Source organism: Litchfieldella qijiaojingensis, from assembly GCF_014651875.1.
In the GTDB taxonomy this organism is placed as follows: Bacteria; Pseudomonadota; Gammaproteobacteria; order Pseudomonadales; family Halomonadaceae; genus Litchfieldella; species Litchfieldella qijiaojingensis.
Window position 1 is genome coordinate 1 of the sequence record NZ_BMXS01000021.1, and the last position, 80,819, is coordinate 80,819.

Sequence of the window (80,819 nt, forward strand, 5' to 3'; positions counted from 1 at the left end):
GGCGACGCTTTCGAGGCGCCTCCCATACGCTTAACTCACTCATGGTAGGTGTCCACTAAGGAATAGGTGGACACCTACCGTCATCGAAGTCGGGGCTCAGCGGAAGGTGTGTTTACCGGACGCATACAGCGGGTCGAGTTTACCGCCACTTTGGTCGCGAACGTTCCCGGGCTTGACTTCCATCCGCTAGAATAGGGCTTTTCCCGGTTGGGGCAATTGTCATGACCATCGGTGACCTGATTCGCTTGCTGAGCGATGGTGACTTCCACTCTGGCGAGCAGTTGGGGGAACGCCTTGGCGTATCGCGAACGGCCATATGGAAGCAGCTCAAGAAACTTGAAGCCATGGATATTCCCCTTGAGGCAGTCAAGGGGCTGGGCTATCGATTGGCCGAGCCACTCGAGCTGCTCGATGGGCCGTCGATCGTGTCTGGTTTGTCTCGTGACAGTCGGCGCCATTTGTCCAGGCTATTCGTCGAACAGGCCTTGCCGTCGACCAACCTGTATCTGCGCGAACGTTTTGAGCAGGGTGCTGGACATGGTGAGGTTTGCTTGGCCGAGAGCCAGAGCGCTGGCCGTGGGCGCCGTGGTCGCGGGTGGGCCTGTCCTTGGGGGCATGGCGTGCTGCTGTCCATTGGATGGCGCTTCGAGAGCGGAGCAGCCGCTCTGGAAGGGTTGAGCCTTGCCGTGGGCGTCGCCGTTGCCGAGGTGCTGGAACGTCATGGCATGCAGGTGGCATTGAAATGGCCTAACGATATCCTTGTTCAGCAGCAGCAAGGTTACGCCAAGCTGGCTGGTATCTTGTTGGAAATCAGCGGTGATGTGGCAGGACCTTGCGAGGTGGTGGCCGGGTTGGGAATCAACATGTCGCTACCTGCGGCTATCCGCGCGCAAATCGATCAACCTGTGGCGGCGGTGCATGACCGCCTGCCAGAGCTTTCCCGCAACCGGTTGGCATCCGAACTCGTCGAGGAGCTATTGCTGTTGTTGGCTCGTTTCGAGATTGAGGGGTTCGGCCCCTGGCAGTTCTCCTGGAACCGCCGAAATGCCCATGCGGGAAAGGTGGTGGAGATCAGTCAGGGGCAACGGCGTTATACCGCAGAAGTCGACAGCGTGGATGCGGCAGGAAACCTGCTGGTGCACACAAGCGCGGGTGTCGAGCGGCTTGCCGGCGGTGAAATCAGCTTGCGTGGTCGCTCATGATCTTGGATCTCGACATCGGCAATACGCTGTCGAAATGGCGCCTCAAGGATACTGTCAGTAGCGAGATCCGTTCCCGAGGAGCCGTTTGGACGCGTGAAGAGTGGCGTCCGGGGTCGGATATACCCGACTTAGATGTGGTCGAGGCAGTGCGTATTTCCAGCGTTGCCCGACAGACAGTGCTGCGTGAAACGGTAGGGTTACTGCGTCGCCAGGTTGGGGCGGTATATGTGGCGCGCTCCACGGCCGAGGCATTGGGTGTGACCAATGGTTATGAAGACCCGGGGCGTTTGGGGGTGGATCGCTGGATGGGTGCATTGGCCAGCTATCAGTTAGCGGGTGGCTGTTGCAGCGTGGATTGTGGCAGTGCAATCACCATCGATTTTGTCCTCCCGGGCGGTCGGCACTTGGGGGGATACATTTTGCCGGGGCTGCGTTTGATGAAAGAAAGCCTGCAGCTAGGGACGCGCAATGTGGCCATCGACCCGGACAGCGAAGCCGATGAACTCCTGGCGCCAGGAAAGAATACGGTCGAGGCGGTCAATCATGGCATTTACATGGCGGCGGTCAGCGCCGTCAATCGCATCTATAGCGAGGTGTGCGATCGCGAGGGTGTAGCCCTGCCCTTGCTGTTGACCGGTGGCGACGCCCGGGTCGTATCACGAGGGATTCGCGTGCCTCACGCGGTGTGGCCGGATATGGTCTATGGCGGACTGGAAGCCTGCTTTCCGCTGACCGTGGCTGAGCGCGCAGGGCGAATGTCGGGAGCGCCTCGGGTGCCGGCCCCGGTGGCGCTGGAAAAAATTCGCGCCGGGCTTGCATTCTCCACGCTGCTTTGACACAATTTCGCGCGTTCGCAGCGGGTGAGCCGCCGGGAATGATCTCGGAAAGTCAGGATAAACGCTTGACAGTGCTGTGAAAAGCGGTAGACTGAGCCGCCAGTTGGAGATTTGCCGAGACGCTTTTGCTGGTTCGGCTGCAGGAGTGGGTAGGCGGGTATAGTTCAATGGTAGAACCTCAGCCTTCCAAGCTGATGATGCGGGTTCGATTCCCGCTACCCGCTCCAAATCTTGCTATGCGTGTTATGCTCATGTAGCTCAGGGGTAGAGCACACCCTTGGTAAGGGTGAGGTCGACGGTTCAAATCCGTCCATGAGCTCCAATTTGAAAAGGCGAGCACACTGCTCGCCTTTTCTCTTTCCCGGCTCTGTCGGGGTTGTCAGTCGGGTGTTCATTCGCTATGATAGCGCCCGCTGTTGCGTAGGTTGCCTGCAAAGGGCGTGCGCAAGTGTTGTTACAGGCCAGTAGCTCAATTGGCAGAGCAGCGGTCTCCAAAACCGCAGGTTGGGGGTTCGATTCCCTCCTGGCCTGCCAGTCTTCCCCAGGCTGGCTGGATCTTTTATACTGTCTTGTTTCGATTGCTGCACCCTGAGGAGTCTCGTTTTCATGAAACATAACGCCGAGGTGCAGGAGTCGCGCCACGACGGGCTCAAGTGGGCGGTTGTCGTCACTCTCCTGGTGATTGCTGTTGTCGGTAACTCCTATTTTTCCGACCAGGCTATCCTCTATCGTGTGCTGGGTGTGGTGGCAGTGTGCGCTTTGGCCGCCGTGGTGGCGTTGACTACCGCCAAGGGGCGTAGTCTGGTTGAGCTGGCTCGCAGTGCGCGCAAGGAGATCCAGCGCGTCGTGTGGCCAACTCGCCCGGAAACTGTGCAGACCACCGCCATCGTGCTGGTGGCTGTGCTGGTGGTTGGCCTCATACTATGGCTGATCGACACCCTTCTTGGCTGGGCGATGTCCGGCGTCATTGGTTAGGAGATTCCATGTCCAAGCGATGGTATGTCGTGCATGCCTATTCAGGCTTCGAGAAGCATGTCATGCGCTCGCTCATCGAGCGCGTGAAGATGTATGGCATGGAAGAGCGCTTTGGCGAGATTCTGGTGCCTACCGAAGAAGTCGTCGAGATGCGTGACGGCAAGCGCCGCAAGAGTGAGCGCAAGTTCTACCCCGGCTACGTGTTGGTCGAGATGGAAATGGATGACGCGACCTGGCATCTGGTCAATGAGACGCCCCGTGTCATGGGCTTCATTGGCGGGACCAAGGAGAAGCCGGCCCCGATCACTCAGAAAGAGGCTGATGCGATCCTTCGTCGCGTTCAAGATGGTAGTGACAAGCCGCGACCCAAGACCGTGTTCGAGCCGGGACAGTCCGTGCGTGTCATCGATGGTCCCTTCGCCGACTTCAATGGTGTCGTCGAAGAGGTCAATTACGACAAGAGCCGCCTGCAGGTCAGCGTGCTGATTTTCGGTCGCGCAACGCCTGTCGAGCTGGAGTTTTCCCAGGTCGAGAAAGAGTGAGTTCAGGCCTGGCATGAGGTTTATCGCTCGAGTCGCGTAAGCGGCTCGTTTAACCCGGGGAGCCGAAAGGCGCTACTACCCAACTGGAGTCCATCATGGCCAAGAAAGTACAGGCTTATATCAAGCTGCAAGTTGCAGCGGGTAAAGCCAATCCGAGTCCCCCCGTCGGCCCCGCGCTGGGTCAGCACGGTGTCAATATCATGGAGTTCTGCAAGGCCTTCAATGCGGCAACTCAGGAAATTGAGCCGGGTCTGCCGACACCGGTGGTGATCACTGTCTACTCCGACCGTAGTTTCACCTTTGTCACCAAGACGCCACCTGCGGCTGTCCTGCTGAAGAAGGCTGCTGGCATCAAGTCCGGCTCAGGTGAGCCGAACAAGAAGAAGGTCGGCACCGTCACTCGCGCGCAGCTCGAGGAGATCGCCAAGACCAAGGAGCCGGATCTCACGGCCGCCGATCTTGATGCTGCCGTGCGTACCATCGCTGGTAGTGCCCGTAGCATGGGCCTCAACGTGGAGGGCCTCTGATCATGGCTAAATTGTCCAAGCGCGCTCAGATGATCCGCGAAAAGGTCGATGCCTCCAAGGTCTACTCCATCGATGAAGCCGTCGCTCTGCTTGCCGAGATTTCCAAGGTCAACTTCAAGGAGTCTCTGGACGTTGCCATCAATCTTGGCGTCGATCCGCGGAAATCCGATCAAGTCGTGCGTGGCGCTACCGTGATGCCCAATGGTACCGGTAAGGATGTGCGTGTGGCCGTATTTACCCAAGGCGCCAATGCCGATGCCGCTAAGGAAGCCGGTGCTGACATCGTCGGCATGGATGACTTGGCCGAGCAGGTCAAGAAAGGGCAGCTCGACTTCGACGTGGTCATTGCTTCGCCGGATGCGATGCGTGTCGTCGGCCAGTTGGGTCAGATCCTTGGCCCACGTGGCCTGATGCCGAACCCCAAGGTCGGTACCGTGACGCCCGATGTGGCGACCGCGGTCAAGAACGCCAAGGCGGGTCAGGTACGCTTCCGTACCGACAAGAACGGTATCATTCATACCACCTTGGGTAAGGTCGACTTCGATGCGGCTGCCATTCGCGGCAACCTGGAGGCGCTGGTAAACGATCTGAAGAAGCTCAAGCCGAGCACTTCCAAGGGTGTTTACTTCAAGAAAATGACCCTGTCCACTACCATGGGTCCGGGTCTTACCGTCGATCACAGCGCTTTTGTGTGATTGATGGGTAATAAGCAGTAACTTTGCGGTCCCCGTGCGCTGTTTCGACAAGTGCAGGCGGGGCACCGTCAAAGACCGCAGGTGCCGCCCTGCTTTTGGAAGGGCGGCTTAATCTACCCTCCGGGGAATGCCTGCGCAGATGGTGTGGCCGCCAGTGCGCTGGTGTGCACCATCACCCAAGAGTCCTTCGCCACGTGGTGAAGGGCAGATGGTAACCACCGGGGTTTGCAGTGTATTCGTTACGCAGCCGCCCCGGCACGAAGGAGTGAACACAGTGGCACTAGCTCTCGAAGGCAAGAAGGCAATCGTTGCCGAGGTCAGTGAAGCCGCCAAGGACGCTCTCTCCGTCGTAGTTGCCGATTCTCGCGGTGTGGCCGTTGGTGCAATGACCGATTTGCGCAAACAGGCTCGCGAGAATGGCGTGCAGATCCGTGTTGTCCGCAACACATTGGCACGCCGCGCCCTGTCAGGTACTCCTTGGGAGTGCCTGGACGAGACTTTCTCGGGTCCGACGATGTTGGCTTTCTCCTATGAGCATCCGGGTGCTGCCGCCCGCCTGTTCAAGGAATTTGCCAAGACGCAGAAGGACTTCGAAGTCAAGGCGTTGGCCTATGAAGGTGAGTTCATTCCGGCGTCCGATCTTGACCGGCTGGCAACCCTGCCGACGTACGATGAGGCGATCGCCAAGCTGATGTCCGTCATGAAGGAAGCTTCTGCCGGCAAGTTGGTTCGTACCCTCGCCGCGTTGCGCGACCAGAAGCAGGAACAAGCCGCCTGAGCGGCGGAAGATTGCTTCGGCGCACCGCGCTACTGATACACCGAGCCCTTGCCCTTCAGGCTGCAAGGCTCCGCAAAGTTTAGGAATACGAAAATGGCACTGACCAAAGAAGACATCATCAACGCCGTCGCCGACATGTCCGTGATGGAAGTCGCTGAGCTGGTTTCTGCGATGGAAGAGAAGTTCGGCGTTTCCGCTGCTGCCGCCGTCGTGGCTGGTCCGGCTGCCGCTGGCGAAGTCGCCGAAGAACAGACCGAGTTCGACCTGGTGCTGACCGCCGCTGGCGACAAGAAGGTCAACGTGATCAAGGTGGTTCGTGAGATCACTGGCTTGGGTCTGAAGGAAGCCAAGGGTGCCGTCGACGGCGCGCCGGCGACCATCAAGGAAGCTATGTCCAAGGACGACGCCGAAGCAGCAAAGAAGAAGCTGGAAGAAGCCGGCGCATCTGTGGAGCTCAAGTAACCCTTGGGTCCTGGGGCTTCACGCGCTGCGTAAGCTTCCACGGCTGGTGGCGGGATGTCCGCTGCCGGCCTTTTTCTGTTGCTACTAGCCGGCGGGCCATCGTGGTCTGTCCGCTAGCCGAATTCCGACGGCGAGCCCTCCCGAGGGGGCTTGCCGTCAGCGCCTGACGGAGTCGCATCCGTCCGGTGGCGCCGACACGCATCGGTCACCCATGGTGAACAAGCTGGGGAATACAGATGGCTTACTCATACACTGAGAAAAAACGCATCCGCAAGGATTTCGGCAAACTGCCCCAAGTGATGGATGTGCCCTACCTGCTGGCCATCCAGCTTGATTCCTACTACGACTTTCTCCAGCAGGATCGTGCGCCGGAAGAGCGGCTCGAGGTCGGCCTGCATGCCGCCTTCAAGTCCGTGTTCCCGATCGAGAGCTTCTCAGGTAATGCCGCTCTCGAGTATGTCAGCTACCGCTTCGGCACGCCGGCGTTCGACGTCAAGGAATGCCAGCTGCGAGGCGTCACCTACTCGGCACCGCTGCGGGTCAAGGTTCGCCTGATCATCTACGATAAGGAGTCGTCGAACAAGGCGATCAAGGATATCAAGGAGCAGGAAGTCTACATGGGGGAAATCCCCCTGATGACCGAGAACGGTACCTTCGTGGTCAACGGGACAGAGCGGGTCATTGTCTCCCAACTGCATCGCTCTCCGGGGGTGTTCTTCGACCATGACAAGGGCAAGAGCCACTCTTCCGGCAAGCTGCTCTATTCCGCTCGTGTGATTCCCTATCGTGGCTCCTGGTTGGACTTCGAGTTCGACCCGAAGGACAACGTCTTCGTGCGTATCGACCGGCGCCGCAAACTGCCGGCCACGGTGCTGATGCGCGCGCTGGGCATGAATGCCGAGGAGATTCTCGACACCTTCTTCGAAACCAGTGTCTTCCACGTCGAGAAGACTGGCTTCTCGGTGGACCTCGTTCCGTCGCGCCTGCGTGGTGAAACCGCGACATTCGACATCAAGGACGCCAATGGCGAAATGATCGTCGAGGAAGGGCGCCGCATCACCCAGAAGCATATCCGGCAGATGGAAAAATCGGGCCTCGAGCGTCTTGAGGTACCGATGGAGTACCTGTTTGGCAAGACCTTGGCCAAGGATCAGGTCGACCCGAATACCGGCGAACTGATCTGTGAGTGCAACACCGAAGTCACGCCGGAGTTGCTCGAGAAGTTGGCCAAGGCGGGCATTACCACGATCGAGACGTTGTACACCAATGATCTCGACTGTGGCCCCTTCGTTTCCGATACTCTCAAGCTGGATACCACGCGCACCCAGCTCGAGGCGTTGGTTGAAATCTACCGCATGATGCGTCCTGGTGAGCCGCCGACCAAGGAGGCTGCCGAGACGCTGTTCAACAATCTGTTCTTCACCGAGGATCGCTACGACCTGTCCGGTGTCGGGCGCATGAAGTTCAACCGTCGCCTGCGTCGTGACGCTGATACCGGCTCCGGGGTGCTCGATAAGCAGGACATCCTTGATGTACTCAAGGAATTGATCGCGATCCGTAACGGCTTCGGTGACGTCGACGACATCGATCACCTGGGCAATCGCCGCATCCGTTGTGTCGGGGAAATGGCCGAAAACCAGTTCCGTGTGGGGCTGGTGCGCGTCGAGCGTGCCGTCAAGGAACGCCTGTCCATGGCCGAGAGCGAAGGTCTCATGCCGCAGGACCTGATCAATGCCAAGCCGGTGGCAGCGGCGGTCAAGGAATTCTTCGGCTCGAGCCAGCTCTCTCAGTTCATGGACCAGAACAACCCGTTGTCCGAGGTCACGCACAAGCGTCGTGTCTCAGCGCTCGGCCCGGGTGGTCTAACCCGTGAGCGGGCCGGCTTCGAGGTGCGCGACGTTCACGCTACGCACTATGGCCGCCTGTGCCCGATCGAGACCCCGGAGGGGCCGAACATCGGCCTGATCAACTCGCTGGCCACCTACAGCCATACCAATAGCTATGGTTTCCTCGAGACGCCGTACCGCAAGGTGGTCGATCGTCAGGTCACCGACGAGGTCATGCACCTGTCGGCCATCGAGGAAGGGGACTTCATCATCGCTCAGGCATCGGCCACCGTGGACGAGAACGGTCAACTGGTCGATGACCTGGTACAGGTCCGTCACAAGGGCGAGACCACCTTCATGGCGCCCGACAAGGTCACGCTGATGGATGTGTCGCCGCGCCAGGTGGTGTCGGTGGCCGCGGCGTTGATTCCATTCCTCGAGCATGATGATGCCAACCGTGCCTTGATGGGCTCCAACATGCAGCGCCAGGCAGTGCCGTCACTGCGTGCTGACAAGCCGCTGGTGGGTACTGGGCTGGAGCGTGTCGTGGCGCGTGACTCCGGCGTCTGCGCCGTGGCGCGTCGTGGCGGGGTGATCGACTCCGTCGATGCCAAGCGCATCGTGGTGCGGGTCAACGAGGACGAGATCATCGGTGGCGAGGCCGGCGTCGATATCTACAACTTGACCAAATATGTGCGGTCCAACCAGAACACTTGCATGAACCAGCGCCCCATCGTTCGTCCCGGCGACGAGGTGGCGCGCGGCGATATCCTCGCCGACGGCCCCTCGGTCGATATGGGTGACCTGGCTTTGGGTCAGAACATGCGTATCGCCTTCATGCCATGGAACGGTTACAACTTCGAGGACTCGATTCTGCTCTCGGAGCGGGTGGTACAGGAGGATCGCTTCACCACCATCCACATCCAGGAGCTGACCTGCGTGTCCCGCGACACCAAATTGGGAGCCGAGGAAATCACCTCGGATATTCCCAACGTCGGCGAGTCGGCATTGTCCAAACTGGATGAAGCGGGCGTTGTCTACATCGGTGCGGAAGTGGGCCCCGGTGATATCCTGGTCGGCAAGGTCACGCCCAAGGGCGAAACCCAGTTGACCCCCGAAGAGAAACTGCTGCGCGCGATCTTCGGCGAGAAGGCTTCCGACGTGAAGGACACCTCGTTGCGTGTGCCCACCGGCATGAAGGGTACCGTCATCGATGTCCAGGTCTTCACCCGTGACGGCGTGGAGAAGGATTCTCGGGCCCTGGCCATTGAGCAGATGCAGCTCGACGAGGTGCGCAAGGACCTGCAGGAAACCTACCGCATCGCCGAGGATGCGACTTTCGAACGTCTCAAGCGCACGCTGTCCGGCCAGGCGGTCAATGGTGGGCCCAAGCTCAAGAAGGGCGATGTGCTCAGCGACGACTACCTGGAAGAGCTGCCACGTCAGCAGTGGTTCAAGCTGCGCCTGCAGGACGAGGCGCTCAACGAGCTGCTGGCCCAGGCCGATGAGCAACTCGAGAACCGTCGCAAGGAGATGGATGAGCGCTTCGAGGACAAGAAGCGTAAGCTGACCCAAGGCGACGATCTGGCGCCGGGCGTGCTCAAGATCGTCAAGGTCTATATGGCGGTCAAGCGTCGTATCCAGCCCGGGGACAAGCTGGCTGGGCGTCACGGTAACAAGGGTGTCATCTCGGCGATCATGCCGGTCGAGGACATGCCGTTCGACGAGAACGGCGAGCCGGTCGACGTAGTGCTCAACCCGCTGGGTGTGCCGTCGCGCATGAACGTCGGGCAGGTGCTCGAAACTCACCTGGGGCTCGCCGCTCACGGCTTGGGTGTGAAGATCGATCGCATGCTGCACGAGGCCCGCGAACAGCAGGTCGCCGAGATTCGCGGCTTCTTGGGCAAGATCTACAACACGCCGGGCACCCGCGTGGAGGATCTCGACTCGTTGACCGACGATGAGGTCATTGCCCTGGCCAAGAACCTCCGCGGTGGCGTGCCGATGGCGTCGCCGGTGTTCGATGGTGCCAAGGAGCACGAGATCAAGCAGTTGCTCAACCTGGCCGAGTTGCCGGAATCGGGGCAGATGGCCCTTTACGACGGCCGTACCGGAGAGGCCTTCGATCGTCCGGTCACGGTCGGCTACATGTACATTCTGAAGCTCAACCACCTGGTCGACGACAAGATGCATGCGCGTTCCACCGGCTCCTACTCGCTGGTCACCCAGCAGCCGCTGGGCGGCAAGGCGCAGTTCGGTGGTCAGCGCTTCGGTGAGATGGAGGTCTGGGCCCTGGAAGCCTATGGCGCGGCCTACACCCTCCAGGAGATGCTCACGGTCAAGTCCGATGATGTGGAAGGTCGTACCAAGATGTATAAGAGCATCGTCGATGGCGACCACACCATGCAGGCGGGTATGCCGGAATCCTTCAACGTGCTGGTGAAGGAGATCCGCTCGCTGGGCATCGATATCGAGTTAGAGAGCTAGGAGCCTCCCATGAAAGATTTGGTGAAAGTCCTCAAATCGCAGGCACAGTCCGAAGAATTCGACGCGATCAAGATCACCCTCGCGTCGCCGGACATGATCCGCTCCTGGTCCTACGGCGAGGTCAAGAAGCCCGAGACCATCAACTACCGTACCTTCAAGCCGGAGCGCGACGGCCTGTTCTGTGCCAAGATCTTCGGCCCGGTGAAGGACTACGAGTGCTTGTGCGGCAAGTACAAGCGCATGAAGCATCGAGGCATCATCTGCGAGAAGTGCGGAGTCGAAGTGACCAAGGCCGCAGTGCGTCGTGAGCGCATGGGGCATATCGAGCTTGCCTCGCCGGTTGCGCATATCTGGTTCCTCAAGTCACTGCCGTCGCGTATCGGCATGTTCCTCGACATGACCCTGCGCGACATCGAGCGCGTGCTCTACTTCGAGAGTTTCGTGGTCATCGATCCGGGCATGACCACTCTCGAGCGTGGTCAACTGCTCAACGACGAGCAGTACTTCGAGGCACTGGAAGAATTCGGTGATGACTTCGACGCGCGCATGGGCGCCGAGGCCGTGCAGGCCCTGCTTCAGGACATCGATCTGGAGGAAGAGATCAATCATCTGCGCGAAGAGATTCCGCAGACCAACTCCGAGACCAAGATCAAGAAGCTGTCCAAGCGTCTCAAGCTGCTGGAAGCCTTCCACCAGTCCGGAAACGATCCGGCGTGGATGGTCATGGAAGTGCTGCCGGTACTGCCGCCGGACCTGCGCCCGTTGGTGCCGCTCGACGGCGGTCGCTTCGCGACCTCGGATCTCAACGATCTGTACCGTCGCGTGATCAACCGCAACAACCGCCTGAAGCGCCTGCTCGATCTCAATGCGCCGGATATCATCGTGCGCAACGAGAAGCGCATGCTGCAGGAGTCGGTGGATGCGTTGCTCGACAATGGCCGCCGCGGTCGCGCCATCACCGGGTCCAACAAGCGCCCGTTGAAGTCACTGGCCGACATGATCAAGGGCAAGCAGGGCCGCTTCCGCCAGAACCTGCTGGGCAAGCGCGTCGACTACTCTGGCCGCTCGGTGATTACCGTGGGACCGACCCTGCGTCTGCACCAGTGCGGTCTGCCCAAGAAGATGGCCTTGGAGCTGTTCAAACCGTTCATCTACTCCAAGCTGCAACTCAACGGCCAGGCGTCGACCATCAAGGCCGCCAAGAAGATGGTCGAGCGTGAGCTGCCCGAGGTGTGGGATATCCTCGCCGATGTCATCCGCGAGCACCCGGTTCTGCTTAACCGTGCTCCGACCCTGCACCGGCTGGGCATCCAGGCATTCGAGCCGCTACTGATCGAGGGCAAGGCGATCCAGCTCCACCCGCTGGTGTGCGCCGCCTACAACGCCGACTTCGACGGTGACCAGATGGCCGTCCACGTGCCGTTGACGCTGGAAGCCCAGCTCGAGGCGCGAGCATTGATGATGGCGACCAACAACGTGCTGTCACCGGCCAATGGTGAGCCGATCATCGTGCCGTCCCAGGACGTTGTACTGGGGCTGTATTACATGACGCGCGAGAAGGTGAACGCCAAGGGCGAGGGCATGGTGTTCGCCAACCTCAACGAGGTCGAGCGTGCCTTTGGCACTCAGAGTGTGTCGTTGCACGCCCGGGTCAAGGTGCGCCTGACCGAGCATCTGCCCGACGAGGAAACCGGCGAGCTGGTCAAGAAACGCTCGATCTTCGATACCACTGTGGGCCGTGCGCTCTTGTTCCGCATCCTGCCCAAGGGGGCGCCCTTCGAGCTGGTCGACCAGCCGATGAAGAAGAAGGCGATCTCCAGGCTGATCAACGAGGTCTATCGGCGTACCGGCCTCAAGGAAACAGTGATCTTCGCCGACCAGCTGATGTACACCGGCTTCCGCCTGGCGACCTGGTCCGGCGCCTCCATCGGCGTCAATGACTTCGTCATCCCCGATGCCAAGAAGGGCATCGTCGATGCCGCGGAGGACGAGGTGAAGGAGATTGAGGATCAGTTCTCCTCCGGTCTGGTCACGGCGGGCGAGAAGTACAACAAGGTCATCGACATCTGGTCCAAGGCCAACGATAAGGTGGCCAAGGCGATGATGACAGGCATCTCCAAGGAAACCGTCATCGATCGCGAAGGCAATGAAGTCGAGCAGGACTCGTTCAACAGCGTGTTCATCATGGCCGACTCCGGGGCCCGTGGTAGCGCCGCCCAGATCCGTCAGTTGGCGGGGATGCGTGGCCTGATGGCCAAGCCTGACGGCTCGATCATCGAGACGCCGATTACCGCCAACTTCCGCGAGGGGCTGAACGTACTGCAGTACTTCATTTCCACGCACGGGGCGCGTAAGGGTCTGGCGGATACCGCACTGAAGACCGCCAACTCCGGTTACCTGACCCGCCGTCTAGTCGACGTGGCCCAGGACTTGGTGATCACCGAGACCGATTGTGGCACCGAGGAAGGCTTGACGCTGCACCCGATCATCGAGGGTGGCGATATCATCGTCTCCTTGGCGCAGCGCGTGCTGGGTCGCGTCGTGGCTCAGGATGTGATCGATCCGGCCACCGACGAAGTGTTGATTCCCAAGGGCACCTTGCTCGACGAGGCTTGGTGCGCCGACCTCGACACCATGGGCGTCGACGAGATCGTGGTGCGCAGTACCATTACCTGCGACACCGCCCATGGCGTGTGTTCGGTCTGTTACGGCCGCGATCTGGCGCGTGGCCATCAGGTCAACATTGGTGAGGCCGTGGGGGTCATTGCGGCGCAGTCTATCGGTGAGCCTGGTACCCAGTTGACCATGCGGACGTTCCACATCGGCGGGGCGGCATCGCGCGCTTCGGCGGTGGACAGCGTCCAGGTCAAGCACGGTGGCAAGGTACGTCTGCACAATATCAAGTACGTCGAGCGCAGCGATGGCAAGCTGGTGGTGGTATCCCGCTCCAGTGCCTTGGCGGTGGCCGACGATCATGGCCGCGAACGGGAGTACTACAAGCTGCCCTACGGCGCCGAGCTGTCGGTCAAGGACGGCGAGGCGGTCGATGCCGGTCAGGCGGTGGCCAAGTGGGATCCGCACACCCACCCGATCGTTGCCGAGGTCGAAGGCAAGGTACAGTACATCGACATGGAAGAGGGCATCTCTATCCACCGCAGCGTGGACGAGATGACCGGGCTGTCGTCCATCGAAGTGATCGAGTCGGGTGCTCGTCCGGCAGCGGGTCGCGACAAGCGCCCGATGATCATGCTCACTAACGATGCCGGTGAGCATGTGGCACTGCCGGGTTCCAACACGCCGGTCCAGTACCTGTTGCCTGGTAATGCCATCGTTTCCGTCGATCACGGTGCGAATATCAGCATTGGTGAGATCATCGCCCGTATCCCGGTGGAAGCCTCCGGTACTAAGGACATCACCGGTGGTCTGCCGCGTGTCGCCGACCTGTTCGAAGCACGCAAGCCCAAGGAGCCGGCGATTCTTGCCGAGGTCAGCGGTGTGATCAGCTTCGGCAAGGAGACCAAGGGCAAGCGTCGCTTGACCATCACTCCGGAGTCTGGCGACCCGTTCGAGATGCTGATTCCCAAGTGGCGTCAGATCGCGGTGTTCGAAGGCGAGACCGTTGAGCGCGGCGAGGTGATCTCGGATGGTCCCAGCAATCCGCATGACATCCTGCGTCTGCTGGGAGTCGCGGAGCTGGCCAAATACGTCACCGCCGAGGTGCAGGAGGTCTACCGTCTGCAAGGGGTGGGCATCAACGACAAGCACATTGAGGTGATTGTGCGCCAGATGCTGCGCAAGGTCGAAATCACCGATGCCGGCGATTCGAGCTTTATCACCGGCGATCAGGTCGAACTGGTCCGCGTGCTCGAGGAAAACGCCCGTCTGGCCCAGGAAGACAAGTTCCCGGCCAAGTATGATCGCCTGTTGCTGGGTATCACCAAAGCCAGTCTGGCGACCGAGTCGTTCATCTCCGCGGCTTCCTTCCAGGAAACCACGCGAGTGTTGACTGAAGCGGCAGTGACCGGCAAGCGCGATTACTTGCGCGGCCTGAAGGAAAACGTGGTGGTGGGACGCTTGATCCCGGCCGGTACCGGTTTGACCCACCATGCGGAGCGCAAGCGCAAGCGTGAAGACGCCGAGCGCACGCTTCATCCGTCGGCCTACGACGTCGAGCAGGAGCTGGGCGCCCAGCTCACCGCACTCGACGCCGATGACGACGACATCTGAACCGGCCGCCACCTCGGCCGGCGCCTCCGCGCCGGCCTTGACGGCGATCGTGACGAGACAGTAGAATGCGCAGCCTTTAATAGTGGGGTGGGTGTGCCCACGCCCACTGCAAAAGGCCAAGGCAACCATTGGAGTCAGCTACAGACCATGGCAACGATCAATCAGCTCGTGCGCAAGCCGCGCAAGCGCCGCCTCGCCAAGAGCGACGTGCCGGCGCTGCAGGCCTGCCCGCAGAAGCGCGGCGTTTGCACCCGCGTATACACCACCACCCCTAAAAAGCCCAACTCGGCGCTGCGGAAGGTATGCCGCGTGCGCTTGACCAATGGCTACGAGGTGTGCGCGGCGCTTTGGACACCTCCGGCGTGCAGAACCGCAAGCAGGGCCGCTCCAAGTACGGAACCAAGCGCCCCAAGGCCTAAGGCCAGGGTCGCTCAGATACTGAATCGCAACGGTCAGATAAGAGTAAGGTCGAGCGTCGCCCGAGGATGCATTGTCAAATCGGAGGCGGGAGTCTCGAGTTTACCTGAAGGACCCTTTTACCTGAGGGCTTATCATGCCTAGAAGAAGAGTTGCTGCTAAACGTGAAATCCTTCCGGATCCGAAGTTCGGAAGTGAGCGCCTGGCGAAGTTCATGAACCACCTGATGGTCAGTGGCAAGAAGTCCGTAGCTGAGCGCATCGTCTACGGTGCGCTGGATAGGGTTGCCGAGCGTAGCAAGGAAGAGCCACTGGAGATCTTCGACAAGGCGTTGGAGTCCATCCAGCCGATGGTCGAGGTCAAGTCTCGCCGTGTCGGTGGTGCCACCTACCAGGTGCCTGTGGAAGTCCGTCCCTCTCGTCGTCAGGCGCTGGCCATGCGCTGGCTGGTGGATGCCGCCCGCAACCGTGGTGAGAAGACCATGGTGCAACGTTTGGCCGGCGAGATGCTCGATGCCTCCGAAGGTAAGGGCGCCGCGGTCAAGAAGCGCGAAGATGTGCACCGTATGGCGGAGGCCAACAAGGCCTTCTCGCACTACCGCTTCTAACGCCGACTTCCATCAACGAGGCGCTGGTTGCAATGGCCGCGCCTCCAACCAATGGGGAATTCCATCGTGCCACGCAAGACTCCGCTCAAGCGTTACCGCAATATCGGTATCGTGGCCCACGTCGACGCCGGCAAGACGACGACTACCGAGCGTATCCTGTTTTACACCGGCCTGTCTCACAAGGTCGGCGAGGTTCATGATGGTGCCGCCACCATGGACTGGATGGAGCAGGAGCAGGAACGCGGGATCACCATCACCTCCGCGGCGACCACCTGCTTCTGGCAGGGCATGAACAAGCAGTTCGACGAGCACCGTATCAACATCATCGACACCCCGGGGCACGTCGACTTCACCATTGAGGTCGAGCGCTCTCTGCGTGTGCTGGATGGTGCCGTGGTGGTGCTTTGCGGCTCCTCTGGCGTGCAGCCGCAGACCGAGACCGTATGGCGTCAGGCCAACAAGTACGAAGTGCCGCGCATGGTGTTCGTCAACAAGATGGACCGTGCCGGGGCCGACTTCTTCATGGTTGTCAAGCAGCTCAAGGAGCGCTTGAATGCCAATCCCGTGCCGATCCAGATCAACTGGGGTGCCGAGGACGAGTTCAAGGGTGTGGTCGATCTGATTCAGATGAAGGCCATCCTGTGGAATGAAGACGACCTGGGCATGACCTATGACTTGGTCGACATTCCCGACGAGCTGCGCGAAACCGCCGAGGAATATCGTGAGCAGATGGTCGAGGCCGCCGCCGAGGCTTCCGAGGAGCTGATGGACAAGTACCTCGAGGAAGGCGAGCTGACCAATGAGGAAATCAAGGCCGGTTTGCGTCGTCGTACTCTCGACAACGAGATCGTGCTGGTCACCTGTGGCTCGGCGTTCAAGAACAAGGGCGTGCAGGCGGTTCTGGATGGCGTGATCGAGTACATGCCGTCGCCCACCGAGGTCAAGGCCATCGAGGGTGAGCTGGATGATGCCGAAGGCACCATCGAAACCCGTGAAGCCGATGACAACGCTCCCTTCTCGGCGCTGGCGTTCAAGATCGCCACTGACCCGTTCGTCGGTACCCTGACCTTCATCCGCGTCTATTCCGGAGTGCTGAAGTCAGGCGACAGCGTCTTCAACTCCGTCAAGAGCAAGAAGGAGCGCGTCGGCCGTATCGTGCAGATGCACTCCAACTCGCGCGAGGAGATCAAGGAAGTCTACGCTGGTGATATCGCCGCCTGTATCGGCCTCAAGGATGTCACCACCGGTGATACCCTGTGCGACATCGAGAACAAGATCGTTCTCGAGCGCATGGAGTTCCCGGATCCGGTAATCTCGGTGGCTGTCGAACCGAAGTCCAAGGCCGATCAGGAGAAGATGGGCGTCGCGCTGGGCAAGCTCGCCCAGGAGGACCCGTCGTTCCGCGTCAAGACCGATGAGGAAACCGGGCAGACCATCATCTCTGGCATGGGCGAGTTGCACCTCGACATCATCGTCGACCGCATGCGTCGCGAGTTCAAGGTCGAGGCCAACATCGGCAAGCCACAGGTGGCCTACCGCGAGACCATTCGCGGCAGCGTCGAACAGGAAGGCAAGTTCGTGCGTCAGTCCGGTGGTCGTGGTCAGTTCGGTCACGTGTGGCTGCGTATCGAGCCGCTGACCGCGGCAGACAAGGGCGACGACGAAGACATGCACTTCAAGTTCGCCTCCGAAATCGTCGGCGGTGTGGTTCCCAAGGAATACGTGCCGGCCGTCGAGAAAGGGGCCTATGAGCAGCTGCAGAACGGTGTCATCGCGGGTTACCCGATGATCGACGTCAAGGTCACGCTGTACGATGGCTCCTACCACGACGTGGACTCCAACGAGACCGCGTTCAAGATCGCCTCTTCAATGGCGATCAAAGAAGGTGCCAAGAAGGCCAAGGCCGTGCTGCTGGAGCCGATGATGAAGGTCGAGGTCGTGACCCCCGAGGAGTTCATGGGTGACGTCATGGGCGACCTGAACCGTCGTCGCGGTCTGGTGCAGGGCATGGATGACTCGTCTTCGGGCAAGATCATCCGCGCAATGGTGCCGCTGGGCGAGATGTTCGGTTACGCGACCGACCTGCGCTCTCAGACCCAGGGCCGCGCAAGCTACTCCATGGAGTTTGCGAAGTACGACGAGGCGCCCTCCAGCGTCGTTGAAGCCGTCATCAACCAGAACGGATAACCGTTAGCTAACGTAAAGAGGTTATAGCAGTGGCTAAGGAAAAATTTGAACGTTCCAAACCGCACGTCAACGTCGGCACCATCGGTCACGTCGACCACGGCAAGACCACTCTGACTGCGGCCCTGACTCGCGTCTCCGCTGAGGTGTTCGGTGGCGAGTGGCGCCAGTTCGACTCCATCGACAACGCACCGGAAGAGCGCGAGCGCGGTATCACCATCGCCACCGCTCACGTCGAGTACCAGTCCGAGCAGCGTCACTACGCGCACGTCGACTGCCCGGGGCACGCCGACTACGTCAAGAACATGATCACCGGTGCGGCCCAGATGGACGGTGCCATCCTGGTGTGTTCCGCCGCCGACGGCCCCATGCCGCAGACTCGCGAGCACATCCTGCTGTCTCGCCAGGTCGGCGTTCCGTACATCGTCGTGTTCCTGAACAAGGCCGACATGGTCGACGATGAGGAGCTGCTCGAGCTGGTTGAGATGGAAGTGCGCGAGCTGCTGTCCGAGTACGACTTCCCGGGCGACGATACTCCGATCATCATCGGTTCCGCTCTGATGGCGCTGGAAGGCAAGGACGACAACGGCATGGGCACCACCGCCGTTGCCAACCTGATCAAGGCCCTGGACGACTACATTCCGGAGCCGGAGCGTGCCATTGATCAGCCGTTCCTGATGCCGATCGAGGACGTGTTCTCCATCTCTGGCCGTGGTACCGTGGTCACCGGTCGTGTCGAGCGTGGTATCATCAAGAGTGGTGAGGAAGTCGAGATCGTGGGTATCCGCGACACCACTAAGACCGTGGTGACCGGTGTCGAGATGTTCCGCAAGCTGCTCGACGAAGGTCGTGCTGGTGAGAACATCGGTGCGCTGCTGCGCGGTACCAAGCGTGATGATGTCGAGCGCGGTCAGGTTCTGGCCAAGCCGGGCAGCATTACACCGCACACCGTGTTCGAGTCCGAAGTCTACATCCTGTCCAAGGAAGAGGGTGGTCGTCACACCCCCTTCTTCAAGGGCTACCGTCCGCAGTTCTACTTCCGTACCACCGACGTGACCGGTACCTGTGAACTGCCGGAAGGCGTCGAGATGGTCATGCCGGGTGACAACGTCAAGATGGTTGTTACCCTGATCGCACCGATCGCCATGGAAGACGGCCTGCGTTTCGCCATCCGTGAAGGTGGCCGTACCGTGGGCGCCGGCGTTGTGTCCAAGATCGTCCAGTAAGCCTGAGGCTCACCCGATGATCGAAGGGGGCTCCATGCGGAGCCCCCTTTCTGCGCATGTTTTCACCCCATGTTTGACTCGGGGGGCGGGCATGCCTATAATGCGCATCCTTTGAATGCGTGGGTAGACGGCGTCGCCGTCGACATCCATTGGAGTTTAGGGCAAATGCAGAACCAGAAGATTCGCATTCGGTTGAAGGCGTTCGACCATCGCCTGATCGACCAGTCCGCTGCGGAGATCGTGGAAACCGCCAAGCGGACCGGGGCTCAGGTGCGCGGTCCGATTCCGTTGCCGACCAACCGTGAGCGCTACACCATCCTGATTTCACCGCACGTCAATAAGGACGCGCGCGATCAGTATGAAATTCGCACTCACAAGCGTGTGCTCGACATCGTCGAACCCACGGAAAAGACCGTCGACGCACTGATGAAACTCGATCTCGCCGCTGGCGTGGACGTGCAGATCAAACTCGACTGACATCACACTAGACACTGCGGCAAGCCGTTTGGCAAAGCGCCAGCAGCAGCCGCCACGCCGTGATGGCGCGACACAATGTGCTAGTGGAATGCTCTGGAAAGGGCAGCCATAGCGGGTGATAGCCCCGTACACTAATAGGAGACTGAACATGACTATCGGTTTGGTCGGTAAGAAGGCCGGGATGACCCGTGTCTTTACCGAGGATGGCGCATCCGTGCCCGTAACCGTGATCGAGGTTGAGCCTAACCGCGTGACTCGCATCAAGACCGTCGAAACTGACGGCTACAATGCGGTTCAGGTGACAACCGGTTCCCGCAAGGCCAAGCACCTGACCAAGGCGCAAGCCGGGCAATTTGCCAAGGCGGGTGTCGAGGCCGGTCGTTCGCTGACGGAATTTCGCCTCGCCGAAGGTGAGGAAGCTCCGGAAGTGGGCGGCGTGCTCACCGTATCCCTCTTCGAAGCTGGTCAGAAGATCGACGTGACCGGCACCTCCAAGGGCAAGGGCTTCCAGGGCGCCGTCAAGCGCTGGAATTTCCGCACCCAAGACAACAGCCATGGTAACTCCCTGTCGCATCGTGCACCGGGTTCCATCGGTATGTGTCAGACCCCGGGCCGTGTCTTCAAGGGCAAGAAAATGGCCGGTCAGATGGGCAATGCCCGTTGCACCGTGCAGAGCCTGGAAATCGTCCGCGTCGATGCCGAGCGTAACCTGCTGCTGATCAAGGGCGCCGTGCCTGGTGCGCCGGGTGGTGACGTTATCGTGCGCTCTGCCGTGAAAGCTCGCTGAGGGGGTCAAGACCGATGAATTTGAATCTTGCAGGCGCAGGTGCAGGGACCGTCGAAGTGTCCGATGCCACCTTTGGCAAAGAATTCAATGAGGCGCTGGTGCATCAGGTCGTCACCGCCTACCTGGCTGGTGGTCGTCAGGGTACGCGTGCCCAAAAGAATCGTTCCGACGTGCGTGGCGGCGGCAAGAAGCCGTGGCGCCAGAAGGGTACTGGTCGTGCGCGCGCCGGCACCATCCGCTCTCCGCTGTGGCGTAGCGGCGGTGTGACCTTCGCGGCCCGTCCTCAGGACCATTCGCAGAAGGTCAACCGCAAGATGTACCGCGCGGCAATGCGCTCGATTCTTTCCGAGCTGGTCCGCCAGGAGCGTCTGGTGGCCATCGACGAGATCACCGTCGAGGCCCCGAAGACCAAGCAACTGGTCGCCAAGCTCAAGGAGCTTGATCTGGAGAAAGTGCTGATCGTCACCGAAGAGGTCGATGAAAAGCTCTATCTGGCCGCCCGCAACATTCCCAATGTGGATGTGGTGGACGTCGCTGCCGCCGATCCGGTGAGCCTGGTCGCCTTCGACAAGGTGCTGGTCACCGTCTCCGCTCTGCGCAAATTCGAGGAGAAGCTGGCATGAACCAGGAACGCGTATTCAAGGTTCTGCTTGGTCCGCACGTGACCGAGAAGGCCGCCTTCGCCGCCGAGAACAACCAGTACGTGTTCAAAGTGGCTAGTGACGCGACCAAGCCGGAAATCAAGCAGGCCGTACAGGCCCTGTTCGGCAAGAAGGTCGATCGTGTGCAGGTCCTGAACATGAAGGGCAAGACCAAGCGCACCGCTCATGGTGTCGGTCAGCGCAAGGGTTACCGCAAGGCGTACGTGACCCTGGCCGCGGGCGAGACGCTTGAAGACTTCTCTGGCGCCGAATAAGGGCAGGAGTACGGATCATGGCAGTAGTCAAGACTAAACCCACATCCGCCGGTCGTCGCCACGTCGTCAAGATCGTCAGCGACGAACTCTACAAGGGCCGGCCCTATGCGCCGCTGCTCGAGAAGCAGTCCAAGTCCGGCGGGCGCAACAACAATGGGCGTATTACCACTCGCCACGTGGGTGGTGGTCATCGTCATCACTATCGTTTGGTCGACTTCAAGCGCACCAAGGATGGCATTCCCGCCATCGTCGAGCGCATCGAATACGACCCGAATCGCAGTGCTCATATCGCACTGCTCAAGTATCTGGACGGCGAGCGTCGTTACATCATCGCGCCCAAGGGCGTGAGTGCTGGCGACACTCTCGAGTCCGGTGTCAATGCGGCGATCAAGAAGGGTAATACCCTCCCGCTGCGCAACATTCCGGTGGGCTCCACCGTGCACTGCATCGAGCTCAAGCCCGGCAAGGGCGCCCAGCTCGCACGTAGCGCTGGCGCTAGTGCCCAGCTGGTCGCGCGTGAAGGCAATTATGCCTCCCTGCGTCTTCGTTCCGGCGAGATGCGCAAGGTCCTGGCCGAGTGCCGCGCGACCCTCGGCGAAGTGAGTAACTCCGAGCATAGCCTGCGTCAACTTGGCAAGGCCGGTGCAAAGCGCTGGAGAGGCGTGCGTCCTACCGTGCGCGGTGTCGCGATGAACCCGGTGGATCACCCGCATGGTGGCGGCGAAGGCCGCACCAGCGGCGGTCGTCACCCGGTCACCCCGTGGGGTATCCCCACCAAGGGCCACAAGACCCGCAAGAACAAGCGCACTGATAAGCTGATCGTTCGTCGCCGCAAGGCCCGGAACTGAGATCCAACGCCAAGACATTAAGAGGTAACGGCTGTGCCACGTTCACTGAAGAAAGGTCCCTTCATTGACCTTCATCTGCTGAAGAAGGTTGAGGCTGCAGTGGAGAAGAACGATCGCAAACCGATCAAGACTTGGTCGCGTCGTTCGATGATCCTGCCCAACATGGTCGGGCTCACCATTGCGGTCCATAACGGTCGCCAACACGTCCCGGTGCACGTCTCCGAGGAAATGGTTGGCCACAAGCTGGGCGAATTCGCTGCCACCCGCACTTACCGCGGTCATGCGGCGGACAAGAAAGCCAAACGGTAAGCCAGAGAGGATTGAGAGATGGAAGTCACAGCTAAGCTGCGTGGCGCTCGTTTATCCGCCCAGAAGGCCCGTTTGGTGGCTGACCAGGTGCGCGGTAAACCGGTCGCCGAGGCGCTCGACCTGCTGACCTTCTCACCGAAGAAGGCTGCCAAGCTGGTCAAGAAGGTGCTGCAGTCCGCTATTGCGAACGCGGAAGAAAACAACGGCATGGACATCGACGAGCTGCGTGTCTCGACCATCTGCGTCGATGAGGGCATGACGCTCAAGCGCATCCAGCCGCGCGCCAAGGGCCGTGCGGATCGTATCTTGAAGCGCACCTGCCACATCACCGTCAAGGTAGCCGAGAAGTAGGAGTCGACCAGATGGGTCAGAAAGTCAATCCAACAGGTATTCGGCTGGGTATCGTCAAGGATCACACCTCGGTGTGGTACGCCGAGCGCGGTGCCTATGCCGACAAGCTGAACAATGACCTCGAAGTGCGTCGCTTCCTCGAGGAGCGCCTCAAGAATGCGTCCGTGAGCCGCATCCACATCGAGCGTCCGGCCAACAACGCACGTATCACCATTCACACCGCCCGTCCGGGTATCGTGATTGGCAAGAAGGGTGAGGATGTCGATCGTCTGCGTCGCGATGTCACCCAGATGATGGGCGTGCCGGTGCACGTCAACATCGAGGAAGTCCGCAAGCCGGAACTCGATGCCCAACTCGTCGCGCAGAACATTGCCGGCCAGCTCGAGCGTCGTGTGATGTTCCGTCGTGCCATGAAGCGTGCCGTGCAGAACGCCATGCGTCTAGGTGCCGGCGGCATCAAGGTGCAGCTCTCCGGTCGTCTCGGTGGTGCGGAGATCGCGCGTACCGAATGGTACCGCGAAGGCCGCGTACCGCTGCATACCCTGCGCGCGGACATCGATTACGCCACCTATGAAGCCCACACCACCTACGGCGTCATCGGCGTCAAGGTATGGATCTTCAAGGGTGAAATCCTCGGGGGCATCGAGGAGGTGCGTGCCAAGGCGAAGCAGCCGCAGGCCGCGCCCTCCAAGAAGAAAGGTTCCAGGTAAGGGGAGAGCTAATCGATGTTACAACCCAAGCGTACGAAATTCCGCAAGATGATGAAGGGCCGCAATCGCGGTCTGGCTCATCGCGGAAGCAAGGTGAGCTTCGGCGAATACGGCCTGAAAGCCACCGGACGCGGTCGCGTCACCGCCCGTCAGATCGAAGCCGGTCGTCGTGCCATCACCCGTCACGTCAAGCGTGGCGGCAAGATCTGGATTCGGGTGTTTCCGGACAAGCCTGTCTCCAAGAAGCCTCTGGAAGTCCGTATGGGTAAGGGCAAGGGCTCTGTGGAGTACTGGGTCGCTCAGATCCAGCCAGGCCGTGTCCTCTACGAGATCGAAGGCGTTTCCGAAGAGCTGGCCCGCGAGGCATTCAGCCTAGCCGCTCAGAAGTTCCCGGTCTCCACCACCTTTGTGAAACGGACGGTGATGTGATGAAAGCCCAGGAAATTCGTGACAAGTCAGAGGGAGAACTGCGCGAGCAGCTCTTCGAACTCCTCCGCGAGCAGTTCAACCTGCGCATGCAGAAGGCCACCGGCCAGCTAAGCCAGACTCATCTGCTCAAGCAGGTTCGTCGGGACATCGCCCGGGTGAAGACTGTGCTCAACGAGAAGGCAGGTGACTGAGATGGCCGAAGAAAAGAAAGCCCGTACACTCACCGGCAAGGTGGTGAGTGACAAGATGGACAAGTCCATCGTCGTGATGATCGAGCGCCGTGAGCGTCACCCGATCTACGGCAAGTACGTCAAGCGCTCCACCAAGCTGCACGCCCATGACGAGACGAACCAGGCGAAGGCCGGCGATACGGTCTCCATCCAGGAGTGCCGCCCGCTGTCTCGGAAGAAGGCCTGGACGCTGGTCGAGGTGGTCGAGCAGGCAAAGGGGTGATCGCCCCTCGTCTGTTAAACCAGTGCAGTCAGATTAGGTTTGGAGAAAACCGATGATTCAGACTCAGACAATGCTGGATGTCGCTGACAACAGCGGGGCGCGCCGGGTGCAATGCATCAAGGTGCTGGGCGGTTCTCACCGCCGCTATGCCCGCGTGGGCGATATCATCAAGGTTACGGTGAAGGAAGCCATTCCTCGTGGCAAGGTCAAGAAGGGCCAGGTCCTCAAGGCGGTGGTGGTTCGTACCCGTAGTGGCGTCCGTCGTAGCGACGGTTCGCTGATCCGCTTCGACGGAAATGCGGCGGTTCTGTTGCAAAACACCAACGAACAGCCGATCGGCACCCGTATCTTCGGGCCGGTGACCCGTGAACTTCGTACCGAGAAGTTCATGAAGATCATTTCCTTGGCGCCTGAAGTGCTGTAAGGAGCGAGGCGGATATGCAAAAGATCAAACGTGACGATGAAGTGATCGTCATCGCCGGCAAGGACAAGGGCAAGCGTGGCACGGTCAAGCGCGTCCTCAAAGACGATCGCTATGTCGTGTCCGGTGTGAACATGATCAAGCGTCACACCAAGCCCAATCCCATGGCGGGTAATCAGGGCGGTATCGTCGAGCGCGAGGCTCCGATTCACGCGTCCAACGTAGCCATCTTCAATCAGGAGACCGGTAAGGCGGATCGCGTCGGCTTCCAGATCAAGGAAGACGGTACCAAGGTACGTATCTACAAGTCGACGCAGTCGCAGATCGACGCCTAACGCGAGTCGGGTAGCAAAATGGCGAACTTGAAAGAACGTTATCAGAACGAGGTGGTGGCTCAACTCAAAGAGCAGTTCAGCTACGCCAACGTGATGCAGGTACCCCGGATCACCAAGGTGACCCTGAACATGGGTATCGGCGACGCGACCAGCGACAAGAAGCTGATCGAAAATGCCATCGCCGACCTGGAGAAGCTCTCCGGGCAGAAGCCGGTGGTGACCAAGGCACGCAAGTCCATCGCGGGCTTCAAGGTGCGTGAAGGCTGGCCCATCGGGATCAAGGTCACGCTGCGCAGCGCGCGCATGTGGGAGTTCCTGGACCGCCTGGTGAACATCGCGATCCCCCGCGTGCGTGACTTCCGTGGTCTCAACCCGAAGTCCTTCGACGGCCGTGGCAACTACTCCATGGGGGTGCGTGAGCAGATCATCTTCCCGGAGATCGAATATGATAAGATCGACCGGATTCGTGGTCTGGATGTCACTATCACCACCACTGCCAATACCGACGAAGAAGGTCGTGCGCTGCTGAGCGCGCTGAACTTCCCGTTCAAGAAATAAGGGTGGGATCATGGCAAAGAAAAGCATGGTTGAGCGCGAACTCAAGCGCACCAAGCTGGTCGAGAAGTATGCTGCCAAGCGTGCGGCACTCAAGGCCATCATCAACGACGTGAACGCTTCCGACGAAGAGCGCTTCGATGCGCAGCTCAAGCTGCAGCAGTTGCCGCGCGACTCTAGCCCGGTGCGTCAGCGCAACCGCTGCCGCGTCACGGGGCGTCCGCACGGCTTCTACAACAAGTTCGGCCTGGGCCGCAACAAGCTGCGTGAAGCCGCCATGCGTGGTGACGTTCCTGGTCTCAAGAAGTCCAGTTGGTAACGGCCACGTAGAATCATCAGGAGCGTAACGTAATGAGCATGCAAGATACGCTGGCGGATATGTTTACCCGTATCCGCAATGCGCAGATGGCCACCAAGGAGACGGTCTCCATGCCGTCTTCCAAGCTCAAGACCGAGCTGGCTCGCGTATTGAAGGAAGAGGGCTATATCAAAGACTTTTCCGTCACCGAAGGCGGCAAGCCCGAGTTGACCGTCACCCTCAAGTATTTCGAGGGCAAGCCGGTCATCGAGCACATCCAGCGAGTTTCCAAGCCGTCCCTGCGTCAGTACAAGGGCAAGGACGAGCTGCCGAAGGTCGCCGATGGCATGGGAGTCGCGATCGTTTCCACCTCCCAGGGCGTGATGACCGATCGTGCGGCCCGTCATGCCGGTGTCGGTGGTGAAGTCATCTGCACCGTATTCTAGGAGTTTGGAATGTCCCGTGTAGCCAAATATCCGGTTAAATTACCCAGCGGTGTCGAGGTCAAGCTCGACGGCGACCAGCTGACCGTCAAGGGCGCTCAGGGTACGCTCACCATGACCGTCCACCCCGATGTGGTGATTGGTCAGGAAGAGGGTCAACTGACCTTCAATCCGAGCGAAACCGCCAAGAGCTGGGCGATGGTCGGCACTACCCGCGCACTGGTCCAGAACTTGGTCACTGGTGTGAATGAGGGCTTCACCAAATCCCTCGAGATCAACGGCGTCGGCTATCGTGCCCAGGCAAGTGGCAAGACGCTAAATCTGACACTGGGCTTCTCTCACCCGGTCGAGTACACGCTGCCCGAGGGTGTCACGGCGGAAACGCCGAAGAACACCACTATCGTGCTGAAGAGCGCGGACAAGCAGCAGCTTGGCCAGGTGGCCGCGGAGATCCGCGCCTTCCGTCCGCCCGAGCCCTACAAGGGCAAGGGGATCCGGTACGGCGATGAGCAGGTTCGCCGCAAAGAAGCCAAGAAGAAGTAAGGCAGGGTTATGAACGCGAAGAAAGAATCTCGTCTCCGTCGTGCCCGCCGCGCTCGCGCCAAGATCCGCGAGCTGGGCGTGTATCGCCTGTGCGTCAACCGTACCCCGCGCCACATCTATGCGCAGATCATCTCGCCGGATGGGGGCAAGGTACTGGCCAGCGCTTCCACGCTGGACAAGACACTGCGTGAGGGTGCGACCGGCAACACCGACGCCGCCGCCAAGGTGGGCGCACTGATAGCCGAGCGCGCTAAGGAAGCAGGCATCACTCAGGTGGCCTTCGATCGTGCCGGGTTCAAGTACCATGGCCGTGTCAAGGCCCTGGCCGATGCCGCACGTGAAGGCGGTCTGGAATTCTAAAGGGTTTTACGATGGCGAAGAACGAACAGAACGGCGGAGATCTGCAGGAGAAGCTCGTGCAGGTCAACCGCGTCGCCAAGGTGGTCAAGGGTGGCCGTATCTTCGGTTTCACCGCCCTGACCGTCGTTGGTGACGGCAATGGTCGTGTCGGCTTCGGTCGTGGCAAGGCACGTGAAGTGCCGGTCGCGATCCAGAAGGCCATGGATCAGGCACGTCGCAACATGATCAAGGTCAGCCTTAGTGGCAATACGCTGCAGTATCCGGTAAAGGCCCGCCATGGTGCCTCCAAGGTCTACATGCAGCCGGCTTCCGAAGGTACCGGGATCATCGCCGGCGGTGCCATGCGCTCCGTGCTCGAACTGGCTGGGGTACATGACGTCCTGGCCAAGTGCTACGGTTCCACCAACCCGGTGAACGTGGTGCGTGCGACCGTCAAGGGGCTCGCCGCCATGCAGTCGCCGGAAGACATCGCCGCCAAGCGCGGTTTGTCTGTCGAAGCGATCACGGGGTAAGGCACCATGGCAGCAACGATCAAGGTTACCCAGATCCGTAGCACCATCGGCGTTCTGGAAAAGCACAAGGCTACCATGAAGGGGCTTGGGCTGCGCCGCATCGGTCACACGGTCGAATTGGAAGACACCCCTGCCGTACGCGGTATGGTCAACAAGGTCAACTACCTTGTGCGTGTTGAGGGAGAGTGATCCATGAAACTCAATAGCCTGAGCCCGGCACCGGGCTCCAAGCACGCCGAGAAGCGCGTCGGTCGTGGCATCGGCTCCGGTCTCGGCAAGACCGGTGGTCGTGGTCACAAGGGGCAGAAGTCGCGTAGTGGCGGTCGAGTGAAGCCAGGTTTCGAGGGCGGTCAGATGCCGTTGCAGCGTCGTCTGCCCAAGTTCGGCTTCACTTCCATGAAGTCGCTCGTCTCCGAAGAGGTACGCCTGGCCGAGCTGGCCAAGGTCGAAGGCGACGAAGTGACCCTGGACAGCCTCAAGCAGGCGAACGTGCTCAAGGACGCCACGCAGTATGCGAAGGTGATCCTCTCCGGTGAACTGAACAAGGCGGTTACCGTCCGCGGTCTCGGGGTCACCAAAGGTGCCCGTGCCGCGATCGAAGCCGCCGGTGGTAAGGTAGAGGACTAAATGGCTAAGTCAGGTAACATGCCGGCAATGGGCAGCGGACTGGGCGAACTCTGGGCGCGTCTGCGTTTCGTGTTCCTTGCCATCGTGGTGTACCGTATCGGTGCCCACATTCCCGTTCCCGGTATCAATCCTGACCAGCTTGCTGCCTTGTTCAGGGAGCAGCAGGGCACCATCCTGGGACTGTTCAACATGTTCTCGGGTGGTGCGCTGGAGCGCATGAGTATCTTCGCACTGGGCATCATGCCTTACATCTCGGCGTCGATCATCATGCAGCTTCTCACCGCAGTCTCGCCACACCTCGAGCAGTTGAAGAAGGAAGGTGAGGCCGGACGCCGCAAGATCAGTCAGTACACCCGTTATGGCACGGTGGTGCTGGCCTTCGTCCAGGCCGTTGGCATGTCGGTCGGCTTGGCGGGCCAAGGCATTGCCTACACTGCTGACTTCAGCTTCTATTTCACCGCCGTGATCACATTCGTATCGGGTGCGGTGTTCCTGATGTGGCTAGGTGAGCAGATCACCGAAAAGGGTATCGGCAACGGCATTTCGCTGCTGATCTTTTCCGGGATCGTCGCGGGACTGCCGGGTGCCGTGGGTCAGTCTTTCGAACTGGCGCGTAACGATGGTGCCTGGAACGTGTTGCCACTGCTGGCACTTTCCGTACTGGGGATCGCCACCGTGGCGTTCGTGGTGTTCATCGAGCGCGGTCAACGTCGCATCACGGTGAACTATCCACGTCGCCAGGTGGGTAACAAGATGTATGCCGGTCAAAGCAGTTATCTGCCGCTGAAGGTCAACATGGCGGGTGTTATCCCGGCGATCTTCGCGTCCAGTATCCTGCTGTTCCCCGCGTCGCTTGGCCAGTGGGTCAGTGCCGGTGAGGGGATGGACTGGCTGCAGACGGCTTCGCTGGCCTTGGGGCCCGGGCAGCCGCTGTACATCTTGCTTTTCGGCGCGGCGGTGATATTCTTCTGCTTCTTTTACACAGCGCTGGTCTTCAATCCCAAGGATGTCGCTGACAACCTCAAGAAGTCAGGGGCCTTCCTGCCGGGCATTCGTCCGGGCGAGCAGACCGCTCGTTACATCGACAAGGTCATGACGCGTTTGACCCTGTTCGGCGCCCTGTACATCACCGCGGTTTCCTTGATGCCCCAGTTCCTGATCGTGGCCTGGAACGTGCCGTTCTTCTTCGGCGGTACTTCCCTGTTGATCGTGGTGGTGGTGATCATGGATTTCATGGCTCAGGTGCAGTCGCATCTCATGTCGCACCAGTATGAGTCGGTGATGAAGAAGGCCAACCTGAAAGGCTACGGTAGCGGCGGCATCATGCGCTGAGGCGTGCCGTACGCGATTTGGAGAGAACGATGAAAGTTCGAGCTTCCGTAAAGAAAATGTGTCGCAACTGCAAGATCATTCGACGCAATGGCGCCGTGCGTGTCATCTGCACCGAGCCGCGGCACAAGCAGCGCCAGGGCTGAATCCCTGGCAGCTGTCATGAACCGGTGCCGGCATGCCCCTTGCCCTTGGCTGGGTAAAGGGGTATGCTGTTGCGCCTTTTGTAGTTGATCCAACGAGCAAGCCGCTCAAATTTCGGAGTAAGCTGATGGCCCGTATTGCAGGCGTCAATATCCCGGACAACAAGCATGCGGCGATCTCGCTGACCTATATCTTCGGGATTGGCCGTACTCGTGCACAGAGCATCTGTGCCGCTTCCGGCATTGCGCCGACCACCAAGATTCAGGACCTGTCCTCTGAAGAGCTGGACACCCTGCGTGCTGAAGTCGGCAAGTACACCGTGGAAGGCGACCTTCGTCGTGATGTGACGCTGAACATCAAGCGTCTCATGGACTTGGGTTGCTATCGTGGTCTGCGTCATCGTCGTGGTCTTCCGCTGCGTGGTCAGCGTACCAAGACCAATGCGCGTACCCGCAAGGGCCCGCGCAAGCCGATTCGCAAATAACACGCATGTTCTGGCGTTAAGACAGGAAGAAACATCAACATGGCTAACCCGCGTAGTAACCGTAAAAAGGTGAAAAAGCAGGTAGTGGATGCGGTCGCCCACATCCATGCCTCTTTTAACAATACGATCGTGACGATCACAGACCGCCAGGGCAATGCTCTCTCCTGGGCAACTGCCGGTGGTTCGGGTTTTCGTGGTTCTCGCAAGAGCACCCCGTTCGCTGCTCAAGTGGCAAGCGAACGTGCAGCGACCGCTGCAGCCGAGTATGGTGTGAAAAACGTCGACGTGCTGGTCAAGGGCCCCGGTCCTGGTCGTGAGTCCGCCGTGCGCGCACTGAATGCCGCCGGTTTCCGCGTGCAGAGCATTACCGACGCGACGCCCGTTCCTCACAACGGCTGCCGTCCGCCGAAGAAACGCCGCGTTTAAGGAGACAGACTCATGGCTCGTTATATTGGACCGAAGTGCAAACTGTCTCGTCGTGAAGGTACCGACCTCTTTCTGAAGAGCGGTGTCACTCCCTTCGAGAAGAAGTGCAAATCCGAGCAGATCCCGGGTGTGCACGGCCAGCGCCGTCAGCGTCTTTCCGACTACGGCTTGCAGCTTCGCGAGAAGCAGAAAGTACGCCGCATCTATGGCGTGCTCGAGAAGCAGTTTCGCAACTACTACAAGGAAGCGGCCCGCCAGAAGGGCGCGACCGGCGAAGTGTTGCTGCAACTGCTCGAATCCCGACTGGACAATGTCGTCTATCGCATGGGCTTTGGCTCCACGCGCTCTGAGTCGCGTCAGCTGGTGAGCCACAAGGCGATCGCCGTCAACGGTCGTACCGTCAACGTGGCGTCCTATCAGGTCAAGCCAGGCGACGTGGTGTCCGTTCGCGAGAAGGCCAAGAACCAGAGCCGCATCCAGAATGCGCTGAGTATTGCCGCCCAGCGTGGCGATGTGGCCTGGGTCGAAGTCGACTCCAAGAAGATGGAAGGCACTTTCAAGGCTCTGCCTGAACGCGGCGACTTGTCTGCCGACATCAACGAAAACCTGATCGTCGAGCTGTACTCGAAGTAATCGCCGTGCCGCGATGCCGGGCCCTGTCTTGGGGCCCGGTGGAGAGTACCGAGTATCCGTTTGGCAGCCTATAGGTGTTCATCATGCAGCGTTCAGTGACAGAGTTTCTCCGTCCTCGCGATATCAAGGTCGAAGAGATCAGCGCGCATCACGCGAAGATCGTGCTCGAGCCATTCGAGCGCGGTTTCGGTCACACCCTGGGGAATGCGCTGCGTCGCATCCTGCTCTCTTCCATGCCCGGCTGTGCCGTGGTGGAAGCCGAGATCGCTGGTGTAGACCACGAGTACAGTGCGATCGAAGGGGTCCAGGAAGACGTCATCGAAATCCTTCTGAACCTCAAGGACGTGGCCATCAAGATGCATAGCCGCGACGAGGCGGTGCTCACGCTGAACCAGCAGGGCCCGGCCGTCGTGACCGCGGGTAACATCGCCGCTGATCACGATGTGGAAATCGTCAACCCCGAGCACATCATTGCCCACGTCAACGAGGGTGCCGAGCTGAAAATGCAGCTCAAGGTGGCCCGTGGCCGCGGCTACGAGCCGGCAGATGCCCGTGATGGCGCGGATGACGAAACCCGGGCCATCGGTCGCCTGCAGTTGGATGCGACCTTCAGCCCCGTGCGTCGTGTTTCCTATGCCGTCGAGGCCGCGCGTGTCGAACAGCGCACTGACCTCGACAAGCTGGTCATCGACCTGGAAACCGACGGTACCCTGGATCCGGAAGAGGCGATCCGCCGCAGCGCTACCATCCTGCAGGAGCAGTTGGGCGCGTTCGTCGACCTGGAAGCCGATAAGGAACAGGAAGTCGAGGAGGAAGAGGATCATATCGATCCCATCCTACTGCGCCCCGTAGACGATCTCGAGTTGACCGTCCGCAGCGCCAACTGCCTTAAGGCCGAGAATATCTACTACATCGGCGATCTGATTCAGCGTACCGAAGTCGAGTTGCTGAAAACGCCGAACCTCGGCAAGAAGTCCCTGAATGAGATCAAGGACGTGTTGGCGGCGCGTGGTCTGTCCCTTGGCATGCGGCTGGAGAACTGGCCGCCGGCAAGCCTGAAGGACGACAAGGCCTCCGCGTGAGCGTCGACTCGAGTCCCAGTTTGGTAAGGAATCACAACCATGCGTCATCGTAAGAGTGGTCGTCATCTGAATCGCACCAGCTCGCACCGCCAGGCCATGTTCAAGAACATGTGCGTATCGTTGGTCGAGCACGAAGTCATCAAGACAACCCTGCCCAAGGCCAAGGAACTGCGTCGTCATATCGAGCCGCTGATCACCTTGGCCAAGCAGGATAGTGTCGCCAACCGTCGTCTGGCCTTCAGCCGCACCCGTTCCAAGGAAGCGGTCGGCAAGCTCTTCAACGAGTTGGGGCCGCGTTACGCCGAGCGTCCGGGCGGTTACGTCCGTGTCCTCAAGTGCGGTTTCCGCACCGGCGACAACGCCCCCATGGCCTACGTCGAACTGGTCGACCGTCCGGTCGTCGAGGAAGCCGCTGGCGAGGAGTGATCCTTAGCCTGGCGCTGACACGGCACACAAAACCGGCTCCTTTCGGAGCCGGTTTTTTTGTTGGCTGGAGGCTTGAAGAGCGCCGCTTCGCGGCTGGAAGCTGAAAGACGAGCTTCGAGCTTCGAGCTTCGAGCTTCGAGCTTCGAGCTTCGAGCTTCGAGCTTCGAGCTTCGAGCTTCGAGCTTCGAGCTTCGAGCTTCGAGCTTCGAGCTTCGAGCTTGATCAGGTCTCCACCACGCTCGTGGCTCGTGGCTCGCGACTCGTTGACTGCTTCTCCAGCAACGGCTTGAGGAAGCGCCCGGTGTGGGAAACCTGCATCTTCGCGACTTGCTCCGGGGTGCCCTCGGCAATGATACGGCCGCCGCCGGAGCCGCCTTCCGGCCCCAGATCGATGATCCAGTCAGCGGTCTTGATCACGTCGAGGTTGTGCTCGATGACCACGATGGTATTGCCATGATCGCGCAAGCGGTGGAGTACCGTCAGCAATTGGCGGATATCCTCGAAGTGCAGACCAGTCGTCGGCTCGTCGAGGATATAGAGAGTCTTGCCGGTATCGCGTTTGGCAAGTTCGCGGGCCAACTTGACACGTTGGGCCTCGCCGCCGGAAAGGGTGGTGGCGCTCTGCCCAAGGCGGATATAGGACAGGCCGACATCCATCAGAGTCTGCAGGCGGCGGGCGATGGCCGGTACCGGGCTGAAGAATTCCAGCGCCTCTTCCACGGTCATCTCCAGCACCTGATGGATGTTCTTGCCCTTGTACTGGATATCCAGTGTTTCGCGGTTGTAGCGCTTGCCCTTGCACACATCGCAGGGCACATAGATATCGGGCAGGAAGTGCATTTCGACCTTGATTACGCCTTCGCCCTGGCAAGCCTCGCAGCGCCCACCCTTGACGTTGAAGCTGAAGCGGCCGGGTTTATAGCCTCGTGAACGGGCCTCCTGGGTGCCGGCGAACAACTCGCGAATCGGGGTGAAGATACCGGTATAGGTCGCTGGGTTGGAGCGCGGCGTACGGCCGATCGGGCTCTGATCGATATCGATCACCTTATCGAGTTGCTCCAGCCCCTCGATCCGGTCAAAGGGTTCCGGCGTGAGGGTGGTGGCTTTGTTGAGCTCGCGGGCGGCGATTGGCATCAGCGTCGAGTTGATCAGTGTCGACTTGCCGGAGCCGGAAACGCCGGTCACGCAGATGAACAGGCCCAGGGGCAGCTCCAAAGTTACGTTCTGCAGGTTGTTGCCGGTGGCGCCTGTCAGTCGCAGCACCTTTTCCGGATTGCCGGGGATGCGCCACGGCGGTATCTCGATGCGCCGCGTGCCAGCCAGGTATTGACCGGTAAGCGAATCGGGGCAGGCGCGAATCTGGTCCGGGGTGCCTTGAGCCACCACGCGGCCGCCGTGAACACCGGCGCCGGGGCCAATGTCCAGCACATGATCGGCGGATATGATGGCTTCCTCGTCGTGCTCGACCACGATCACCGTGTTGCCCAGATCGCGCAGACGCTCGAGGGTCTTGAGCAGACGATCATTGTCGCGCTGGTGCAGGCCAATGGACGGCTCGTCGAGGATGTACATGACCCCTACCAGGCCAGCGCCGATCTGGCTGGCTAGACGAATGCGCTGGGCCTCACCACCCGAAAGTGTCTCCGCGCTGCGCTCCAGGTTAAGGTAGTCGAGACCGACATTGACCAGGAATTCCAGGCGGGCATGGATCTCGCGGATGATCTTGAGCGCGATCTCACCCTTGCGGCCAGGAAGGGTGAGCTGCTGGAAGTACGCCCAGGCCTCGCCTATCGGCAGGCGCACGATATCCGGCAGGGCACGTTCGTCGATGAAGACGTGTCGCGACTCCTTACGAAGACGTGAGCCGTGGCAGGTCGGGCAGGGCTGTACGGCGAGATAGCGTGCCAGATCTTCGCGGACCATGTTGGACTCGGTTTCCCGGTAGCGCCGCTGCATGTTGGGCAGGACGCCCTCGAAGGGGTGCTCGCGAGTGACCTTGCGACCGCGATCGTTGACGTAAGTGAAGGCGATATCATCGTCTCCACTGCCGTGCAGTACGATATCGCGTTCGTGACGTGCCAGGTCCTGCCAAGGCGTTTCCAGTGCGAAGCGGTAATGCTCGGCTACTGCCTGCAACTGGTTGAAGTAGTAAATGCTACGCCGGTCCCAGCCCTTGATCACCCCCTCTGCCAACGATAGCTCGGGGTGACTGATCAGCTTGCCGGGGTCGAAGAACTGCTGTACGCCCAAGCCATCGCAAGTGGGACAGGCGCCGGCTGGATTGTTGAAGGAGAACATGCGTGGCTCGAGTTCGGCAATCGAATAGCCGCATACCGGACAGGCAAAGCGCGCCGAGAAAGCGATGTCGTCCGACTCGCCGTCCATGAAATGCACGATGGCGATGCCATCGGTCAGGCCCAGCGCCGTCTCGAAGGACTCCGCCAGACGCTGGGCGAGGCCATCGCGGACCTTGATGCGATCCACCACCACGCTGATATCGTGTTTCTTGTTCTTGTCCAAGGGGGCGATGTCGTCGAGCTCGAGGATCTGGCCATCGATCATGGCGCGCACGAAGCCTTGGGCGCGCAATTCGCTGAGCAGTTGCAGGTGCTCACCCTTGCGACCTTTGACCACTGGTGCCAACAGCATTAGCTTGCTGCCTTCCGGCAAGGCCAGTACCTGATCGACCATCTGAGAGACGGTCTGGGCTTCTAGGTCTTCGCCGTGCTCTGGGCAGCGCGGTGTGCCGGCACGCGCGAACAGCAGGCGCAGATAATCGTAGATTTCGGTGATGGTGCCGACCGTGGATCTGGGATTGTGAGAAGTGGACTTCTGCTCGATGGAAATGGCCGGGGAGAGCCCTTCGATGTGATCGACGTCGGGTTTTTCCATCATTGACAGGAACTGGCGAGCGTAGGTCGACAGTGATTCCACGTAGCGGCGTTGCCCTTCGGCGTACAGGGTGTCGAAGGCCAGCGAGGATTTGCCTGAACCCGATAGGCCAGTGACCACGATCAGTTTGTCGCGGGGCAGTTCGACATCGATTTGCTTGAGGTTGTGGGTGCGGGCACCCCTGACCAGGATCCTGTCCATTGCCACCTCGTGCAGTGTGCAAAAGGTCGATTATACGGCGTCGTCCGATGCCACAGCAAAGCGGCGCTCACTTTCCTGATGAGAGTTGCCTTTTCCTGTATGGCCCCGAACCGGTAGAATATAGAGTTTCTTCGTTGGACGTCCTATCCGCATGGTCTCTCGTCTGTTATTAGCTACTGAGCGCCGCGCTATCATCGGCCTGGCCGGCCTGTACGCCTCGCGCATGCTGGGCCTGTTCATGGTGCTACCGGTGCTGGCGCTATATGCCGAGGGATTGGATGGTGCCACCCCGCTGCTAGTGGGTCTGGCGCTGGGCGGCTATGGCCTGACCCAGGCCATCCTGCAGATCCCCTTCGGGCTGCTCTCCGACCGCATTGGCCGCAAGACGGTGATAGCCGGAGGACTGGTGCTGTTCTTGCTCGGCAGTGTGGTAGCGGCCCAGGCCGACAGCATCGCTGGGGTGATCCTGGGTCGTTGTCTGCAGGGAAGTGGCGCGGTAGCCGCAGCGATCATGGCCTTGCTTGCCGACCAGACCCGCGAGCAGGTACGCACCGCGGCCATGGCAATCATAGGGTTGTCGATTGGTGTGGCCTTCGCTGTGGCCATGGTGGTGGGGCCGCTATTGGCCTCGGCCTTCGGGCTGTCGGGTGTGTTCTGGTTTACCGCCGGGCTTGCGGCTGTGAGCCTGATCGTGTTGTGGCGCCTGGTGCCCAAGGCTCCCCAGCGGTTGCGCCATCGTGATGTGGGCTTGGACCGTCGCCAGTTGAAGTCCATGCTGGGGCGTACCGATCTTCTACGCCTGGATCTTTCGATCTTCGCCTTGCACTTGGTGCTGATGGCGATCTTCATTGCCGTGCCTTTCCGCCTGCTCGATGCGGGGATCGCCGTGCAGCAGCACGGCAGTGTCTATCTAGCGGTCATGGCCTTGGCCTTTGTGGCCATGGTGCCGCTGGTCATCGTCGCCGAGAAGAAACGCTGCATGAAACCGGTATTCCTGACTGCGGTGGCGGGCCTGATGGTGTGCCTGGTGGGGCTGGGTATGGCCAGCACGTGGTGGGCGCTGGTAGGGCTGTTGCTGGGCTTCTTCACCGCCTTCAACCTGCTCGAGGCGACGTTGCCATCGATGATTAGCAAATTGGCCCCGGCAGGTGCCAAGGGTACCGCCATGGGTGTCTATTCGACCAGTCAGTTCCTTGGGGCCTTCCTGGGGGGCGTGCTGGGAGGAGCGCTGGCGCAACACTTCGGTCAGGATGCGGTATTCTACGGCTGTGGCCTGATTGCCTTGGTTTGGCTGGCGGTGGTCTGGGGCATGCCGGCACCGCGCCACCTGGCCAGTGAGGTGGTGGCGCTCGACGAGAGAGCACACGGTGATGCCTTGGATACCTTGATGGAGCGCTTTGCCGAGGTGGCAGGCGTGGAAGACGTGCTGGTAGTACCCGAGGAGCGGGTCGTCTATCTGAAGGTGGATCGGCAACGGCTGGACAGCGATGCCCTGGCACGGGTAGCCGGGTCACGGCATGATCACAAGGGCGCCTGAGGCGTCTACACATACAGGCTTTACTTAGCAGAGAGCACAAGGAGACCAGCATGGCCCGTGGGGTTAACAAAGTCATTCTGATCGGCAATCTGGGTCAGGATCCGGAAGTGCGCTTCACGCCCTCCGGGACCGCAGTTGCCAACCTCAACCTGGCAACTACCGATACCTGGACCGATCGTCAGAGCGGCCAGCGTCAGGAACGCACCGAATGGCATCGGGTGGTGCTGTTCAACAAGCTGGCGGAAATCGCCCAGCAGTATGTCAAGAAGGGGTCGCGGCTGTACATCGAAGGGCGCCTGCAGACCCGTAAGTGGCAGGATCAGAACGGGCAGGATCGCTATAGTACCGAGATCGTCGCCAATGACATGCAGATGCTCGATAGTCGGGGTGGTGGCGACTTCCAGCCCCAGGGCAACCATGCCCAGCAAGGCGGCTATGGCAACGCCCCGCAGCAAGGCAACTATGGTCAGCCAGCAGGAGGGCAGCCTCAGCCGCGTCCTGCGCCGCAGCAGCCTGCCCAAGGGGGGCAGCCGGGCAACAACTATGGCGCTCCCAACCCCGGCAGTTTCGACGACTTCGATGACGAGATCCCGTTCTGAATCTCTCGGGTGCCGTCATCGAACCCGAGTGGCCGGATAAGGAGTCGCCGTGAAGTTGCTGATACTGGATGCCGGGCACTGCCTTAGCTTGGCGCTGGCCCGTGAGGCCAACCGGCGCAGTGACACCGAGCTGGTGATCGAGGCCGGCCTGGAGCTGGCACCCGGGCGACTCGAGGAACTCGCCCCGGATGCCTTGGTGATTCCGCCATTGGCGCGGCCTATCAGCGCCGAGCCGGCTGCGGTGATCGCGCATGCCGAGGCGGTCGAGGCTTGTCTTGTGGCATGTCGCGAGGCGCGGATTCCGCTGGTCTGGTGCGTGTCGGACCAACTCTATGAAGATGGTTTCGACGAGCCAATCGACGAGCACGTGATTCCGGCACCGCGAGACGAGAGCCTGCGACGCCTGATTCTGACCGGTGATCGCATTCGCCAGCAGCATCCCTTGCATCTGATCGTGCGTCTGGGCCCGCTATTCGCCTTGGAAGGAGCCGAAGCCTGGTTGAGTGAGTTGCTCGATAGCCTGATGGCCGGTGACGAGGTGCGTGCCGCCGAGGACGAGATCTTTTGCCCGACCTCGGCCGATGCCGCGGCCATGGCTCTGTTGGGTATGTTGCAGCAATTGCATTGTGGCGCTGACGCCTGGGGCGCCTATCACCTGGCTGGGACGGAGCCGGTCAGTGCCTATACCTTCGCCTCCATGGTACGCACGCAGCTTGCGACTCGCCTGGAGGGGGCGGGTGAGTCCGTCGAGCTCGGGACACTGAAGGCGCTCAAGTATCACCATGGCCATCCATTGCGTCGGGTGCTCAACTGTCGGCGGGTACTAGAGGCTTTCGGTGTGCATCAGAAACCCTGGCGTCTAGAGGTCGGCCGCATGTTGGATTCATGGTGTCGTGATCGTGCCGAGGAGCCGGCATGAACCTGATACGCAGCCTGCTGTTCTACTTGGGATATTTTTCGGCCATGCTGGCCTGCGGCGTGTTGTTCCTTCCAGTAGCGCCCTTCCTGCCGCTGAAGAGGCGTTATCGACTTCTCAACCTTTATAACCACTTCATCATTGTCTGGTTCCGAATCAGTTGCGGCGTGCGCTATGAGATCCGTGGTCGGGAACATCTGCCGGCTGGTCCGTGTGTGATCCTCGCCAACCACCAGTGCGAGTGGGAAACCATCTTCCTGCAACTGCTCACGCCCCCGGTATGCACGGTGCTCAAGAAGGAATTGCTGAATATTCCCGTGTTCGGTTGGGGGCTGCGACTGCTCAGGCCGATCGCCCTCGATCGCTCGAAACCGGCGCGTGCCATGAAACAGGTGCTGATCCAAGGCAAGGAGCGTCTGGAGGAGGGGTTGTCGGTGCTGATATTTCCCGAAGGCACACGCGTCGCCCCGGGGCAGCGCCGGCGCTACAACAAGAGTGGCGCAGTGATTNGGCGCAGTGATTGCCTGTCGTGCCGGAGTACCGGTACTGCCGGTGGCTCACAATGCCGGTGAACGCTGGCCAGGCCGCCACTGGGTCAAGAATCCTGGCAGACTGACCCTGGTTGTTGGTGTGCCGATCGAAACTGCCGAACGTAGCCCGGAAGAGGTGCTGGCCGAGGCCGAGACCTGGATCGAGACCAAGCTTGCGGAGATCTCCGAGATCCCACGCCCGACACGTGAGGCAGAACAGGCGACTGAGAAGCTACCGGGATGACTGCCGACGAGCATGACTCGTCGGTTGCAACGAAAAACGGCACCCTTTCGAGGGTGCCGTTCTTCATGCTAAAGACGCTTTAGTATTACTCGCTGAACTTCTCCAGCACCAAGCAGGCATTGGTGCCACCGAAGCCGAAGCTGTTGGACAGCACGCGCTTGATGCCGGCCTTGTCACGCCGGTGTGTGACGATATCGAAGCCATCAGCTTGCTCGTCGAGCGTCTCGACATTGGCCGAGGCGGCGATGAAATCGTGCTCCAGCATCAGTAGCGAATAGATGGCTTCCTGTACCCCCGTGGCGCCCAAGGAGTGTCCGGTCAACGACTTGGTGGAGCTCATCGCTGGCGTCCGGTCACCGAACACCTCGCGAATTGCCTTGAGTTCGGCGACATCGCCTACTGGCGTGGAAGTGCCATGGGTATTGATGTAGTCGATATCGCCGTCGACGGTGGCTAGGGCTTGCCGCATACAGCGTGAGGCCCCCTCGCCCGAGGGTGCGACCATGTCGTAACCATCAGAAGTGGAGCCATAGCCGACGACCTCGGCGTAGATCTTGGCGCCGCGGGCCTTGGCGTGTTCGAGTTCCTCGAGTACCACCATGCCACCACCACCGGCGATCACGAAGCCATCGCGTGCCTTGTCATAGGGGCGCGAGGCTTTGTCGGGAGTATCGTTGTAGCTGGTGGACAGAGCCCCCATAGCGTCGAACAGGCAGGAAAGCGTCCAATGCTCTTCTTCGCCGCCACCGGCGAAGACCATATCTTGCTTGCCGAGCTGGATTTGTTCCACGGCACTACCGATACAGTGGGCCGAGGTGGCACAAGCCGAGGAAATCGAGTAGTTCACCCCCTTGATCTTGAACGGCGTAGCCAAACAGGCAGACACGGTACTGCCCATGGTTCGGGTCACGCGGTAGGGGCCAACTCGACGCAAGCCCTTCTCGCGCATTACATCGGCGGCTTCTACTTGGTTGGCGCTAGACGCACCTCCTGAGCCGGCAATCAGGCCGACACGCTCGTGAGAGACTTGATCGGGGGTCAGACCGGCATCCTTGACCGCCTGATCCATGCTGACATAGGCATAGGCAGCGGCATCCCCCATGAAGCGGCGCAGCTTGCGGTCGATCAGGGTGTCTAGGTCGATGTCGACCACGCCGGCCACCTGGCTACGGAAGCCGAGCTCGGCATAGTCATCCTTGAAGCGGATGCCGGAGCGCCCGGCCTTGAGCGCTTCGGAGACCTGGTGCTGGTCATTGCCGAGGCAGGATACGATGCCCAGGCCGGTGACTACCACTCGTCGCATGGGAGCCTCCTGGTCAGAAATTCGCTGTGGAGGTAAACAGGCCGACCCGCAGGTCGTTGGCCTGGTAGATCTCGCGCCCGTCGACGGCCACGGTGCCGTCGGCGATACCCAGAATCAAGCGCCGGGTAATGATGCGCTTGACATGGATATGGTAGGTGACCTTCTCGGCGTCGGGCAGGATCTGGCCGGAAAACTTGACCTCCCCGCAGCCAAGCGCGCGACCGCGTCCCGGATGACCGAGCCAGCCCAGATAGAAGCCGACCAGTTGCCACATGGCATCCAGGCCGAGGCAGCCGGGCATGACGGGATCGCCAGGAAAGTGACACTCGAAGAACCACAGATCGGGTTTGATATCGAGTTCGGCGATCAGCTCGCCCTTCCCGTGGTCGCCGCCTTGCTCATGAATGCGGGTGATACGGTCGAGCATCAGCATGTTGGGTGCCGGCAGTTGGGCGTTGCCAGGGCCGAAGAGTTCACCTTGGCTGCATGCCAGCAGTTCGTCACGGCTAAAGGAGTGTTGCTTGATCACTGAGTCGTTCCGAGAGTCGAAATTGTTGTGAACCGCGCCTGTCGCGGACTTGTGCATTCTACTGTCAGCTGGCCACGATTGCACGCAAGGGCTTGATTGACCACCGATGATGGACAAGTCAATGTCCGAGAACGCATTGCTTGCGCATAACTCAAGCACCGGGGCATGATGCCGATAACTTTCTCGATGATGACATTGTGTGAATTTATCAATCAACCGTAGACCGTGACCAAGCCGATGAAACCCTATGTGGCCACCATTCTCCCTTAATCGTCCGCTGATCTGGGCGGGCCTTGCCGCACTGGCCGCCATTGGCTGGTTGCCTAGTGTGTGGTTGCGTCTTGTGGCGCTGGGTTTCGTGGGGGTTGGCCTGACGGATGCCTGGCGCCAGATGCAACATGAACATCGCCGTCGCCGGTTGTCGGAAGAGGCCCTGAAACTGTCTTCCGACGGTGTGGTGATCAGCGATGCCCGCAACCGTATCGTGGCCGTCAATCCCGCTTTCACTCAGATCACCGGCTATACCCTGGAAGAGGTCAAGGGGCAGGATCCCTCTGTGCTGTCGGCGGGCCGTCATGACAAGGCATTCTACGAGCGCTATTGGCAGACCCTGCAGGCCACGGGTCACTGGGAAGGCGAAATCTGGAATCAGCGCAAGCATGGCGATCAATTTCCGGAGTGGTTGCGTGTGCAGGCCTGCCCCGACAGCAAGGGGCATCTGAGCCATTACGTGGGACTGTTCACCGATATTTCCCGGCACAAGGCACGTGAGCAGGATTTGCGGCGTATCGGCTTCGAGGACCCTTTGACCGGACTGCCCAACCGGCGCCGATTGCATGACTTGATGACTTCGCGTCTCCGTCACTTGCGAGCCGGGGAAGGATTGGATATGGCCTTGATCGATATCGACTCCTTCAAAGCCATCAACGATGCCATGGGCGTCGACTGCGGCGATCGGCTGCTGGCGCGCTTCGGTCAACGACTCGCCGGCCATGTCGCTGGAGGGGTAGTAGGGCGCTTGGGCGGTGACGAGTTCATGGTGATTCGCACCACTACCTTCGATGACCACGACAAATGGGTGAGCGGACTGCGCGATCATCTCAGCGAGCCCTTCGAGCTGGATGGCCACTCGTTGCGTCTTGGCTTGACCATCGGCAGTTGCCGGGCCCCAGAGGATGGCAATGATTCCGGGGTGCTTTTCCAGCGCTTGGAGTCGGCGCTCTATAGTGCCAAGCGGCACGGCCGTAACCATGATCAACGTTTTCGGCCCTCGCTGGATGTAGCCGGCGATCGCCAACTCGCCTTGGTCAACGACCTGCGCACGGCCTTGGCCAAAGGCACGCAACTCGAATTGCATTACCAGACCCAGCATGCCTTGAGGGATGGCGCCTTGGTGGGGATGGAGGCATTGCTGCGCTGGCGCCATCCCGTACATGGGATGATCTCGCCCGGCGATTTCATTCCGCTTGCCGAACGGCATGGTTTGATGTCGTCGTTGGGCAACTGGGTGGTCGAACGAGCGATCGCCCAGTTGGCGAATTGGCGCTTGGCCGGTGTGGCCGAGGTACCGGTGTGGGTCAACATTTCCGCTCTGCAGTTGATTCAAGGGGATCTGGAGTCGCGCTTGGCGGCCAGTCTGGCTCAGTATCGGCTTCCAGCCCGCTTACTCGGGCTGGAGTTGACAGAGTCGGTATTGCTCGATGAACGAGCCGGCGATATATACCCGCGGCTCGAGGCCCTCCGGGCGTTGGGCCATCAGATTGCCATCGATGATTTCGGTACCGGCTACTCCTCGTTGAGTTATCTCAAACGGCTGCCGGTCGACAAGCTGAAACTCGACCGCGCCTTCGTGCGTGCACTGCCGGAAGATAGCGCCGATGCGGCTATTGTCGGCGCGGTACTGGCCATGGCGCGTGGTTTGTCACTGGAGGTGATTGCCGAAGGTGTGGAAACGCCGGCTCAGCGCGACTTTCTGCTTAGCAATGGTTGCCCACTGGTACAAGGCTTCTTGTTCTCGCGCCCGGTGCCAGCCACCGAACTCGAGCCTCGTCTGCTGAACGAGCTGCAGCCGATCTGAGCTCGTCGCCTTTGGAATGGCTCGAGGGGCCAGTGGCATCCTTTTGCTCCTTGCCGTTCAGCGCTCAGCCCTTGACAAGAGAGGCAAGCCCGGCGATCGCCTGTGGGGGATCATCGCCGAGTATCACGACCCGACTGTCTTGCAGTTCGCTCTGGCGAATACGTGCCACGGGGCCGCATAGCCCCACGGGGACATCGAGCTGTTCGGCCAGGCGAGGTAGCTGGCGCCGGATCAGGTCGGTCCGTTCGGCCTGTCCACTACACAGCAGCAGGGCAGAGGCCTTGAAGCGCTCTACGGCCAGTGGCAGTTCGCTGAAGGGCAGCGGGGCATCGAAGAGGTGCACTTGGTAACCGTGTTGGGAAGCAGCCAGGGCGACCAGCAAGTCCCATAGCGTTCCCTGGTCTTCCGGAAGTCGGCTGATCAATACCACGGAGCCGCGACTCGTCAGGTTGGCATGGTAGAGCCGGATTCCGATCCGGGTGCGCAGAAAGGCCTCCAGGGTACGGCGTTGCAGTGTGGCGCCGAGCTGGTCGTGCCAGCGTTCCTCGAGTTCGTCGACCACTGGCTTGAATAGCTCGCGCAGGCAGGTGTCGACCGGATACAGCGCCATGCACTGGTTGAACAGGGCATCCAAGCGCAACAGGTCCAGTGACTCCACGGCAGCGATGAGATGCTGGCGCTGGCTGGGCCAGTCGCCGGCAACAGGGTCCGGGGTTTCAACGACGCGGGGCTGGTCGAGCAGTTCGCGCACCTGGCTAACGGGGACCCCCCGGTTCAGCCATTGCAAGATGCGTTCGATACGCTCGATGTCATCGCGAGCATAAAGGCGATGCCCCTTGGGGGTCCGCTGCGGGCGAATCAAGCCATAACGGCGCTCCCAGGCACGCAACGTCACCGGATTGACGCCGGTCAGCCGCGAGACCTCGCGTATCGGATAGAGTGGTGCATCGGCCGGGTGAATCGCCTTGTCTCTCATGCGCACAACTACCTCTTGACGTTGCTATGGGAAGTTGTAGGAGGGGCGGTGACCAGCCGAGTCTTGTCGCGGGGCGTGGGGCTGCTATCAAGATCAGGCAACATCTTGTACAAGGAAAGCGCTTTGTACCATGTATGGCGGCAAGGTATTTCCTGTGGATGCGTCATGATTGGGCCGCGCGTTCATTGATGATACCGGCCAGGGCGTCGACGAAGGCCGGGTGCTCACCCACCGGCGCCAGAAGCGTCAGCCGGATGGTTGGGTGGGCCTGGTGCAGGGTCTCGACTTGGCCGGGGACGTCCTCGCGCAGGTGACGCCCGGCGGCGAAGAACAGCGGCAGGATATCGGCGTGTGTGATGCCCTGCGAGCACAGTTCGGTGACGGTGACTTCCAAGGAAGGCTCGCAGAGTTCCATGTAAGCGAGACGCAGTGGGGTCGGCGAGCGTTGTGCAAGAGACGCCGCCAGGCGGTCGAAGGGAGCGCGCCAATTCGGATCGCGTGAGCCGTGAGCAAGCAGTATCAGGGCATGGGACATGATGCGATCACCTCCGTTGGTGAAATCCGGCACCGAGGATGGTGGCATATGGGGTCATGATTGCCGACGGTAGTCAGTTTGGGCGCCGGCATTGGCCGTCGTCTAGACTACCAGAAGCGTATAAACGCTGTATAACTCATTGCGAGGCCTGGCTCACTAGCTGTCAACGCCTTCGCGCGTATATGGTGAGCCGGTGAGGCAGTGGGTCACCGGTGAGTGGAGGGAACCATGCGCATCTTGATCACGGGAGGCACCGGGTTTGTCGGGCGTCGGTTGTGCGAGCGCCTGGCCGAGGCGGGACACGCGCTGCTGGTGGTCTCCCGCGACCCGGCCAAGGCGCAGCGCGTCTTGCCTGCCGGCACCGATATCGAAAGCTCGGTGCTGGCGTTCACCGATCGTGCGCCCGAGGCGATCGTCAACTTGGCGGGAGAGGCGATTGCCGAGCGACGCTGGAGTAATGAGCAGAAGCGCCGACTGATCGACTCCCGGGTCGCCATCACCCGCGATCTGGTGATGCTATGCCAGCATCTCGAGAACACTCCAGCGGTGATGATATCGGGCTCTGCCATGGGCTATTACGGCGATCAAGGAGATCGCGAAGTCACCGAAGACACCCCCCCTCACGACGAGTTCGCGCACCGGCTTTGCGAGAGTTGGGAGCAAGCAGCGCGGGAGGCCGAGGCGTTCGGGGTGCGGGTGGCACTGGTCCGGATTGGCCTGGTGCTGGAACGGGGGGGTGGCACTCTGGCTAGAATGCTGCCCCCTTTCAAACTGGGCCTGGGCGGACGCTTTGGCAGTGGCCGCCAGTTCATGCCCTGGGTACATCGTGAAGACCTGGTGCGGATCATCGAGTTCCTGCTCGAACGTGACGCTCTGCAAGGCCCCTTCAATGGCTCGGCCCCGCATCCGGTGACGAACACCGAATTCGCGCGTACCCTGGCGCGGCACTTGCGGCGCCCGGCACTGTTGCCGGTGCCGGCCTTGGCGCTCAAGCTTGGCTTCGGCGAAATGTCGCGACTGTTGTTGACCGGGGCGGACATGCGCCCGGCACGCCTTCAGGCGGCCGGGTTCGAATTCCGCTATCCGACGCTGGACGAGGCGTTGACGGCGATTCTGAAGCAATAGCATCGCGAGATGTGGGCAATTCAGCGGCTATCCTTGTCCACCGTGACGATCACGCGCACCGCGTCCAGACGCAAGCGAGTATTCTCGATAGCGCTGTCCAGAGCGGTGCGTTCGTCGCGTAGCGCCTGCAATTCATCTTCGCGTACTGCGGGGTTGTGCCGTGAAAGTGCCTGAAGTCGTGCCAGCTCGGCATTCAGGCTATTGCGCATGCGGAGCTGGGCTGCCTCGACGATGCTTGGCAGTTCGCGCTCGGCTTCCGCTTCGCCCTGGCTCAGCAAGTCTCGCAACTGGTCGTGGCGGCTCTTGATCAAGTCACGGGCTACCGCCTTCTTGACCTTCTGCAGGTTCTTCGACAGTCCATTGAAGGAGACCTTGTCGGAGAGATTGGCGCCCGACTCATCGAGCAATACCCGCACCGCCGTGGGCGGCAGGAAACGATTGACGTGCAGCCGCTTGGGGGCCGGGCACTGAGTGCGGAAGATCAGCTCGACCATCACGCGGCCGGGAGGAATCGCCGGATGCTTTAGCAGTGCCAGAGCGGTATTGCCCATGGTGCCACTCAGGATGCGGCCCATCATCTCGCGCAGCAGGGGATGCTCCCACGATAGCCGTTGAACGTCGTCACGTGCCAAGGCGGTCGAGCGCGCGAGAGTCGCCGTGAACCCTTCTTCACCCTTCACCAGTCCCGGCAGGCCATCGAGCATCTGTGGGCTGGGCTGAAGCAGCATCAGGTCGCCGCCGAGCTCCTGGTTGTCGACGCCGAAAATGTCCAGCGCCTGGTCGAGATAGCGTGGCAGCGCTGGATCGTCGTCGAGCTCGCGGATGGCTTGCGCCACACTCTCGGCGCGATCATGGCGGCAGGCATTGAGTTCCAGCAGCCGATTGCGTCCGGCATCGCGCTCGGCGAGCTTGGCGGTGAACAGCGCGCGCGTTTCGTCGATGATCTCGTCGAGTCCATCGGTGTCGAGCAGGGCGTCGGCCAGGGCATCGCCAAAGGCATCGTAAAGCTCGTTGCCGATGCCATGCGGGGCGCTGAAGGCGTCCATTCCCTCGTCGTACCAGCGCAATAGCCGGGCATGGGGGCTGTCTTCGAAGACTGGCACATGCAGCTCGATGGCATGCTGCTGGCCGATTCGGTCGAGTCGTCCGATGCGTTGCTCGAGCTGATCGGGGTGTAGCGGCAAGTCGAACATCACCAGGTGGCGGCAGAACTGGAAGTTACGCCCTTCGGAGCCGATCTCCGAACACACCATCACCTGACTACCTTCTTCCATGTCGGCGAAAGCGGCCGCGGCGCGGTCACGCTCGACCAGCGACATGCCCTCGTGGAATACCGGTGCATGCACACCGCCTAGCACACGCAGCCCTTCGGCGAGGCCAATGGCGGTGTCGCGATGGTGGGCGATCACCAGAATCTTGTCACTGCCGGATTCGGTGAGCAGCTCCAGCAGCCAAGTGACGCGCGGGTCGAATTGCCACCAAGGTTCGGCATTCAGTGGGTCATCGGCCAGGGCGCGGTACATGGTGTCCAGATGCAGCACTACCTCTGGATGATCGAGGCCGGTTTCAATCAGTAGTTCGTCCAGATAGTCCTCGTCGCGTGCCAGACGACGCAGCACGCGGCGATAGGGTGAGGGCAGCTCGAGTGGGGCGAGGTGCAGGTGGCGCTCGGGAAAGCCTCCGACATGTCGACGGCTATTGCGGAACATCACCCGGCCAGTGCCGTGTCGGTCGAGCAATTGTTCGCGAAGCTGGGCACGTGCCGACTCATGCTGCGCTGGGCTACGCTCCGGGTCGGTCAGGGTATCGAGCAGCGCTTGGCTGTCTGGGTCATCGATCACGGCGCCAATGCTGTCGCGATCGGCCATGCTCTTCGAGCGATTGACGGAGTCGCTGAAGGGTAGCCGCTCCAGCGCGTCGATGGCCTCGGCGACATGCACGTAACCCTGTTCTTCCGCCTTGAAACGTTCGAGGTTCTGGTAGCGATCGGGGTCGAGCAGGCGTAGGCGTGCGAAGTGGCTCTCCATGCCCATCTGTTCGGGTGTGGCAGTCAGCAGCAGCATACCAGCGGTGGCGGCCGACAGGCGTTCGATACAGGAGTAGCCAGGGCTGCTGCTCTCGGGAGTCCACTCCAGGTGATGAGCCTCGTCGACGATCAGCAGGTCCCAGTCGCAGGCTTCGGCCTGTGTCTGGCGGTGGGGATTGGCGAAAAGCCATTGTTGACTGGCCAGGATCAACTGACCGCTGTCGAAGGGGTTTGTGTCCCCCTGGGCCTGGCTCTGGTGTTCGTCGAGCAGGGTAACCTCGAGGGCAAAGCGGCGCAGCAGTTCCACCAGCCATTGGTGGGTCAGGCTGTCGGGAACCAGGATCAGCGCCCGCTCGGCACGACCGGTGAGCAGCAGGCGATGAAGGATCAAACCGGCCTCTATGGTCTTTCCCAGACCCACTTCGTCGGCCAGCAGTACGCGCGGGGCATGGCGCCCCGCTACTTCGTCGGCGATGTACAATTGGTGTGGAATCAGGTCGATCTTGGGGCCGGCCAGTCCCAGTGCCGGGTTCTGCTCGATGCGGTGATGGTGATGCAGGGTGCGAAAGCGTAGGTCGAACCAGTCGTTGCGGTCGATCTGGCCGGTCAGCAGCCGGTCGCGGGCCTGGTCGAACTGCATGGTGTCGGCCAGGCGTGCCTCGGGGAGCTCGCGGACCTGGCCTTGATCGTCTTCGCCAATGTAGACGATCAGACCATCGATTTCCTTGCTGTCGTCGACGATCAACTGCCAGCCTTCGGTGGACTGGACACGATCGCCGCTGCCGAAGACCACGCGGGTCAGTGGGGCCTGGCGGGTGCTGTAGGTACGGGTTTCCTGGCTGGCGCTGAAGAGTACGGTCACGGTGCGGAAATCACAGTTCAGGACGGTGCCCAGACCCAGCTCGGCTTCGCCGTCGCTGATCCAGCGCTGACCGGGAGAAAATTCGCTCATGTTGCCTCGGATGATCAACAGGGTGCTGCGCAAGTCGGAGGCCGCCCGTCCACGGGTCGCATTGGACCCGGGCGTCGGCAGGGCGCGGTATGGTACCGGAAAGTATCCCGCCACTTAAGGCTCGGGAAAGAGAAATTGTTGCTGCCGCTCCGTTAGGGGCTGTCGAGCCAAGCGTTCAGTTGGGCTTGCGAGAGTTCGCCAGCATGGTGTTCGCGCAAGCGGCCATTGGTGTCGAACAGCAGGGTGGTCGGCAATCCCGGTGATCCAGTCAAGACCATCAGCTCCTGATGGGGGTCGAGCAGCGAGTAGCGAAACTCGAGTTCCTGTTCGTCGAGGTAACGAGCCACTTGCATCAAGTCCTCGCCCTGGTTGGCGACCACCACGGTGACATCGTCGCGACTACTGGCTCTAGCAAGCATCGGCATCTCGCGCAAGCAGGGAGGGCACCAGGTGGCCCAGAGGTTGATCAGCACGCGCTCTCCTTGCAGGTCTTGCAGATTGACGTGGTTGCCATCGAGATCCTCCAGGGCCAGATCCGGCAGCTCACGCAACGGCATATCGTTGCCCAGCGGGCTAAGCGTCATCAGCACCAGCCACAAGGCCGAGCTCCCCGCCACCAAGGCCAGGCCGCCGATCAGGCGCAGGAAATGATCGCGCAGCGCCCAGGCGGTCCAGATCGCCGCTGCCAGCAGCCCCCACAAGCCGTGATAGCCGGGTTGCCAGAACTTGAGAATATCCAGTGGTGCCGCGGCATAGGTTTCGATGTGGGTCAACACATGGCCCAGTCTGGCGCCCACCAACCAGACGACCAACAAGGTGTTGAACCAGTGCATGTGTCGCTGGCGGGGCAGCCCCAGCAACAGCAGGCTGGCCAGCAGCAGAACCAGTGCTGCGACGAAGGCATACAGGCGGGGGAGGGAAATCAATACCGGGCCGATGGCAATGGCATCCATGACGAGTCGAATCGCTTCTGTTGATCCAGGGTCGGCGTATCTGAGCGAGCGGGTTACAATGCCACACTCTACCGCTAGCCTAATGTCGCCACGACGGGCTGTCACTCACCCGCTTCGGGAGCCTATATGGCCAAGCCTGCCTTCGACGTACTGCGCGCCCTGGCCATTGCCAGCCAGGCACTGGGATTCATTGCCATCATCACGCTGGAAACCTTGATGGGCGATGCCGCCCGCCTCTGGCAGGGATGGACGCTGGCCTTGATGGTAATCGCAGCGTTGTGGATCGCCTTGGTGAGGCTCTATCGTCGCAACAAGGCGCATAAGGCTCGGGTGGCCCGTCAGACAGCAAGAAACGAAGAAGACGATGACGATGTCTAGTCGTGATCTTGCGATATGGCAAACCGCGGGGTCGGTGGCGCACAACGGCGAGGGTCAATGCTGATCACTTGCAAGTGGTGTCCCTCGGGCATTTGGCAATGCAGCACACGCCAGGCACACCCGGGGGCGCTGCTGCCCTCGCTCTCGAACAGTGTCGCACCATGGCGGCGCAGGTGCTCACAGGTGGCGGGAAACTCCGCGTCGCTGACTTCCAGCGTCATGCGCCGGGGCGGCGACGGCTGATCGGCGGCCAGCAGCATCATTACCTGAGTGTGGCCGTCCTCGTCGGTGCCCAGTTCGAAGGTGGCGCCGGTGGTTGTGCGCAGCAAGAGCGGCAGCACCAGAACCTCGCTACAGAAGCGAGCCATGGCATCCAAGTCGTGTACCTGCAGCACGGCCCTGTCCAGTGAGAGGCGTTGCATCGTGGGCTCCCTGATCGTGGTGTTGTTATATCGATCAGTGTGAACCAGGAAAGTGCAAGCGGCCGCTGGTTTCTCTCGATGCCAGCGATTTAACATGACTATGAGGGATGAAAAGCGGAGGAACGCAAACGCCCACTCGGGCGATCCATAGTGGGCGTTTCGAATGGAATTCTGGTCGGAGCGACAGGATTCGAACCTACGACCTCTGCCTCCCGAAGGCAGCGCTCTACCAAGCTGAGCTACGCTCCGACGATGTTGGGCTGGCGCCTCAACGGTGGGTCATTATACGGACTCCCAAAGCAGATGCAATATGCAATGGGTTCATGTCTGGCGGTCGACGGCCAGCCGGACGAGGTCGGCCATGCTATCGCGGTAGTGGCTGGGGGGTAGTGTATCGAGCTGTTCCAGTGCCTTGGCTACCATCTCCTCGGCGCGGGCGCGGGTATATTCCAGTGCGCCGGTATCGCGGACGATGGTGAGCACGTCGTCGAGACGCTCGAGGCCACCCTGGCGAATCGCTTGGCGAATAAGCTTGGTTTGGGCCGGGGTGCCGGTGGCCATGGCCTGGATCAGCGGTAGGGTAGGCTTGCCTTCGGCGAGGTCGTCTCCGACGTTCTTGCCCATGGCCTGGGCGTCACCTTGGTAGTCAAGCAGATCGTCAATGAGTTGGAAGGCCAGGCCCAGATAGCGACCATAGTATTGCAAGGCGGCTTCTCGCTCGGGGCTGGCGCCAGCGAGAATCGCTCCACTGTGCGAGGCGGCTTCGAACAACATTGCCGTCTTGCCCTGGATAGTATCGAAATAGGCGGCCTCATCGACATCGGGGTTGCCGACATTGGTCAATTGAAGCACTTCGCCTTCGGCGATGGTGCAGGTGGCGGAGGAAAGCACTTCCATGACTCGCATCGAGCCGATCTCGACCATCATCTGGAACGAGCGCGAATAAAGGAAGTCACCGACCAGCACGGAGGGGGCGTTACCCCAGGCATCGTTGGCTGTGGCCTTACCACGGCGCATGTGCGACTCGTCGACCACGTCGTCATGCAGCAGGGTGGAGGTGTGCATGAACTCGATCAGGGTGGCGAGGGTTATGTGTTTGTCACCTTCGTATCCCAGCGAGCGTGCAGCCAGCAGTACCAGCAACGGGCGCAAGCGCTTGCCGCCGCTTTCGATGATGTAGTGGCCGATGGTTTCGACGAGCGGCACCCGAGAGGCCAATTGGGCTAGGATAGTACGGTCGACGGCAGCGAAATCGTTCGCCACCACGGCATGGATGGGTGAAGCTGTTGGCTGCATGGGGTAGCTGCTTGTATAAGGTGGGGCCGGGCTTGGCTGCGTGCCTCGCCGGCCTTGGGCTGGGGGTAATGCTATGGGGGCCCCCCAGAGGCGTCAAGCAAGGGGGAGCGAACAGGGCTTCCTCTTGTGCTGTGCTGGGCGTGCGGTTATAATCCGCGACCCTACTCATCATGCTCCCTGTCAGATGGCTGCCAAAAGGGGCGCCATTCGCCGCAGGTCGATGAAGAGCGCAACCCGATGAGTGTTTGGAGAGTGTCTACTATGTATGCAGTTATCAAAAGCGGTGGCAAGCAGTATCGCGTCCAGGAAGGCCAGACCCTGAAGCTCGAGAAGCTGGAAGTGCCGACTGGCGAGACTCTCGAATTCGACCAGGTGCTGCTGGTTGCCGATGGTGACGACGTCAAGGTCGGTGCGCCGCTGGTCGAGGGTGCCAAGGTGGCGGCCGAGGTCGTCTCCCACGGCCGTGGTGAAAAAGTGCGGATCATCAAGTTTCGTCGCCGCAAGCACCATATGAAGCGTCAGGGCCACCGTCAGTGGTTCACTGAAGTCAAGATCACCGGGATCTCCGCCTAAGCGGAAGCCCCTCAACGAGCGAGGATTTTGCAATGGCTCACAAGAAGGCTGCCGGTTCCACGCGTAACGGTCGCGATTCCGAATCCAAACGCCTGGGTGTCAAGCTGTTCGGCGGTCAGGCCGTCGCCCCGGGTAACATCATCGTCCGTCAGCGCGGAACCAAGTTTCACGCCGGCGCCGGTGTTGGTATCGGTAAGGACCACACGCTGTTCGCGCTGAACGAGGGCGTGGTCAAGTTCGAGACCAAGGGTCCGAAGAGCCGCAAGTTCGTGAGCGTTGTCTCCGCCTGAGACAGCCCGAGCTTGGACAAGGCCGTGCATGCGAAGGGAAGTCGAGACACTCTAGTGTCGTAGAGACCTCCTTCGGGCACGGCCCAGGAAGGCCCCGCCTAGGCGGGGCCTTCGCGTATCATGGCGGCGTGGCCGTCAGGAGAGTGATAGATGCAGTTCGTCGATGAATCCTCGATCATCGTCGAGGCCGGCAAGGGCGGCAATGGCTGCCTGAGTTTCCGCCGCGAGAAGTACGTGCCCAAGGGCGGTCCCGACGGTGGTGATGGCGGCCATGGGGGCAGCGTCTACCTGATCGGTGACGATGCTCTGAATACCTTGATCGATTTCAAGTACCAGCGCTTCTACAAGGCCCAGAATGGCCAACCAGGCATGGGACGTCAGATGAGCGGCAAGGCCGGCGACGACCTGCATGTCAAGGTGCCGGTAGGCACCACGGTGATCGACGAGGACACCCTTGAGGTGATCGCCGACGTTACCGAGGCCGGCCAGGTGGTGCTAGTGGCTCAGGGTGGGCGTCGCGGACTTGGCAATGTGCACTTCAAGTCCTCTACCAACCGCGCCCCCCGTCGCACCACGCCGGGCACCGAGGGGGAGCGTCGCAACCTGCGCCTGGAGATGAAGGTGATGGCTGATGTCGGCTTGCTGGGTATGCCCAATGCCGGCAAGTCGACGCTGATTCGTGCCGTTTCGGCCGCCAAGCCCAAGGTCGCCAACTATCCATTCACCACGTTGGTACCCAATCTGGGAGTGGTGAAGCTTGGCCAGCATGAGCACTTCGTGATGGCCGACGTGCCAGGGTTGATCGAAGGGGCTTCCGATGGCGCTGGCCTGGGACTGCGTTTTCTCAAGCACCTGACACGCACCCGGCTGTTGCTGCACGTGGTGGATGTAGCGCCGTTCGATGAGTCCGATCCGGTTGAGGCCGTACATGCGATCGTGCACGAACTCGAGCAGTTCTCGCAGGCACTCTCCGAGCGGCCGCGCTGGCTGGTGCTCAACAAGCTCGATCTGCTGCCGGAAGGCGAGCGCGAGGCGCGTGCTCAAGAGATCGTTGAGCGACTGGCCTGGGAAGGGCCGGTTTTTCGCATCTCGGCCATCAGTGGTGATGGAACCGAGGCCCTGGTGCAGGCCTGCCATCGTTGGCTGACCGAGCAGAGACGGTTGGAGAACGAGGACGAAGAGGCTGCGGAACGGGAGCGCGAAATGCGCGAACGTATGGAGGCCGAGGCGGTGGCGCGCACCGAGGCGCGGCTGGGGCGCAAGCGCAAGCGTGATGACGAAGGGGATGACGACGACTTTGACGACGATGATTATGATGTCGAGGTCGAATACGTGCCTTGAGTGATCCAGGCTTCAGGAGAAAGAATCGTGAGCAACGAACGGGCTCCGGGGCGCGAGGCCTTGGCCGGCGCACGGCGGGTGGTGGTCAAGATCGGTAGTGCGCTGTTGACCAATGACGGGCGGGATCTCGACGAGGCCGCCATCGGCGGCTGGGTCGACCAGATCGCTGAGCTGCATCGGCGCGGTATCGAGGTGATCCTGGTCTCGTCCGGAGCCGTGGCTGCTGGCATGGTGCGGCTCGGTTGGCGGTCACGGCCGTCCACCGTGCATGAGCTGCAGGCCGCTGCTGCGGTGGGTCAGAACGGTCTCACCGAATGCTATGAGGGGCATTTCGCCCGCCATGGCCTGATCACTGCCCAGATCCTGCTGACCCATGATGATTTGTCCAACCGCAAGCGCTATCTCAACGCCCGCTCGGCGCTGCGTACACTGGTCGACTTGCGTGTGGTCCCGGTGATCAATGAGAACGATACCGTTGTCACCGATGAGATCCGCTTCGGTGACAACGACACCTTGGGAGCCTTGGTGGCCAATCTGCTCGAGGCCGATGCGCTGGTCATCCTCACCGATCAGGAAGGGCTTTACGATGCCGACCCCCGGTATCATCCCGGGGCGCGTCTGATCAATGAGGGGCGCGCCGGCGATCCTGCCCTGGCCGCGGTGGCTGGCACTGGTGGCGCTCTGGGGCGTGGCGGTATGACCACCAAGGTGCTAGCGGCCAGGCTGGCGGCGCGTTCGGGGGCCGTCACGGTGATCGCCAGCGGCCGCCAGCCCGAAGTGCTGATTCGGTTGAGCGAGGGCGAGCGTCTAGGAACCTTGTTGCGTCCTGAGCAGGCGCCGATTGCCGCGCGGAAGCGCTGGTTGGCGGGACAGCTTCAGGTGCGTGGCAGTCTCACGTTGGATGCTGGTGCGGTCAAGGTGTTGCGGGGGCGCGGCTCCAGCCTGCTGCCGGTGGGTGTCAAGGCGCTATCGGGTAACTTTGTGCGTGGTGACATGGTGGTTTGTGTCGACGAGCACGGCGAGCGGATCGCCAAGGGGCTGGTCAACTATGGTGCCGAGGAAGCGTTGAAGATTCTCGGCAGGTCCAGTCACCAGATCGAATCGATTCTCGGCTATATGGAAGCGCCGGAACTGATTCATCGTGACAATCTGGTTGTGCTGTAAAGGGACACTCGTCGGTCCTGGATGGCACGTCACCAGGACATGCGGGATGTGGCAAGGGGCCAGGCAGCATGATAGAATGCGCCATCCTCTCAGACATGGCCCGGTGGTTGACTTCAGCCAAAGTAGGGCAAGCCGGCTGGAAATGCTGTCGCTTTTCCAGTCAGGTCAAATGGTTACCGAATAGACGGTGAAAATTTCTCCAAGGAGACAGTAGTGGCTAACAGTAAGCAAGCCCGCAAGCGTGCCCGCCAGGCGGAAAGCCGCCGTGTACTGAAGGCGAGCCAGCGCAGCATGGTTCGTACCTACGTCAAGCGTGTCATCAAGGCCATCAACGGTGGCGACCACGCTCAGGCCATGACCGAGTTCAAGCTCGCGCAGCCGGTGATCGATCGGATCGCCGACAAGGACGTGCTGTCCAAGAAGAAGGCGGCGCGTCTGAAGAGCCGTCTGAACAAGCGAATTAAGGCGCTGGCTGCGTAAGCCGGACGCTTCAGGAACATACCGGAATCCGTTGCGCCTTTTCAGGTGCTGGTTTCCAGGGAATCCTGCAAAAAACCGGCTTCGGCCGGTTTTTTTGTGCCGAGTCCTTTATGGGCAACGGATTTCAGGACAACACGACACGACGATCAGCGTGAGCAACGACGACCGACAGACATCCTCGACGACTGAAACCTTGGGCACAGTGGCAACTGCTCAGCCGCCGGGCCGTGCCGGGCTGATGCGTTCGGGCATGATCGTCAGTGCCATGACCATGCTCTCTCGGGTCATGGGGTTGGCGCGGGATGTGGTGATCGCTGCCCTGCTCGGTGCCGGCAACGGGGCCGATGCCTTCTTCGTTGCGTTCAAGATCCCCAACTTCATGCGTCGGTTGTTTGCCGAAGGGGCATTCAACCAGGCCTTCGTTCCGGTGCTTTCGGAGTACGTCACCCATCGCTCGAGGGCCGAGGTACGCGAATTGCTGGATGCGGTGGCCGGCAGCCTCACGGTGGTACTGGCACTGCTTTCGGCGCTGGCCATGTTGGCGGCTCCCTGGCTGATATGGCTATTCGCTCCGGGCTTTGGGCGTGACCCGGCGAAGTTGGCCATGACCGCCGACATGCTGCGGTTGACGTTCCCATATTTGATGTTGATCTCGCTGACGGCGTTTTCCGGTAGCGTGCTCAATACCTGGAGTCGCTTCGCGGTACCGGCCTTCACACCTGTGTTGTTGAATGTGTCGCTGATCGGTGTTGCCGTGCTGCTGACGCCGCTGATGGATGAGCCGGCGATGGCCTTGGCTTGGGGGGTGTTGATCGCTGGTGTCGCGCAGTTGGCCTTCCAGGTTCCGTTCCTGGCTCGCTTGGGGGTCCTGCCTCGCCCTTGGCCAAGCTTTGCCCATCCCGGGGTCCGACGCATCCTGTTGCTGATGGCGCCGGCGCTGTTCGGGGTTTCGGTGTCGCAGATCAACCTGTTGCTGGACACCGTGCTGGCTTCGCTGCTGACGCCGGGCAGCGTGTCCTGGTTGTACTACTCCGATCGTTTGGTGGAGTTGCCGCTGGGAGTGTTCGGTATCGCCATCGGCACAGTGATCCTGCCGGCGTTGTCCAAGCGGCATGCGGAGCGTTCGTCCGAGCACTTTGCCAAGATGCTCGATTGGGCACTGCGTGCGGTATTGTTGCTGGGCCTACCAGCGGCACTGGCGTTGGCGGTACTGGCCGAGCCGCTGTTGATCAGCCTGTTCCATTACGGGGCCATGACTGATCGCGATATCGCCATGGCGGCGATGAGCCTGCGCGCCTATGCGCTGGGGTTGGTGGCCTTCATGCTGATCAAGGTGCTGGCCCCGGGCTTCTTCGCACGTCAGGATACTAAAACGCCGGTCAAGGTCGGGATCATCGCCATGGTAGCCAACATGGTGTTGAACTTGATCTTGATCTGGCCGCTGGCACACGCTGGCCTGGCATTGGCTACGGCGCTGGCGGCGTTTCTGAACGCCGGGCTACTGGGGCGGTTGCTATATAAGGAGGGGGTACTGTCCTTCCAGCCTGGCTGGGGCCGCTTTGCCTGCCAACTGGGTAGTGGATGCCTGGTACTGGGAGTGGGACTCGCCTGGTTGGCGCCGGACTGGCAACAGTGGCTGGGCTGGGGGCTTGGAACCCGAGTGCTCCACCTGGCTGGCCTGGTGGTGGGAGGAGTGGCAGCCTACTTCGCCTGGCTGGCACTGGTAGGGATCCGCCTGCGGCATTTTCGGCTGAGTGGATAGGCGACGGGACGGATAGGCGCCTGATAGGCTGACCGTTATAATTGAAGACTTTGACAGGTCGTAAGCGACGCATGGAATTGATCCGAGGACTGCACAACCTGCGCGAGGAGCACCGTGGCTGCGTGGCGACCATCGGCAACTTCGATGGTGTGCACCGCGGCCACCAAGCGATTCTCGAGCAGTGTCGCGAGCGAGCGGCGTCCCTCGGGTTGCCGGTAACGGTGGTGGTTTTCGAGCCACAGCCTCGCGAATATTTCGCCGGTGACCAGGCACCGCCACGCCTGACACGGCTGCGCGACAAGGTAAAGTTGCTGGTCGATCATGGCGCGGAGAGAGTGCTGTGCCTGCCGTTCAATGACGCGCTGCGTCGCCTCACGGCCCGTGAGTTCATCGACCGTGTCCTGATCGAGGGCTTGGGCGTGCGTCATTTGGTGGTGGGTGACGACTTCCGTTTCGGCTGCGAGCGTGATGGCGACTTCGCTCTGCTCGCCAAGGTCGGCCGGGAGGCTGGGCCAGGTCGTGGCTTCGACGTCGAGCATACTCGCACTTTCATCCTCGACGACGAACGCGTTTCCAGTTCGCGGGTGCGTACCTTGTTGGCCTGCGGTAACTTCGCCCAGACCCGGCGCATGCTGGGACGCCCCTATCAGCTGGGCGGGCGCGTGGTCGCTGATCAGCAGTTGGGGCGCACTATCGGTGTGCCGACAGCCAACCTGCCGTTGTTGCCATTGCCGCTGGCATTGCGCGGGGTATTCGCGGTAGTCACCGAGTTACCCGATGGTCGTCGCTTCACCGGAGTCGCGAACATCGGTTGGCGGCCCACGGTGGGGAGTACCCGGCCGGTACTCGAGGTCCACCTGTTCGATTTCGACGAGGATCTCTACGACCAGCGTCTGGTGGTGATTCCCTGCGCGCGACTGCGCGGCGAGATCAATTTCGATGGCTTCGAGGCTCTCAAGCGTCAGATAGAGGCCGATTTGGTCCAAGCGCGCCGCTATTTCGACCGGCACGAGCTGCGTGACTCCACTCCATTAGACGTGGCAGTCAACGATGCGGCACTTCCTCTGGCATCGGCGCCGCTGGCGCGCGAGGCTGCGACTTCCGATTCCTCGGTGGGCCCTTTGGCCGCCGGGTGCGACGATGACGGACACTCATGAGCGACTACAAGCATACCCTGAACCTGCCCGAGACCGATTTCCCGATGCGTGGCAACCTGCCCAAGCGCGAGCCCGACCGCGTGGCGCGCTGGCAGGAAATGAAGCTCTACCAGCGCCTGCGCAAGGAGGGCCGGGGACGTGAGTCCTTCGTGCTCCACGATGGCCCTCCTTATGCCAATGGCAGCATCCATATCGGGCATGCCGTCAACAAGATCCTCAAGGACATTATCGTCAAATCGAAGAGCCTGGCCGGGTTCGACGCTCCCTATGTGCCTGGCTGGGACTGCCATGGCTTGCCCATCGAGCACAAGATCGAGACCATTCACGGCAAGCACCTGCCGCCGGAAGAGGCGCGCAAGTTGTGCCGTGAATACGCTGGCGAGCAGATCCAGGAGCAGATGAAGGACTTCGTGCGCCTGGGCGTGATCGGTGACTGGGACAACCCCTATCGCACCATGGACTACGTCAACGAGGCTGGCGAGATCCGTGCCTTGGCCGAGATGGTCCAGGGAGGATATGTGTTCAAGGGGCTCAAGCCGGTCAACTGGTGCTTCGACTGCGGCTCGGCATTGGCCGAGGCGGAAGTCGAGTATGCCGACAAGAAGTCCGATGCCATCGATGTGGCCTTCCCCTGCGCCGACGAGGACAAGCTGGCCCACGCCTTTGGTCTGAGCGAATTGCCCAAGCCAGCGGCCATCGTGATCTGGACGACGACTCCCTGGACCGTTCCCGCCAACCAGGCGCTGAACGTTCATCCCGACTTCGCCTATGCGCTGGTCGATGTCGGTGACCGCCTGCTGATCTTGGCCGAAGCGCTGGTGGAAAGCTGTCTCGAGCGTTTCGGTCTCGAGGGTGGAATCATCGCCACCGCCCATGGAGCGCGGCTCGACCGGATCAAGTTCCGTCACCCGCTCTACGATCGCCTGTCACCGGTCTACCTGGCCGATTATGTGGAGAGTGACGTCGGCAGTACCGGTATCGTCCACTCGGCGCCGGCCTATGGCGAGGACGACTTCGTTACCTGCCGGGCGCATGGCATGGGCTTCGACGAGATTTTCAATCCGGTGCAGGGCGATGGCGTCTATGCCGATGATCTGCCCTTCTTCGGCGGGCAACTGATCTGGAAGGCCAACCCGGCGATCGTTGCCAAGCTCGAAGAAGTCGGGGCCCTGCTGGCGCACAAGACCATCACCCACAGCTACATGCACTGCTGGCGCCATAAGACACCGGTGATCTACCGCGCTACCGCGCAGTGGTTCGTCGGCATGGATCGTGAAGGCGCTGATGGCAAGAGCCTGCGCCGGCGTGCCCTGGAAGGCATCGAGGCGACGCGTTTCACCCCCACCTGGGGCAAGGCGCGATTGCACTCGATGATCGCCAATCGCCCCGACTGGTGCATCTCGCGCCAGCGTAACTGGGGTGTGCCGATCCCCTTTTTCCTGCACAAGACGACCGGCGAATTGCATCCGCGTACCGTGGAGTTGATGGAAGACGTCGCCAAGCGCGTGGAGAAGGAGGGAATCGATGCCTGGTTCCGTCTCGACCCGGTTGAACTGTTGGGCGACGAGGCCGGCGATTACGAGAAGGTCAACGATACCCTGGATGTGTGGTTCGACTCCGGCACCACGCACTGGCACGTGCTTCGCGACTCCCATCAGTTGGGTCATTCGCAGGGGCCGCGTGCCGACCTCTATCTGGAAGGTTCCGACCAGCACCGCGGCTGGTTCCACTCGTCGCTGCTGACCGGCTGCGCCATCGACGGCCACCCACCCTATCGCGGCCTGTTGACCCATGGCTTCACCGTCGACGCCCAAGGGCGCAAGATGTCGAAGTCGGTGGGCAATGTCGTCGCTCCCCAGGAGGTCATGGACAAGCTGGGCGCCGACATCCTGCGTCTGTGGGTCGCCTCCACCGACTATTCGGGCGAGATGGCGGTCTCCGACGAGATCCTCAAGCGCACCGCCGACGTCTATCGGCGTATCCGTAACACGGCGCGCTTCCTGCTCGCTAACCTCAAAGGCTTTGAGCCCGACCGCGATGCCGTGGCGTTCGACGACATGCTAGCGCTGGATCAGTGGGTGGTCGATCGGGCCGCTCAGCTCCAGGCGCGCATCGAGAAGGCCTATGCCGACTACCGTTTCCTCGATGTTTACCAGCAGGTGCATACCTTCTGCGCGCGTGAACTGGGTGGCTTCTACCTCGATGTGATCAAGGATCGCCAGTACACCACCCAGGCCGAGTCGCTGGCGCGACGCAGTTGCCAGACCGCGCTCTATCTTGTGGTCGAGGCTCTGGCTCGCTGGGTAGCACCGATCCTGTCGTTCACCGCCGAGGAGATCTACGAGCATATCCCGGGAACACGTCGCGACAGCGTACTGCTGGAAACCTACTATCAGGGGCTCGGTACGCTTGCCGAGGATGCTGAGTTCGGACGTGACTTCTGGGAGCAGGTGCTGGAAGTCAAGCAGGCAGTCAATAAATGCCTGGAAGACGCTCGCAATGCCAAGCTGATCAAGAGTGGCCTGGCCGCTGAGGTCACTCTTCATGTCGATGATGGCTTACATGCCACGCTGGCGCGGTTGGGCGATGAGCTACGTTTCGTGCTGCTGACCAGCGATGTGCGACTGGCGCCCTTGGCTGAAGGTGACAAGGCTGAGGCGACTGAGCTCGACGGGCTGAAGGTTGCGGTATTCGCTTCCCCGTACGCCAAGTGCGAACGCTGCTGGCATCAACGCGAGGATGTCGGCAGCCATGCTGAATATCCGGATCTGTGTGGGCGCTGTGTCTCTAACCTGCCGGAGGGTCCGGGTGAAGAGCGTCACTATGCCTGAGCATCGGGAACTGCGCGACCGGCCCATGCATCGGCCGTTGCGCTGGCTGTGGCTGGCGGCGTTGGTGATCGTGCTCGACCTGGCGACCAAGGCCATGGCCAGTGCTTGGCTGACTTATGGGCAGCCGGTGGAGATCCTGCCGATATTCAACCTGACGTTGTTGCACAACACCGGGGCGGCGTTCAGCTTCCTGGCCGGCCACGATGGCTGGCAGCGTTGGTTCTTTGCTGTGGTCGCCATTGGCGCCAGCATTGGCCTGTCGATCTGGATGAGCCGTTTGAAGGCACGCGAGACGCTGCTGGCGGCGGCGCTGGCGTTGATCATCGGTGGTGCGTTGGGCAATCTCTACGATCGGTTGACGCATGGCTATGTGGTCGACTTCCTTTCCTTCTACTGGGGGCAGTATTACTTCCCTGCTTTCAACCTGGCTGACGTCGCCATTACTCTGGGAGCCTGTGGGCTGATCTGGGAATCATTGCGCGATGTGCGAGGTCACAAGAAATCCTGAGTCACTATCGATGAGCCAGGCGGCTGGCAAGAGGGGTAACGATGAGCGATTACCGTATCGGTGAAGGCATGGAAGTCACCCTGCACTTCACCCTCAAACTCGAGGACGGCACCGTGGTCGATTCCACTCGAGACAAGGCGCCGGCTACGTTTCAGGTCGGCGACGGCAACCTGCCACCGGGTTTCGAGTCCCCAATCGAAGGACTGACCGATGGTGATACCGGTTGCTACGAGATTCCTCCAGAGCGTGCTTTCGGGCAGCATAATCCGCAGAATGTGCAACTGCTCAAGCGCGAGGACTTCGAGGATATCGAGCTGGAGGTGGGCACGGTAATGTCGTTCGCCGACCCCTCTGGTGGAGAGCTTCCCGGAGTGATCGCCAATGTCGAGGGCGACCGGGTGGAAGTCGACTTCAATCATCCGCTCGCTGGGCGTACCCTGACCTTCGAAGTGGAAGTCATCAGCGTTCGTCCCGCAACCACGCATTGAGCCTTTAACGGGCAAGCGAGGCAAACATGCAGATCAAGCTGGCCAATCCCCGCGGCTTCTGTGCTGGCGTCGATCGCGCCATCGAGATCGTCAATCGTGCCCTGGATGTGTTCGGCCCGCCGATTTATGTGCGTCACGAGGTCGTGCACAATCGCTTCGTGGTCGACACGCTGCGCAATCGTGGCGCGATCTTCGTCGAGGAGCTGCATGAAGTGCCCGACGACACTATCGTGATCTTCTCCGCTCACGGCGTTTCCCGTGCAGTGCAGGAAGAGGCCGAGCGACGCGGGCTGCGTGTGTTCGACGCCACCTGCCCACTGGTCACCAAAGTGCACATGGAGGTCCTGCGCTACGCCAGGCGTGGCGAGGAGTGCATCTTGATCGGCCATCAGGGGCACCCGGAAGTGGAAGGCACCATGGGGCGCTACGACACCTCGCATGGCGGTGCCATTTATCTGGTGGAGGACGAAGCCGATGTGGCGGCACTCGAGGTCAAGGATCCGGGCCGGTTGGCCTTCGTCACCCAGACCACGCTGTCGATGGACGACACCGCGCGGGTGATCGATGCCTTGCGCGCCAGATTCCCCGAGATCCAGGGGCCACGCAAGGACGATATCTGCTATGCCACCCAGAACCGTCAGGACGCTGTACGCGGGCTGGCCGCGGAGTGCGATCTGGTGCTGGTGGTGGGTAGCCCCAACAGTTCCAACTCCAACCGTTTGCGAGAACTCGCCGAGCGGGTCGGCACTCCAGCTTATCTGGTCGATGACGCCAGTCAGATCGACGCATCCTGGCTCAAAGGCATCGGCACCATCGGCATCACCGCAGGCGCCAGCGCCCCGGAAGTGTTGGTCGAGGGCGTGATCGAACGGCTACGTTCGCTGGGTGCCGATGCGCCGGAAGAGCGAGTCGGTCGCGAGGAGACCATTACCTTCTCCATGCCCCGTGAGTTGCGGGAACAGGTGATCGTCAGCGAATAGATATCGACAAGAACCTGCTTCGACTCCACGGGAGAGGCCTCGACGTGGCGAGACCCGCAAGGCTGACGCAGTCATCAGGCTTTACACTGATCGAGTTGATGATAGCCGTCGTGGTGATCGCCATACTCGCCTCCATCGCTTATCCCCATTATACCGACCATGTCGAGCGGGCTCGGCGTGTCGATGGGCAGTCCATGTTGATGCAAGTCGCCAGCCGACTGGAGCGTTGCTACACGGCGAGCAGCTCCTATGAGGGGTGTGTTCCAGGTCTCGATTCAAGCGGTATGGCGTCCGAGAGCGGGCATTACACCGTGACCGCTACCACGTTGACTTCCACTACCTTCGCCTTATCGGCTATTCCCCAGGAAGGGCAGGCGGGAGATCGCTGTGGCAGCCTGAGCCTGAATCACAGAGGGGAGCGGGCCCCCGATGACTGCTGGTAGCGCAACGCGGTCCCAGGGGTTCACCTTGGTCGAGGCCTTGATCGCCCTGCTGGTTCTGTCGTTTGGCCTTCTGGGAGCCGCAGCAATGCAGCTCAAGGCGATACAGGGGGCTCATGTTTCGTATCAGCGCTCATTGGCTACCGTCATCGCTTCGGATGCCAATGAGCGATTGTGGGTTGAACTTGGTGTTATGAACGGCACCTGTCCCAGTGCCGGCGGTGTACAGAGCCGGTGGCTGGCCCATTGGGGCAATGTCCTGCCTGGCTTGAGAGGAAGCACCATCACGACAAGGAAACCGGGCGGTTGCGAGTACCTGATCACCGTGACCTGGGATGACGATCGCTTCGAAGCCGAAGGAGATATCTCGACCCTGACCTATCTCGTACATTTGCCCGGGGAGTCCTGATGGACAACGGGCGATATGCCAAAACGCTGGCCAGCGCACAACGGGGCTTGACCTTGATCGAGTTGATGGTTGCGCTGGTGATCGGCTTGTTCGTCACGCTAGGCGCGTTTCAGCTCTTCATTAGCGGAAAACGCTCGTTCGATCGAGTCGAGGCACTGGCGGAGCGACAGGAAACGCTGCGCTTTCTTGTCGATACCCTTTCCCTGGATATTCGTACGGCGGACCGTGATGGCATGACCATCAGTGGGGATGACGACATCTTGACCCTGACATATACGGGTACACGGAAGGAAGATCCCCATTGTTCCATGGGCGAAGCGCTGACCCGGGTCGAGTATGCCTTCGAAGAAGCGACGGCAACCGTCAAGGTGGGGTATGACTGTGATAACCATCCGAAAGGGACTCAGCCATTGGTATCCGGTGTGGAAAAAATCATATTTCCGGCAGGAGGCGGCGGGTTGAGCTTTGTCGATGTCGATATTCGCTTTCCCGCGATTGGCGGGGAGGACGAGATGCAGCGCACCATCAGGTTCAGGGTGGCAAACCGAAACGCTGTCATCCAATGAGCGTATCGCGAGGAGGCCCCTCAGCACTCGCCTTTGCCTGCTGTACGTACCCTCCCCAGGTTGCTCATCACCACCTGAGCCGCCTGGCCGTGGTTTCCGCAGATATTGAAGGTCCCGTTATATCCTCGCGGCCAGCCAGTCGCCGGGAAACGAATGACAGAGGAGCCATTGCGAAAGGTGATGGTGGCTACCTCGCTAGCGGGCAGGACTTTCAGGATGGGCTCGTCGGCACCTCGCGAACCGCCATCGGCACGGCCTTGGATGATCATCAGCGGTGCCGTCCAGTCGCTTAGACATGCCTCCTGGTCGCGGCTGGGGCAGACACTGATGTCGGTTCGGCGCGTCACCGCGGTATTCTTCGTCTGGGCCAGGGCCGTCTTGATACGCAGGACTTCCGTGGCGACCTGGTGACGGGCGGTGAAGGCTTGAAGGCTCGGGATTGCCCAGCCTGCCATCAGGATTGTCACCGCGATCACCACCAGTAGCTCGATCAGCGTGAATCCCTTCACCTGATGGTCTAAGTGACAAGTGGACCAGCAAAAGTGGTGCTCCGGCCTGTTATGCTGGCGATGAGATCGCATGCTGCCCTCCCTGGCAGGGGTGCTGGAGGCTCCAGTATAAACGGGTCCGCTGCAAGCCAAACCGCAACATTGTGTGAGAGATTGTCCGTCGTGAGTGATTTTCTGATCGTGGGGGGTGGGGTCATCGGTATGATGACGGCACTGCAACTGGCCGATGCCGGCCATGAGGTGACGTTGCTCGAACGTGGCGACTGTGGACGCGAGGCCTCATGGGCGGGAGGTGGCATCGTCTCGCCGCTGTATCCTTGGCGATATAGTGCGCCCATCTCGAATTTGTCACGCTGGTCGGAGGGGTATTATCCCGAGCTGTCCTTGCGCTTGCTGGAAGAGACTGGCATCGATCCGGAATACTGCCAAAAAGGACTTCTCTATCTGCGAGTCGAAGATGAAGCCGAAGCATTGGCGTGGGCGCGTGTGGTGGGCAAGCCGCTCGAACGGGTCGACAGTGACTTCCTCTACGCCAAGGAACCCAATGCCGCACCTGGCTGCGACGGGGCATTGTGGATGCCGACCCTGGGCAGCATTCGCAATCCACGCCTGGTCAAAGCATTGCGTGCACGTTTGTCGGCCATGTCCCGGGTATCCCTGAAAGAAGGTGTCGAGGTGATTGGGCTGCGCCGCCAAGAGGAACGTATCGCGGCGGTGGAGACCGCCATTGGCGAGTTTGCAGTACCCGAGGCAAACGGGCAGGTGATCATATGTGGTGGGGCGTGGGCAGCGCAGTTGGTGGAGAGTATCGGCATACGCCTACCGGTACGTCCGGTCAAGGGACAGATGATCCTGTTCAAGGCGCCACCGGGGTTGGTGAGCCGGGTGGTGCTGATGGACGGACGCTACGTGATTCCCCGTGGAGACGGGCGGGTGCTGGCCGGTTCGACCCTGGAAGAGGTCGGCTTCGACAAGACGCCAACCATGGAGGCGTGCGATTCGCTTTGGCACAGTGCCACGCGAATCGTCCCCGCTCTGGCCGATTGCGAGATCGAGCATCATTGGGCAGGACTGCGGCCCGGGTCGCCGGACGGGATACCTTTCATTGGCCGGCTGCCGGGGTTTGACAACCTGCATGTCAACGCTGGGCATTACCGCAACGGGCTAGTGTTGGCGCCGGCCTCGACCCGGCTGCTGGTCGACCAGTTGCTGGGCCGCGAGCCGATCGTCGACCCCGCGCCGTATCGACCCTTGAGATGTTGAAAGGGGTCAGCCCTGCTCTTTCCGTTCTTCCAGGTACTTGTCGCGGTGAGCGCTCGAGCAGAACCATTCGCCGTGCTCGCGCAAGGCATCGCTTTCCGGGAGGTGGACGTTGCAGTAGGTACAGCGCACCATGTGACCTCCTTCGTTGTGGGTAGCGTCTTTTTCGAGCCATTCCTCGCGCTCGAGCTTCCACTCGCGGTACATGCGATAGAGCTTGAGGCCGGCGAAGAACAGCACGGCGAAGATGATCAGGCGAATGATCAAAAGATTCATCCTTATGTGACTCCCTGATAGGGTCGCTCGCTTTTGCCTGCGAGGCGACCATGCGGGACAATAGAGATATCCAAGAGTTTCGAGAGATTTCCACGCCCATGCAAGACTTGACGCTGGTGATGGCCCAACTCGATCCCCTGGTCGGCGATATTCCCGGAAATGCCGACCTGGCCATCGAGACGGTACGCGAAGCGCGCATCGAGCACGGTGCCGACATTGTGGTGTTGCCCGAGCTGTTTCTGACCGGCTATCCACCGGAAGACCTGCTGCTGCGACCCTCGATGGAGACGCGCCTGCGCGATGCTCGCGCGAAAATGGCCGAAAAGATCGACCGCGACGTGCTGGTAGTCGTCGGCTACCCCGGGCGCCGTGAAGGCAAGACCTACAACCTGGCTGGGCTGCTCTACAACGGTGAGTGGCAGGCGGAGTACGCCAAGCAGGCGCTGCCCAACTATCTGGTCTTCGACGAGCAGCGCTATTTCGAACCGGGGCGGGAGACGCTGGTATTTACGTACAAGGGCGCGCGCCTCGGCATCCTGATCTGTGAAGATATCTGGGAGGAGGAGCCGGCGCGTGCCGCTCGCGAGGCAGGGGCCGATATCCTGATCACCCTCAATGCTTCACCCTATCATCAGGACAAGCCGAGCGAGCGCTTGCGGCTGCTGGCCGAGCGTGCGGAGCAGGTGCGCCGCCCGCTGGTTTATGTCAACCAGATCGGTGGGCAGGACGAGTTGGTCTTCGACGGCGGTTCCGCGGTAGTCAACGCCAAGGGACGGCTCAAGGTGCAGGCTCCTTACTGGCAAGTGGGGCTGATGCCGATACAGTTCGTCAAGACCAAGTCGGGGTGGGAGCCTCGAGAGGGGGAGGTCGAGCCCGAGCTTGCTCCCGAGGAAAGCCTGTATTGCGCGTTGGTTACCGGGCTGCGTGATTATGTCAACAAGAGCGGTTTCAAGGGCGTGGTTCTGGGTCTCTCCGGTGGCATCGACTCGGCGCTGTCGCTGGCTATCGCCGTGGACGCGTTGGGAGCGCAACGCGTTCAAGCAGTGATGATGCCCTATCACTACACTTCGGAAATTTCCAAGGAGGATGCCGCCGCGCAAGCCAAGATGCTCGGTGTGCATTACGAGGTGCTGCCGATAGCCTCGATCGTCGAGGCCTTCAGCGAGACGCTGGCGGAGTCCTTTGCAGGCACCGTGCCCGATACCACCGAGGAGAACCTTCAGTCGCGAGTACGGGGTACCCTGCTGATGGCAATCTCCAACAAGAAGGGGCTGATGGTATTGACCACCGGCAACAAGAGCGAAATGGCGGTGGGCTATGCCACCCTCTATGGCGACATGGTTGGCGGTTACAATGCCTTGAAGGACGTCTACAAGACATGGGTCTATCGTCTGGCCAAGTGGCGTAATGTCCAGGAGCCGGCGATCCCGGAGCGAGTGATCGAGCGCCCGCCCTCAGCCGAATTGGCGGAGGGGCAGCAGGACAGCGACTCGCTGCCCGGCTACGATACCCTGGACGCCATCCTGTCGCGCTATATCGAAGGCGACATGAGCGCTGAAGCGATCATTGACGCTGGATTCAAGCGCGAAGATGTCTATCAGGTGGTCAAGTTGGTCGATCGTTGCGAGTACAAGCGGCGTCAGGCACCAGTGGGGGTGCGTGTCACGCCACGCGGGTTCGGCCGCGACCGGCGCTACCCGATCGTCAACGGCTGGCAGCCGGGGGAGTAGGCGCTGCGCGCCAGTAACGGGCTACGAGCGGCGAGCGGTTGTTGCTTGTGCTGCCTTGATGGGAGAGCCTCCTATCCGTAGCCCGTAGCCCGTAGCCCGTAGCCCTTACACCGACAATGGCTCGGCGTCGACGTGCAGGGGGCGGAAGGTCCGTCCGCGCAGGCGTTCATTGCCGGGGTCGTTCTCGATCAGAACAGTGAGCACTTCACGTGCTCGGTCGCGCATTTCGAGCCCCATATAGCCTTCCACCATTACCGCTAGAGCATCGCGGGTAGCCGATGACTCTGGATAATGCTCGATCACCCAGCGGCCGCGTTCCACGGCTGCCAGGTAGGCACCTTTGCGCAGGTAGAAATCCGCAACATGCAATTCGTGCTCGGCCAACACATTGCGCAGGTAGACGATACGCTGACGGGCATCGGGGGCGTATTCGCTATCAGGGAAGCGCTGCACTAGTTCGCGGAAGTCGGTATAGGCGTCGCGGGAGGCACCCAGATCACGCTTGGAGATATCGATCAGGCGTAGACGTTCGAGGCTGAAGCGGCCGGCCTGGAAGGCTGCCAAGCCACGCATGTAGTAAGCATAATCGACCTGGGGATGGTCGGGGTTCAGGCGAATGAAGCGGCTGGCGGCGGCACGTGCGGCTTCCCAGTTATCCACCTGATAATAGGCGTAGATCAGCTCGAGCTGAGCTTGCTCGGCATGATCGCCAAAGGGGTAGCGCGTATCGAGTGCTTCGAGCCGGTCGACCGCATTGCTGTAGTTCCCGCTATCCAGCGCTGAGCGAGCCTGCTCGTAGAGTTCGTTCTCCGAGAGCTGAGGAACATCGCTATCGTTGTCGGTGCCGGTGCTGGCACAGCCGGCCAGCAAAGCAACAGCGAGAGCGATGGCACCCAACCGAGTACCGCTAGTGAAAACGCGCATCATGATCCTCGTATCAACCAGCCCGGGCGGTCATGGTAGAATCGACCGCATTAGGCTCACAATAAAGCCTTCACTATAAAGTACTGTCGAGCGCCATGAAATACGGTGCCGTATGTGGACTCGACTCTGGCAAGCCTCTCGATCCCAGGCACAGGCGCAACTCTTCCTATGACCGACACCCTTCATCGCAGCGAACGCGTTCCCGAGGCCATGGCTGGCCAGCGCCTGGATCAGGCGGCATCCGCAATCTTCTCCGATTTTTCCCGCGAGCGGCTGAAGGCCTGGATCAAGCAAGGAGCCCTGACGCTCGACGGTGGCCAGGCTCGTCCCAAGGATAAGGTCTATGGTGGTGAGCATCTCGAGCTACATGCTGAACTCGAGGAGGACAACCGTTTCGAGCCTCAGGACATTGCCTTGAATATCCTCTTCGAGGACGACGAGGTGCTGGTGATCGACAAACCAGCCGGCCTGGTGGTGCATCCGGCGGCGGGTAATCCGGATGGCACCTTATTGAACGCCTTGCTGCATCATTGCCCGGAGCTTGCCAGTGTGCCGCGGGCCGGCATCGTGCATCGCCTGGACAAGGACACTACCGGTCTGATGGTGGTAGCCAAGACACTGACCACTCAGGCCTCTCTGGTCGAACAGATGCAGGCGCGCACAGTGGCGCGGGAGTATGATGCCGTGGTGACCGGCGTGATGACCTCGGGAGGCACGGTGGATGCACCGATCGGTCGCCATCCCAAGGACCGCAAGCGCCAGGCGGTGACAGCAACAGGCAAGCCGGCCGTGACCCACTATCGAGTGGTCGAGCGCTTCCGCAGTCATACCCATGTGCGTTGTCGGCTCGAGACGGGTCGCACTCACCAGATCCGCGTGCATCTGGCGTATCGGCGCTTTCCGCTGGTCGGCGACAGTGTCTATGGTGGCCGTCTCAAGCTGCCTCCCGCAGCCAACGAGGGGCTCAAGGAGCTCCTGCGTACCTTTCCACGCCAGGCCCTGCATGCCCGCAAGCTAGCGTTCGTGCATCCGACCAGTGGGCGGGAAATGTCGTTCCGAGCCGAGTTGCCCGACGATTTGCTAATGCTGCTGGACTACCTGCGTGACGATCATGAGAGCATGCGATGATGGATACTTTCGCCGACTCACGGCACCACCTCCACCCAACCTTGATTCTGCCCGACTGGCCGGCACCCACCACGGTGGGGGCCTTCGTGACCACGCGCGAAACCGGTCCCAGTCAGGGGGAGTTCGCTGCCTTCAATACCGCCACGCATGTGGGAGACGATGCCCAAAGCGTCGCGCGTTGTCGTGAGCTTTTGCGTGCTCAGTTGGACGACGACCGGCCGTTGCTTTGGCTTGACCAAGTGCATGGCGCCAAGGTCCAGCAAGAGTATTCCCCGGATCTTCCTGAGGCCGACGCAGCGGTAGCCTTCGACAAGCGTTATGCCTGCGTCGTCCAGACAGCGGACTGTCTGCCGGTCTTTTTCTGTGACCGTTTGGGGACGCGAGTGGCTCTGGCGCATGCCGGCTGGCGCAGCCTGGCCGGTGGGGTTCTGGAAGCCAGTGTGGCGGCGCTCGGTGTCGAACCCGAGCAACTTTTGGTATGGCTGGGGCCGGCAATCTCCAACGCCCAGTTCGAAGTCGGCCCCGAGGTGCGCGATGCCTTCGTCGCTGTGCAGCCGGACGCCGCCAGTGCCTTCGAGCCGAGCCCCTACCGCTTGGGCCACTTCATGGCCGATCTATACCGCCTGGCGCGTCTTCGCCTTGAGCGTCTGGGTGTTTCGCACATCAGCGGAGGGCATTTCTGCACCGCCTGCGAATCGCGCTTCTATTCCCATCGCCGTGATGACGGCAGGACCGGGCGCATGGCCAGCGTGATCTGGCTGCGATAAGAAGGAAGTACCGCCGCTGCGCGGCTGGAAGAAGGAAGGACGAAGACCGGCGCTGCGCGCCTTGAAGAATGAAGAAAATACCGGATACTTCTTGTCTTCCCTCTTCCCTCTTCCCTCTTCCCTCTTCCCTCTTCCCTCTTCCCCTTGATCCACATCAACCCCGCATGACTTTCCCGGGCCGCCGACTTGAAAGCGGTCCAACATACCTCCATTGATAGTGTCAAGTTGCAATCACAGGGCCAAGCGGCGCGTCCGACCGCGCCGTCACCCCATGGAGGACTTTGAATGCGATTCGATAAATTCACTGGCAAGCTGCAGAATGCTGTAGCCGACGCCCAGTCGCTGGCAGTGGGGCGCGGGCATAATCAGCTTGACCCTGGCCACCTGCTGATGGCGCTGCTGGATGCCACCGATAGTGGTATCAAGGGGCTGGTGCAGAAGGCCGGTGGCGACACCGGCAAGCTGCGCAGCGGGCTGGTTCAGTATCTGGATAATTTGCCCGAGGTTGGCCAGTTCACCGGCGAAGTGCAGCCGTCGCGTGATTTCGTACGGCTGTTCAACCTGGCCGACCGCGAAGCCCAGAAGCGTGGCGACCAGTTCATCGCCAGCGAGTTGGTGCTGCTGGTCGCGCTGGATATGGGGCATGCCGTGACCAAGGTGTTGACCCAGGCCGGCCTGACCCGTAAAGCGGTCGAGGCTGCCATCGACAGCTTGCGCGGCGGACAGTCCGTCGACGACGCCAACGCCGAGGAGAATCGCGAGGCGCTGGATAAATACACTCTGGATCTCACCGCGCGTGCCGCCGAGGGCAAGCTCGATCCGGTGATCGGCCGCGACGACGAGATTCGCCGTACCATTCAGGTGCTGCAGCGGCGCACCAAGAACAATCCGGTATTGATCGGCGAACCCGGCGTGGGCAAGACCGCCATCGTCGAGGGGCTGGCCAATCGCATCGTCGATGGCGAGGTGCCCGAGGGGCTCAAGGACAAGCGCGTGCTTGCGCTGGACATGGGCGCCTTACTGGCCGGTGCCAAGTATCGGGGCGAATTCGAGGAGCGCCTGAAGGCAGTGCTCAACGAACTGGCCCAGGAAGAGGGGCGGGTGATCCTGTTCATCGACGAGCTGCACACCATGGTTGGTGCAGGCAAGGCCGAGGGTGCCATGGACGCGGGCAATATGTTGAAGCCCGCCTTGGCACGTGGCGAGTTGCACTGCGTGGGGGCCACCACGCTCGATGAGTACCGCAAGCACATCGAGAAGGATGCCGCACTCGAGCGTCGCTTCCAGAAGGTGCTGGTCGACGAACCCTCCGAAGAGGACACCATTGCCATCCTGCGTGGCCTCAAGGAACGTTATGAAGTCCATCACCGGCTTACCATCACCGATTCGGCGATCATCGCCGCGGCCAAGCTGTCGGCGCGTTACATCACCGATCGTCAACTGCCCGACAAGGCCATCGACCTGATCGACGAAGCTTCGTCGCGCATTCGCATGGAGCTCGATTCCATGCCTGAGGAGATGGATCGTCTCGATCGCCGTCTGATCCAGCTCAAGATGGAGCGTGAGCAGCTCAAGAAGGAGACCGACGAGGCCTCCAAAAAGCGACTCGAGACTTTGGAGGCGCAGATCGATGAGCTGTCTCGTGAATACGCCGACCTGGAAGAGGTCTGGAAGGCCGAGAAGGCTAGCATCGAAGGCGCGGCCCAGTACAAGGCCGAGCTCGACAAGGCGCGCGTCGAACTTGACGCCGCCAAGCGCCAGGGCGACTTGGGCCGGATGTCCGAGTTGCAGTATGGGGTGATTCCTGAGCTCGAACGCAAGATCAAGGAAGCCGAAGAGGGCGAAGCGGCGCAAGCCAGCGAGCACAAGCTGTTGCGTTCCAGTGTTACCGAGGAAGAAGTTGCCGAGGTGGTGTCGCGCTGGACTGGCATCCCGGTGGCCAAGATGCTCGAGGGCGAACGCGACAAGCTGCTGCGCATGGAAGAGGCGCTGCACGCGCGCGTCATCGGCCAGGACGAGGCGGTCACCGCTGTGGCCAATGCCGTGCGCCGTTCCCGGGCGGGATTGGCCGATCCCAATCGTCCCAACGGTTCCTTCCTGTTCCTCGGTCCCACTGGGGTGGGCAAGACCGAGCTGTGCAAGGCGTTGGCCAGCTTCCTGTTCGATACCGAGGAGGCCATGGTACGCATCGACATGTCCGAGTTCATGGAGAAGCACTCCGTGGCGCGACTGATTGGCGCGCCGCCGGGCTATGTCGGCTATGAGGAAGGTGGCTACCTGACTGAGGCAGTGCGTCGCAAGCCCTATTCGGTGCTGCTGCTAGACGAGGTCGAGAAAGCCCATCACGACGTCTTCAACATCCTGTTGCAGGTGCTGGAGGATGGCCGCCTCACTGATGGCCAGGGACGTACCGTCGACTTCCGCAACACCGTGATCGTGATGACCTCCAACATGGGCTCGGACATCATCCAGCGCATGGGAAGCAGCGACAACGGTGATGTCGATAAGAATTATGCCGAAATGAAGGAAATGGTGATGGCGGTGGTTGCCGATCACTTCCGCCCCGAGTTGATCAACCGCATTGACGAGGTGGTGGTGTTTCACGCCTTGGGGCAGGAGCAGATCCAAGCCATCGCCGAGATTCAGCTCGACCGTCTTCGCGACCGGCTCGCCGAGCACGATCTCAAGCTGGAGGTCAGCAGCGACGCCTTGGCCCAACTCGCCGTGGTGGGTTTCGACCCGGTATATGGTGCCCGACCGCTCAAGCGCGCGATCCAGAGCCGGATCGAGAACCCTCTGGCCCAGGACCTGCTGGCCGGAAAGTTCGTGCCGGGCGATACCATCAAGGTGAAGACCGACGACGGTCGTCTGGTGTTCAGCAAGTAACTCTCTCAACCGGTCGCGTCCACGACCCCTCGGCCCGCTTCTCTTCTTGAGAGGCGGGCATTTTTGCCTATCCCCGGCGTTTTTCCTTGCCGATTGGTCGTGTTTGGGCTACCCGACGCTGTTTCACGGTTGACAGTCTCGCGGCGCTATTGGAATCTTGACGGTTCCTGATTACGGGCGCGGACGTTAACGGGCAATCCCCTATCACCGCGCGAAGGGTAGGCCTCATGGCCTCTACCCGCCGAAGGACATTCCGGGTTTGGGCTAACCGCCTGGCCTGGCCAACGCCCCCGACGCGGCAAACCGCCGTGATGAGAGTGCAGGCCCCAACCGGGCCTAAGGACGCCAGGGTTTGGCATCAGGTGCCGGCATTGACCGGCAGCGGCATACCGCCGCACTCGAACGCCGTAGCGCTATCGCGCACGGCATGGCACTCGAGACCTCCAGGGGAGAGACACAGTGGAACTGCTTTCCGGCGCCGATATGATCGCCCGCTTCCTTCAGGACGAGGGCGTCGAATACATCTACGGTTATCCCGGTGGAGCGGCGTTGCATATCTACGACGCCCTGTTCCGTCAGGATAAGGTCAAGCACATTCTGGTGCGACACGAACAGGCCGCCACTCACGCCGCCGATGGCTATGCCCGTGCATCGGGCAAGCCGGGCGTGGTGTTGGTCACCTCCGGCCCCGGCGCAACCAACGCCGTGACCGGTATTGCCACCGCCTACATGGACTCGATTCCGATGGTGGTGTTGTGCGGTCAGGTGATGAGCCACCTGATCGGCGACGATGCCTTCCAGGAGACCGATATCATCGGCGTGACTCGCCCGATCGTGAAGCACAGCTTCTCGATACGGCATCCCTCCGAGATTCCCGAAGTTCTCAAGAAGGCCTTCTACCTGGCCTCGACCGGGCGGCCTGGCCCAGTAGTGGTGGACATACCCAAGGACATGACCGCTCCCACCGAGCGCTACGAGTATGTCTATCCGAAGAAGGTCAAGCTGCGCTCCTACAACCCGGTCACCCGTGGTCATACCGGCCAGATCAAGAAAGCCGTCGAGCTGATGCTCAAGGCCAAGCGCCCAGTGTTTTACACCGGCGGCGGTGTGGTCACCGGCAATGCCAGCGAGGCGCTGACCGACTTGGTGCAGCGGCTAGGCTTCCCGATAACCACCACCTTGATGGGGATCGGTTCCTACCCGCAGGGAGACCGTCAGTGCCTGGGCTGGCTGGGCATGCATGGCTCCTACGAGTCGAACATGGTCATGCACCACTCTGACCTGGTCATTGCCATCGGGGCGCGTTTCGATGACCGGGTGACCAACAACACCTCCAAATTCTGCCCCACGGCCAAGATCATCCACGTCGATATCGATCCTAGTTCGGTGTCGAAGACGGTACGTGCCGATGTGCCCATCGTCGGGCCGGCCCAGGGCGTTATCAACGAAATGATCAGCCTGGTGCAGGGCAAGGAGATTGCTCATCCCGAGGCACTTGCCGAATGGTGGGAGAAGATCGACGGTTGGCGCGAGGAGCGACACGGCAAGCTCTACGAGCCATCGCAGCCGGGCGAACAACTCAAGCCGCAGGAGGTGATCGAGGCACTGTACAAGGCTACTCGCGGCGAGGCGTTCATCACCACCGATGTGGGGCAGCACCAGATGTTCGCCGCACAGTACTACAAGTTCGCCAAGCCCAATCGCTTCATCACCTCCGGCGGGCTGGGAACCATGGGCTTCGGCTTCCCGGCGGCCATGGGCATCAAGCTCAACTATCCGGATGACCAGGTGATCTGCGTGACCGGCGAGGGCAGTTTCCAGATGATGATGCAGGAACTGTCGACCTGTAAGCAGTACGGGGTCGGCGTCAAGATCGTCAATCTCAACAATGCCTCGCTGGGCATGGTGCGCCAGTGGCAAGACCTCAACTACAAGTCCCGTCACGCGCATTCCTACATGGAGTCGCTCCCCGACTTCCAGAAACTGATCGAGTCGTATGGCTTCACCGCCCTGCGGGTGGAGACGAAGGAAGAGCTCGAGTCGGCCTTGGAACGGACCTTTGCCGACAAGGACGAGCTAGTGTTCCTCGATGTCTATGTCGACCCGCGCGAACACGTGTACCCGATGCAGGTGCCCCTGGGCTCCATGCGTGACATGCTGCTTTCGAAGACGGAGCGGACCTGATGCGCCATATCATCTCGATCCTGATGGAAAACGAACCCGGCGCCCTGTCCCGCGTGGTGGGGCTCTTTGCCCAGCGTAACTACAACATCGAGACGCTCAACGTGGCGCCCACCGATGATCCTACGCTGTCCCGCCTGACGGTGACCACCATCGGTGACGACCGCGTGATCGAGCAGATCACCAAGCATCTCAACAAGCTGATCGACGTGGTCAAGCTGGTCGACCTGACCGAAGGCAATCACATCGAGCGCGAACTGATGCTGGTCAAGGTCAAGGCCCTGGGCGCGGCTCGCGACGAGGTCAAGCGCACCGCGGATATCTTCCGTGCGCAGATCGTTGACGTGACGCCGAGCCTGTATACGGTGCAGATCACCGGCGATGCCGGAAAGCTGGATGCCTTCCTGCAGGCGATGGCCCCGGTAGGAGTCCTAGAAGTTGCGCGCACCGGCGTCTCGGGGATTGCCCGCGGCGACAAGGTGCTGAGCTTGTAGCCGTCGGCAACCGGCCGCCAGTCGTCAAGCCGCTCTTCGGAGCGGCTTTTTACTATCCGGGAGCTACTTGGATTTACACCTCTGCCCATAAGGCGCTGATCAGCGGGCTCTTCAAGCGCCGCTGTGCCACGCATAAGCCTACATCGTAATGTGGCAGCTCCGGCTTGACCGGAAGTATGCGAATCCGGTCGACCAGCGGGCTATTGTCGAGCACGATCCTTGGCACTATGCCGACGCCAAACCCTAGGCCCACCATGCTGACGATGGCCTCGTTGCCAGCCACCTGAGCATAGATCTGCGGTGCGATACCCAGCGCCTTGAACCAGGTGTTGCTATGCTCGCGGGCTAGCCCCGATTCCGAAAGGATCATCGGAACCTGCCGCCACTGTTCGGGGCTCGGGATCTCTGGGTTAGCGGGAATCCAGGGGGCTCCATCGCGTGGGGCGATGAACACCAGTGGCGAGGTCGTCATCGGCTTGAAAGCCAGAGACTCGGGCAGCGTGCGTGGGCGCGGAGTGATCGCCATGTCTTCTTCGCCGGCCAATACGCGTGCCATGGACTCGGCGGGGTCGCCGGTATGCAACTTGATCTCGATGCGAGGATGGCGTGCGCGAAAGTCGCTCAGCAGTTCGTAGAGGAAGCTGTAACTGGCGGTGACCGAGCAGTAAATACTGATCTCGCCGGACAACTCTTGGGTTTCCTCCATCAGCGTATGCCGGATCAGTTCCCATTGTTCCAGTGCTTCACGCGCGTATTGCTGAAACAACCGACCTTGCCGGGTCAAGGCGACGTGGCGATTGTCGCGCTCGAACAGCGCCACGCCTAGACTGTCTTCGAGCTGGCGAATGCTACGGCTCAGGGTCGACGGGCTGACATGGCAGGCATCGCTGGCACGCCCGAAGTGCAGTGTCTCGGTAAGGCTCAGGAAATGTTGCAGGGGGCGCAGGTCCATGGTGGCTATATTTCATTTTTCGGTTCGTGATGTTGCAAATATAGCGTTTTACGCAATGCGTTGTCCTGCCGTATCTTGTCCGCATCGGCACCAAATACTCCAAGCGCCGCGATAGACGGCGTGGGTTGCCATCAACGCTGACACCGTTTTCCACATCACTCGAATCAGGAGATCATCATGCGTGTTTACTACGATAAGGATTGCGATCTGTCGCTGATCCAGAGCAAGAAGGTCGCCATCGTCGGCTATGGCTCCCAAGGCCATGCCCATGCCAACAACCTCAAGGAATCTGGCGTCGATGTCACCGTCGCCCTGCGTCAGGGATCTTCTTCCGCGGCCAAGGCGGAAGGAGCCGGGCTCAAGGTCGCTACCGTGCCGGAAGCTTGCAAGAGCGCCGACGTGGTGATGGTCCTGGCGCCGGACGAGAACCAGAAAGCCATCTACGAGCAGGAAGTCGAGCCCAACCTCAAAGAGGGCGCCACCCTGGCCTTCGCTCACGGCTTCAACATCCACTACAACCAGGTCGAGCCGCGCCCCGACCTGGACGTGATCATGATCGCGCCCAAGGCCCCGGGCCATACCGTGCGCTCTGAATTCGTCAAGGGTGGTGGTATTCCCGACCTGATCGCCATCCACCAGGATGCCACTGGTTCCGCCAAGGAGCTGGCGCTGTCCTATGCCGCCGCGATCGGCGGTGGACGCAGCGGCATCATCGAAACCACCTTCAAGGACGAGACCGAAACCGATCTGTTTGGTGAGCAGACCGTCCTGTGTGGTGGTGCTGTGGAACTGGTCAAGGCTGGGTTCGAAACGCTGGTTGAGGCTGGCTATGCGCCGGAGATGGCCTATTTCGAGTGTCTGCACGAGCTCAAGCTGATCGTCGACTTGATGTACGAAGGCGGTATCGCCAACATGAACTACTCCATTTCCAACAATGCGGAGTATGGCGAGTACGTCACCGGCCAGGAAGTTATCAACGAGCAGTCGCGTGAAGCCATGCGCAATGCTCTGAAGCGTATCCAGACCGGTGAGTACGCCAAGATGTTCATCAATGAAGGCAACACCAACTATCCGTCGATGACCGCTCGCCGCCGCCTGAATGCCGAGCACCAGATCGAGCAGGTAGGTGCCAAGCTGCGCGCCATGATGCCTTGGATCGCGGCCAACCAACTGGTCGACAAGTCCAAGAACTGAATGGACTGACTAGCTGATGACAAGGAAGGGCGCGGATTTCCGCGCCCTTCTTGCATGGGGATTGGCCGATATTCGCTATTGTTGATGGACTGAGGGTGTAGAATCACAAGGGCGCCTTGGGCGCCTTGTATGGCAACGGAACGAGACTCATGAGCCAAGAGCCTAGTAACACCGAGCATGAAAAGGCCGAACATGCCGACGATGATATTGCCTCCACTTTCGTGCGTGAGACGGAAGTCGTCGAAGAAGCGGTGGAAGACGGCAAGAAGGTGCGGCGCAGGGGGATCTATCTGCTGCCCAACCTGTTCACGACCTCGGCGCTGTTCTCGGGCTTCTTCGCTGTGGTTGCCGGCATCAATGGCGACTTCACCGCGGCCGCTGTCGCCATCTTCATTGCCATGATTCTGGATGGTCTGGATGGTCGCGTGGCGCGTCTGACCAATACCCAGAGCGCCTTCGGCGCCGAATACGACAGCCTCTCCGACATGCTCTCCTTCGGGGTGGCGCCAGGACTGGTGGCCTTTACCTGGATTCTGCAGGATATCGGCAAGACCGGTTGGGTCGTGGCATTCCTCTATGTGGCTTGTGCCGCCTTGCGATTGGCCCGTTTCAATGTGCAGCTCGGCAGTGTCGACAAGAAGTGGTTCATCGGCTTGCCAAGCCCCTCGGCGGCGGCCCTGGTGGCGGCCAGCGTGTGGACATTCCACAGCTTCGACGCCGACGCCTTCGGCTTCAAGTTGCTGATGCTGCTGCTTGTGGCGGCTGCCGGTGTGCTGATGGTCAGCAATATCCGCTATTACAGCTTCAAGGACATCGACCTCAAGGGGCCGGTCCCCTTCGTGGTTCTGCTGGCGATCGTACTCGGCTTCGTCGTTATTTCGGTCGAGCCCTCAGTGATGCTGCTGCTGCTGTTCGGAGCCTATGTGGCGTCCGGTCCAGTGATGGCGTTGATGCGCAAGATGAGGCGGTCACCCGGCAAGGAATGAATTTTTTCTCCGTAGGGCTTGTCAGCGGGCCCTGGGATCCGTAAAGTACGCATCCGCTGCCGGCGACGGGCAAACGTTGCGGGCGGTGGTGAGTGGCCGAAGTGGCTGTTTTCGTTGGGCTTTTTCGGATCGTTTGGGCGATTCGGGGTTGCACGGAAGCGGC

At 60.9% G+C, this 80,819-nt stretch carries 83 protein-coding genes, 4 tRNA genes and 2 pseudogenes; 75 read left to right on the forward strand and 14 right to left on the reverse strand.

Features of this window, described 5'->3' with window-relative positions:
- Positions 1 to 221 precede the first annotated feature (221 nt).
- The 45 genes and pseudogenes from IE093_RS16930 to rplQ all read left to right on the forward strand — a co-directional run bounded on the left by IE093_RS16930 (position 222) and on the right by rplQ (position 32,889).
- Entirely contained in the window at positions 222 to 1,202 is a 981-nt protein-coding gene (locus IE093_RS16930) for a biotin--[acetyl-CoA-carboxylase] ligase (RefSeq protein WP_189471264.1), read from the forward strand.
- Positions 1,199 to 2,038: a type III pantothenate kinase gene (locus IE093_RS16935; RefSeq protein WP_189471266.1), complete on the forward strand. Its 840-nt coding sequence runs from the start codon at positions 1,199 to 1,201 to the stop codon at positions 2,036 to 2,038. The genes IE093_RS16930 and IE093_RS16935 overlap by 4 nt, the downstream gene beginning before the upstream one ends.
- A gap of 153 nt (positions 2,039 to 2,191) precedes the next feature.
- Positions 2,192 to 2,265 (forward strand) — tRNA-Gly (locus IE093_RS16940).
- A 20-nt stretch (positions 2,266 to 2,285) separates the two neighbouring features.
- A tRNA-Thr gene (locus IE093_RS16945) sits at positions 2,286 to 2,360 on the forward strand.
- 136 nt (positions 2,361 to 2,496) lie between these two features.
- Positions 2,497 to 2,572: transfer RNA gene (locus IE093_RS16950), tRNA-Trp, on the forward strand.
- Between the two features lie 72 nt (positions 2,573 to 2,644).
- On the forward strand, positions 2,645 to 3,013 hold the full coding sequence (gene secE, locus IE093_RS16955; RefSeq protein ID WP_189471268.1) for a preprotein translocase subunit SecE: 369 nt from the start codon (positions 2,645 to 2,647) through the stop codon (positions 3,011 to 3,013).
- Between the two features lie 8 nt (positions 3,014 to 3,021).
- Positions 3,022 to 3,555 (forward strand): transcription termination/antitermination protein NusG, encoded by a 534-nt coding sequence (gene nusG, locus IE093_RS16960; protein WP_189471270.1) that lies wholly within the window; start codon positions 3,022 to 3,024, stop codon positions 3,553 to 3,555.
- A 95-nt stretch (positions 3,556 to 3,650) separates the two neighbouring features.
- Positions 3,651 to 4,082 (forward strand): 50S ribosomal protein L11, encoded by a 432-nt coding sequence (rplK, locus tag IE093_RS16965; RefSeq protein ID WP_189471272.1) that lies wholly within the window; start codon positions 3,651 to 3,653, stop codon positions 4,080 to 4,082.
- Positions 4,083 to 4,084: 2 nt separating this feature from the next.
- On the forward strand, positions 4,085 to 4,777 hold the full coding sequence (gene rplA, locus IE093_RS16970; protein ID WP_189471274.1) for a 50S ribosomal protein L1: 693 nt from the start codon (positions 4,085 to 4,087) through the stop codon (positions 4,775 to 4,777).
- Positions 4,778 to 5,051: 274 nt separating this feature from the next.
- Positions 5,052 to 5,555 carry a 50S ribosomal protein L10 gene (gene rplJ, locus IE093_RS16975; RefSeq protein WP_016419072.1) on the forward strand — a complete coding sequence of 168 codons (504 nt, stop codon included), beginning with the start codon at positions 5,052 to 5,054 and terminating at the stop codon, positions 5,553 to 5,555.
- A 93-nt stretch (positions 5,556 to 5,648) separates the two neighbouring features.
- A complete protein-coding gene (gene rplL, locus IE093_RS16980) occupies positions 5,649 to 6,017 on the forward strand; it encodes a 50S ribosomal protein L7/L12 (RefSeq protein ID WP_189471276.1) in 369 nt (122 codons plus the stop codon).
- Between the two features lie 236 nt (positions 6,018 to 6,253).
- A complete protein-coding gene (gene rpoB / locus IE093_RS16985) occupies positions 6,254 to 10,330 on the forward strand; it encodes a DNA-directed RNA polymerase subunit beta (protein WP_189471278.1) in 4,077 nt (1,358 codons plus the stop codon).
- Positions 10,331 to 10,339: 9 nt separating this feature from the next.
- Positions 10,340 to 14,557, forward strand: coding sequence for a DNA-directed RNA polymerase subunit beta' (gene rpoC / locus IE093_RS16990; RefSeq protein WP_189471279.1), 4,218 nt, complete (start codon positions 10,340 to 10,342; stop codon positions 14,555 to 14,557).
- A gap of 147 nt (positions 14,558 to 14,704) precedes the next feature.
- Positions 14,705 to 14,976, forward strand: a pseudogene (gene rpsL / locus IE093_RS16995) (30S ribosomal protein S12).
- 134 nt (positions 14,977 to 15,110) lie between these two features.
- Positions 15,111 to 15,581 carry a 30S ribosomal protein S7 gene (rpsG, locus tag IE093_RS17000; RefSeq protein WP_189471281.1) on the forward strand — a complete coding sequence of 157 codons (471 nt, stop codon included), beginning with the start codon at positions 15,111 to 15,113 and terminating at the stop codon, positions 15,579 to 15,581.
- Between the two features lie 66 nt (positions 15,582 to 15,647).
- A complete protein-coding gene (fusA, locus tag IE093_RS17005; RefSeq protein WP_189471284.1) occupies positions 15,648 to 17,768 on the forward strand; it encodes an elongation factor G in 2,121 nt (706 codons plus the stop codon).
- A 29-nt stretch (positions 17,769 to 17,797) separates the two neighbouring features.
- Positions 17,798 to 18,991 carry an elongation factor Tu gene (tuf, locus tag IE093_RS17010; protein ID WP_189471286.1) on the forward strand — a complete coding sequence of 398 codons (1,194 nt, stop codon included), beginning with the start codon at positions 17,798 to 17,800 and terminating at the stop codon, positions 18,989 to 18,991.
- Between the two features lie 165 nt (positions 18,992 to 19,156).
- Positions 19,157 to 19,468 carry a 30S ribosomal protein S10 gene (gene rpsJ / locus IE093_RS17015; protein ID WP_016419080.1) on the forward strand — a complete coding sequence of 104 codons (312 nt, stop codon included), beginning with the start codon at positions 19,157 to 19,159 and terminating at the stop codon, positions 19,466 to 19,468.
- Between the two features lie 148 nt (positions 19,469 to 19,616).
- Positions 19,617 to 20,255: a 50S ribosomal protein L3 gene (rplC, locus tag IE093_RS17020; protein ID WP_189471288.1), complete on the forward strand. Its 639-nt coding sequence runs from the start codon at positions 19,617 to 19,619 to the stop codon at positions 20,253 to 20,255.
- 14 nt (positions 20,256 to 20,269) lie between these two features.
- Positions 20,270 to 20,878: a 50S ribosomal protein L4 gene (gene rplD / locus IE093_RS17025; protein WP_189471290.1), complete on the forward strand. Its 609-nt coding sequence runs from the start codon at positions 20,270 to 20,272 to the stop codon at positions 20,876 to 20,878.
- The gene (gene rplW, locus IE093_RS17030; protein ID WP_189471291.1) at positions 20,875 to 21,171 is read left to right on the forward strand and encodes a 50S ribosomal protein L23; all 297 of its coding nucleotides are present in this window, start codon (positions 20,875 to 20,877) and stop codon (positions 21,169 to 21,171) included. Before rplD ends, rplW begins: the two co-directional genes overlap by 4 nt.
- Positions 21,172 to 21,188: 17 nt before the next feature.
- The gene (gene rplB, locus IE093_RS17035) at positions 21,189 to 22,019 is read left to right on the forward strand and encodes a 50S ribosomal protein L2 (RefSeq protein ID WP_189471293.1); all 831 of its coding nucleotides are present in this window, start codon (positions 21,189 to 21,191) and stop codon (positions 22,017 to 22,019) included.
- 33 nt (positions 22,020 to 22,052) lie between these two features.
- Entirely contained in the window at positions 22,053 to 22,328 is a 276-nt protein-coding gene (gene rpsS, locus IE093_RS17040) for a 30S ribosomal protein S19 (protein WP_009098993.1), read from the forward strand.
- Positions 22,329 to 22,346: 18 nt separating this feature from the next.
- On the forward strand, positions 22,347 to 22,679 hold the full coding sequence (gene rplV / locus IE093_RS17045; RefSeq protein WP_016419085.1) for a 50S ribosomal protein L22: 333 nt from the start codon (positions 22,347 to 22,349) through the stop codon (positions 22,677 to 22,679).
- 11 nt (positions 22,680 to 22,690) lie between these two features.
- Positions 22,691 to 23,389: a 30S ribosomal protein S3 gene (gene rpsC / locus IE093_RS17050; RefSeq protein WP_189471295.1), complete on the forward strand. Its 699-nt coding sequence runs from the start codon at positions 22,691 to 22,693 to the stop codon at positions 23,387 to 23,389.
- Between the two features lie 15 nt (positions 23,390 to 23,404).
- Complete coding sequence (rplP, locus tag IE093_RS17055) at positions 23,405 to 23,818, forward strand: 50S ribosomal protein L16 (protein WP_189471297.1); 414 nt, start codon at positions 23,405 to 23,407, stop codon at positions 23,816 to 23,818.
- A complete protein-coding gene (rpmC, locus tag IE093_RS17060; RefSeq protein WP_016419088.1) occupies positions 23,818 to 24,009 on the forward strand; it encodes a 50S ribosomal protein L29 in 192 nt (63 codons plus the stop codon). Before rplP ends, rpmC begins: the two co-directional genes overlap by 1 nt.
- A 1-nt stretch (position 24,010) precedes the next feature.
- Entirely contained in the window at positions 24,011 to 24,271 is a 261-nt protein-coding gene (gene rpsQ, locus IE093_RS17065) for a 30S ribosomal protein S17 (protein ID WP_189471299.1), read from the forward strand.
- 52 nt (positions 24,272 to 24,323) lie between these two features.
- Positions 24,324 to 24,695: a 50S ribosomal protein L14 gene (gene rplN / locus IE093_RS17070; protein ID WP_189471301.1), complete on the forward strand. Its 372-nt coding sequence runs from the start codon at positions 24,324 to 24,326 to the stop codon at positions 24,693 to 24,695.
- Between the two features lie 14 nt (positions 24,696 to 24,709).
- The gene (gene rplX / locus IE093_RS17075; protein WP_189471302.1) at positions 24,710 to 25,027 is read left to right on the forward strand and encodes a 50S ribosomal protein L24; all 318 of its coding nucleotides are present in this window, start codon (positions 24,710 to 24,712) and stop codon (positions 25,025 to 25,027) included.
- An 18-nt stretch (positions 25,028 to 25,045) separates the two neighbouring features.
- Positions 25,046 to 25,585, forward strand: a complete 540-nt coding sequence (gene rplE / locus IE093_RS17080; RefSeq protein ID WP_189471304.1) for a 50S ribosomal protein L5 — start codon at positions 25,046 to 25,048, stop codon at positions 25,583 to 25,585.
- A gap of 10 nt (positions 25,586 to 25,595) precedes the next feature.
- Positions 25,596 to 25,901 carry a 30S ribosomal protein S14 gene (gene rpsN, locus IE093_RS17085; RefSeq protein WP_189471306.1) on the forward strand — a complete coding sequence of 102 codons (306 nt, stop codon included), beginning with the start codon at positions 25,596 to 25,598 and terminating at the stop codon, positions 25,899 to 25,901.
- A gap of 32 nt (positions 25,902 to 25,933) precedes the next feature.
- Positions 25,934 to 26,326 (forward strand): 30S ribosomal protein S8, encoded by a 393-nt coding sequence (gene rpsH, locus IE093_RS17090; protein ID WP_189471308.1) that lies wholly within the window; start codon positions 25,934 to 25,936, stop codon positions 26,324 to 26,326.
- Between the two features lie 9 nt (positions 26,327 to 26,335).
- Positions 26,336 to 26,866 carry a 50S ribosomal protein L6 gene (rplF, locus tag IE093_RS17095; RefSeq protein ID WP_189471310.1) on the forward strand — a complete coding sequence of 177 codons (531 nt, stop codon included), beginning with the start codon at positions 26,336 to 26,338 and terminating at the stop codon, positions 26,864 to 26,866.
- 9 nt (positions 26,867 to 26,875) lie between these two features.
- Complete coding sequence (rplR, locus tag IE093_RS17100) at positions 26,876 to 27,226, forward strand: 50S ribosomal protein L18 (RefSeq protein WP_189471312.1); 351 nt, start codon at positions 26,876 to 26,878, stop codon at positions 27,224 to 27,226.
- Positions 27,227 to 27,237: 11 nt separating this feature from the next.
- Complete coding sequence (rpsE, locus tag IE093_RS17105; protein WP_189471314.1) at positions 27,238 to 27,738, forward strand: 30S ribosomal protein S5; 501 nt, start codon at positions 27,238 to 27,240, stop codon at positions 27,736 to 27,738.
- 6 nt (positions 27,739 to 27,744) lie between these two features.
- A complete protein-coding gene (gene rpmD, locus IE093_RS17110; RefSeq protein WP_189471315.1) occupies positions 27,745 to 27,927 on the forward strand; it encodes a 50S ribosomal protein L30 in 183 nt (60 codons plus the stop codon).
- A 3-nt stretch (positions 27,928 to 27,930) separates the two neighbouring features.
- On the forward strand, positions 27,931 to 28,365 hold the full coding sequence (gene rplO, locus IE093_RS17115) for a 50S ribosomal protein L15 (protein WP_189471316.1): 435 nt from the start codon (positions 27,931 to 27,933) through the stop codon (positions 28,363 to 28,365).
- Positions 28,366 to 29,697 carry a preprotein translocase subunit SecY gene (secY, locus tag IE093_RS17120; protein ID WP_189471317.1) on the forward strand — a complete coding sequence of 444 codons (1,332 nt, stop codon included), beginning with the start codon at positions 28,366 to 28,368 and terminating at the stop codon, positions 29,695 to 29,697.
- 29 nt (positions 29,698 to 29,726) lie between these two features.
- Positions 29,727 to 29,840: a 50S ribosomal protein L36 gene (gene rpmJ / locus IE093_RS17125; protein ID WP_031384759.1), complete on the forward strand. Its 114-nt coding sequence runs from the start codon at positions 29,727 to 29,729 to the stop codon at positions 29,838 to 29,840.
- Between the two features lie 125 nt (positions 29,841 to 29,965).
- On the forward strand, positions 29,966 to 30,322 hold the full coding sequence (gene rpsM, locus IE093_RS17130) for a 30S ribosomal protein S13 (protein ID WP_016419101.1): 357 nt from the start codon (positions 29,966 to 29,968) through the stop codon (positions 30,320 to 30,322).
- A gap of 39 nt (positions 30,323 to 30,361) precedes the next feature.
- On the forward strand, positions 30,362 to 30,748 hold the full coding sequence (gene rpsK / locus IE093_RS17135; protein ID WP_011505752.1) for a 30S ribosomal protein S11: 387 nt from the start codon (positions 30,362 to 30,364) through the stop codon (positions 30,746 to 30,748).
- 12 nt (positions 30,749 to 30,760) lie between these two features.
- On the forward strand, positions 30,761 to 31,381 hold the full coding sequence (rpsD, locus tag IE093_RS17140) for a 30S ribosomal protein S4 (protein ID WP_189471318.1): 621 nt from the start codon (positions 30,761 to 30,763) through the stop codon (positions 31,379 to 31,381).
- Between the two features lie 83 nt (positions 31,382 to 31,464).
- On the forward strand, positions 31,465 to 32,463 hold the full coding sequence (locus IE093_RS17145) for a DNA-directed RNA polymerase subunit alpha (RefSeq protein ID WP_189471319.1): 999 nt from the start codon (positions 31,465 to 31,467) through the stop codon (positions 32,461 to 32,463).
- Positions 32,464 to 32,502: 39 nt separating this feature from the next.
- On the forward strand, positions 32,503 to 32,889 hold the full coding sequence (rplQ, locus tag IE093_RS17150) for a 50S ribosomal protein L17 (RefSeq protein WP_189471320.1): 387 nt from the start codon (positions 32,503 to 32,505) through the stop codon (positions 32,887 to 32,889).
- 222 nt (positions 32,890 to 33,111) lie between these two features.
- On the opposite strand, the gene uvrA is transcribed toward rplQ, so the two are convergent.
- Positions 33,112 to 35,982, reverse strand: a complete 2,871-nt coding sequence (uvrA, locus tag IE093_RS17155; protein ID WP_189471322.1) for an excinuclease ABC subunit UvrA — start codon at positions 35,980 to 35,982, stop codon at positions 33,112 to 33,114.
- Between the two features lie 145 nt (positions 35,983 to 36,127).
- Between uvrA and IE093_RS17160 the strand changes: the two genes are divergently transcribed.
- The 4 genes and pseudogenes from IE093_RS17160 (at position 36,128) to IE093_RS17175 (ending at position 39,808) form a co-directional block, all read left to right on the forward strand.
- Complete coding sequence (locus IE093_RS17160) at positions 36,128 to 37,519, forward strand: MFS transporter (protein WP_189471395.1); 1,392 nt, start codon at positions 36,128 to 36,130, stop codon at positions 37,517 to 37,519.
- A 50-nt stretch (positions 37,520 to 37,569) separates the two neighbouring features.
- Positions 37,570 to 38,118: a single-stranded DNA-binding protein gene (gene ssb, locus IE093_RS17165; protein WP_189471324.1), complete on the forward strand. Its 549-nt coding sequence runs from the start codon at positions 37,570 to 37,572 to the stop codon at positions 38,116 to 38,118.
- A gap of 49 nt (positions 38,119 to 38,167) precedes the next feature.
- The gene (locus tag IE093_RS17170) at positions 38,168 to 39,037 is read left to right on the forward strand and encodes a sugar nucleotide-binding protein (RefSeq protein ID WP_189471326.1); all 870 of its coding nucleotides are present in this window, start codon (positions 38,168 to 38,170) and stop codon (positions 39,035 to 39,037) included.
- Positions 39,034 to 39,808, forward strand: a pseudogene (locus IE093_RS17175) (lysophospholipid acyltransferase family protein). Before IE093_RS17170 ends, IE093_RS17175 begins: the two are co-directional and overlap by 4 nt.
- Positions 39,809 to 39,893: 85 nt before the next feature.
- Here IE093_RS17175 and fabB read toward each other — a convergent pair.
- Positions 39,894 to 41,111: a beta-ketoacyl-ACP synthase I gene (fabB, locus tag IE093_RS17180; RefSeq protein WP_189471328.1), complete on the reverse strand. Its 1,218-nt coding sequence runs from the start codon at positions 41,109 to 41,111 to the stop codon at positions 39,894 to 39,896.
- A 13-nt stretch (positions 41,112 to 41,124) separates the two neighbouring features.
- Positions 41,125 to 41,640 (reverse strand): 3-hydroxyacyl-[acyl-carrier-protein] dehydratase FabA, encoded by a 516-nt coding sequence (fabA, locus tag IE093_RS17185; protein WP_189471330.1) that lies wholly within the window; start codon positions 41,638 to 41,640, stop codon positions 41,125 to 41,127.
- A 247-nt stretch (positions 41,641 to 41,887) separates the two neighbouring features.
- On the opposite strand from fabA, the gene IE093_RS17190 reads away from it, so the two are divergent.
- The gene (locus IE093_RS17190; RefSeq protein ID WP_189471332.1) at positions 41,888 to 43,717 is read left to right on the forward strand and encodes a putative bifunctional diguanylate cyclase/phosphodiesterase; all 1,830 of its coding nucleotides are present in this window, start codon (positions 41,888 to 41,890) and stop codon (positions 43,715 to 43,717) included.
- Between the two features lie 64 nt (positions 43,718 to 43,781).
- Here IE093_RS17190 and IE093_RS17195 read toward each other — a convergent pair whose 3' ends face one another.
- The gene (locus IE093_RS17195; protein ID WP_189471335.1) at positions 43,782 to 44,693 is read right to left on the reverse strand and encodes a MerR family transcriptional regulator; all 912 of its coding nucleotides are present in this window, start codon (positions 44,691 to 44,693) and stop codon (positions 43,782 to 43,784) included.
- 163 nt (positions 44,694 to 44,856) lie between these two features.
- Positions 44,857 to 45,228: a sirohydrochlorin chelatase gene (locus IE093_RS17200; protein ID WP_189471337.1), complete on the reverse strand. Its 372-nt coding sequence runs from the start codon at positions 45,226 to 45,228 to the stop codon at positions 44,857 to 44,859.
- Positions 45,229 to 45,456: 228 nt separating this feature from the next.
- Between IE093_RS17200 and IE093_RS17205 the strand changes: the two genes are divergently transcribed.
- Positions 45,457 to 46,353 carry a TIGR01777 family oxidoreductase gene (locus IE093_RS17205; protein WP_189471339.1) on the forward strand — a complete coding sequence of 299 codons (897 nt, stop codon included), beginning with the start codon at positions 45,457 to 45,459 and terminating at the stop codon, positions 46,351 to 46,353.
- Positions 46,354 to 46,373: 20 nt separating this feature from the next.
- Here the strand turns inward: IE093_RS17205 and rapA are convergent, their stop codons facing one another.
- Both rapA and IE093_RS17215 read right to left on the reverse strand, forming a co-directional pair.
- Entirely contained in the window at positions 46,374 to 49,331 is a 2,958-nt protein-coding gene (gene rapA / locus IE093_RS17210; protein WP_189471341.1) for an RNA polymerase-associated protein RapA, read from the reverse strand.
- 152 nt (positions 49,332 to 49,483) lie between these two features.
- A complete protein-coding gene (locus IE093_RS17215; protein WP_189471343.1) occupies positions 49,484 to 50,284 on the reverse strand; it encodes a TlpA disulfide reductase family protein in 801 nt (266 codons plus the stop codon).
- 126 nt (positions 50,285 to 50,410) lie between these two features.
- Between IE093_RS17215 and IE093_RS17220 the strand changes: the two genes are divergently transcribed.
- Positions 50,411 to 50,662: a hypothetical protein gene (locus tag IE093_RS17220; protein ID WP_189471345.1), complete on the forward strand. Its 252-nt coding sequence runs from the start codon at positions 50,411 to 50,413 to the stop codon at positions 50,660 to 50,662.
- Here IE093_RS17220 and IE093_RS17225 read toward each other — a convergent pair.
- From IE093_RS17225 to ispB, 3 genes are all read right to left on the reverse strand, one after another.
- Positions 50,659 to 51,084: a VOC family protein gene (locus tag IE093_RS17225; protein WP_189471347.1), complete on the reverse strand. Its 426-nt coding sequence runs from the start codon at positions 51,082 to 51,084 to the stop codon at positions 50,659 to 50,661. The two genes, IE093_RS17220 and IE093_RS17225, sit on opposite strands and share 4 nt — an antisense overlap.
- A 172-nt stretch (positions 51,085 to 51,256) precedes the next feature.
- Positions 51,257 to 51,333: transfer RNA gene (locus IE093_RS17230), tRNA-Pro, on the reverse strand.
- Between the two features lie 72 nt (positions 51,334 to 51,405).
- Entirely contained in the window at positions 51,406 to 52,380 is a 975-nt protein-coding gene (gene ispB / locus IE093_RS17235; protein ID WP_189471349.1) for an octaprenyl diphosphate synthase, read from the reverse strand.
- Positions 52,381 to 52,641: 261 nt separating this feature from the next.
- Between ispB and rplU the strand changes: the two genes are divergently transcribed.
- From rplU to IE093_RS17305, 14 genes are all read left to right on the forward strand, one after another.
- A complete protein-coding gene (gene rplU / locus IE093_RS17240; protein ID WP_189471351.1) occupies positions 52,642 to 52,953 on the forward strand; it encodes a 50S ribosomal protein L21 in 312 nt (103 codons plus the stop codon).
- 32 nt (positions 52,954 to 52,985) lie between these two features.
- A complete protein-coding gene (rpmA, locus tag IE093_RS17245; RefSeq protein ID WP_189471353.1) occupies positions 52,986 to 53,243 on the forward strand; it encodes a 50S ribosomal protein L27 in 258 nt (85 codons plus the stop codon).
- Positions 53,244 to 53,393: 150 nt separating this feature from the next.
- The gene (gene cgtA, locus IE093_RS17250; protein ID WP_189471355.1) at positions 53,394 to 54,584 is read left to right on the forward strand and encodes an Obg family GTPase CgtA; all 1,191 of its coding nucleotides are present in this window, start codon (positions 53,394 to 53,396) and stop codon (positions 54,582 to 54,584) included.
- Between the two features lie 24 nt (positions 54,585 to 54,608).
- Complete coding sequence (gene proB / locus IE093_RS17255; protein ID WP_189471397.1) at positions 54,609 to 55,748, forward strand: glutamate 5-kinase; 1,140 nt, start codon at positions 54,609 to 54,611, stop codon at positions 55,746 to 55,748.
- 213 nt (positions 55,749 to 55,961) lie between these two features.
- Positions 55,962 to 56,228, forward strand: coding sequence for a 30S ribosomal protein S20 (gene rpsT, locus IE093_RS17260; protein ID WP_189471357.1), 267 nt, complete (start codon positions 55,962 to 55,964; stop codon positions 56,226 to 56,228).
- A gap of 238 nt (positions 56,229 to 56,466) precedes the next feature.
- The gene (murJ, locus tag IE093_RS17265; RefSeq protein WP_189471399.1) at positions 56,467 to 57,990 is read left to right on the forward strand and encodes a murein biosynthesis integral membrane protein MurJ; all 1,524 of its coding nucleotides are present in this window, start codon (positions 56,467 to 56,469) and stop codon (positions 57,988 to 57,990) included.
- Between the two features lie 71 nt (positions 57,991 to 58,061).
- Positions 58,062 to 59,147 carry a bifunctional riboflavin kinase/FAD synthetase gene (ribF, locus tag IE093_RS17270; protein WP_189471359.1) on the forward strand — a complete coding sequence of 362 codons (1,086 nt, stop codon included), beginning with the start codon at positions 58,062 to 58,064 and terminating at the stop codon, positions 59,145 to 59,147.
- Positions 59,144 to 61,978 (forward strand): isoleucine--tRNA ligase, encoded by a 2,835-nt coding sequence (gene ileS / locus IE093_RS17275; RefSeq protein ID WP_189471361.1) that lies wholly within the window; start codon positions 59,144 to 59,146, stop codon positions 61,976 to 61,978. Before ribF ends, ileS begins: the two co-directional genes overlap by 4 nt.
- A complete protein-coding gene (gene lspA / locus IE093_RS17280; protein ID WP_189471401.1) occupies positions 61,971 to 62,486 on the forward strand; it encodes a signal peptidase II in 516 nt (171 codons plus the stop codon). The genes ileS and lspA overlap by 8 nt, the downstream gene beginning before the upstream one ends.
- A 41-nt stretch (positions 62,487 to 62,527) precedes the next feature.
- The gene (gene fkpB, locus IE093_RS17285) at positions 62,528 to 62,974 is read left to right on the forward strand and encodes an FKBP-type peptidyl-prolyl cis-trans isomerase (protein ID WP_189471363.1); all 447 of its coding nucleotides are present in this window, start codon (positions 62,528 to 62,530) and stop codon (positions 62,972 to 62,974) included.
- Positions 62,975 to 63,000: 26 nt separating this feature from the next.
- On the forward strand, positions 63,001 to 63,954 hold the full coding sequence (gene ispH, locus IE093_RS17290) for a 4-hydroxy-3-methylbut-2-enyl diphosphate reductase (protein WP_189471365.1): 954 nt from the start codon (positions 63,001 to 63,003) through the stop codon (positions 63,952 to 63,954).
- Positions 63,955 to 63,998: 44 nt separating this feature from the next.
- The gene (locus tag IE093_RS17295) at positions 63,999 to 64,397 is read left to right on the forward strand and encodes a type IV pilin protein (RefSeq protein ID WP_308427212.1); all 399 of its coding nucleotides are present in this window, start codon (positions 63,999 to 64,001) and stop codon (positions 64,395 to 64,397) included.
- Positions 64,384 to 64,803: a type IV pilus modification protein PilV gene (gene pilV, locus IE093_RS17300; protein WP_189471367.1), complete on the forward strand. Its 420-nt coding sequence runs from the start codon at positions 64,384 to 64,386 to the stop codon at positions 64,801 to 64,803. The genes IE093_RS17295 and pilV overlap by 14 nt, the downstream gene beginning before the upstream one ends.
- Complete coding sequence (locus IE093_RS17305) at positions 64,803 to 65,369, forward strand: PilW family protein (RefSeq protein WP_189471369.1); 567 nt, start codon at positions 64,803 to 64,805, stop codon at positions 65,367 to 65,369. The genes pilV and IE093_RS17305 overlap by 1 nt, the downstream gene beginning before the upstream one ends.
- A 20-nt stretch (positions 65,370 to 65,389) precedes the next feature.
- Here IE093_RS17305 and IE093_RS17310 read toward each other — a convergent pair whose 3' ends face one another.
- Positions 65,390 to 65,878, reverse strand: coding sequence for a GspH/FimT family pseudopilin (locus IE093_RS17310; RefSeq protein WP_189471371.1), 489 nt, complete (start codon positions 65,876 to 65,878; stop codon positions 65,390 to 65,392).
- A gap of 162 nt (positions 65,879 to 66,040) precedes the next feature.
- On the opposite strand from IE093_RS17310, the gene thiO reads away from it, so the two are divergent.
- Entirely contained in the window at positions 66,041 to 67,141 is a 1,101-nt protein-coding gene (gene thiO, locus IE093_RS17315; RefSeq protein ID WP_189471373.1) for a glycine oxidase ThiO, read from the forward strand.
- 6 nt (positions 67,142 to 67,147) lie between these two features.
- Here thiO and IE093_RS17320 read toward each other — a convergent pair whose 3' ends face one another.
- Entirely contained in the window at positions 67,148 to 67,414 is a 267-nt protein-coding gene (locus IE093_RS17320; RefSeq protein WP_189471375.1) for a PP0621 family protein, read from the reverse strand.
- Positions 67,415 to 67,512: 98 nt separating this feature from the next.
- Between IE093_RS17320 and IE093_RS17325 the strand changes: the two genes are divergently transcribed.
- A complete protein-coding gene (locus IE093_RS17325) occupies positions 67,513 to 69,144 on the forward strand; it encodes an NAD+ synthase (RefSeq protein ID WP_189471377.1) in 1,632 nt (543 codons plus the stop codon).
- Between the two features lie 105 nt (positions 69,145 to 69,249).
- Here IE093_RS17325 and IE093_RS17330 read toward each other — a convergent pair whose 3' ends face one another.
- On the reverse strand, positions 69,250 to 70,068 hold the full coding sequence (locus tag IE093_RS17330) for an outer membrane protein assembly factor BamD (RefSeq protein WP_189471405.1): 819 nt from the start codon (positions 70,066 to 70,068) through the stop codon (positions 69,250 to 69,252).
- Between the two features lie 168 nt (positions 70,069 to 70,236).
- On the opposite strand from IE093_RS17330, the gene rluD reads away from it, so the two are divergent.
- The 5 genes from rluD to ilvN all read left to right on the forward strand — a co-directional run bounded on the left by rluD (position 70,237) and on the right by ilvN (position 77,524).
- Positions 70,237 to 71,196, forward strand: a complete 960-nt coding sequence (gene rluD / locus IE093_RS17335; protein ID WP_189471379.1) for a 23S rRNA pseudouridine(1911/1915/1917) synthase RluD — start codon at positions 70,237 to 70,239, stop codon at positions 71,194 to 71,196.
- The gene (gene pgeF / locus IE093_RS17340) at positions 71,193 to 71,963 is read left to right on the forward strand and encodes a peptidoglycan editing factor PgeF (protein ID WP_229803687.1); all 771 of its coding nucleotides are present in this window, start codon (positions 71,193 to 71,195) and stop codon (positions 71,961 to 71,963) included. The genes rluD and pgeF overlap by 4 nt, the downstream gene beginning before the upstream one ends.
- Before the next feature lie 285 nt (positions 71,964 to 72,248).
- A complete protein-coding gene (clpB, locus tag IE093_RS17345; RefSeq protein ID WP_189471381.1) occupies positions 72,249 to 74,849 on the forward strand; it encodes an ATP-dependent chaperone ClpB in 2,601 nt (866 codons plus the stop codon).
- 459 nt (positions 74,850 to 75,308) lie between these two features.
- Positions 75,309 to 77,033: an acetolactate synthase 3 large subunit gene (locus IE093_RS17350; protein ID WP_189471383.1), complete on the forward strand. Its 1,725-nt coding sequence runs from the start codon at positions 75,309 to 75,311 to the stop codon at positions 77,031 to 77,033.
- Positions 77,033 to 77,524: an acetolactate synthase small subunit gene (ilvN, locus tag IE093_RS17355; RefSeq protein ID WP_189471386.1), complete on the forward strand. Its 492-nt coding sequence runs from the start codon at positions 77,033 to 77,035 to the stop codon at positions 77,522 to 77,524. The genes IE093_RS17350 and ilvN overlap by 1 nt, the downstream gene beginning before the upstream one ends.
- A gap of 73 nt (positions 77,525 to 77,597) precedes the next feature.
- On the opposite strand, the gene ilvY is transcribed toward ilvN, so the two are convergent.
- Positions 77,598 to 78,476 carry an HTH-type transcriptional activator IlvY gene (gene ilvY / locus IE093_RS17360; protein WP_189471389.1) on the reverse strand — a complete coding sequence of 293 codons (879 nt, stop codon included), beginning with the start codon at positions 78,474 to 78,476 and terminating at the stop codon, positions 77,598 to 77,600.
- Positions 78,477 to 78,653: 177 nt separating this feature from the next.
- On the opposite strand from ilvY, the gene ilvC reads away from it, so the two are divergent.
- Positions 78,654 to 79,670, forward strand: coding sequence for a ketol-acid reductoisomerase (gene ilvC / locus IE093_RS17365; protein ID WP_189471391.1), 1,017 nt, complete (start codon positions 78,654 to 78,656; stop codon positions 79,668 to 79,670).
- A gap of 149 nt (positions 79,671 to 79,819) precedes the next feature.
- Positions 79,820 to 80,656 (forward strand): CDP-diacylglycerol--serine O-phosphatidyltransferase, encoded by an 837-nt coding sequence (gene pssA / locus IE093_RS17370; RefSeq protein ID WP_189471393.1) that lies wholly within the window; start codon positions 79,820 to 79,822, stop codon positions 80,654 to 80,656.
- Positions 80,657 to 80,819 lie beyond the last annotated feature (163 nt).

What these genes read in the sequence shown, in the direction of transcription:
- IE093_RS16930 (WP_189471264.1), top strand. Translation starts at nt 222, where the DNA reads ATGACCATCGGTGACCTGATTCGCTTGCTGAGCGATGGTGACTTCCAC.
- IE093_RS16935 (WP_189471266.1), top strand. Translation starts at nt 1,199, where the DNA reads ATGATCTTGGATCTCGACATCGGCAATACGCTGTCGAAATGGCGCCTC.
- secE (WP_189471268.1), top strand. Translation starts at nt 2,645, where the DNA reads ATGAAACATAACGCCGAGGTGCAGGAGTCGCGCCACGACGGGCTCAAG.
- nusG (WP_189471270.1), top strand. Translation starts at nt 3,022, where the DNA reads ATGTCCAAGCGATGGTATGTCGTGCATGCCTATTCAGGCTTCGAGAAG.
- rplK (WP_189471272.1), top strand. Translation starts at nt 3,651, where the DNA reads ATGGCCAAGAAAGTACAGGCTTATATCAAGCTGCAAGTTGCAGCGGGT.
- rplA (WP_189471274.1), top strand. Translation starts at nt 4,085, where the DNA reads ATGGCTAAATTGTCCAAGCGCGCTCAGATGATCCGCGAAAAGGTCGAT.
- rplL (WP_189471276.1), top strand. Translation starts at nt 5,649, where the DNA reads ATGGCACTGACCAAAGAAGACATCATCAACGCCGTCGCCGACATGTCC.
- rpoB (WP_189471278.1), top strand. Translation starts at nt 6,254, where the DNA reads ATGGCTTACTCATACACTGAGAAAAAACGCATCCGCAAGGATTTCGGC.
- rpoC (WP_189471279.1), top strand. Translation starts at nt 10,340, where the DNA reads ATGAAAGATTTGGTGAAAGTCCTCAAATCGCAGGCACAGTCCGAAGAA.
- rpsG (WP_189471281.1), top strand. Translation starts at nt 15,111, where the DNA reads ATGCCTAGAAGAAGAGTTGCTGCTAAACGTGAAATCCTTCCGGATCCG.
- rpsJ (WP_016419080.1), top strand. Translation starts at nt 19,157, where the DNA reads ATGCAGAACCAGAAGATTCGCATTCGGTTGAAGGCGTTCGACCATCGC.
- rplC (WP_189471288.1), top strand. Translation starts at nt 19,617, where the DNA reads ATGACTATCGGTTTGGTCGGTAAGAAGGCCGGGATGACCCGTGTCTTT.
- rplD (WP_189471290.1), top strand. Translation starts at nt 20,270, where the DNA reads ATGAATTTGAATCTTGCAGGCGCAGGTGCAGGGACCGTCGAAGTGTCC.
- rplW (WP_189471291.1), top strand. Translation starts at nt 20,875, where the DNA reads ATGAACCAGGAACGCGTATTCAAGGTTCTGCTTGGTCCGCACGTGACC.
- rplB (WP_189471293.1), top strand. Translation starts at nt 21,189, where the DNA reads ATGGCAGTAGTCAAGACTAAACCCACATCCGCCGGTCGTCGCCACGTC.
- rplV (WP_016419085.1), top strand. Translation starts at nt 22,347, where the DNA reads ATGGAAGTCACAGCTAAGCTGCGTGGCGCTCGTTTATCCGCCCAGAAG.
- rpsC (WP_189471295.1), top strand. Translation starts at nt 22,691, where the DNA reads ATGGGTCAGAAAGTCAATCCAACAGGTATTCGGCTGGGTATCGTCAAG.
- rplP (WP_189471297.1), top strand. Translation starts at nt 23,405, where the DNA reads ATGTTACAACCCAAGCGTACGAAATTCCGCAAGATGATGAAGGGCCGC.
- rpmC (WP_016419088.1), top strand. Translation starts at nt 23,818, where the DNA reads ATGAAAGCCCAGGAAATTCGTGACAAGTCAGAGGGAGAACTGCGCGAG.
- rpsQ (WP_189471299.1), top strand. Translation starts at nt 24,011, where the DNA reads ATGGCCGAAGAAAAGAAAGCCCGTACACTCACCGGCAAGGTGGTGAGT.
- rplN (WP_189471301.1), top strand. Translation starts at nt 24,324, where the DNA reads ATGATTCAGACTCAGACAATGCTGGATGTCGCTGACAACAGCGGGGCG.
- rplX (WP_189471302.1), top strand. Translation starts at nt 24,710, where the DNA reads ATGCAAAAGATCAAACGTGACGATGAAGTGATCGTCATCGCCGGCAAG.
- rplE (WP_189471304.1), top strand. Translation starts at nt 25,046, where the DNA reads ATGGCGAACTTGAAAGAACGTTATCAGAACGAGGTGGTGGCTCAACTC.
- rpsN (WP_189471306.1), top strand. Translation starts at nt 25,596, where the DNA reads ATGGCAAAGAAAAGCATGGTTGAGCGCGAACTCAAGCGCACCAAGCTG.
- rpsH (WP_189471308.1), top strand. Translation starts at nt 25,934, where the DNA reads ATGAGCATGCAAGATACGCTGGCGGATATGTTTACCCGTATCCGCAAT.
- rplF (WP_189471310.1), top strand. Translation starts at nt 26,336, where the DNA reads ATGTCCCGTGTAGCCAAATATCCGGTTAAATTACCCAGCGGTGTCGAG.
- rplR (WP_189471312.1), top strand. Translation starts at nt 26,876, where the DNA reads ATGAACGCGAAGAAAGAATCTCGTCTCCGTCGTGCCCGCCGCGCTCGC.
- rpsE (WP_189471314.1), top strand. Translation starts at nt 27,238, where the DNA reads ATGGCGAAGAACGAACAGAACGGCGGAGATCTGCAGGAGAAGCTCGTG.
- rpmD (WP_189471315.1), top strand. Translation starts at nt 27,745, where the DNA reads ATGGCAGCAACGATCAAGGTTACCCAGATCCGTAGCACCATCGGCGTT.
- rplO (WP_189471316.1), top strand. Translation starts at nt 27,931, where the DNA reads ATGAAACTCAATAGCCTGAGCCCGGCACCGGGCTCCAAGCACGCCGAG.
- secY (WP_189471317.1), top strand. Translation starts at nt 28,366, where the DNA reads ATGGCTAAGTCAGGTAACATGCCGGCAATGGGCAGCGGACTGGGCGAA.
- rpmJ (WP_031384759.1), top strand. Translation starts at nt 29,727, where the DNA reads ATGAAAGTTCGAGCTTCCGTAAAGAAAATGTGTCGCAACTGCAAGATC.
- rpsM (WP_016419101.1), top strand. Translation starts at nt 29,966, where the DNA reads ATGGCCCGTATTGCAGGCGTCAATATCCCGGACAACAAGCATGCGGCG.
- rpsK (WP_011505752.1), top strand. Translation starts at nt 30,362, where the DNA reads ATGGCTAACCCGCGTAGTAACCGTAAAAAGGTGAAAAAGCAGGTAGTG.
- rpsD (WP_189471318.1), top strand. Translation starts at nt 30,761, where the DNA reads ATGGCTCGTTATATTGGACCGAAGTGCAAACTGTCTCGTCGTGAAGGT.
- IE093_RS17145 (WP_189471319.1), top strand. Translation starts at nt 31,465, where the DNA reads ATGCAGCGTTCAGTGACAGAGTTTCTCCGTCCTCGCGATATCAAGGTC.
- rplQ (WP_189471320.1), top strand. Translation starts at nt 32,503, where the DNA reads ATGCGTCATCGTAAGAGTGGTCGTCATCTGAATCGCACCAGCTCGCAC.
- uvrA (WP_189471322.1), bottom strand. Translation starts at nt 35,982, where the DNA reads ATGGACAGGATCCTGGTCAGGGGTGCCCGCACCCACAACCTCAAGCAA.
- ssb (WP_189471324.1), top strand. Translation starts at nt 37,570, where the DNA reads ATGGCCCGTGGGGTTAACAAAGTCATTCTGATCGGCAATCTGGGTCAG.
- fabB (WP_189471328.1), bottom strand. Translation starts at nt 41,111, where the DNA reads ATGCGACGAGTGGTAGTCACCGGCCTGGGCATCGTATCCTGCCTCGGC.
- IE093_RS17190 (WP_189471332.1), top strand. Translation starts at nt 41,888, where the DNA reads ATGTGGCCACCATTCTCCCTTAATCGTCCGCTGATCTGGGCGGGCCTT.
- IE093_RS17195 (WP_189471335.1), bottom strand. Translation starts at nt 44,693, where the DNA reads ATGAGAGACAAGGCGATTCACCCGGCCGATGCACCACTCTATCCGATA.
- IE093_RS17200 (WP_189471337.1), bottom strand. Translation starts at nt 45,228, where the DNA reads ATGTCCCATGCCCTGATACTGCTTGCTCACGGCTCACGCGATCCGAAT.
- IE093_RS17205 (WP_189471339.1), top strand. Translation starts at nt 45,457, where the DNA reads ATGCGCATCTTGATCACGGGAGGCACCGGGTTTGTCGGGCGTCGGTTG.
- rapA (WP_189471341.1), bottom strand. Translation starts at nt 49,331, where the DNA reads ATGAGCGAATTTTCTCCCGGTCAGCGCTGGATCAGCGACGGCGAAGCC.
- IE093_RS17215 (WP_189471343.1), bottom strand. Translation starts at nt 50,284, where the DNA reads ATGGATGCCATTGCCATCGGCCCGGTATTGATTTCCCTCCCCCGCCTG.
- IE093_RS17220 (WP_189471345.1), top strand. Translation starts at nt 50,411, where the DNA reads ATGGCCAAGCCTGCCTTCGACGTACTGCGCGCCCTGGCCATTGCCAGC.
- IE093_RS17225 (WP_189471347.1), bottom strand. Translation starts at nt 51,084, where the DNA reads ATGCAACGCCTCTCACTGGACAGGGCCGTGCTGCAGGTACACGACTTG.
- ispB (WP_189471349.1), bottom strand. Translation starts at nt 52,380, where the DNA reads ATGCAGCCAACAGCTTCACCCATCCATGCCGTGGTGGCGAACGATTTC.
- rplU (WP_189471351.1), top strand. Translation starts at nt 52,642, where the DNA reads ATGTATGCAGTTATCAAAAGCGGTGGCAAGCAGTATCGCGTCCAGGAA.
- rpmA (WP_189471353.1), top strand. Translation starts at nt 52,986, where the DNA reads ATGGCTCACAAGAAGGCTGCCGGTTCCACGCGTAACGGTCGCGATTCC.
- cgtA (WP_189471355.1), top strand. Translation starts at nt 53,394, where the DNA reads ATGCAGTTCGTCGATGAATCCTCGATCATCGTCGAGGCCGGCAAGGGC.
- murJ (WP_189471399.1), top strand. Translation starts at nt 56,467, where the DNA reads ATGCGTTCGGGCATGATCGTCAGTGCCATGACCATGCTCTCTCGGGTC.
- ribF (WP_189471359.1), top strand. Translation starts at nt 58,062, where the DNA reads ATGGAATTGATCCGAGGACTGCACAACCTGCGCGAGGAGCACCGTGGC.
- ileS (WP_189471361.1), top strand. Translation starts at nt 59,144, where the DNA reads ATGAGCGACTACAAGCATACCCTGAACCTGCCCGAGACCGATTTCCCG.
- lspA (WP_189471401.1), top strand. Translation starts at nt 61,971, where the DNA reads ATGCCTGAGCATCGGGAACTGCGCGACCGGCCCATGCATCGGCCGTTG.
- fkpB (WP_189471363.1), top strand. Translation starts at nt 62,528, where the DNA reads ATGAGCGATTACCGTATCGGTGAAGGCATGGAAGTCACCCTGCACTTC.
- ispH (WP_189471365.1), top strand. Translation starts at nt 63,001, where the DNA reads ATGCAGATCAAGCTGGCCAATCCCCGCGGCTTCTGTGCTGGCGTCGAT.
- pilV (WP_189471367.1), top strand. Translation starts at nt 64,384, where the DNA reads ATGACTGCTGGTAGCGCAACGCGGTCCCAGGGGTTCACCTTGGTCGAG.
- IE093_RS17305 (WP_189471369.1), top strand. Translation starts at nt 64,803, where the DNA reads ATGGACAACGGGCGATATGCCAAAACGCTGGCCAGCGCACAACGGGGC.
- IE093_RS17320 (WP_189471375.1), bottom strand. Translation starts at nt 67,414, where the DNA reads ATGAATCTTTTGATCATTCGCCTGATCATCTTCGCCGTGCTGTTCTTC.
- IE093_RS17325 (WP_189471377.1), top strand. Translation starts at nt 67,513, where the DNA reads ATGCAAGACTTGACGCTGGTGATGGCCCAACTCGATCCCCTGGTCGGC.
- IE093_RS17330 (WP_189471405.1), bottom strand. Translation starts at nt 70,068, where the DNA reads ATGCGCGTTTTCACTAGCGGTACTCGGTTGGGTGCCATCGCTCTCGCT.
- rluD (WP_189471379.1), top strand. Translation starts at nt 70,237, where the DNA reads ATGACCGACACCCTTCATCGCAGCGAACGCGTTCCCGAGGCCATGGCT.
- pgeF (WP_229803687.1), top strand. Translation starts at nt 71,193, where the DNA reads ATGATGGATACTTTCGCCGACTCACGGCACCACCTCCACCCAACCTTG.
- clpB (WP_189471381.1), top strand. Translation starts at nt 72,249, where the DNA reads ATGCGATTCGATAAATTCACTGGCAAGCTGCAGAATGCTGTAGCCGAC.
- ilvN (WP_189471386.1), top strand. Translation starts at nt 77,033, where the DNA reads ATGCGCCATATCATCTCGATCCTGATGGAAAACGAACCCGGCGCCCTG.
- ilvY (WP_189471389.1), bottom strand. Translation starts at nt 78,476, where the DNA reads ATGGACCTGCGCCCCCTGCAACATTTCCTGAGCCTTACCGAGACACTG.
- ilvC (WP_189471391.1), top strand. Translation starts at nt 78,654, where the DNA reads ATGCGTGTTTACTACGATAAGGATTGCGATCTGTCGCTGATCCAGAGC.
- pssA (WP_189471393.1), top strand. Translation starts at nt 79,820, where the DNA reads ATGAGCCAAGAGCCTAGTAACACCGAGCATGAAAAGGCCGAACATGCC.